This is a genomic window from Spirosoma sordidisoli, assembly GCF_004138325.1.
In the GTDB taxonomy this organism is placed as follows: domain Bacteria; phylum Bacteroidota; class Bacteroidia; order Cytophagales; family Spirosomataceae; genus Spirosoma; species Spirosoma sordidisoli.
On record NZ_SBLB01000008.1, the window covers coordinates 1 to 115343 of the forward strand.

At 57.7% G+C, this 115343-nt stretch carries 87 protein-coding genes and 1 riboswitch (1 of these 88 running past the window's edge); of the genes, 40 read left to right on the top strand and 47 right to left on the bottom strand.

The genetic code is table 11. From position 1 onward, the window contains the following. Positions 1-549: 549 nt before the first annotated feature. Complete coding sequence (locus EQG79_RS24215; protein ID WP_129604991.1) at positions 550-1986, bottom strand: MOP flippase family protein; 1437 nt, start codon at positions 1984-1986, stop codon at positions 550-552. Positions 1987-2000: 14 nt separating this feature from the next. Next, entirely contained in the window at positions 2001-2933 is a 933-nt protein-coding gene (locus tag EQG79_RS24220; protein WP_161492809.1) for a T9SS type B sorting domain-containing protein, read from the bottom strand. A 193-nt stretch (positions 2934-3126) separates the two neighbouring features. Here EQG79_RS24220 and EQG79_RS24225 point away from each other — a divergent pair, with 193 nt between their 5' ends. The 3 genes from EQG79_RS24225 to EQG79_RS24235 are packed head-to-tail and all read left to right on the top strand — an operon-like array spanning position 3127 to position 6093. Then, a complete protein-coding gene (locus EQG79_RS24225) occupies positions 3127-3945 on the top strand; it encodes a 4'-phosphopantetheinyl transferase family protein (RefSeq protein WP_129604994.1) in 819 nt (272 codons plus the stop codon). Between the two features lie 22 nt (positions 3946-3967). Next, complete coding sequence (locus EQG79_RS24230; RefSeq protein WP_129604996.1) at positions 3968-5143, top strand: glycosyltransferase family 4 protein; 1176 nt, start codon at positions 3968-3970, stop codon at positions 5141-5143. Beyond that, on the top strand, positions 5140-6093 hold the full coding sequence (locus EQG79_RS24235) for a hypothetical protein (RefSeq protein ID WP_129604999.1): 954 nt from the start codon (positions 5140-5142) through the stop codon (positions 6091-6093). Before EQG79_RS24230 ends, EQG79_RS24235 begins: the two co-directional genes overlap by 4 nt. A 4-nt stretch (positions 6094-6097) precedes the next feature. On the opposite strand, the gene EQG79_RS24240 is transcribed toward EQG79_RS24235, so the two are convergent. The 11 genes from EQG79_RS24240 to EQG79_RS24290 form a co-directional block, all read right to left on the bottom strand. Next, complete coding sequence (locus EQG79_RS24240; protein WP_129605001.1) at positions 6098-6955, bottom strand: glycosyltransferase family 2 protein; 858 nt, start codon at positions 6953-6955, stop codon at positions 6098-6100. A 127-nt stretch (positions 6956-7082) separates the two neighbouring features. Next, a complete protein-coding gene (locus EQG79_RS24245) occupies positions 7083-8294 on the bottom strand; it encodes a glycosyltransferase (protein ID WP_077923476.1) in 1212 nt (403 codons plus the stop codon). Continuing rightward, positions 8257-9753 (bottom strand): O-antigen ligase family protein, encoded by a 1497-nt coding sequence (locus tag EQG79_RS24250; protein ID WP_129605005.1) that lies wholly within the window; start codon positions 9751-9753, stop codon positions 8257-8259. The genes EQG79_RS24245 and EQG79_RS24250 overlap by 38 nt, the downstream gene beginning before the upstream one ends. Before the next feature lie 14 nt (positions 9754-9767). Continuing rightward, positions 9768-10985 (bottom strand): glycosyltransferase family 2 protein, encoded by a 1218-nt coding sequence (locus EQG79_RS24255; RefSeq protein WP_129605007.1) that lies wholly within the window; start codon positions 10983-10985, stop codon positions 9768-9770. 17 nt (positions 10986-11002) lie between these two features. Then, positions 11003-11926 (bottom strand): glycosyltransferase family 2 protein, encoded by a 924-nt coding sequence (locus tag EQG79_RS24260; protein ID WP_129605012.1) that lies wholly within the window; start codon positions 11924-11926, stop codon positions 11003-11005. After that, positions 11905-12933, bottom strand: a complete 1029-nt coding sequence (locus EQG79_RS24265) for a sugar transferase (protein ID WP_304442111.1) — start codon at positions 12931-12933, stop codon at positions 11905-11907. The genes EQG79_RS24260 and EQG79_RS24265 overlap by 22 nt, the downstream gene beginning before the upstream one ends. Before the next feature lie 317 nt (positions 12934-13250). Further along, positions 13251-13733 carry a response regulator transcription factor gene (locus EQG79_RS24270; protein ID WP_077923472.1) on the bottom strand — a complete coding sequence of 161 codons (483 nt, stop codon included), beginning with the start codon at positions 13731-13733 and terminating at the stop codon, positions 13251-13253. 367 nt (positions 13734-14100) lie between these two features. Beyond that, entirely contained in the window at positions 14101-16335 is a 2235-nt protein-coding gene (locus EQG79_RS24275; protein WP_129605015.1) for a peptidase domain-containing ABC transporter, read from the bottom strand. After that, positions 16332-17522, bottom strand: a complete 1191-nt coding sequence (locus tag EQG79_RS24280; protein WP_077923470.1) for an HlyD family secretion protein — start codon at positions 17520-17522, stop codon at positions 16332-16334. Before EQG79_RS24280 ends, EQG79_RS24275 begins: the two co-directional genes overlap by 4 nt. A 158-nt stretch (positions 17523-17680) precedes the next feature. Beyond that, positions 17681-17923, bottom strand: a complete 243-nt coding sequence (locus EQG79_RS24285) for a hypothetical protein (RefSeq protein WP_077923469.1) — start codon at positions 17921-17923, stop codon at positions 17681-17683. 66 nt (positions 17924-17989) lie between these two features. After that, positions 17990-18232, bottom strand: a complete 243-nt coding sequence (locus tag EQG79_RS24290; RefSeq protein WP_077923468.1) for a hypothetical protein — start codon at positions 18230-18232, stop codon at positions 17990-17992. Positions 18233-18670: 438 nt separating this feature from the next. On the opposite strand from EQG79_RS24290, the gene EQG79_RS24295 reads away from it, so the two are divergent. Beyond that, positions 18671-18940, top strand: coding sequence for a helix-turn-helix domain-containing protein (locus EQG79_RS24295; RefSeq protein ID WP_077923467.1), 270 nt, complete (start codon positions 18671-18673; stop codon positions 18938-18940). Between the two features lie 4 nt (positions 18941-18944). On the opposite strand, the gene EQG79_RS24300 is transcribed toward EQG79_RS24295, so the two are convergent. Continuing rightward, on the bottom strand, positions 18945-20933 hold the full coding sequence (locus EQG79_RS24300) for an acetoacetate--CoA ligase (protein WP_129605019.1): 1989 nt from the start codon (positions 20931-20933) through the stop codon (positions 18945-18947). Between the two features lie 240 nt (positions 20934-21173). On the opposite strand from EQG79_RS24300, the gene EQG79_RS24305 reads away from it, so the two are divergent. The 7 genes from EQG79_RS24305 (at position 21174) to EQG79_RS24335 (ending at position 32522) form a co-directional block, all read left to right on the top strand. Beyond that, positions 21174-23072 (top strand): pseudouridine synthase, encoded by a 1899-nt coding sequence (locus EQG79_RS24305; protein ID WP_129605022.1) that lies wholly within the window; start codon positions 21174-21176, stop codon positions 23070-23072. Between the two features lie 82 nt (positions 23073-23154). Beyond that, complete coding sequence (locus EQG79_RS24310) at positions 23155-23796, top strand: deoxyribose-phosphate aldolase (RefSeq protein ID WP_129605025.1); 642 nt, start codon at positions 23155-23157, stop codon at positions 23794-23796. Positions 23797-23902: 106 nt separating this feature from the next. Then, positions 23903-27259 (top strand): choice-of-anchor I family protein, encoded by a 3357-nt coding sequence (locus tag EQG79_RS24315; protein WP_129605028.1) that lies wholly within the window; start codon positions 23903-23905, stop codon positions 27257-27259. Between the two features lie 124 nt (positions 27260-27383). Then, a complete protein-coding gene (locus EQG79_RS24320) occupies positions 27384-28841 on the top strand; it encodes a TonB family protein (RefSeq protein ID WP_129605031.1) in 1458 nt (485 codons plus the stop codon). A gap of 203 nt (positions 28842-29044) precedes the next feature. Continuing rightward, a complete protein-coding gene (locus EQG79_RS24325) occupies positions 29045-30517 on the top strand; it encodes an energy transducer TonB (protein WP_129605034.1) in 1473 nt (490 codons plus the stop codon). Between the two features lie 97 nt (positions 30518-30614). After that, positions 30615-31706, top strand: coding sequence for a glycine cleavage system aminomethyltransferase GcvT (gene gcvT, locus EQG79_RS24330; RefSeq protein WP_129605038.1), 1092 nt, complete (start codon positions 30615-30617; stop codon positions 31704-31706). A 105-nt stretch (positions 31707-31811) separates the two neighbouring features. Further along, positions 31812-32522: a 2-phosphosulfolactate phosphatase gene (locus EQG79_RS24335; protein ID WP_129605041.1), complete on the top strand. Its 711-nt coding sequence runs from the start codon at positions 31812-31814 to the stop codon at positions 32520-32522. A gap of 83 nt (positions 32523-32605) precedes the next feature. Here EQG79_RS24335 and EQG79_RS24340 read toward each other — a convergent pair whose 3' ends face one another. The 3 genes from EQG79_RS24340 to EQG79_RS24350 all read right to left on the bottom strand — a co-directional run bounded on the left by EQG79_RS24340 (position 32606) and on the right by EQG79_RS24350 (position 36828). Then, positions 32606-33937, bottom strand: a complete 1332-nt coding sequence (locus EQG79_RS24340; protein ID WP_129605044.1) for a TolC family protein — start codon at positions 33935-33937, stop codon at positions 32606-32608. A 117-nt stretch (positions 33938-34054) separates the two neighbouring features. Beyond that, positions 34055-35635: a DHA2 family efflux MFS transporter permease subunit gene (locus EQG79_RS24345; RefSeq protein ID WP_129605047.1), complete on the bottom strand. Its 1581-nt coding sequence runs from the start codon at positions 35633-35635 to the stop codon at positions 34055-34057. Between the two features lie 74 nt (positions 35636-35709). Continuing rightward, positions 35710-36828 carry an HlyD family secretion protein gene (locus tag EQG79_RS24350; protein WP_129605050.1) on the bottom strand — a complete coding sequence of 373 codons (1119 nt, stop codon included), beginning with the start codon at positions 36826-36828 and terminating at the stop codon, positions 35710-35712. A 128-nt stretch (positions 36829-36956) separates the two neighbouring features. Between EQG79_RS24350 and EQG79_RS24355 the strand changes: the two genes are divergently transcribed. Both EQG79_RS24355 and EQG79_RS24360 read left to right on the top strand, forming a co-directional pair. After that, positions 36957-37454 (top strand): MarR family winged helix-turn-helix transcriptional regulator, encoded by a 498-nt coding sequence (locus EQG79_RS24355; protein ID WP_129605053.1) that lies wholly within the window; start codon positions 36957-36959, stop codon positions 37452-37454. Positions 37455-37773: 319 nt separating this feature from the next. Further along, positions 37774-39129: an NAD-dependent succinate-semialdehyde dehydrogenase gene (locus EQG79_RS24360; RefSeq protein WP_129605056.1), complete on the top strand. Its 1356-nt coding sequence runs from the start codon at positions 37774-37776 to the stop codon at positions 39127-39129. Positions 39130-39148: 19 nt separating this feature from the next. Here EQG79_RS24360 and EQG79_RS24365 read toward each other — a convergent pair whose 3' ends face one another. The 4 genes from EQG79_RS24365 to EQG79_RS24380 form a co-directional block, all read right to left on the bottom strand. After that, complete coding sequence (locus tag EQG79_RS24365; RefSeq protein ID WP_129605059.1) at positions 39149-42502, bottom strand: M4 family metallopeptidase; 3354 nt, start codon at positions 42500-42502, stop codon at positions 39149-39151. 9 nt (positions 42503-42511) lie between these two features. Further along, complete coding sequence (locus EQG79_RS24370; protein WP_240699440.1) at positions 42512-42967, bottom strand: FAD-binding oxidoreductase; 456 nt, start codon at positions 42965-42967, stop codon at positions 42512-42514. 134 nt (positions 42968-43101) lie between these two features. Next, positions 43102-43608: a SixA phosphatase family protein gene (locus EQG79_RS24375; RefSeq protein WP_129605062.1), complete on the bottom strand. Its 507-nt coding sequence runs from the start codon at positions 43606-43608 to the stop codon at positions 43102-43104. Positions 43609-43698: 90 nt separating this feature from the next. Beyond that, complete coding sequence (locus EQG79_RS24380) at positions 43699-44487, bottom strand: 3-keto-disaccharide hydrolase (RefSeq protein WP_077924244.1); 789 nt, start codon at positions 44485-44487, stop codon at positions 43699-43701. Between the two features lie 111 nt (positions 44488-44598). Here EQG79_RS24380 and EQG79_RS24385 point away from each other — a divergent pair, with 111 nt between their 5' ends. The 4 genes from EQG79_RS24385 (at position 44599) to EQG79_RS24400 (ending at position 53555) form a co-directional block, all read left to right on the top strand. Then, entirely contained in the window at positions 44599-46482 is a 1884-nt protein-coding gene (locus tag EQG79_RS24385; RefSeq protein ID WP_077924245.1) for a 3-keto-disaccharide hydrolase, read from the top strand. Positions 46483-46508: 26 nt separating this feature from the next. Next, entirely contained in the window at positions 46509-48548 is a 2040-nt protein-coding gene (locus EQG79_RS24390) for a c-type cytochrome (protein WP_077924246.1), read from the top strand. A 245-nt stretch (positions 48549-48793) separates the two neighbouring features. After that, positions 48794-52006: a SusC/RagA family TonB-linked outer membrane protein gene (locus EQG79_RS24395; protein WP_077924247.1), complete on the top strand. Its 3213-nt coding sequence runs from the start codon at positions 48794-48796 to the stop codon at positions 52004-52006. Between the two features lie 16 nt (positions 52007-52022). Then, positions 52023-53555, top strand: coding sequence for a SusD/RagB family nutrient-binding outer membrane lipoprotein (locus EQG79_RS24400; RefSeq protein ID WP_129605065.1), 1533 nt, complete (start codon positions 52023-52025; stop codon positions 53553-53555). Positions 53556-53804: 249 nt separating this feature from the next. Here EQG79_RS24400 and EQG79_RS24405 read toward each other — a convergent pair whose 3' ends face one another. The 3 genes from EQG79_RS24405 to EQG79_RS24415 all read right to left on the bottom strand — a co-directional run bounded on the left by EQG79_RS24405 (position 53805) and on the right by EQG79_RS24415 (position 55292). Continuing rightward, positions 53805-54176: a hypothetical protein gene (locus tag EQG79_RS24405; RefSeq protein WP_129605067.1), complete on the bottom strand. Its 372-nt coding sequence runs from the start codon at positions 54174-54176 to the stop codon at positions 53805-53807. A 59-nt stretch (positions 54177-54235) separates the two neighbouring features. Beyond that, positions 54236-54892, bottom strand: coding sequence for an RNA polymerase sigma factor (locus EQG79_RS24410; protein ID WP_236648939.1), 657 nt, complete (start codon positions 54890-54892; stop codon positions 54236-54238). 124 nt (positions 54893-55016) lie between these two features. After that, on the bottom strand, positions 55017-55292 hold the full coding sequence (locus EQG79_RS24415) for a UBP-type zinc finger domain-containing protein (RefSeq protein WP_077924251.1): 276 nt from the start codon (positions 55290-55292) through the stop codon (positions 55017-55019). 67 nt (positions 55293-55359) lie between these two features. Here EQG79_RS24415 and nhaA point away from each other — a divergent pair, with 67 nt between their 5' ends. Next, positions 55360-56664 (top strand): Na+/H+ antiporter NhaA, encoded by a 1305-nt coding sequence (gene nhaA / locus EQG79_RS24420; protein WP_129605070.1) that lies wholly within the window; start codon positions 55360-55362, stop codon positions 56662-56664. Positions 56665-57031: 367 nt separating this feature from the next. On the opposite strand, the gene EQG79_RS24425 is transcribed toward nhaA, so the two are convergent. Together EQG79_RS24425 and EQG79_RS24430 are read right to left on the bottom strand one after the other, a co-directional pair. Further along, positions 57032-58378 carry a sensor histidine kinase gene (locus tag EQG79_RS24425; RefSeq protein ID WP_129605075.1) on the bottom strand — a complete coding sequence of 449 codons (1347 nt, stop codon included), beginning with the start codon at positions 58376-58378 and terminating at the stop codon, positions 57032-57034. Positions 58379-58545: 167 nt separating this feature from the next. Continuing rightward, complete coding sequence (locus EQG79_RS24430; RefSeq protein ID WP_077924254.1) at positions 58546-59049, bottom strand: hypothetical protein; 504 nt, start codon at positions 59047-59049, stop codon at positions 58546-58548. A 237-nt stretch (positions 59050-59286) separates the two neighbouring features. Here EQG79_RS24430 and EQG79_RS24435 point away from each other — a divergent pair, with 237 nt between their 5' ends. The 3 genes from EQG79_RS24435 to EQG79_RS24445 all read left to right on the top strand — a co-directional run bounded on the left by EQG79_RS24435 (position 59287) and on the right by EQG79_RS24445 (position 62341). After that, positions 59287-60333 carry a sensor histidine kinase gene (locus tag EQG79_RS24435; protein WP_129605081.1) on the top strand — a complete coding sequence of 349 codons (1047 nt, stop codon included), beginning with the start codon at positions 59287-59289 and terminating at the stop codon, positions 60331-60333. Positions 60334-60351: 18 nt separating this feature from the next. After that, positions 60352-61422, top strand: coding sequence for a sensor histidine kinase (locus tag EQG79_RS24440; protein WP_129605088.1), 1071 nt, complete (start codon positions 60352-60354; stop codon positions 61420-61422). A 127-nt stretch (positions 61423-61549) separates the two neighbouring features. After that, complete coding sequence (locus tag EQG79_RS24445; RefSeq protein ID WP_077924257.1) at positions 61550-62341, top strand: LytR/AlgR family response regulator transcription factor; 792 nt, start codon at positions 61550-61552, stop codon at positions 62339-62341. Positions 62342-62365: 24 nt separating this feature from the next. Here the strand turns inward: EQG79_RS24445 and EQG79_RS24450 are convergent, their stop codons facing one another. The 8 genes from EQG79_RS24450 to EQG79_RS24485 all read right to left on the bottom strand — a co-directional run bounded on the left by EQG79_RS24450 (position 62366) and on the right by EQG79_RS24485 (position 72349). After that, positions 62366-63064 (bottom strand): VOC family protein, encoded by a 699-nt coding sequence (locus EQG79_RS24450; RefSeq protein ID WP_129605094.1) that lies wholly within the window; start codon positions 63062-63064, stop codon positions 62366-62368. Positions 63065-63539: 475 nt separating this feature from the next. After that, complete coding sequence (locus EQG79_RS24455) at positions 63540-65069, bottom strand: PKD domain-containing protein (RefSeq protein ID WP_236648940.1); 1530 nt, start codon at positions 65067-65069, stop codon at positions 63540-63542. A gap of 135 nt (positions 65070-65204) precedes the next feature. Next, positions 65205-66302 (bottom strand): sensor histidine kinase, encoded by a 1098-nt coding sequence (locus EQG79_RS24460; RefSeq protein WP_236648941.1) that lies wholly within the window; start codon positions 66300-66302, stop codon positions 65205-65207. 154 nt (positions 66303-66456) lie between these two features. Then, on the bottom strand, positions 66457-67398 hold the full coding sequence (locus tag EQG79_RS24465) for a hypothetical protein (RefSeq protein ID WP_129605100.1): 942 nt from the start codon (positions 67396-67398) through the stop codon (positions 66457-66459). Between the two features lie 127 nt (positions 67399-67525). Beyond that, positions 67526-68506 (bottom strand): c-type cytochrome, encoded by a 981-nt coding sequence (locus EQG79_RS24470; RefSeq protein ID WP_077924260.1) that lies wholly within the window; start codon positions 68504-68506, stop codon positions 67526-67528. 39 nt (positions 68507-68545) lie between these two features. Next, positions 68546-69871, bottom strand: coding sequence for a glycosyltransferase (locus EQG79_RS24475; protein ID WP_129605106.1), 1326 nt, complete (start codon positions 69869-69871; stop codon positions 68546-68548). Positions 69872-70195: 324 nt separating this feature from the next. Next, positions 70196-71353 (bottom strand): hypothetical protein, encoded by a 1158-nt coding sequence (locus EQG79_RS24480; protein WP_077924262.1) that lies wholly within the window; start codon positions 71351-71353, stop codon positions 70196-70198. A gap of 27 nt (positions 71354-71380) precedes the next feature. Continuing rightward, complete coding sequence (locus EQG79_RS24485) at positions 71381-72349, bottom strand: Gfo/Idh/MocA family protein (protein ID WP_077924263.1); 969 nt, start codon at positions 72347-72349, stop codon at positions 71381-71383. Positions 72350-72446: 97 nt separating this feature from the next. Between EQG79_RS24485 and EQG79_RS24490 the strand changes: the two genes are divergently transcribed. Next, the gene (locus EQG79_RS24490; protein ID WP_236648942.1) at positions 72447-73295 is read left to right on the top strand and encodes a DUF481 domain-containing protein; all 849 of its coding nucleotides are present in this window, start codon (positions 72447-72449) and stop codon (positions 73293-73295) included. Between the two features lie 21 nt (positions 73296-73316). On the opposite strand, the gene EQG79_RS24495 is transcribed toward EQG79_RS24490, so the two are convergent. The 3 genes from EQG79_RS24495 to treY all read right to left on the bottom strand — a co-directional run bounded on the left by EQG79_RS24495 (position 73317) and on the right by treY (position 77486). Beyond that, positions 73317-74144: a LysM peptidoglycan-binding domain-containing protein gene (locus tag EQG79_RS24495; protein ID WP_077924264.1), complete on the bottom strand. Its 828-nt coding sequence runs from the start codon at positions 74142-74144 to the stop codon at positions 73317-73319. 14 nt (positions 74145-74158) lie between these two features. Beyond that, complete coding sequence (purE, locus tag EQG79_RS24500; protein ID WP_077924265.1) at positions 74159-74644, bottom strand: 5-(carboxyamino)imidazole ribonucleotide mutase; 486 nt, start codon at positions 74642-74644, stop codon at positions 74159-74161. Between the two features lie 127 nt (positions 74645-74771). Next, positions 74772-77486 (bottom strand): malto-oligosyltrehalose synthase, encoded by a 2715-nt coding sequence (treY, locus tag EQG79_RS24505; RefSeq protein ID WP_129605111.1) that lies wholly within the window; start codon positions 77484-77486, stop codon positions 74772-74774. Between the two features lie 192 nt (positions 77487-77678). On the opposite strand from treY, the gene EQG79_RS24510 reads away from it, so the two are divergent. From EQG79_RS24510 to EQG79_RS24545, 8 genes are all read left to right on the top strand, one after another. Then, positions 77679-78203: a (2Fe-2S)-binding protein gene (locus EQG79_RS24510; protein WP_129605116.1), complete on the top strand. Its 525-nt coding sequence runs from the start codon at positions 77679-77681 to the stop codon at positions 78201-78203. A gap of 154 nt (positions 78204-78357) precedes the next feature. Continuing rightward, positions 78358-79386: an FAD binding domain-containing protein gene (locus EQG79_RS24515; RefSeq protein WP_129605120.1), complete on the top strand. Its 1029-nt coding sequence runs from the start codon at positions 78358-78360 to the stop codon at positions 79384-79386. Positions 79387-79546: 160 nt separating this feature from the next. Further along, positions 79547-81772 (top strand): xanthine dehydrogenase family protein molybdopterin-binding subunit, encoded by a 2226-nt coding sequence (locus EQG79_RS24520; RefSeq protein ID WP_129605125.1) that lies wholly within the window; start codon positions 79547-79549, stop codon positions 81770-81772. An 80-nt stretch (positions 81773-81852) separates the two neighbouring features. After that, a riboswitch (cobalamin riboswitch) is annotated at positions 81853-82040 on the top strand. Between the two features lie 141 nt (positions 82041-82181). Beyond that, the gene (locus EQG79_RS24525; protein ID WP_129605128.1) at positions 82182-84182 is read left to right on the top strand and encodes a TonB-dependent receptor plug domain-containing protein; all 2001 of its coding nucleotides are present in this window, start codon (positions 82182-82184) and stop codon (positions 84180-84182) included. Between the two features lie 18 nt (positions 84183-84200). Then, positions 84201-84788, top strand: coding sequence for a DUF6580 family putative transport protein (locus EQG79_RS24530; protein WP_077924271.1), 588 nt, complete (start codon positions 84201-84203; stop codon positions 84786-84788). Positions 84789-84860: 72 nt separating this feature from the next. Further along, a complete protein-coding gene (locus EQG79_RS24535; protein WP_129605130.1) occupies positions 84861-85829 on the top strand; it encodes an ABC transporter substrate-binding protein in 969 nt (322 codons plus the stop codon). Next, positions 85774-86307 carry a bifunctional adenosylcobinamide kinase/adenosylcobinamide-phosphate guanylyltransferase gene (locus EQG79_RS24540; protein ID WP_129605133.1) on the top strand — a complete coding sequence of 178 codons (534 nt, stop codon included), beginning with the start codon at positions 85774-85776 and terminating at the stop codon, positions 86305-86307. The genes EQG79_RS24535 and EQG79_RS24540 overlap by 56 nt, the downstream gene beginning before the upstream one ends. After that, positions 86304-87011 carry an adenine nucleotide alpha hydrolase gene (locus tag EQG79_RS24545; RefSeq protein WP_240699441.1) on the top strand — a complete coding sequence of 236 codons (708 nt, stop codon included), beginning with the start codon at positions 86304-86306 and terminating at the stop codon, positions 87009-87011. Before EQG79_RS24540 ends, EQG79_RS24545 begins: the two co-directional genes overlap by 4 nt. A gap of 71 nt (positions 87012-87082) precedes the next feature. On the opposite strand, the gene EQG79_RS24550 is transcribed toward EQG79_RS24545, so the two are convergent. Together EQG79_RS24550 and EQG79_RS24555 are read right to left on the bottom strand one after the other, a co-directional pair. Then, the gene (locus tag EQG79_RS24550; protein ID WP_129605135.1) at positions 87083-88501 is read right to left on the bottom strand and encodes a Gfo/Idh/MocA family protein; all 1419 of its coding nucleotides are present in this window, start codon (positions 88499-88501) and stop codon (positions 87083-87085) included. Positions 88502-88619: 118 nt separating this feature from the next. Next, a complete protein-coding gene (locus EQG79_RS24555) occupies positions 88620-88916 on the bottom strand; it encodes an SCP2 sterol-binding domain-containing protein (protein WP_077924275.1) in 297 nt (98 codons plus the stop codon). Between the two features lie 109 nt (positions 88917-89025). Here EQG79_RS24555 and EQG79_RS24560 point away from each other — a divergent pair, with 109 nt between their 5' ends. The 4 genes from EQG79_RS24560 (at position 89026) to EQG79_RS24575 (ending at position 93582) form a co-directional block, all read left to right on the top strand. Then, positions 89026-89481: a hypothetical protein gene (locus EQG79_RS24560; RefSeq protein ID WP_077924276.1), complete on the top strand. Its 456-nt coding sequence runs from the start codon at positions 89026-89028 to the stop codon at positions 89479-89481. A gap of 186 nt (positions 89482-89667) precedes the next feature. Beyond that, complete coding sequence (locus EQG79_RS24565) at positions 89668-90039, top strand: BlaI/MecI/CopY family transcriptional regulator (RefSeq protein ID WP_077924323.1); 372 nt, start codon at positions 89668-89670, stop codon at positions 90037-90039. Continuing rightward, a complete protein-coding gene (locus EQG79_RS24570; RefSeq protein ID WP_129605137.1) occupies positions 90036-91460 on the top strand; it encodes a M56 family metallopeptidase in 1425 nt (474 codons plus the stop codon). Before EQG79_RS24565 ends, EQG79_RS24570 begins: the two co-directional genes overlap by 4 nt. 256 nt (positions 91461-91716) lie before the next feature. After that, positions 91717-93582, top strand: a complete 1866-nt coding sequence (locus tag EQG79_RS24575) for a glycoside hydrolase family 127 protein (RefSeq protein ID WP_129605140.1) — start codon at positions 91717-91719, stop codon at positions 93580-93582. A 208-nt stretch (positions 93583-93790) separates the two neighbouring features. Here the strand turns inward: EQG79_RS24575 and EQG79_RS24580 are convergent, their stop codons facing one another. The 4 genes from EQG79_RS24580 to EQG79_RS24595 all read right to left on the bottom strand — a co-directional run bounded on the left by EQG79_RS24580 (position 93791) and on the right by EQG79_RS24595 (position 98068). Further along, complete coding sequence (locus EQG79_RS24580; protein ID WP_077924279.1) at positions 93791-94984, bottom strand: DUF1501 domain-containing protein; 1194 nt, start codon at positions 94982-94984, stop codon at positions 93791-93793. 88 nt (positions 94985-95072) lie between these two features. Next, positions 95073-96509 carry a DUF1800 domain-containing protein gene (locus EQG79_RS24585; RefSeq protein WP_129605143.1) on the bottom strand — a complete coding sequence of 479 codons (1437 nt, stop codon included), beginning with the start codon at positions 96507-96509 and terminating at the stop codon, positions 95073-95075. A gap of 478 nt (positions 96510-96987) precedes the next feature. Beyond that, a complete protein-coding gene (locus EQG79_RS24590) occupies positions 96988-97527 on the bottom strand; it encodes a hypothetical protein (protein WP_129605146.1) in 540 nt (179 codons plus the stop codon). A gap of 40 nt (positions 97528-97567) precedes the next feature. Beyond that, entirely contained in the window at positions 97568-98068 is a 501-nt protein-coding gene (locus EQG79_RS24595; protein WP_129605149.1) for a hypothetical protein, read from the bottom strand. 508 nt (positions 98069-98576) lie between these two features. Between EQG79_RS24595 and EQG79_RS24600 the strand changes: the two genes are divergently transcribed. Then, a complete protein-coding gene (locus tag EQG79_RS24600; RefSeq protein ID WP_129605151.1) occupies positions 98577-102572 on the top strand; it encodes a S8 family serine peptidase in 3996 nt (1331 codons plus the stop codon). A gap of 151 nt (positions 102573-102723) precedes the next feature. After that, complete coding sequence (locus tag EQG79_RS24605; protein WP_129605154.1) at positions 102724-105414, top strand: S8 family peptidase; 2691 nt, start codon at positions 102724-102726, stop codon at positions 105412-105414. A 77-nt stretch (positions 105415-105491) separates the two neighbouring features. Here the strand turns inward: EQG79_RS24605 and EQG79_RS24610 are convergent, their stop codons facing one another. Together EQG79_RS24610 and EQG79_RS24615 are read right to left on the bottom strand one after the other, a co-directional pair. Then, entirely contained in the window at positions 105492-107099 is a 1608-nt protein-coding gene (locus tag EQG79_RS24610) for a S8 family peptidase (RefSeq protein WP_170315665.1), read from the bottom strand. Positions 107100-107185: 86 nt separating this feature from the next. Further along, complete coding sequence (locus EQG79_RS24615) at positions 107186-107461, bottom strand: helix-turn-helix domain-containing protein (protein WP_129605157.1); 276 nt, start codon at positions 107459-107461, stop codon at positions 107186-107188. 1332 nt (positions 107462-108793) lie between these two features. Between EQG79_RS24615 and EQG79_RS31650 the strand changes: the two genes are divergently transcribed. The 3 genes from EQG79_RS31650 to EQG79_RS24630 are packed head-to-tail and all read left to right on the top strand — an operon-like array spanning position 108794 to position 112443. After that, entirely contained in the window at positions 108794-109081 is a 288-nt protein-coding gene (locus tag EQG79_RS31650) for a CPBP family glutamic-type intramembrane protease (RefSeq protein ID WP_394343325.1), read from the top strand. An 8-nt stretch (positions 109082-109089) separates the two neighbouring features. Next, complete coding sequence (locus EQG79_RS24625; protein WP_129605163.1) at positions 109090-110274, top strand: HlyD family secretion protein; 1185 nt, start codon at positions 109090-109092, stop codon at positions 110272-110274. Positions 110275-110286: 12 nt separating this feature from the next. After that, entirely contained in the window at positions 110287-112443 is a 2157-nt protein-coding gene (locus EQG79_RS24630) for a peptidase domain-containing ABC transporter (protein WP_129605166.1), read from the top strand. 45 nt (positions 112444-112488) lie between these two features. Here EQG79_RS24630 and EQG79_RS24635 read toward each other — a convergent pair whose 3' ends face one another. Further along, positions 112489-113607 carry a DUF3500 domain-containing protein gene (locus tag EQG79_RS24635; protein ID WP_369822750.1) on the bottom strand — a complete coding sequence of 373 codons (1119 nt, stop codon included), beginning with the start codon at positions 113605-113607 and terminating at the stop codon, positions 112489-112491. 199 nt (positions 113608-113806) lie between these two features. Here EQG79_RS24635 and EQG79_RS24640 point away from each other — a divergent pair, with 199 nt between their 5' ends. Further along, the gene (locus EQG79_RS24640) at positions 113807-114919 is read left to right on the top strand and encodes an LBF_2804 family protein (RefSeq protein ID WP_077924296.1); all 1113 of its coding nucleotides are present in this window, start codon (positions 113807-113809) and stop codon (positions 114917-114919) included. A 79-nt stretch (positions 114920-114998) separates the two neighbouring features. Here the strand turns inward: EQG79_RS24640 and EQG79_RS24645 are convergent, their stop codons facing one another. Then, on the bottom strand, positions 114999-115343 hold the 3' portion of the coding sequence (locus EQG79_RS24645; protein ID WP_129605170.1) for a phytanoyl-CoA dioxygenase family protein. It continues 681 nt past the right edge of the window; only the last 345 of its 1026 coding nucleotides appear in the window; the start codon falls outside the window, past its right edge — the gene reads right to left on this strand; it ends in the stop codon at positions 114999-115001.

Consider the following 115343-nt stretch of genomic DNA (forward strand, 5'->3'; position numbering starts at 1 on the left):
TTTTTTTGTGAGCATGTCGTTGACATAAAAAGACCTCCTTTCTGGCTTTGGCGTTGTGGTGATGCTCAAAGCTAAGAAAGGAGGTTCCTTTTTGTCAACTCCCTAAAATTCGGGATGACTCATGTTTGGCATTTAGTGTCCCATGCACACCGGCATTATTTAATATATACCGGGGCCGGGTCGCGTACCTACGGCACGCCATCTACACCCGCCCCTCTTCGGCTACCAACGTTTCGTGCTTACGGCACGGCACGTTGGCGACCCGGCGCCTTCTCCGGCCTACCATCCCATTCCCATGGCATACCTGCGGTCAAACCCCCACCGCATCGAAACCCCTTGTGGCGACATGTCCATGGCCCGGAGGTACATCCGACCGTAGCGCCCCCCCGTGAGAGTGGCATGTTAAAGCCAAACTATGCTCGCTCCTGCAGCGCAAACCCCGTAGGGGTGATATGTCCATAGCAAAACCACCAGGCCCGCACCGCAAACCCCGTTGGGGGGCATGTTATGCCCTCTACCGGGCTTCATCGTCAACAAACAGAAATAAAGCTAGAGCGCCTGGCGGTAGGCTTTGATCTCGGAGAAGGGCAGTTTGTAGGCCAGCGTCAGGGCCAGATACACCGCCCCGCCCAGCGCAATCTCGGCACCGGCATTTAGCCAGCCTTCATGGCCAACGGTCACTTTGTACAGCGTAACCACGCCAATCATAAGCCCGCAGAACAGCACCGGCTTAGCTATATTTTGTAGAAAAACGCCCAGAAAGCTGCCGACCAGGTAATGTACAATGGCGAAGTTGGCCAGCATATTCAGGAAGGTCGTAATCAGAAACGCGTAAGCCACGCCCGTAACCCCAAAATACCGGCCTCCCACGTAAACCAGTGGAATTTTCACGAGCAGCGTGGCCAGATTCAGGTAAAACAACAGATTAGGCTTGCCCTTGGTGAAGGCCAGGGTAAAGAGCGGGTGGCTCAGCGAGAAGAAAACGCTGACGAACACGAAAATCCGGATCAGCTGAATGGTTTCTTCCCAGCCCGGCCCGTAAAACAGCGGCACCACCGTTTCGGCCGTGATAAACAGACCCGCCAGCAGCGGCAGGTTGCAGTAGCTGATGAAATCCAGAATTTTCAGGTACGACTTCTTCAGGTCGGCCGCACTGTCTTTCATCTTTGCCAGAATCGGATACGCTACCTGCAAAATAATGGGGTTGAGCTTGATGACGGGGAAAATGGCCAGCTGGTAGGCCATCGTGTAAAACCCGAGTTTCTCCACCCCCAGCAGGCCCCCGATAAAGATGTTGTCGGAGTTTGACTGGATGAAGCCCAGAAACCCATCGCCCATGTTGTATATGCCAAACCGCAGGTGTTCTTTGGCATCGTGTAGACTGAAGGCCAGCATCGGTCGAAAAAACGGCCGGCCCAGCGCAACCTGGAGGGCACTGCGCACCGCCTGCCCCACCAATGACCCGATGATGAGCGACAACTCCTGATACTGGTTGAACGCGAGCGACAGCGTTACTCCTGTCGACACAACGCTGCCTATGATATCGATGATGGCCACTGACTTGAACCGCAGCTCTTTCTCAAGCAGGAAGAGGTACAGCTGCCCGAAATAAACGATCAGGAAATAGAACGACGCCAGCCGGACCACCCGCCCCAGCCGGGGTTCTTCGTAGAACGCAACGATGGGCGGTGTGCTGATGTAAATGATCGCGAAGAGCAGCACTCCAACCGCCAGGTTCAGCCAGTACAGCGTCGACAGAACGCGCCGGTCGCTTTCCTGCTTGTAAATGATCGAGTTAGAAAAACCCAGGTTGGCAAACACCCCGAAAAAAGCAATGATCAGGTTGCTGACGCTCACAACGCCAAAGTCGGCGGGAGCCAGCAGCCGGGCCAGAACGGCTACCTGCGCAAACTGAAACACGGTAGAAATGGCCGTGGCAATCGTGATCCACTTGCCGCCATTCATGGCCTTACGGGTGTTACTCATTACGGTGATGACGGTTAGCGCAGCAGCAAAACTCGGCCGGTCTGCACGTAAGGTTTATCGGGGCTGTTGACCCCACTAAGTCGATAAGCAATCTGGTACGTATAAGCACCCGCCGGACAATGCTGCCCGGCATAGGTGCCATCCCACCGGCGAGACTGTGTGTTGCTGGTGAAAACGACCGTACCCCAGCGGTCAAAAATAGACAGATCGTAGGAGATCATGGTGTCGAGATAGACGGCCAGATCATCATTTATACCGTCGCCGTTCGGCGTAAACACATCCGGAATCTGAACCGGGTTGGTGGCGCAGACGCTGCATTGCCTGAGTTGAATATCGTCCAGGGCCATATCGTTACCGCAACCCCGCAGGCCCTGGTTGTTGATAAACCGGATCACAACGGTAGCCGAGGTTTTAGGGACGCTGAAGACGGTAGCGTACCGGCGCCAGTCGGGTCGTTCGGTCTCTATGATCTCGCCCAGATCGATCAGCTGCAGCACCTCCCCGTCGGCCGATTCGACGCGCATCGTCAGGTTGGGCCTGATGCTGTTTTCGCAGATGCCCGCCCGCAGCAGGTTCAGCGCCCAGACCGACACCTCGTAGGTCGTATTCGGACAAAGCCCCGTTACCGACTGCTGATAAAACTCGCCCGGTTCGAAATTACCGTTGATGATCAGCATATTACCACCGGTCGAGCCCGGCGTATGATCGCGCGGAATAACGTGCCAGGTGTTGCTGAAACAGGCACTGTCGAGCGCCGTGGTACGGGTGTACTCGCCATCGTCGGGGCAGGTTCGGTCTACATACCGGTACGAGGTCTGATTATCGGGCAGCGGGCCGGCCGTACGACCGAACGTTTCGCTGACAATCAACGGTCCTCCCGACTCCGGGCAGGTCTGCGCCATGGTTCCGGCCATACTCAGCCAGCCAACGACCAGCGCCCTTATCATTCGCCCCATCCGGCATACCCTCCAACCAACCTGACAAGCTATTGCACTGACCATGAACGACCACCGCGACCAAACGCAGAAAGATTTTTTCTTCTTAATTATGACTAATCGCACTAAATGACGTCACTACTATAGAGATCAAAAAGACTACTGGTGACCAACAAGCGTAGTAAGCCTCGTACCGGTGTCATCTATGTCACTTTTTGAGAAGGTCTTTCTTTGTTTTTATATGCCTGCTGCGTTCGTTTCGTGTGCGTCGTGGCTGCCCCCAGACTGGCAGCCTATCCGACCTGGCTCCCTGGCGGGGCCGCTGGCGGTGTTTCGGGTATTCCTGCCCGACCATACGACCTGCCTGCCCCGGCTACGCAGCTGGCTCAGCCCCGACGAACTGGATCGGGCCAGCCGCTACCGGCAGGCCGCCGACCAGCACCGCTTCAGCTGCGCGCGCGGCTGGCTTCGTTTGCTGGTCAGTGCCTATACGGGTCAGCAGCCCGGCCAGGTGCGCATCACTATAGGCCCGAACCAGAAACCCGAACTGGACCCGGCTACGGGCTGGCATGTCAACGTATCGCACGCAGGCAGCTGGGTGCTGATCGGCATAGCGCGTCGGCCTATCGGGGTCGATGTGGAAGAAATCAGGCCGGACTTTCCGGCTGCCGACCTGCTCCCATCGACCTTCAGCCCTTCGGAGCAGCAGTACATTACCAGTGTCACCGAGCCGCAACGCCGGTTCTACCAGCTCTGGACGCGTAAGGAAGCGCTGGTCAAAGCCACCGGCCAGGGGCTGGGCAACGACCCGGCGGCCATTCCCTGTCTCGATGGCCAGCACCGGGCATCGGCGTCGGCCATCGGACAGCCAGGTTACTGGGCAGTCCGCAGCTTCGACCTGGCCGGGTCGTACAGCGCGGCCGTGGCCAGCAACGACCTTTCTGACAGGCCGGAATTCTATACCCTAACCCCCGATTCTCTCTGCCGGCTTGCGTCGGCTACTCAATATACGCTCTCATGTTAGGCTTAACAGACTCCTGCAACTTATGAAAATCGGCATCGAAGCACAGCGCCTACTCCGCCCCCACAAGCACGGTATGGACATCGTAGCGCAGGAAACCATACAGGCGCTGGTGAATAACCCGGAGCACGAATACGTAGTCTTCGTGAAGCCCGACACCGCGCCCGATAGTCTGCCCAGTGCGCCCAACCTGACCGTTGTTGAGCTACCAGGTGGCCCTTATCCGGCCTGGGAGCAGTATACGCTCCCCAAAGCCGTCAGCCAGTACGGCATCGACATACTGCACTGCACCGCCAATACCGCGCCCCTCCGCCGACCGGTACCGCTGGTGGTAACGCTACACGACATCATTTTTCTGGAAAACCGGTTCCTGACGGGCGGTAACTGGTACCAGCGGATCGGCAACCTGTACCGGCGCTGGAACGTTCCGCGGGTCGTAGCCAGCTGCGAACGCATCGTTACCGTTTCGGACTACGAACGGCAGCGCATTATCGAACATCTGCGCCTGGAGCCCGAACGGGTCGTTACCGTGCATAATGCCGTAAGCAGCCAATTCCGGGTTATCGACAATCCCGACCGGCTGGCCCAGGTGCGCGCCCAGTACGGCCTGCCCGACGAGTTCATGTTCTTCCTGGGCAATACCGACCCCAAGAAAAACGTGCGGAACGTACTGAAAACCCTGCTGTTACTGCAACGACGCAAGCAACTCTCGCTGCCGCTGGTGATGCTGAACGTATCGCCTTCGTACGTCAACGAACTGCTGAGCGAAATGGGCGGCCATACCCTGGCCGATCACATCATCCTGCCCGGCTACATCCCGAACGCCACCTTACCCCTGATATACAATGCAGCCACGATCTTTCTGTGCCCGTCTCTGCGCGAAAGTTTCGGGTTGCCCATCCTCGAAGCCATGGCCTGCGGTACCCCCGTGCTGACGGCCAGCAGTTCGGCCATGCCCGAAGTGGCCGGCGACGCAGCCCTGCTGGCCGATCCGACTTCGGTCGAAGACATGGCTACCCAGCTCTACCGGCTGCTCACCCAGCCCGCTTTGCGCGAGACATTACGGCTGAAAGGGCTGGCGCGGGCCGCTCTGTTCTCCTGGCAGCATACCGCCAACCGCCTGCTAAACGTCTATCAGCAGGTCAGCGCCCAGGCGACCCAACGGTCGTTTCCCGATGTATTCATTGATCAGCCTGCATGAAACGCTTCTTTCTCAAAGCACTTTACGTTGTAGCCACCCTGAACTACCCCCGGCTCCGACGCGATCTGCGGTATTTCGTACGCGACAATTACTTTGCCCGTCTGAACCAGCTTCGGTTTATCCGGCAGGATTTTGTCAGCAAAAAGCCCTACAAAGTCATTGATTACCACGGCGAATTTGACCAGGAGCTACGCTACGTGCTACCCTTTGCGTACTGGCACTACTGCAACGGAACCCTGAAACAAACCATTGGCTGTTCCAACACGAAGGCGTTTTACTTCTTCAGCCCCGATCACGTAGAGCGGTATGAAAAGCGGGTGTGGCAGGCCGGTTACGGGTATTACGACGTTCCGAACATGACCCACAGCCCTACCTTCGATTTTTCGAAATGGGCGCGCGTGCCGTTTAAAACCCACTATCAGAATACCCGCTTCCGCTACAGCAAGCCAACGCTCGTCATAGCCAATAAATACAACATCGAGTGGGACCAGCCGCCCATTAACTTTCTCGACATCCCGGCGCTGGATCGGATCGTTACGGCCTGCAAAGACAAGTACCAGATTATCTACAACCGCCCGCTGGCGACCCAGATCGTAGGCGACAACAGCGAAACGCTGGATCTACACGAACACGCCTGGCTCCGCGAACACCACCCCGACGTATTGCTGATGAACGATCTGTACGAGCAAAACCGCTCGTCGGTCGATAACTACAATCACTTTCAGCTGCTGGTATACGCCAACTGCGACCGCTTCATCTCGATGCACGGTGGTACGGCTGCGCTGGCCAGCTATTTTGGCGGGATCAACATTATTCTGTCGCAGCCCGGTGGTGGCAAAGAGCACGATTTCAACGAATACGAAACGATTTTTCCGGCCCTGTCGGGCGCCAGCATCCGGCACGCCCGCACTGTTGAGGAGGTATTCGGGTTCGTAGACAGCCTGTTTTAGGCCCTTAGTTCTTCGACGTTTTCGTATCGTGGGGCGGGTGGGGCTTCAGGTAAGATAAGGGCCGCTGCAATTCGGTGAGCACGCGTTTGCCCAGCGCCTGCCAGAAATTTCCGTCGCGCAGCAGGCTCCGGGGGCCGGTCCAGACGCGGGCCGCGTTATTTTTCATGGCTGCCACCCGGCCGTACTGCATCAGATCGAAACACATCCGCCCGTCTTCACCCCGGATGTTCTGCATCACAAACCCCGCTTTCAGGCCAGCTTCCCGGTTGTAGCCCATGCTCATACCGAAGGCGTTCAGGTAGGGCCGGTTAACGTGCCGCACTTCGGCAATCATGTCGCGCAGGGTTTCGTGCAGCGCCAGTTGCCAGCGCGGCATGTCATCCTGAGCAATGAACGAGTAGCGGCCATAGACGCAGGATACGCCCGGCTTGCGGAGTTTTTTGGTCATCTCATCGAGCCAGACAGGGGGGTACAGACAGTCGGCATCGGCCAGCAGCACGTAATCGCCCAGCGCCAGCTCCTGCCCCATCTGCCGGGCTGGGCCGCAGCCCTGTATGGGTTGCAAAGCCGACCGGACATGCAGCCGATCCAGAGTTTCTGCCGTCTGGTCTGTAGAATTGTTGTTAACGACAATGATCTCGAACGGGATACCGGTTTCGAGAGCAGCCAGCGAACTAATGCAGCGAATCAGGTTAACTTCCTCATTATAAGCCGCAATAACAATAGATACAACGGGTTTTCCGGTGGGCTGTTTATCCAGCCGGGCATTGATTGCCTCAAACACTGACCCGGGTACGTCGGCCAGCCGTTCATAGGGGTAGGCGTGTTGGCTGATCCAGTCAGGGTTCTTAAACCAATTCATTGCGGATGCTTCTTGCTGAATGAAAGGTTTAAGTTACGCCATTTTTACGAAGCCGTAACCGCACAAAACGGAGATCTATTAATTGGTAGAATTAATAGGCAAACTAAAGAAGATGGCGCTTACCCGGTCAGGCGGGCTGCAGCTGTCTGATAACGGCTTCAAATTCTTCGGAGCGGTGTGACCAGGAATTGGCCCTGGCCAGCGCGATTCGCTGATCGAGCCGCTGCCGACTGGTATCGGCCAGCGCCCGCCGAAGGGCCGCCACAAAGGCGTCGGGCGTGTCGGCCAGCTCGACGATACCGGCAAAATCGTCCAGCAGGGAGAACGGGGTTGACACCACCGGTAACCCGGCCGCCAGGTATTCGTTGATCTTCAGCGGGTAGATGGTATAGGTGTGCTCGTTACAGACAAACGGAATCATGGCTGCGCTCATCCGGGCCAGGAGTGGAGGTAACTCGGCTGGCTGGTGGGGCGGAACAAATTTTACGTTGGGATACGGAGCCAGCTGAACCCGGATCGTGGGTTCGTTTACTTCGCCCACAAACATAAAATCAAGGTCGGGCATTGTCCGAACGCAGTGCTCTACCAGCGGCAGATTGATCCGATCATCAGCGGTACCGAGGTAACCGACAACCGGTCGGTCCGGCACGGTCTGGTCGGTAAACGAGCGGGCTTTGTTAAACAGCTCAAAGTTGACCCCATTCTTGACGCAGAAGGTGCGGGGCTGCAGCAGCGACTTCGACTGCCGGAGCGTTTCGGAGGTTGTCACGACGGCATCGACGCCCTGCAGGTACAACGGTTCATAGCGCCCCCCGTGGCGGCTCATCCAGCGCGACATGGTAATCTCGTCGAAGCAGTAGTAGATAGTGGCCCATTCGTTCAGCTGCCTCAGCATGGGCAGACCAAACACCGGATTGAAGGCGTTGATGACCAGCGGACGGCTGATACCCAGCTGTTTCATCACAGTCCGGAGTCCGGCCGTCAGGCGGTTCACATTCCAGCGCACCACCCGATCATGCGACCGCGCCGACAGCCAGTTGATGGGCAACATAACGGGCGGATGCCAGATATACGCTTCGGTGCCGTTGTCGAACAGTTTGCGGTTGAGCGAGGGGGCCAGCCCCAGCATAGGCCGTACGGGTATGTCGGTACGGCCGGTCAGCCCTTTGGCCAGGTCTTTAAGTGTGTACTGATAATCGACAAACACCACCCGGTGCCGGGCCGAGAGTTCGGTCATCAGCTGCACGACTGCCTTCTGAAAATTGCCCTCCCACGACGTCTGGCCTATGCAGACAATACCGTCAAAAGGAGTGTTGTCTGTGAAGAGGTTGGGGTTCATAGCGGTGAAGAGGAGGTTTCTTGGGGAGGGTGGGAATGTCCCAGCGTTCGCCGGTGGCAAACAGGACAGAATTGATGAATAGCATGGTACTGGTAGGAAACTGACCCAGAATCGGGTTCGAGTAACTCACTAAGGCAATCCCGATGAACTCGGCCAGCAGCGCAATCATGATAATCCGTAATCGATCGTCCCGAATCTGCCAGACCTTGTATACGCCCGTCAGGATAATGCCGGCCAGTACGAACAGATACAGCGACAGCCCAACCCGGCCCGTCTCGATCCAGATCTGAACATACCAGCTATCGGTCGGAATCTGCGACGCAAAATGGTTCGGAGAGAAGCGCTGCCCGGCCCCCGACGACGACCCGATACCGGCTCCGAACGGCAGGTCTTTCAGGTAGGCCCGCAGTTTAGCCTGGTTCTCGAGCCGCACGATGAACGACGCATCCTTGGTAGGACGCAGGGCCGTGCGTATGCGGTAGATCTGGTAAATAGAATCACCGAAGTTTGTAAACACCAGCACCAGCAGCACCGGCGTTGCCACCGCAATACCGCGCAGAATTGGCTTCAGCTGCCGCATCAGAAACAGGTAGGCCGGGTAACCAGCCAGCAGCCCAAACAAGGCGCTGCGGGTACCCGACACCGCAAACCCCCAGAACATAATCAGCGCCAGAATCAGGTAGCCAATTTTGTTGAGCCAGCGTTTACTCTCGAAAAAGAAGATCAGACAGATCAGCGTAACGCCGGCCATCTCGGACCCGAACTGCCCGGCATCCGAATAAAAGGAGAAGCTTCGTAGCTGCCCCCAGAGAATGTGGGTGCGCTCGGCTCCCTCGGCCAGCCACCGCTGTTCAGCAGCCGCCAGCCCGATGTATTGCTGTTTGAACGCCCAGAAAGCCGCCAGCACCGACCAGCCTACCCATACTCTGATCAGCGTATGAATGTCGCTGCGGGTAATGGGAGCCACGAAGACGATAATGGCCAGAAAGAACCAGTTGATCGAAAACGACCGGATGTGGTAGAACCAGGCCTGCCGGGCGGGCGCATCGGGGTTATAATACTCCAGCAGCGTATACGTGAGCCAGAGAATGAGCAGGTAAAAAACCGGATTTTTGAGCCGCGACCAGGCCATACGTTTCCCGTTCAGAAACACACTGACCAGGGTCAGCGACAGAATAGCATCCAGCGACATACCCAGCGGGGCTTCGGTTTGCAGAAAGCGGGTGAAGCCCAGGATGAAGCTCAGGTTGATGTAAATCAGCAGGCCCAGGCGGGGTTCGAGCAGTATGCCCACCAGCGTCAGCAGCCCTACCGGTACTCCAACGGCCATCAGCGCCCCCATTATCCCGTAAGCGCCCAGGAGCGAGCCGGCTATCAGCGCACAGACAACCCCGATCAGGCCATACACCCAGCGGCTGTCGCGGAACAGGTTTTCCAGAGAAAGCGATTGATCGAACATACAAAGTCAAAAAATTAGGCGGCCCGACGTGCTTTTTCCCAAACACCCGAAATCGAGCCGTTGCCATAACGCCAGAAACCGAGCAGTACGCACCAGTTCATAAACACGAAGTAAAACGGTACAAACGTGAGTTTCCAGCGCGTTTGCCGATTCTCCAGCACGTAGCCAAGCATGGCTGCTGCGTAGAAAACAAGCTGTATCCCAAACAGTAACCACCAGAACCGGGTCGAAGCCGGGTCGGGCCGGGTCAGCATGATGACGTTGAGCAGCAGCAGCAATGGCAGACAAAACGGTGTAACGGCCCAGCGCAGCACCCGGTGCGATACGTACTGAAAGCTGAGCCAGCCGTACCGAAACACGTTCAGCAGATAAGCCAGTCGTTTCATGGCCTGGAAGCCCCCCGTAGCAATGCGAACCTTGCGTTTCATCTCCTCGCCAACCGAAAATGAAGGCGACTCCAGCGCGTAGGCATCCGGCGCGTAGGCCACCCGATAGCCCCGGCCCGCAATGCGCAGGGAAATCATAAAATCGTCGAGCAGCGTATCCGTCTCAACGGGTTCGTACAGTTCCGTTCGGATGGCAAACAGCTCTCCCGCAGCCCCAACAATGGTATACAGTTCGGCGTCGAGCTTTTTGAGGAACGACTCATACCGCCAGTAAAGCCCCTCTCCACTGCCCGCTGCCGCTTCGAAGCCCGCCTGCCGGATCCGTTTTTCACCCGTTACGGCCCCTACCGTTGGCGCGTTGAACCGACGTACCAGCCGACTAATCGCTTCCAGGTTGAGATGTGTATTGGCATCGGTGAAAATGGTGATCGGCGTCGTGATCTGCTGCATAGCCCGGTTCATGGCCGCTACCTTCCCCAACCGTTCGGATCCCGACAGTATGGTCAGATTCGGCAGATCGGCCCGGCGCTGCTCCAGGTACTCCGCCGACCCATCGGTTGATCCTTCTACCACGAAAAGCAGGTTAAGCTGGCTGGAAGGATAATCCTGGGCCAGGCAGTTCTGGAGCTTTTCGGGCAGGTAAGCCCGTTCGTTATAGGCAGGTACCACCAGCGTCACCAGCGGCAGCGACCCGGCCGGACCGGGCAAATCGGCCGACTTGCCCAGCCGCGCCTTCAGGCTCACCAGTATCCACGCCAGTACTCCATAGCCCATGTATGTATATAGAACCACAAAAACCAGTAGAAAAAAGGCGTAGGCCGTCAGGTCGTAGAGGGTACTGATCATGGGGGGAGATGAAGGGGCTAAACCGGGGAGACACTGGCCGATCGGACGTTCCACAGCACGCCGTTCAGGAAGGCACGGGCATGGGTAAACTGCCCCCTTGCAAGATACGAAATCACGTGCTTCGGTAACACTAATGCCGCAAAGAAGCTATAAAAAACCAAACGTTGAAACAACGAACAGTGACGGCGCATATACAGAATCCGGTTGCGCGTCAGGTAATAGGTGCGCAGCGGACTTTCCCGACCAACCGAGACCGACTCTTTGTGCAGAATCGTAACCTCCGGCTGGTAATAAATCAGAAAACCGGCATTGCGTATGCGCTGCGACCAGTCCAGTTCTTCGTAATACAGAAAGAACCGATCGGCAAACCGGCCTACCCGCTCAACTACTTTCCGGCTCACGAGCATGGCACAGCCGTGGGCAAAGTTGGTCGGGCCGGGCCGATCGTAGCGTCCGTCGTCGGTTTGATTGTAACCAATTATAGTCGCCGTGCCCGTATACATATTCATCGGATTGTAGCCGGCATACTGCACCAGCCGGGGCGAATCGTAGAAGCGGATTTTTGGGCAGGTAACACCAACCTGACTATTCAGGTCGAAAGGTGCCAGCAAGGCTTCCAGGACAGACGGATCCAGCTCGGTATCGTTATTGACGATAAAGAAATAGTCGCCCCGCGCGTGGTCCATGCCCAGGTTGTTGCCCCCCGTAAAGCCCAGGTTCGTATCGCTCCGCACGACCTTCAGATTCGGGTACCGGGCAGGGTCGATCTGGGTAAGTAAAGCGGGTTCAGATGCGTTGTCTACCACCACGATTTCAACATTCGGGTAGGTTAGCATACGGGCTGACTCCAGAAACTCGCGGGTCGTTTCGGCCTGGTTATAATTGATGGTGACAATAGAAACGCAGGCAGACGCGGGGGTTAGACGTTCTCCTTCTGCCATAAGCTGAAAAAGGTTCGCCATATAATATACGCGTCCGTTCGGAACGAGAAACTGCTGGCATAATCAATATCGAGCAGGGTTCGCTCCCGATCCGACATGGGCCCCTGCCCCTTGGCCCGTTTTTTTATCTGCCATAAACCCGTCAGGCCCGCCGGTCCGGCAAACCGTTGTGCAAACTCGTCGGAGGTTAGCTTTTCGGCTTCGTACAGCGGCAGCGGCCTGTTCCCCACCAGCGACATGTCGCCCAGCAGCACATTTACCAACTGCGGCAGCTCATCAATACTACTGTTCCGCAGAAACGTGCCCAGCCGGGTAATGCGTGGGTCGTTGCGGAACTTCATGAACTTAGCCGATTCATTACTTTGCCGCAGGTACTGCTTCTCGCAGATGGTCTGGTTGTGATCGATCAGCAGTCGCTGGCAACTGGTTCCTTGCTGCTGGCAATCGGTGCACAGCCGTTCTCCGCCCGCCGACAAATCTCTTAGCGCTGGCGATTCCTCCGAAATACTGGCATAAATATTGCTAGCGGCCATGCTGTTCAATTGTTGGTCGGCCTGCACCTTCATCGTCCTGAATTTATACATATTGAACACCCGGAAATTTGTTCCCGCGCGTTTTGACATATAAAAAGCGGGGCCTTTACTGTCGATAACAATAGCGATCGCTACCAGCAGCAGCAAAGGCGATAGAATCAGTAAGGCAATTGACGAAACGGCAATATCAATCAGGCGTTTCCACCAGGGTAACCGAAAATGCTGAAACGGTGCTGTGCGTTCAACGTGCTGATTCGTCTGAATCCGTTTTTTCAGATCGATGTAATATTGAACTTTAGTGATGAGCCGGCCATCTCCTTCACTAAGTAACAGAATATCAGTTACTCCGCTCGAAAAAAGGGCTGACGATAGCCGGGGTTCGGCTGAGTACGACATCACCAGAACCGGCACCAGTCGATGTCGGGCGTGGGTACGGATCAGGTTGGCTACGTCTTTTTCGTAGCTTATATCCACGATGATAAGGCTAAGGGCTACCGCTTCCGATAGCCCTTTTTCGAACTCACCTATGCTCTCACAACGCTCAACCGGACCGTACTTTCCGACGATTGAGGTTATCCTATGCGTTGCAGCGGTGCCATTTTCCGATAGTATCAGACACAAATCGGACGATTTACTCACGGAATTGACCTGAGTCACTACATTTTTCAATTCCGAGTTCAACACTTTGGCACACATTTTGCAAGTTATTGGGTGAGTATATCAGGTAATAGTGCTGCAAAACCGTTTAATTAATAATCAGGAAGAATGGCATTGAGCAACCGCGTTTTCTTTCAGAGTATGAGAGACATCACGCGTGATCTCAGTTGCCGGAGCAAATTGGTCCGTGGCTGCATCCGGGCTAGAACGGGTCGCTTAAGACCTTCTTCAGCCGGGAATACGGTTCTCCGTAGCAGAGCATGAAGTTTTGCTTTTACTTCCAGTGGATTGAATGGTTTCAGAATGACGTTGTCAACTCCTTCTTCAAGACTACGAATACGTGTATTGCTGTCATGAGCGTCGGAGAGGGCAACAACCGGAATGTGACTCATTAGCCGGTTGGTACGAATAAGCCGAGTTAGTTCAAGCCCACCCAGCGAGGGCAGGTTCAGTTCGGTAAGTACGCAATCAAAGCGGCAGCCCTGCACAATCAGCTGGGCAGCCTCCTGTCCAGATTTTGCTACGGTAATAGCAAAATCCTGGCGGAGCGTTTGTACAAGAATATCGGCTACGTACGGATTTTGGTCCACGATGAGTAGTCGGTGTTTACGGTCCATATATTGAGCGTTTTGAAAGTTTAGACTGTATCTATTTCTATCGGTTACCGGATTAATAAAAAAACCACAACTTTTAATCCGGCTAACCGAACCTACTTATGGCTTGAATCCCAGCTTAATTTGGTGGGTTGAGGGGACTCTTGTGCCCTAAATTTATTAGACGGTCCGTAAAGCCAGTGAAGTCGGCCATCGGCCTCTCCCATACTTTACCAAATGTTAGCCCCCTGATTTATCAGGGGGCTTATAATCAATACGTAAGCCGCATATTGTATACAAACTCAATTCTTTTATTTACTTAAGCCATAGCGCGAATTACCCATATACCAGAAAGGGCTAGTATACTTATATATTTTAATCACTTTTTAATCTACACCGACTCCGTTTGTTGCTGCCAGAACTGCGAATACGCCTTTCCATTGCGCAATAATTCTGTGTGTTTCCCTTCCTCGATAACCCGCCCCTGCTCCAGTACGATAATCTTATCAGCCTTACGAACGGTGCTCAGTCGGTGAGCGATAATGATAATGGTCTTTCCTGCTTTCCGGAGCAGCTGCACCGTCTGCTGAACGTAGTTTTCAGAGGCTGAATCAAGAGCCGAAGTAGCTTCGTCCAGAATAAGAATCTGCGGGTCGCGATAGAGTGCACGGGCAATGGCCATACGTTGCTTCTGCCCGCCCGACAGGGTAGCTCCGTTCTCTCCCAGATAAGTTGTAAACCCATTCGGCATTCGCTCAATAAAGTTGGTAATGCCGAGCTGGCCACATATGGTCAGGATCCGCTGCATGTCCGGGTCTTCTTCGCCGACGGCTATGTTCTCTATTACGTTGCCAGCAAACAGATCGATCTTTTGCGGCACTACGCTCACCACCCGGCGGAGGCTATCGGCGTGCAGGTGCCGGATGTCGTACTCCCCTATGAAAATGTTGCCACTCTGCAGCGGGTACAGCCCCTGTACCAGCGACAGCAGGGTCGACTTACCCGAGCCACTCTCGCCCACTACGGCCGTAATTTTTCCTTTTGGCATAACCAGACTCAGGTCGTCGAAAACGGGCGCCCGGGTGCCGTACCGAAAGGTGACATTCTTGAAGCGGATATCCCCCACCATGTCGGGCTTGAGCTGCACTTTGTTCTCGTTCGACTCCCGATCGAGGTCCATAATTTCGAATAGCCGGTCGGCCGCGATAAGCGCTTCCTGAATGCTGCGGTTAGCGCCAATCAGACTGGCGGCTGGCCCGGTGAAATAACCTATCAGCGCGTAAAAAGACAGCAACTCGCCCGGAGTCAGGTCGTTGCTGAGTACGTACCCCGCCCCAACCCAGAGGAGCACGATCGTGAACAGACGGGTAATGAACTCCGATGCATTACCGGCGTAGATCCCCATGCTGCCGGTCTGGAAAATCGTTTGCAACAACCTGACGAACCGATCTTCGGTTTTCTGGCTGGCAAACTGTTCGAGCCCGAATCGTTTGATGGTTGGCATAGCGTTCAGCGATTCGACCAGCTGCGCTTCGAGGTCGGCCGCGTTTTCCATCTGCTGCCGCTGGTTACGCTGGTTGAACCGGTTCACCACCCAGTAGATGCCCGCGTAGAACGGAACGATGAGTACCAGAATCAGCGCCAGCTTCCAGTAGTACGTGAACATGAGTCCGAACGAGAACAGTACGATCAGCACGTTCACGATCAGCCCAAGCGCTACGTCGTTGATAAACGTTCGGATTTTGACCGCGTCGTTGATTCGCGAGATGACCTCCCCTACCCGCATGGTGTCGAAGAACGACTGCGGCAGGGTCATCAGGTGTTTATAATACCCCAGAATCAGCGCGGCATCCATCCGCTGGCCGGTTTTTAAGTTGAAAAAACTCTTGGTTGCGTTGATGAACACCTGAAGAACCAGCAACCCGATCATCACCACACTCAGCAGGTTCAGCAGGTTGCGGTTTCCGTTGACGAGCACGTTATCAACGATCTTCTGAATGTAAATAGCCGACGACAATCCCAGGATGGTGTATACCAGCGCGCCGAACAGGGCCTGGAGCATAACCGACCGATGCGGCTGCAGCAGTTGCCAGAACCGTTGCAGAACCGGCACCTGCTCGTTACCTACCCGAAACGTCTCATCCGGAATAAGCAACACCAGCAACCCGGTCCAGACCTGCGCAAACGCCTGGGGCGATAGCTGGTGCAGCAGCCCATCGGCCGGGTCCATGACGGTAATCTGTTCGGCGGTAATCCGGTAAATGACCACGTAATGGTGCAGTGCGCCGTCGCGGATGGCTACGTGGGCGATGGCAGGCAGTGGAATTTTGGACAGGCTTTCTACCGTAGCTTTAACCCCCTTGGCCTGAAAACCCATCTTCTGGGCAGCCTCCACCATACCCAGCACGTTGGTACCTTTCTGGTCGGTAGCGGCCATCTGCCGAATGCGGGCAACGGGCAGCAACAGCCGGTAATGGGCCGCTACAGAAGCCAGACAGGCCGCCCCGCAGTCGGTTACGTCGCGTTGTTTGACCTTTACGCGGGCGCTGATCGTGTCAGTTGTCAGCCCTTTGAGCCGCGCCAGCCAGGCCGACGCGCGGGTTTTGAGTGGGGTGAGTTGGCTCATGCTGCTTTACCGCCCTCCTGCTGCGCCAGATCTTTCGTGGATGATGACTTCGGATTGACAGCCGGGTTCAGCCAGTCGTCGGCTTTGTCGTACAGGAGCTGAAACAGTGACCGGCGGGCTACCTGAAAACGGGTCTGTACCGTCATGCCTTTTTTGAGCTGGCCCCGGTACCCATTGGCAAGCGACAGATACGACCGGTCCAGCTGGCAGCGGACTTTAAAGACAGGCTCGCCATTGGTTACGGTAAAGTCGTTGGCTACGTCGATCACACGGCCGGTGAGTAAGCCCCACTGGTTGTAGTTGAACGCATCGACCTGCAGGCGAACGGGCTGGCCGGGCTGGATCAGGCCAATATCCTTAGACGGCACGTACGTTTCGACGATGAGGGTAGAATCGGGCGAAATCACGGCCATCACGTCGCCGGGCTGTACGTAGCTGCCGGCATAACGCCCTCCCAGCTGGCTGGCAGTTCCGCCGACGGGGGCCTTCAGGATGTAAAGTTCTTCCTGCTCGGCCAGCTGCTTAGCCTCCGATTCGAGGTTGTTCAGATCGCGCCGTACCTGCGTCAGATCGGTTTGCCAGTCACTCCGTTGTTGCTCGACCAGCGTGTTGTAGCGGGCCAGAGCCGCTTTGTGCGCGTAGAGCGCGTCTTCGTATTCGAGCCGGGCAATGACTTTCTGGCCGTATAACTGGCGGGCCGTCTCGTACTCCCGACGGCGTTTCTCCTGCAGATTCCAGCTCTCTTCCACCACCGACCGAAACTGGTTGTACTGCTGCCGGTAAAGCGGAGCCGACAGGCCGGCAATCTGTTTCCAGGAGCGGGTGGTGAGCTGGCTGAGGTCGCGTACAAACGCCTGTTTCTCGGTTCGTTGCTGATCGAGCAACTGCTGGCGCGTCTGAAGCTGCTCGGACCGGAGCCGGAACAGGGGCTGGCCTTTTCGGACAGTCTGCCACTCCCGAACCAGCACCGCTTCGACAACCGCTCCGGCGGTAGCCTTCACGTCGCTGCGTTCGGAGACGGGCCGCACCAGTCCGTTTGCCTGTACCGTTACGTCGACATAGATAAACGGCAGGGCCAGTAAGGTGAGCACGATGGCGCCGAGTACCGTAGTATAGATTATCTGGCTGCGTACGCTGACCCGGGGCAGGTAGGTGACGAGGCCATAGGAAAAATCGGTTTCGTTCATGGTCGCGTTGAGCAAATTCCTGGTGTGTACCTACGGGAAAACAAAAAGCAGGGATTTTGCCCATGAGCGGAAACGAGGGAACGGGTTCCTGTATTTCCGGGCGAAATCCCTGCTGAAACATTACTATGGCGGGCTTATACGGGGCCCGATCCGCTTACCTACGACCGGCTGAACAGAAAGCCGAAGCTACTGCTCGTACTGGTGTCGGCGCTGGTACTGTTGCCGCTGAACAGGGCGTTGTCGCCACTCAGGAGGCTGTTACCACTTATATTGACCAGGTCAGCTACCAGCAGCGAGCCGATAGTACCGATGCTCGTGCTGTCGCCACCACCGTGGTTATTAATCATTTCGCTGTTGGTCAGTTCTTCGATACCAAACTGGGTTGTTTCTAGCGTTTTCATACCGATACAGTTTATGGTGAAAAGAATGAATACCCCCGACCACCCGGCCAGGATACGCGCCGTCGCTTATGAGCGGCCCGACACAAAACTGAACAGGGTGTCGGTTACGGTGCTGAGGCTGGTGCTGTTGCCGCTAAACAGGGCGTTATCCCCACTCAGTACGTTGTTGCCACTTACATCTACCAAATCGCCGATGGCAATGGAGCCGATATTCAGCAGGCTGGTACTGTCGCCACCGCCGTGGTTGTTGATCATTTCTCCGTTGGTCAGTTCTTCGATTCCGAATTGTGCTACTTCAAGCGTTTTCATAACGATATAGATTTACTGAGAAAAGTGCCTACTCTATCAGCTTTTCGGCTTCCGCTGGACTCCTGACGACCCGACCCGGCTGACTGCGCGCATCGGACTGCCGTTTGCCTGTGACAAAGGTGGGGGATGAATGGACAGGCTCTGATAACGGTTTTTTATAGTTTCATAGCCATCGGTTATAATTTTATAACCCATCGGTATAAGCACCCTCTGGCTCAGAAAGTCAAAAAAAATGATCGGCAACCCCGACCATCTAACCAACCCGTTTACAAGCAGTTACTCCCACTCCAGCGCCGGGTATAGGCTGGACTGGTTTAGGCAGCCTATTATATAAGGAATCTGAACGCCCGTTTTCTGTCGTATAAATAGCCTACAAACATGATCTAGATTACATCATATGGACTGATCGGCTACGTTTCGTTATAAACCGCTTGTTTTATGCACGTGCTATCGGAAAAGCTTCGTCGGCTGCGCCAGTTGTTTGGTTACTCGCAGGAATACGTGGCCTTCACTATCGGTATGACCCAGCCCGCCTACTGCAAATGGGAAAGTGGCCAGACCCAGCCGTCTATTGCTAAACTGCAGGACCTGGCCACTCTGTATCAACTGACCATTGGCGATCTGCTGAACGACGATGACGTCGACATTATCAGGAAGCTGCTGGCCGACGAGCACTTTGCCGAGAAGCTCCTGGGCCGACCCAACTGACGCTTTAGTTCCGTTTCAGCACGATTTCGGCGAACTGATCGAGCGAGGCCGGGTTCCGCAGCGTGTCTTTGCTGGTAGCCAGGGTAGCGTCCATACCCGACAGCATCTTCTTGACGGGGGTTTCGAGCTTTTTACCGCTGATGGTATACGGCACATCGCTGATCTGGTAGACGGCATCGGGCACGTGCCGGGGGCTGAACTGGCTGCGCAGGGTTTGTTTGATGCGTTTGGTCAGCTCGTCGGTCAGTTCGACACCGTCGTGCAGCACAACGAAGAGCGGCATAAAATACTGCCCGCCCGGCTGCTCGACTCCTACGACCAGGCTATCGGCTATTTCGGGCAGGCTCTCTACGGCACTGTAAATTTCGGCGGTTCCGATCCGGACGCCGTCGCGGTTAAGAGTCGCGTCGGAACGGCCGTAGATGATAACCCCGTTCCGCTCGGTGATCCGGATGTAGTCGCCATGTCGCCAGATACCGGGGTAATCGGCAAAGTAGCTTTTACGGTATCGGTCGTTGCCGGGGTCGTTCCAGAAATAGATCGGCATCGACGGCATCGGCTCCAGAATTACCATTTCGCCCAGTTCGCCCCGCACCGGCCTGGCCTGCTCGTCGAACGCTTCTACCTTGCAGCCCAGCAACCGGCACTGAATTTCGCCTTCGTAAACAGGCAGCATGGGGTTACCGCCCACAAACCCGCTACAGACATCGGTACCTCCGCTGAACGAGATCAGCCAGACATCTTTCTTGATCGATTCATAGATCCACCGAAATCCTTCTGCTGGCAGGGGCGAGCCCGTTGAGCCGATGGTCCGCAGATAAGGGAAGCGGTGCGTAGCGGCCGGATTCAGGCCAGCGCGCAGGCAGGCCAGGTAATAAGCCGCCCCGCCCCCAAAGTGCGTAATGCGGGCCTGCTCGGCCAGACTCCACAGAATATCCATATCCGGATACCCCGGCGCCCCATCGTACAGCACCAGCGTAGCTCCCACCAGCATGGACCCGACGGCGAAGTTCCACATCATCCAGCCCGTTGTCGAATACCAGAAATAACGTTCGCCAACGCGTACGTCCTGGTGCAGACCGAGGGCTTTGAGGTGTTCGAGCAGGCAGCCGCCCACGCTATGGGTAATCGCCTTCGGTTTACCCGTCGTCCCTGACGAATAGAGTACCCAGATCGGGTGGTTGAACGGTACCGGCTCGAAGGTCAGCCCGTCGGGGGCGGGCGTTTGCAGGACGTCTTCCCAGAGGTCGGCCCGTTCGAGCTGGCTGGTTTCGTCCAGGTAGGGCATCCAGACCACCTGCCGGAGCGATGGCAGACTCCGGCGCAGCTCACGCATGGCCTCGGTTTTATCGATGGCTTTGCCGCCATACAGGTAGCCATCGACGGCGATCAGCACCTTGGGCGCAATCTGGCGAAACCGATCAACGATGCTGGCTGTCCCGAAATCGGGCGAGCAGCTCGACCAAACGGCTCCGATGGCGTTGGTAGCCAGAAAAGCAACCACCGCTTCGGGGCAGTTGGGCAACACCGCCACCACCCGATCGCCCACCCCAACGCCCTGCTGCCGCAGATACGCAGCCACAGCCGCAACCTGGTACTCCAGATCGGCCCACGACAGGGCCAGCAACCGCTGCCGGCGCGACTCGGGCCCTTCGGCTGCGTAGAGGATAGCGGGCTGGTTGCTCTTATGCCGGAAAATATGTTCGGCGTAGTTGAGGGTAGCGCCGGTAAACCAGTCGGTGCCGATCATGTCGGCATCGGTCGGTCGATACACCACCTGGGTATAAGGCGTTCGGGATTGCACATCGAAAAACTGCCAGATGCTTTCCCAGAAATCTTCGAGATCCGTAACTGACCAGTCCCACAAATCGTCGTAGTCGCGGAAGTAGAGGCCTTTTTTGACGAATAGCCAGTCGATGTATTTCTTCATTAGTGACTGACTGGCCGTACGCGAGTCGGGTATGTAGAGCGGGGTGAGTGTCGGGCGGGACATAAAAAGCGTGCTAAGGAATACGTTGTTGACAGAAGTTTTCGGGTGTAGCGGCTAATCGACTAACGACTAACGGCTCTTCTGGATTGTTTTTGTCATAAAATGCGTTTCTCTTCAGACGGCTTCGCAGGGGTTGTGGCGAAAAGCCGTAACTTTGCACTCCTTTTTTCTCCGTACAAACAATACAGCCTGATTATCAGCGCTTTTTACTTAGCAAAACAGTACACTTTACTGTATTTTTCCATGGACCAGGATTTTGATCAGAACAGAGCCGGCGGCCAAAAGCCGCGCCGTGATGGTGAGCAACGTTCATTCGGTCGTCGGGATGACGACCGGCCCCGCTTTTCCCGCGGCAGCGGCAGTGATGACGCATCACGCCCCCGCTTCAACCGGGATAGCAACCCTACAGATCGGCCCCGCTTTGAGCGGAACGACGAACGCCGGTCAGCCGACCGCGCCAATGACAGAGGAAATGACCGGCCTCGCCCGGCCCGACGCACAGACAATACCAGCGACCGGCCCCGCTTTTCGGACCGCAGTGGCGACTCGCGGAACAACGACTCCCGGAGTGGAGACTCCCGGGGTGGAGACCCCCGGGGTGGCCGCTCGTACGCCAATAAAACCGACCGGTTCGGTAACGAACGCCGGTTCAACGACCGCCCCGACAGTACCCGTACCGACCGCGACAGCCGCCCCGAGCGGTTTGATCGGAACGACCGGAGCCGCGATGACCGCAATACCGACCGGCCCCGCTTCGAGCGCAGCCGCGACGACCGCCCGGAACGGCCGTTTTCTGACCGGCGCAACCAGCCTGCCGGCGACCGGCCCCGCTTCGACCGCCGGAACGATGATTCGCGCAGCAACGACCGCCCTGGCGATCGGCCCCGTGTTGACCGCGGCCGCGATGACCGCAACACCGACCGGCCCCGGCCTTTTTCGGATCGGCGGAGTCGGTCTGACGAAGGGGCATCCGAGCGCCCGCGCTTCGATCGCGGCCGAAACGACCGGCCCGACCGCGCCGACAAACCAGCTTTCAAACGCGTAGGCGGCTTCAACCGCGACGCCGACGAGCGTAACCGTTCGTTCGAGCGGGGCAACGACGATCGGCCGCGTTTTGACCGCAGCCGCGATGAAGATACCCGCAGCACCCGCCGGAACGATGATTCGCGCAGCAACGACCGCGACCGGACCGATGGACCGTATAAATTTACGCCGGAGCAACGCAAGGAATCGGGCGAACGGCGCACCGGCCGCTACGAAAAAGCGCCCAACTACAATATCGACCAGCGGCCCTACGAACGCCGGTCGCGCCGGGAAGACAGCGAACCATCGCGCCCATCGGCAGACCGTTCTGCCAAAGCCGACCGTACCGACCGCAAAGCCCCGGCGCGCCCCGTCGACGATCGGTCGCGCACCAGCGAACCGGGCGATCCGAACACGACCCGGCTGAACCGCTACATCGCGAACTCGGGCGTTTGCTCGCGTCGGGAAGCCGATGAGCTGATCAGCAAAGGCGACATTACGGTAAACGGCAAAGTCGTAACCGAGATGGGTTTCCGCGTAAAAGACGGCGATACCGTGAAGTACGGCACCAAGGTGCTGAACCCCGAGCGCTTCGTTTATGTGCTGCTGAACAAGCCCAAAGATTATATCACCACCACCGACGATCCGGAAGAACGCAAAACGGTGATGGAGCTGGTAGCCGACGCCGGTAATTTCCGGCTGTATCCGGTGGGGCGGCTCGACCGTAAAACGACCGGTTTGCTGCTGCTGACCAACGATGGCGAACTGGCCGACAAGCTGACACACCCCTCGAACAACGTCCGCAAAATCTACCAGGTCGAAATTGACAAACCCATTACCGAAGCGGATTTCGAAACGCTGCTCAAAGGGATTGAGCTGGAAGACGGCCCCATCAAGCCCGATTCGATGAGCATCATCACCCCCGACGCGCAGGTCGTTGGCATCGAGATTCACTCGGGCCGCAACCGCATCGTACGCCGGATGTTCGAGCACCTGGGCTACGAGGTTACCAAGCTGGACCGGACCACCTTTGCGGGGCTGACCAAGAAAGAACTCCCCCGCGGCAAGTGGCGCTTCCTCGACCCGAAAGAGGTAGTGAAGCTGAAATACCTGAATTAGCGATTGAGATGAATGAACGATTGAGTGGAGGCATCTACCGTTTTTCCACTCAATCGCTCATTCAACCAATCACTCACTAGCTATGAATCACCTCTTCCCGTACATAGAGCGGACGCTGGTACACGCCAGCGTGACGATCAATGAACAGTACGAAGCGATGGACGATGTTACCCAGCTTGGCCTGGCGGGTCTGACCGTGGCGCCGTTCTGGGTAAAAAAAATCCGGCGGGAACTCGGCGACGATCATCCGGCGGTACTGTCGGCGGTGGTTGGCTACCCGTTCGGGTACCAGCGGACGGAGGTCAAGCAGCTGGAAGTTGAGCTCGCCCTCAAGGATGGCGCTACCGAGATTGAGGTGGTCATGAACACATCAGCGCTCTTCTCGCCGGCTTCGGTCTGGCTCAAAATCGAGGTAGCCAAGCTGGTAGCCATGGTTCACGCGCAGGAACGCCTGCTAACGGTTGTGCTGGACTCGGCCCTGCTGACCGATGACCAGCGCCAGCAGATGATCAAACTCGCAGCCGACGCCGGTGCTGATTTCCTCAAAGACCGGACCGGCGCTTTTCCATCGACTTTCTCGCTTGATGCCGCCCTTCGGTTTCGGCAGGAGGTCTCCCGCTCGGTCGGCGTCAAGATCGCGGCCGACGGAGCTACCCTCTCCGAGCTGGAAGCGCTGGTAGCGGCCGGGGTTGATCGGCTGGCCATCCGGTCGGTTCCGGATTAATATAACCGGCACATTAAGCCCCCCGATTCATTCTTAAAATACTGATAATCTGTCAGTATTGAACTTTGCGTCAGTTCTAACCGACTACTAATCTGACCCAAAGTTCATGAAAAAACTTTACCTGTGCCTTCTGCTGCTTTTGCCCCTTCTATCGTTTGGGCAGCTCTCGCCGGGCAGTATCGCCTTTACGGGTGTCAACGCTGACGGAACCGACAACTTCAACATTGTGGCCCTGGACGCCCTGCCGGCCAACACCACTATCTTTTTCCGCGACGACGAGTGGCAGAACCCGGGCTTCAATATCGGCGAAAGCATTCTGGTCTGGAACACGGGCGGAACCGTTATTCCGGCCGGTACGGTAGTGGCGTTCTCGAATATCAACCCCAGTCCGGCTTCGCCCGTGGTGGTGAGCGTCGGCTCGGCCACCATCAGCGGCAACCGGGGCCTCTCGAACGAGAACGATGCGCTGTTTGCCTACCTGGGCACCGATGCCGATACCCCGACCACGTTTCTGGGCGCCATCTCGAACAACGGCGTGGCGGCCAATACCTTCGGCACGCTGGCCGGAACCGGACTGACGCTGGGCGGCACAGCCCTGGCGCTAACCGGCGAAATTGCGGTGGGTATCTACACCGGTCCGCGTACGGCCATCAGCCGCAGCTGTTATCCGGTAGTCCTGAACAACCCGGTAAACTGGCAGGTACAGCCCAACAGTAGTGGCGATCAGTCTACCGATGGTATTGCCCCTGATCTGCCATTCAGCACGACGGCCTTTACGTTTGGCTCCGGTTGCCCGCTGCCAACGGTAGCCTTCAGCGCAGCCAGCCGGAGCGTCGGCGAAGCGTCGGGTACGCTTTCGGTAACCCTCGCCGTAACCAGCCCCGGCAGCTCGACCGGATCGGTACAACTGGCGCTCGGCTCCGCATCGGCCCAGAACGGTCAGGATTTTGTGCTGGCCACGGCGCCCGTGACCGTTACCATTCCGGCCAATACCAGCGCCGTCACGTACCGGATTCCGCTCATTAACGATGGCCTGCCCGAAGCCGACGAATACCTGACACTACGGCTACAGAACGGCAGTGGCGTACAGCTTGGCTCGGTCAGCTCACAGCTTGTTTTTATCCTCGATGACGACAAACAGGCACCGGCGCCCGGCTCGGCGCTCAGCCTGCAACTGCTGACCAGCTACCGCAACCCAACGGCCGGCTCGTCGGAGATTGTGGCCTACGAGAAAACCAGTAAACGGCTGTTTATCGCCAACTCGGTAGCCAACCGCATCGACATTGTCAACTTCGCCAACCCATCGGCCCCCGTAGCGCTCACGTCGATCAACGTAGCTGCGCTGGGTGGTAGCATCAACAGCGTTGCCACCCGCGACGGCCTTGTTGCAGCAGCCATCGAAAACACGAATAAAGTGCTGCCCGGGAAAGTGTTTTTTTTTGACCCGAACGGCCAGATTCTGAAGGAAGTAATAACCGGCTCACTACCCGACATGGTTGCGTTCTCGCCCGATGGCCGCTATGTAGTAACCGCCGACGAAGGCGAACCCAACGACGATTACAGCGTCGACCCCGACGGATCGGTTACGGTAATCGACCTGGCGGGTGGCATAGCCTCACTGACCCAGAGCCAGGTGACCACCGTCCGGTTCACCGCGTTTAACGATCAGAAAGCGGCTCTCCGCAGCGCGGGCGTCCGGCTCTACGGGCGAAAAGGCAATGTGGATAACGGGAGCAGCGTAGCCGAAGATCTCGAGCCCGAATACGTAACGTTCTCACCCGACTCACGCACGGTTTACGTAACCCTTCAGGAAAACAACGCGCTGGCCGTCATCAGCCTGACCAGCAAAACGGTATCGGCCATCAAGCCGCTGGGACTCAAGAACCACAACCTCGACAGCAACGCCCTTGACCCGACCGACCAGGGTGGCATACCGGCGCTGCAGAAACTGCCCGTGTTCGGCGTATATCAGCCCGATGCAATTGCTACGTTTACCTCGGGGGGCCAGTCGTACCTGATTACGGCCAACGAAGGCGATGCCCGCGAATACAGCGCCCTGAGCGAAGTGGTGCGGGCCGGAGCGGGTGGCTATGTACTCGACCCAACGGTTTTTCCGAACGCGGCCGACCTGAAAAACAATCTGCTGCTGGGACGCCTAAACGTGACGAACCAATCGGGCGATCTCGATGGCGACGGCGACTTCGACCAGATTCACGCGTTCGGGGCCCGGTCGTTCTCGATCTGGGATCTTAGCGGTAACCTCGTCTGGGACAGTGGCGATCAGCTCGAACGCATCACCCGCGCCCAGACACCCCTGCTCTTCAACGCCAGCAATACCGATGGCAACCCGGCCGTCAAAAATCGCAGCGACGACAAAGGCCCCGAGCCCGAAGGCGTTACAACGGCTATCATCAACGGGCGGGCCTATGCTTTCATTGCGCTCGAACGCATTGGTGGGGTCATGGTCTACGACGTGACGATACCCACCGCTCCGCAGTTCATCACCTATTCGGTAAACCGCACCGCACCTACGGCTACGGCCGCCACCGACGACCGGGGTGCCGAAGGCATCGTCTACATCGCGGCCGCCGACAGCCCTACCGGCAAAGGGCTGGTGCTGCTGGCCAATGAGGTCAGCAACTCGGTTTCGGTCTATCAGATCAGCAGCCCGGCCAGCAGCCTGTCGCTGGCGCAACCCGCCTACAACTGCGCTACGGGCCTGATCACGTACACGCCGGTGGGGGGCGATGGCTCACCGATTACCTTCCAGACGCCCGGTATCCGCAGTTCGGGGCCAACCAGCCTGACCGGTATTGTCGAAGCCGAACTACGAAACGACCCGAAACCCATTACCATCACCGCTACCCAGAGCGGCCGGTCAGTCAGCGTTACCTTCGATTTTGCCGCCTACTGCGCCGGTCAGAACCCGGGCAACGACCTGACGCTGCTGACACCCACGTACGACTGCTCGACCGGAGCCATCACGTTCGTAACGGCCGGGGGCGACGGCTCACCGATTACATTCTTTGCGCCCGGTATTCGTCGGGCGTCGGTAACGAGTCCGATCGGTACAGTTGAAGCCGAATTGCGGGGCGATCCGAAGCCGTTGTTCATTCAGGCTACGCAGGGTAACCGTACCGTCAGCACTACCTTCGACTTCGCGTCTTTCTGCGTGAGCCGCGCCCGGAAAGCCGCTGCGGAAGCCGAACTGGCCTTTACCGTCACGGTAGCAGGCAACCCCACCTCCGCAGATCAGGTGCTCGTTCGTGTGCGTGGAGCGGAGGGGCAGCCCCTGCGGCTGACCGTTCGCGATGTACAGGGCCGTACGGTAAGCGACCTGGCGGTAAAGCAGGCCGAAGCCATTGAGCAGCAGACCGTTGAACTGGGCCGCTCGTCAGGTCTGTACCTGCTGCAGGTCCAAACCCCCACCATGACCCGAACCGTGAAGGTAGTACGGCAGTAAATAGAATCGATACATACCCCGTCCCGATGACCGTTCGCTATCATGAATGATCATCGGGACATCTTTTTTTGGCTGAAAAGAACGTTTGGCTTATTTTAACCCTTGTTTACACCGCCTTCATCCTATGAAACTCTTTCCTTTTATCCTTCTTTTCCTAGCGACCATCTCCTCATTCGCTCAACCTGTTGTTTACCAAAGCTTTGAGACCGACAGCGCAGCTGAGCCCCGGGGCGGTATGCCCTCGCTGAGTACCTTTCTGCAAACGAATCTGCGTAAACCCATCGAAGCCGAGGCTCAGGGCATTGGCGGTCGCGTGGTTCTCTCGGGTATCGTGGAACCCGACGGACGACTGTCTGACATCAACGTCGTACAATCGCTGCGGCCCGATTGCGACCGGGAAGCGCTGCGGGTCTTCAGCCGGTTTCAGGCCTGGCGACCGGCCTATAAGAACGGCAAAGCGGTACGGCAGTTCGTCTCGATTCCGGTTACGTTCAAAGCCAGCAAGCCCTTCCCCTACGTAAATGGCAACCGGATCAGCTATTACGACGCCAATCAGAACCTGCTGCCCGACAGCAGCGACCTGGCCCGGTACAAACAGCTCACCCCGACCGACTCCAACGGGCTTCCCAACGGCAACATCCTTGTGTATCAGCTGAAACGGCAGGTCTGGAAAGAACAGGCAACCCTGCCGTTTGTCCGGAAACGGAGCGACCTATACAGCCGCTACGGAAAAGCGATTTATAGGATTGGGGTCGTACAACAGAACAACCAGTGGCAAGGCCGCGTAGCCGATGTCGACGAAACGGGCGCGCTGGTCAGACAGTCCTTCTACAACAATGGCGAACGGGTTGGCTATCAGCTCGACTACTACAGCAACGGCCTGGTAGCCCAGCGCTCCGACGATGCCAATGGCCTGTATGTCTTCAACGCCTGGCACCCCAACGGGCAGATCAAACAGATCTGGACCGCAGACAAACCCAAACCCGGAACCCCAAAAAGTCCGGATCAGGTTATGGCCTACTGGGACAGCACCGGCCGCCAGCTCGTCACCGAAGGCAACGGCAGCGGCTCCTTCACCGAGCTGGTACAGTCGAAGCTTGACTCTACCCGGCAGACGTTGTTCATCGAAGAAGGCACCTACGCGGGCGGGCTGCGGGAGGGTCGCTGGACCGGGCGCTACGCCGATGGGTCTTACGTTTACGAAGAGCAGTACGAGAAAGGTATTTGCCAAACAGGTAAAGCCAGGACGGCCGGGCAGGATACGGTCCGGTATACCCAACGCGAGCAGCAACCCGAATTTGCAGGCGGGATGCAGGGGCTGGGCCAGTTTCTGGCCAGTACGTTACGCTATCCGCCCGATGCGCAACGGGCGCACGTGCAGGGCCAGGTCATGATTAGTTTCGTGGTCTGCACCGACGGCACGCTCTGTGATTACGAAGTTGTCAAGCCACTACATCCCGCCATCGACCAGGAAGCCCTGCGCGTTGTCAAAGCCATGAATGGTCGCTGGAAACCAGGGGCTCAGCGCGGCCAGAACGTGCGGGTTCAGTATCGTATGCCCATCAATTTTGCGCTGGAGTAAGATTACTGCGAGTAGCCTCCCCACTACGCTTATTTGTCGGTCGTATCCATAGAGCGATGGCTAAGTTACAGCCGAATCTACTCCTGACATATCAAATTTTTAACGAGAGGTCGACTGTGAAGATGCAAGACCATTAGTATACAATTTTTTAATTTGTGTACTAATACAGTAATTTGACATTCTTCATACTATCCGCCTTTCTTATGAAATTGGTACGCTTTTTTATACTGCTGCTGATACCAGCATGCGGATTTTGCCAGTGGCCGGTTTACAAGTCTTTTGAGGTCGACACTGCGGCCCGGCCCCAGGGTGGCCCCGAAGCACTTCATTCCTTCCTGCTCACTAATTTTCGGATGCCACTGGCAGCCGGAGCGGCTGGCCTTAGCGGTCGTATCATCCTGGGTGGTATTGCGGAACCAGATGGTCAGATCAGCAACGCAATTATCATACGCGGTCTGCGGCCCGACTGCGACCGGGAAGCGCTGCGGGTCTTCAGGTTGTTCAATGCCTGGAAACCGGCCTTGAAAGCAGGACAGCCGGTACGTCAGGAGGTTGTTTTTCCGCTCATCATCAAGGCAGGCCCCCCGCTCTACGAGTATGCCGACGGTCAGTGTACTACCTATCTCGACGAGCAATTCAGTCCTGTCCAGCCTGGTAGTAGTCTAGCCCGGTACAAAGAAGTATCGCACCCGGACAGTACGGGCTTACCAACGGGCGATGCCGTTATTTATGAGCGCCATGGCAAACGCTGGGCTGAAAAACTAACGCTTAAGCTGGTTCGGGAGGAGCAGTCCGACACATCGCCTGACGGGCAGTTGATATACCGCATCGGCCTTAAAGCCCCGAATCACCAATGGCAGGGTCAGGTCTATGATTATACAGAGACCGGTCGCCGGATCGCTATCCGCAGCTTCACCAATGGTAACCAAACCTCCATTAATCGATTTGATCAGCATGGGATGCTGGTTGAGTCGGAACAGGATATAGCCCAGTCCAACAGTCAGGAGCCAGTGCAACAGACGCGGTGGCGATGGTACAGCAACGGCCAGCAGGAATCCATCGCTACCATCAATCGCTATAATCAATCGCGCGCCAAAGCCGAAAAATTCGAATCGATCTGGGATGCGTCGGGAAAGCAGATGGTGGCGGAGGGCAACGGACGGGCCATAATTCGCTCCCGCGTCGTTTCGAGAGCACCTCGTAAGCCTCCCATTGACATTATGGAAGAAGGTTCTTTTACCGATGGTTTCCGTGATGGCGTCTGGACGGGGCGTTATGCCGATGGGTCATTTTTTTACGAAGACCGTTACGATAAAGGCGAAGACCTGGGCGGCAAAGCGGTGGTTGGCACGCGAGATACCCTGCGCTATGCCAAAATTTACCAGCCTCCTTCTTTCAAAGGCGGTATGGCCGCACTGGGCGACTTCCTGAACAACACGTTACGCTACCCGGCCGAAGCACAGCGACGCGGAGTACAGGGCCGCGTTGTTATCGGTTTTGTGATCAGCGAAGAAGGGGCTGTAGACGACATAACAGTAATTCGGGGACTGGGCTACGGTACCGATGAAGAAGCGGCACGGGTGGTCAAATGGAGCAGTAGCCGCTGGACACCGGGTTATCAGCGCGGTCAGCCTGTGCGGGTGACGTATGTTCTGCCCATCAACTTTAGCCTGTAAGTTCCGATAAATACCCGGCGGTTATTGTGGTCACAAACATCCGGCGTGGAAAGCCGACCATCTGTTCGTAAATTTGCCCGATAACCTCCGGCACGAGATGTCCCTCAAGCAAGTTCCCCTTCATCATATTCATCAGCAACTAGGCGCGAAGATCGTGCCGTTTGCGGGCTTCGAGATGCCCGTTCGCTACTCGTCCGACCTCGATGAGCACCATACCGTCCGTAACGGCGTTGGCGTATTCGACGTATCGCACATGGGCGAGTTCATCGTCAAAGGCGATGACGCGCTGGCCCTGATTCAGCGGGTGTCGGCCAATGACGCCAGTACGCTCTTCGATGGCAAGGTGCAATACAGCTACCTGCCCAACGGCCGGGGCGGTATCGTAGACGATCTGCTCGTTTACCGGATCAGCGAAATAGAGTACATGCTCGTTGTCAACGCGTCGAACATCGAAAAAGACTGGAACTGGATCAACCAGTACGTGCGCGACACCGATAACCTGACGCTCGTGAACGTATCGGACGATATGTGCCTCTTTGCGGTACAGGGTCCGATGGCGGCCAAAGCGCTGGAGTCGCTGACCCCCGCCGATCTGGAAATGACGTATTACACCTTCGAGAAAACGGATTTTGCGGGCATGGCCAACGTCATCGTGTCGGCAACGGGCTATACCGGCGCGGGTGGTTTCGAGATTTACGTGTCCAACCACCAGGCCGAAACCGTCTGGAACGCGATCATGGAAGCCGGAGCACCCTATGGAATCAAACCCATCGGCCTCGGCGCCCGCGATACCCTCCGGCTCGAAATGGGCTATAACCTCTACGGCAACGACATTACCGACGACACCTCGCCTATTGAAGCCGGGCTGGGCTGGGTCACCAAATTCACCCACGAATTTGTAGATGCCGATGTGCTGAAACAGCAGAAAGAGCAGGGCGTTCCGCGCAAGCTGGTTGGCTTTACCATGATTGACCGGGGTATTCCGCGCGGCCACTATGCACTCTGCGATGCCGACGGCAATACCATTGGCGAAGTAACGTCCGGCACGCAGTCGCCCACGCTCGGCAAAGGCGTAGGCCTGGGCTACGTACCTACCGCCCTGAGCAAACCCGGTACCGAAATCTTCGTAAACGTGCGCGACAGACTCCTGAAGGCCGAAGTCGTAAAGCCCCCCTTTGTCCGGCGCTGAGACCTCACGGCCCGGCCGCCAGCCAATCGATTCATCTAAACACGGTCTAACTCATACCGATGGGCGGTAGTGACACTACCTGCCGCCTATCGGCCAGCGACATACATGAAACACATTGACGTTTGTTTAACCCCGGATCTGCTGCATCTACACACGGTTGAAAACACCATCGTAGTCGTTGCCGACGTTTTCCGGGCTACTTCCTGCATGGTGACGGCGTTTGCCTATGGAGTGAAAACCATTGTACCGGTAGCGACCATCGAAGAATGTCAGCAGTGGCAGGAGCGTGGGTATCTGGCCGCGGCCGAGCGTAACGCGCACCGGGTCGACGGTTTCGAACTCGACAATTCGCCGTTCACGTATATGGACGAGCAGATTCGGGGGGCCAACGTGGCCATGACAACTACCAACGGTACGCTGGCCATCACCAAATCGCGGTCGGCGGTAAAAGTGCTGGTCGGCTCGTTCCTGAACCTCGACGCGGTGGCCCGTTTCCTGAAAACCGAGCCTTACGACGTCATGGTGCTGTGCGCGGGCTGGAAAGGCCGCGTCAACCTGGAAGACACCCTCTTCGCCGGCGCCCTCATCGACCGGCTCAAAGACAGCTACGCCCTGGCCGAAGACAGCGCTATTGTAGCGCACCGGCTCTACTGCGACGGGAAAGAAAACCTGGTCGGCTACATGGCCAATGCCTCACACATCCGCCGACTCCAGCGGCTCGGCATCCAGAAAGACATCACCTACTGCCTCCAGCATGACCTCTACGACGTCGTCCCCGTCCTCCGCGGCAACGCACTCGTAGCCATGGAAATGTAAAGGGAGTGATGAGTTAGTAGTGATGAGCGATGAGCGGGTGCCGGTCGCGTCCCACTCATCGCTCATCACTACTAACTCATCACTTATAACCCTTCTCCCAGCAGTCGTTTCAGTTCGAGCTGGTTGAGCAGGAGCTGGTATTTGAAGTTGAGTCGGCCCAGTTCGGCTTCTTCGACGCCGGTTTCGGCGCTTTGTAGCTCTACGTTCGTGATCACTCCGTTGCGCAGCCGGGCATTGGCGATGGTGAGCGCCTGACGCGCCTGCTGCACCTGCGTTTCGAGGTTGGCCAGGCGGGTCTGGTTGCTGCGGATGTCGGCGTTGAGCTGGGCGAGGTTCTGCCGAAGCTGCGCATTGGCGGTTTCTACGGCGTAGCGGCTGGCGTTCAGATTCAGCTGGGCGGCCTGGTTCTGTAACTGATAGCGCTTACCGGCGTAGAGAGGAACCACCACCGCAACACCGGCCGCCAGATTGGCACGCGGCTGCTCTACGTTGAGCGGATAGCCGTTTTTGAACCCCGCATTCCCGCTGAACCCGATGCTCGGCTTACCCGCCCGGCTGTTGACCAGAATTTCGGTTTCGGCCGCGCGGAGCCGGTCCTGCGCCAGCTGCACATCTTTGTTAGTCGCCAGCACCGGAGCCAGGTCGCCGTCGAGGTTGTAGGGCTGGGTGGCGCTGCTGGCCGCATCGGTCAGGTCGAACTGGGTAATGGCCTGGCTCACGTCCGGACTGGGATTGCCAGTCAGGAAGGTCAGCGCAGCCAGTTGCCGCTCCAGCAGGTTCTGAATCTCGATCCGGCGGTTTTGCGCGGCTTTTACCCGAACCGTCTGCGTCAATACGTCGTATTGCAGCGCATCGCCATTCTGCAGCCGCGTTGCCAGGAGCCGCACGTTGGCCCCGGCAGTCCGGATTACCGAATCCTGCACAACCAGGCTCCGCTGCAGAAAGCCCACCCCATAATAGGCTGCCGCTACCTGAAAGGCCAGGTTCTGCTGCGTAATCTCCAGCCCCCGACGCAACACCTGCACGTTGTCGGCAGCCTGCCGGACCGACGCGTCCGTTCGGCCAAAGTCGTAGATGGTTTGCCCGATCGATACGTTGCCGTTGAGGTTGTTGTTGGGCGCCAGCTTTAGCGTAGCATCCTGCCCGTTGACCGGAAAAGTCACCTGCGGAACGGGGGTCAGGTAGGTATAGCTACCGTTCAGGTTAACGGTGGGGCGTAATGCCGTACGGGCAATATCGACCCGCAGCTCGCCCGCCCGAATCAGCTCCTGCTGCTGCCGGAGCACGGGGTAGTTCGTGTTGGCCTGCTGAAGCAGCGCCCGCAGGTCGGCAGGCACCGGAACCGGCTGAGGCTGCTGCGCCCGAACGCCACTGGCCGTTAGTAAGGCTATACAGACAAGGTAATTTAACTGCATACGAATACGTGTTTGTCAGCCCCGGCGGGTTGCGGCATTATGAGGATATGCGGTCGGCAGTACTGACTATCTGTGTGGGCATATCCGGCCATGCATACCGCTCCCGGGAGCCAGGTACTAGTGAGCGGCATCGGCTACTGCTTTGGCAGCGGCCGGGTCCATTTTTTTGTTTTTCAGTAAGAACAGCAGCGGAAACGACACCACGAAGAACAGCCCCGCCAGCCGGAATGTGTCCAGGTACGAGACCATCAGCGCCTGCTTCTGAATAATCAGATCGAGGTTTCGGTATGCCCCCGTCGTGGCATCGAACGCATTGACGCCCCGCGCAATCAACCCCTGCGTGAGCGCGTTGAGCCGTTCGGTCAGGAGCGGGTCGCCGGGTTGCAGGTTCGACACCAGGTCGCCCCGGTGAACGGCGCTGCGCTGGGTGACGTAGGTATTTGTGATGGCTACTCCGAAGGCCCCACCCAGCTGCCGCATCATGTTCACGATGGCGATACCCGTGGGCAACTGCCGCGGCTCGAGCGTCGATACCGACTGGTTGATAAGCGGCACATTGACCAGCGCCAGCCCGATGCCCCGAATGATCAGCGCCCCGATGAAATCGCCATTCGACGCGTCCATGTTATAGGTCGACATCGTAAAGCAGAACGCAGCGAAGGCAATGTAGCCAAAGACCACGATCAGCCGGGGTGAGGTTCCTTTGGCCAGCAGCCGCCCCGTCAGCGCAAACATCGGCAGGGTAATAAGCCCGCCCGGAATCAGGAGTTTGCCGGTCTGGGTCGCCGTCATGCCGATAATTCGTTGCGCAAACAGCGGATACAGCAATACCGACGTAAACAGCCCGTAGCCAACCACAACGATCAGCAGTGAGCCAACCACCAGGTTTCGGTTCTTGAGCGTGCGCAGATCCACTACCGGCTCGCGGGTGCCCCGCAGCTCCCACCAGACAAACAGCGGCAGCGTCACCGCAGCGGCAAAGGTCAGGCCCGTAATCAGCGAACTATCGAACCAGTCGTCGGCTTCGCCCCGCTCCAGCACATACTGCAAACTACCTACCCCAACGGCCAGTAGCAGAATACCGAACTGGTCAATTTTGATAGCAGCGCGGTTAATATTCAGCTCTTCTTCTTTTTTGTCGATGAAGGCCGAGCTGAGCATGACGGCCACAATCCCGATCGGCACGTTGATGTAGAACATCCAGCTCCAGTGGTAATTATCGATGATGTAGCCCCCGAGCGTAGGACCGAGCGTGGGGCCCAGCACAATACCCATCCCGAACAGGGCCGACGCCGTGGCCCGCTGCGAAGGCGGAAACGCATCATACATCAGCCCTTGCGAGGTCGACAGCAACGCCCCCCCGCCAACGCCCTGCAGGAACCGGAAAAACACCAGCATCCACAAATTGTCGGACAGGCCACAGCCGTACGAGGCCAGCGTAAACAGGAAGATAGAGCCGATGTAGTAGTTTTTGCGGCCGAAGTACCGCTGCAAAAAACTCGTCATCGGAATGACGATCACGTTGGCGATGGCATAGGACGTCACCACCCACGATACATCTTCGATCGTAACGCCCAGATTACCGGCAATGTCGGTCAGACCCACGTTTACGATCGAGATGTCGATCAGTTCGATTATAGCTGCCGAAATGGCCGTGATCACCACGATCCACCGACGAAACCCGGTTGGTTGATTCATGTTCTAGGCCTGAAACAGGTAGCATGTCTTGTCCCGGGCACCGGCCTCACGGACAAACCCGTACATAGTATTCATTAGTCATCGACGCGCACGTCGGCCTCTACACTGAGCCCTGCCCGCAGCTGATTCCGATACTTTTCGGGGTTCACGATCTCGATCTTGACCGGCACGCGCTGGGTGATCTTGACGAAGTTACCCGAGGCATTGTCGGGCGGCAGCAGCGCGAAACGAGCACCTGTTGCATCAGACAGCGAGGCTACCCGGCCTTTGATAGCGAGGTTGGGATACGCATCGAGTTTTACATCGACCTCCTGCCCGATTTTCATTTTTTCGAGCTGGGTTTCCTTGAAGTTGGCAACGACCCAGAACGTAGAATCGGCCACGATGGTGAACAGGTTCTGGCCGGGCTGTACGTACTGACCCGCAACTACGTTCTTGCGGCCTATTTTCCCGTCGATAGGAGCCGTTAGCCGGGCGTAGCCAACGCGCAGTCTGGCGTTATCGATGGCGGCCTGTTTGACCTTCAGTACGGCTTCGATCTTCTGGATGTTGGCCTGCGCTTTGGCAATACCCGCCTGCGCTACCCCCTGCGACGTACGCGCCAGGTTGATCTGCTCTACGTTAGCCTCGTACTGGCGGCTCTGCACCTCAACGTTGTTCTGGCTGTCTTCGAGCTGTTTGCGCGTCAGCGATTGCTCTTTGTACAGATTCTGATCGCGCTGCAAATCACGCTGGGCCTTGCTCCGCCGGGACTCCTGCACCGCTGCGTTTGACTGAGCTACCCGGGCGTTCTGCACCACGTTACGGGCGTTGGCCTGCGCGTTCTGCAGATCGGCGCGGGCGTTTTGCAGATCGGCCAGCGACTGCTGATAATCGGCTTCGGCCTGCGCCAGCGCCACATCGTACTCCTGCGGATCGATCGTGACCAGCAGCTGCCCCTTTTTCACGTTGGTATAGTCGGCCACGTTGACAGCCTGCACATAGCCCGCTACCCGAGCCAGTACCGGCGCCGAGTTGCCCTCGATCTGCGCGTTATCCGTCGATTCGTACTGCCGGCCGTGTACGTAGGCCCTGTACCCGAAATAGCCCCCAATCAGCAGCACGAGAACAAGAATGATACGGGGTAAATAAGCCCGTACGCCATTATTTTGAGCAATATCCGGGCTGCTGTTTGTTGTAGTAGAAATAGCCATGAAACAGTTAATAAGTGTTGGCTTTTATGGGTACAAAAGTAAACCAGGTTGACTATAAAGTCAAACAAGTTGACTATATTTGTTTATGTACCCCACTTTGATTGATTGAAAAGATTATTTTTGTGTCTATGACCACGGAAACAGATAAAAATTCCTTTGATTTTGAACAATACCGCATCATGCGCGAACGGTCTATTGGCCGGTTGCTCTGGCGGATGAAGCGGTACATGGAAAGCTTCGTTGAGCCCCGTCTGCACCAGCAGGGCTTCACCGACTTTAAAATGAGTTACCTGATGTTCCTGGCTAACATCGGCGAACGGGGAACGACCAATAACGAACTGGCCAAACGGGCCTGCGTTACCAAGCAGATGATGAGCAAGATTGTCGGCCTGCTCGAAGCCGACGGCTATATATACACCCAGAAAAACCCCGCGGACTCGCGCTCCAGCGTCATTTTCCTGAACGATCGGGGCAAAGAGCTATTCATGGCGCTCAAGGACAGCATGCAGGAGGCCCGCGACCAGTTCGACTCCATCGTGGGACACGACCGCATGGATCAGGTCATCGACACCCTGCTGGAACTTGTCACCGTCCTCGAAGCCGACAACCCAACGAGCGGAGAGTGAATGAGTGATGAACGATGAGCGATGAGCGTCTGTCACCGTGGTGCGGGCGCTCACCGTGGTCCGTGCGATCGGCACCGTCACCATGGTCCGTGCGGTCGGCGCCGTCACCGTGGTCCGTGTCCCCACGGACCACTCGTGCGTCAGCCATACCATCCGGTCATGTGGTCCGAGAGGACACGGACCACGGTAATAAGTACTCATTCATCATTCATCATTCATCATTCATCATTCATCATTTATAACTCATCATTTATAACTCATCATTCATCGCTCATCGCTCATCACTCATCATTCACAACTTACTCATCGTCCTTTAATTATGTTTGCCTCCATCAACCCCTACAATCAGCGTCGGCTGAAGACGTACCGGGCCGACAGTTCGGCCGCTATCGAACGAAAACTCAAACAAGCCGACCGGGCCTTTGCCGACTGGTCGGTTTTGTCGCTTCAGGAGCGGACTGACTTTATGCGCCGGGTCGGCTCTCAGCTGGTAAGTCGCCGGTCAGAACTGGCCGAACTGATTACGGCCGAAATGGGCAAAATTCGGCAGGAAGCCGAAGGAGAAATTCAGAAATGCGCCGATGCCTGCGCGTTTTATGCCGACCAGGCCGGGTCGTTCCTGGCTGATCAGGTTATAGAAAGTCCCGCCCGCCGGAGCTATGTCACGTACCAGCCGCTGGGAACGGTACTGGCCATTATGCCCTGGAATTTCCCGTTCTGGCAGGTATTCCGCTTCGCCATTCCGGGGCTGCTGGCGGGCAATGTTGGCGTACTGAAACACGCGCCCAATGTATTCGGCTGCGCGCTGGCCATTGAACAGGTTTTCCGGGATGCTGGCCTGCCCGACGGCGTTTTTCAGTCGCTGCTGATCGATGTGGGACCCGTTGAAACGCTGCTAAACGATCAGCGCGTCAAGGCCGTCACACTGACAGGCAGCGGACGGGCGGGGGCATCGGTAGCGGCCCTGGCCGGCAAAGCTATCAAGAAATCGGTACTGGAGCTGGGCGGTTCCGATGCGCTTATCGTGCTGGCCGACGCTGACCTCGATCAGGCCGCTAAAACAGCCGTGCAGTCGCGGATGCAGAACGCAGGCCAGAGCTGCATTGCCGCCAAACGGTTCATTGTGGAGAAGTCCGTGAAAAAGGCCTTTACCGAACGGGTAGTTGAACACATCAGCCAGATCCGGCAGGGCGACCCGACCCATGACACCACGACCATGGGACCGATGGCCCGGCTCGACCTGGCCGACTCGATCGAACGGCAGTATCATCAATCACTGAAACAGGGGGCCAAATCGCTGACGGGTGCCCTGAAACGCGACGGCTGCAACGTTCAGCCCATGCTGCTCGACAAAGTCAGAACCGGCATGGCGGCTTTCGACGAAGAAACCTTCGGACCGCTGGCCGTACTGATCGATGCCAAAGACGAAGCGGAAGCCATCCGGCTCGCCAATCGGTCGAACTTCGGCCTTGGCTCCGCCATCTGGACCCGGGACCTCGACCGCGCCAACCGGCTGGCGCGGCAGATCGAAGCCGGCTCGGTGTTCATCAACGGCCTGATGCGGTCCGACGTTCGGGTTCCCTTCGGCGGGATCAAACAGTCGGGCTTTGGTCGCGAACTGTCCGACGTTGGCATCCGGGAATTCGTGAACATCAAGACCGTCTGGGTCGAGTAACCCAGGCTGGAGGTCTGGATCAGTCCTTCATCACCTTCCGGTGAGCCGTGCCACTGGGCGTCTGAACGTGCAGAAAATACAAGCCTTTGGGCAGGTGTTGCAGATCGAGCGTGGCGGTTCGCTGACGACCCCGAATAGCAGGCTGCGTAACAATAGCCCCGCTTACGGACCGGAGCGATATGGCCTCCAGCGTTTCGGAAGCAGGCAGGTCGACGGTCAGCGTGGCGCGGGTCGGGTTTGGGTATACCGACATGGCCTCGGACCAGGCCGGCTCCGTACCCGTAACGGCCAGCACCGTAAACGTACGTTCAACAGGTGTGGCGGCATAAAACAGCGTGTTCCCTTCCTGATAGGCCCGCACCTTAACGGCCCCAGCCGCGTTGATTTTCAATATATTGGCACTGGTCAGAACCGCCGGACCACCTATCACCTGAAACCCAACCGACAACCCGGCCGACGAAGTAGCCCGTAGCGTCATATCGCCCTGATCCGTATATCGGTCGGGAATAGCGTCGAACGTTATCGTCTGGGTAGTTTTGGTTGGCAGCACCCGCGTAGCCTGCGTATACCAGACGGGCCATTTGGCACCAGTATACAACACCTGGGCCGTGCCGGAGGGCGTAAGCTTATCGGCTGCCAGACTGATGCCGGCCACATCTTCGCTGGTGCCTGACTCGGTGCTGAACACGATCCGGTTGTCGAGCCGCGAGTAGCTCGGGAAACCGAGGGTGTTATTGCGGTAAATACCCCGCAGGTTATCGGCGTTCCTGCTCAGGTCAACGGCCACCACGTAGTAGATGTCATTCGCTTCCTGCACGTAGTCGAACGCGATGATGCCGGGCGAGTTTTTAGAGAAAGACGGGTTACCAATGCTTTCGCCCTCGTCCAGATCACTAAACAGTTTTTCGATGGTACCGGTAGCAAAATCGTTCGCCTTGTTGTCCCAGACGTTGATAAAGCCCACATCCCAGTAGTCGATGTTTTCACCGCTGGCGTTCTGCAGCTCGTTGAAGGCGTCGTATACGATAAACTCGCCCGTAAAGTCCCACTCAAACGAGTCGGCATAGCGTACATCGCCGGTTTCAACGCCCTCTGTATACGTAGGGTTGTACAGTTTAAATTCGGCCCACTTCTTTTTAGCGTAGCTGTAGACATAGATCGAGCCATCGCGGTCGGCGGTCAGGGCCGCCAGCTTGGTACCGTCTTTCGAGATAGCCACGTTATCCCAGATCGGCTCGTCGGAAATAATGGTTTCGACGGGAGTACCGGTCAGGTTCACCGACCGAATCCGCTTGTCGGACGACACGTAAAACGCCACTTTGCCATCGTCCGTTACGCTGGGGCGGTGGAGCAGCGACGAGCTGGTTTTCTGGTCGAACTTGGCCGTTGAGGTACCTACCGTTGTCGAGTACAGCCGGCTGCTTTCGGCATCGGACAGCAGCAGCAGATCCTGACCAGCGGCTATCGGCACGTCGGGCTGGGTTGGTGTCGTGGGCGCACTGTCCAGAATACCAACGGCCGTAAACGCGTTCTGGGCCGCTGTTACCTCAGCGCCGGGCGTTCCGTACAGGTCGGCAGCGGCTTTGATGACGGCCAGCCGCAGATCAACGAACTGCGAGCTGCGGGTCAGGTAGGTCGTCAGCGCCCGATAATAGACTTTCTCGGCTTTTTCGCGCCCAACGGCCGTCGCAAACTTATAGAAGGCAAAATTCGGAATACCGCTGTTGATATGCACCCCGCCGTTGTCTTCGGTCGTGTTATCATACTGAAGCATGGTAGCGGGCTGGTAGCCGTTGGGGTCGGCCGTGGGGCCGCCCTGGTTCGGGTTCGACAGGTCGCGCAGGGCACCGGACGGCAGCACGTTGGGTTGCGCCACATCTTCACCCAGCCGCCAGTCGTCCCGATCGATCAGCACCGCAAACACATCGGCCATCGACTCGTTGATGGCGCCCGACTGGTTTTTGTATTGCAGGTTAGCCGTATTCTGGATAACGCCGTGCGTCATTTCGTGGCCCGCCACGTCGAGGGCACCGGCCAGGGGTTTCAGCAGCTTTCCGTTACCGTATGCCATGATCTTACCGTTCCAGTAGGCATTATCCAGCGCAGCACCGTCATCGTCGACTACGTTAATGAGCGAAATCATCGTGCCGCCACTGCCGTTCAGGCCGCTACGGCCAAAGGTGGTTCGGTAATAGTCGTAGGCGATACCGGCATTGTAATGGGCCGATACGGCCGTTGGCGACCAGTCGGTATTGTTGGCCGAGGTGATCTGGTACACCTTCTGATTATCGCCATAGGTTTTCTGCGCGTCAACTGTCCAGATTGCCCCTACCGGCTCGTTGGGCATGGTCGATGCCTGCGCGTTGAACATGGGGCGCGATGTATCGATCAGAAAATAAGTCCCGCCCTGCTGATAGGTCTGGAACGTGCGGTTGGTCCCGTTGAGGTCGCGCCCCGAAGCCGCCACCAGCAGCGGAGCAGCTGCCGGGCGTTCGGCAGTGGCTGCGTCCGTACCGGCCGATACCGGAACCAGCGGCCGGGTGATGGAGCAGGTATGATTGTATTTGTCCAGCACCTCGCCCGTCTGCGCATCGATGACGTACTCCCAGCGGTCGAGCAGGTTGGGCCGAACGGTCAGCTGATAGGCCAGCCGCGCCCCTCCCGCCATCGGATACACGCATAGCGAGCCTTCGATTGGTTGTACGTTCAGGATATTGTCGCCAAACGAGCGAACGCGCACGGCCTGGCGTACATCGGTGAGGGCCCGTTTGGTGGCTTCGGCCAGGGCCAGCTTCGGCTGGGTCGACAGCTCGTTGGGTATGGGCTGGTAACGGCCGTTGAGCACCGTCACGTCGGTACCGGTCAGGTGGGCCACCAGTTCTGACCCCACCACAGGAACGCCCCGGTGCAGCTGCGTCAGCCGAACGTGGGTCTGGCCCAGTTCATCGGCCCGGGTGCTGGCCACGGTGAAGCTGGCTTCCGGTGCGTCGATCTGCAACAGGCCCCGGATCTGGCCCATAAACTGAAACGCAGCCGACGAAGCCGCGGCCGCCGACAGCCGGGCGCCTGCGTTCTGGTTGAGCTTCTGTCGTTTGCTCAGGGTTCGTTCAATGAATACCGGCAGTCCGGTACTGGTGTCGCGGATGACCCGCAGCCGCAGCGGTTCGGCCGATGGGCGGCTGAGTCCGGTAGCCAGGAGCGTCTGCTGCCCCAGCCGGTTCTTAGGCGTCGGTATAACCTGTGCCGCCAGCCGCTGAGCTACGTTTACCGACGGGACCGTTGTTTTGGTTTTACGGCTGAAACCTGTTTTGGGTGGCTGAGCCAGCGCGACCGATGCCGTGAGCAGGGTCAGAAAAAGTACAGGTGCTTTCATGGATAAGCGTTAGTTGAGCCGGACCGAATCCGGAATCATGGCCATAAATGCGTTATACAAGGCAGGATAGGCGGCCGGTACGGCTGTGTCGGCTACGGACCAGGTCACCCGATACGTTTGTTCACCCTGTTGCCAGCCCACAAACCGCGACCGGTTGCCGGGCTGGTCGTAGCGGGTCGTTTTGATCTGGCAGGTATCCTCCGCAGCGGTGAAGAACCGCCTGACCAGCGCGCGTTTCTGCTTTCCAAGTGGCAGATAGGTCGTATCCCCATGGTGCTTCCGGAAAAGTTGTCCGTTGTCGAGCAGGATATAGGTGGTTGTAAAGCCCGTAAACCCGCCCCCGCTACCGGCCAGCAGCTGCCGCCCGGCATAGCTGTCGGGTCGGGTTACCAGCCGCTTCGTACAGCTCTGTGCAGCCAACAGACCTACCCCCAAAGCAGCAATCAGTAAAGCAAGGCGTTGCATACGAGTGAATCAGGAAGTTATCGACAAATGTATATATAGGGTCAGCCTTCGCCAATACGTACCCGGATGAATCGACTGAATAATCGGGGGAACCGTACTTCAGCGGCTATGAATTGGCCCGGTGGTATCAGCCGTCAGGGGGGTGTCGGTACGCCGTACGTTTTTTCGGTCAGGCTCACCGACGGCCCGAAGAGTCCGCGCCGGATGCGAACCTGAAACAGGTTGTCGTAATCGCCCGACGCAATTTTAGCGGCCCTTGGCTGCGCACCCAGCGCCTGCGTAATCTCCAGAATGGTGTTGCTATGCCCCACTACCAGCACCGACTGCCGCCGGATGCGTTTAACCCGCCCCGCCACATCGCTGATGGACTTGGTCGAATAGCTGACGATCGGGAGCCGGAGCCGGGTGGCCAGCGGTTCGGCCGTCTGGCGGGTGCGCCGGTAGGGCGTCGTAAAAATAGAGTCGATTCCCGCGCGGGCCAGGGTGTCGGCCAGGGCCAGCGCGCGCTGGCGCCCGGCCGGGCTCAGATCGGTCGAGTCGGTTTCGTCCACTTTCTCGGCATGGCGCACCACATAAACTGTAGTTGTCGAGCAACCCGTAGCCAGCCAGCAGCCGATCAGTAATCCGTAGATAAAGCGCATCGTTCTTTTACTATTTTGTCTCACAATGATACAAAAAAAAGTCCCCGGCTGTAAACCAGGGACTCTTACTTGACAGACTATAGACTGGGGTTACAGTTCGCGCACCCAGATGTTGCGGAAACCAACGGGGTTGCCGTGATCCTGCAGGATGAGGGGGCCTTTGCCGTGTGCCTGCACTTTGGGGTAGCCGATATATTCGGTAGTGCCGCGGATGGCTACGTGGTTCTGCACCAGTACGCCGTTCAGCAGTACAGTTACGAAAGCAGGCTCCAGCATGAGTCCGGCTTTGTTGAAGCGCGGAGCCGTATAAATGATATCATAGCTCTGCCACTCGCCGGGCTTACGGCTGGGGTTAGCCAGCGGAATAGCCTGCTTATAGATCGAGCCAACCATCCCGTTTACGTAGGTTGGGTTGTTGTAGTTATCCAGTACCTGCAGTTCATAGCGGCCCTGCAGAAAGATTCCGCTGTTGCCCCGGCCCTGGCCGTTGCCTTCTACTTTGGCGGGCGTCTGGAACTCGATGTGCAGCTGCATGTCGCCGAACTCCTGCTTGGTTTTGGCCGACGATGCGGTAGACGAGTACAGGACACCATCGCGCACCGGCCACTTCAGCGGATCCGTGCTATTAGTTGGGTTATAGCCTTTGTTAGCGACCCACTGATCGGCATTGCGACCGTCGAACAGGATAATCGCGTCGGAGGGCGGGGTGGTACCGGCCGTACTGCCCGAGTAGGTGCCGGGTGTCACAACGGGCGGAACGGGTTCCCAGATTTCGGTCGACTCGGGCGTTTGTTTTTTAGGTTCGGTCTGGGCAGAAGCCTGGTTCATTACGAATAAGCTGGCTACACCAAAAACCAGCCATGTGGGCACATTTCTCATGGAAAAAGAAAGGGGGTTAATTGACATTCAAAGATAGGGTAAAAGGCACATTACGGCTTTTTTTCCTCAAAAATTGGTAAATTTCAGCCCCCAAATTTTTCCAATTGCTACATGATCAAACTTTCACGAATGGCTCGCTTCGGCGGGCTGATGGGTATCGGCTGGACGCTGAGCACGGGGCTTCTTACGGCTCAGCCCGCCCCCACACCCGGTATTCCGCTCACGCTCAACGACCTCAGTGCGTTTAAACCCGCAGCCGCTCACTGGCGAGTGGTGGGTGCCGTTCGCGCGGACCTGAACAAACCCAATACGCTCATTATCGACAAGGGAACCGGTATTGTGGTGGCTCAGCCAACCCCCGCCAAACCCGGTCAGCCAACCGACCCGAAGGCCAGCCTGTTTACCACCTTCGACCACGGCGACGTTGATGTCGAACTCGATTACCTGCTGGCGTCCAAATCCAACTCGGGCGTTTATCTGCAGGGCCGCTACGAAGTACAGCTGTTTGACAGCTGGGATATCCGTACCCCCAAAACCATCGACAACGGTTCGATCTACGAACGCTGGGATCCCAAACGGGGCGAAGGTCGCTATGGCTACGACGGCCACCCCGCCCGCCAGAACGCCAGCCGCGCACCAGGGCTGTGGCAGCATCTGAAAATATCGTTCCAGGCTCCGCGCTTCAACGCCAACGGCCAGAAAACCCAGAACGCCCGCATGGTTCGGGTCGAACTGAACGGGGTTGTCATTCACGAAGATGTTGAACTGACCGGCCCTACCCGCGCAGCCGCTTTCGACGACGAGAAACCGACCGGCCCGCTGATGCTCCAGGGTGATCACGGCCCCGTGGCGTTCCGCAACATCCGGTACGTCAGTTACGATAAACCCCGGCCCGAACTGCGTGACCTGAAATACGCGGTTTACAAAGGCAAGTATGAAAAGGAACCCCAGTACGACAAAACCGCCCCCGAGTCGGAGGGCACCTCAACCATACTGTCATCGTCGGTAAGCCGGATTCCGAACGAGTTCCTGATTCGCTATACGGGCACCCTGCGCGTGAGCGAACCCGGCGAGTACCGCTTCAACCTGGGCGTACCAGGGGGTGGGGGTCTGCTGAAAATCAACAATCAGCAGCTCATTGGGCCCGGCCAGTGGAACGGCAGCGGAAAAGCTACCCTGCCTAAAGGCGATCTGCCGTTTGAACTGATGTATACCAAGTTCGTCGACTGGACCAAGCCCGCGCTGGGCCTGACCGTTGCGGGTCCCGGCATTCGGGAGTACGTCATCAGCGACCAAAACGGGGGCGACGGCGAAGAAACCGACCCGATCGTAGTCGATGCACCGACCAGCACCGTCCTGCGTAGCTTCATGGATATGCCGGGCGAGAAAAACGCCCAGGGCGGCACCCTGCGCATTACCCATGCCGTATCGGTAGGCAGCCCGGATATTGTACACTATACCTACGATCTGGACAAAGGCGCCCTGGCCCAGGTATGGCGGGGGGCGTTTCTCGATGCCACGCCCATGTGGCACGACCGGGGCGACGGTTCGTCGCGGCCCCGTGGTATGGTACAGCGCCTGGGAGCACCGGTGCTGTTTCTGACCCAGCTGGCATCGACCCAGATGGCCTGGCCAACCGACACGACCGGTTCGGGTTTCCGGCCCAAAGGCTACGCCCTCGACGCCAGCGATCTGCCGACCTTCCGTTACCAGAGTTTCGGCGCATCGGTCGATGATAAGATTCGGGTGCTGCCCGAAGGACAGGGCGTTCGGCGGGAGGTGACCATTACCAATCCGGCCAGCAACCTCTACGCCCGGCTGGCCAGCGGCATGCGCATCAGCGCCCTGGAAAACGGCCTGTACGTTATTGACGACCAGCACTACGTCCGCATCGATGACCTCGGCGGTGCCAAACCGACCGTCCGCGAAAGCAATGGCCGACAGGAGCTGATTGTACCGGTAAAAGGCAAAGTGGTTTATTCGATCCTGTTCTAAACCACTCCTCCCCCATCTTACGTACCATGAAAAAATTACTCACAACCTTCCTGGCCGTTGCCAGTCTGGCAGCCGTTCGGGCGCAGGAGTCGCCCAAGGAAGAGGATTTCTTTAAAATTCTTAAGGTTACGGCCCCCGAAGGCACCCTGCTCGAAGTAGGTGGACTGGCCACCCTGCCCGACGGGAGTCTGGGCGTGGCGACGCGCCGGGGCGACGTCTGGATCGTTGAAAACCCGACGAGCCGCAAACCCTATTTCCGCAAGTTTGCATCGGGTCTGCACGAGATTCTGGGGCTTACCTATAAAGATGGGGCGCTCTACTGCGCCCAGCGGGGCGAACTGACCCGGCTGGTCGATACCGATCAGAACGGGAAAGCCGACCTCTTCGAGACCGTTTATGCCTGGCCGCTCTCGGGCCATTACCACGAGTATAGCTTCGGCCCCAAGGTGGCACCCGACGGGCAGTTCTTCGTAACGGGTAACGTAGCCTTCGGTGACGAAGAGTGGTGGCGGGGCGAAAGCCGGGTTCCCTGGCGCGGCTGGACGATGAAGATCAGCGAAAACGGCAGCATGCAGCCCTGGGCAACCGGGATGCGCTCTCCCTGCGGGCTGGGCATCTACGACGGTGAGCTTTTCTACGCCGACAACCAGGGCGACTGGATGGGATCGGGCGGTATTGTTCACGTGAAGCGGGGCTCGTTTGTGGGCCACCCTGCCGGTCTGCGCTGGACCGGTGCCGCCAACTCACCCGTGAAACTCACCGCCGAGCAGTTCAACGCCAAGATCGACGAGCGTCGGCGCCGGGACGAAAATGGCCGGGCCATCAAACCCGAAAACGTAGTGAACGAAACGCCCACCCTTCTCTATACGATGAAGGATCAGTTTCCGAACGCCGACATCCAAACGCCATCGGTCTGGTTACCGCACGGTATTCTGGGCATTTCGAACTCGGAGATTCTGGAGATTCCGGAGGGTACGTTCGGGCCGTTTGCGGGTCAGCTGCTGGTGGGCGATCAGGGCATGAGCAAGATCTCCCGCGTGTTTATGGAGAAGGTAAACGGCGAGTACCAGGGCGGTGCCATCGAGTTCCGCAACGGGTTCCGGTCGGGCGTACTGCGCATGGCCTGGGGTAAAGACGGCTCGCTGTTTGTGGGCGAAACCAACCGGGGCTGGGGATCGGCCGGCGAAGCCAACGAGGGTCTGCAGCGACTCGTCTGGAACAACGCCCTGCCGTTCGAAATGCGCACAGTGAAGGCCATGCCCGACGGGTTCGAAGTGGAGTTCACCTCGCCCGTTGACCGCAAGTCGGCCGAGGATCTGGCATCGTACCGGGTAGAGAGTTTCATCTATAAATACCATTCTGTATACGGTAGCCCGACCATCAACAAGGAAGCACTGCCGCTGAAAGGGGTAAAAGTATCGGCCGACGGCATGAAGGCCCGGCTGATCGTGGGCGACCTGCGTCGGTACTACATCCACCAGCTGACGCTCGATGGCGTTCGGGGCGCCCAGGGTTCCTATTCGCTCGTTCATCCGATTGCGTACTACACGCTCAACAACATTCCCGACGGTCAGAAACTGGCCCTGAGCGAAGTGAGTACGACCAACTCGGCCGCTGCTCCGGCAGCTGCCCCCGCGACTGCGGCACCAGCCGGCCGGAAAGCCACCCCGGCCAAAGCAGGAACTCCTGCCAAACCAGGCACCAAAGCTGACCCCACGCGTGGAGCTAAACCCAAACTGGTAGAAGGACAGGCCGTTACGATGGCCAAAGCGCCTACCTACGATGAGGTAAAAGGCCTCCTGACCCGCCATACCTGCCTGGCCTGCCACCAGACCAACAAACGGCAGGTCGGTCCGGCCTATGTCGACGTGGCTAAACGGAAATACACCAATGATCAGATCGTTGACCTGATCTACAACCCCAAGCCACAAAACTGGCCGGATTACGCTACCGAAATGCCGCCTATGCCGCAGGTACCGAAAGCCGATGCGCTCAAGATTGCGGCCTGGATCAACTCGCTGTCAACGACTGGCAGCAGCTCATCAGCCGGAGCCCCCAAGCCCTGAACGGTCGTGGCTACAGCCCGCTTGTAAAAAACGATACTATGCGGCAAAAACGCCCGGACCTGTAGGTTCGGGCGTTTTTTGGTAACAGGCTTGTCATCAGGTGAGCTATACGCAGCTTTTTCCTGAAATTACTCATCGAACTATAGTAGAAAATACGTGCACAGGGGCTTTATCTGGCTTGGTAATCTACCAAGAAATAGTTGCGTTATTCAAACAAGAGAACAGTAACTTATAAATAACCCTGTATGAAATACCATTTACTAACCCAATCAACAGGCACGTTGCGTGCGCTGCTGTGGGCGCTGCTTCTGCTCACCACCGCTGTTACGCACGCACAGGACCGCCGGATAACAGGCCGCATAACCTCCGGAAAAGATCAGACGCCTATTCCGGGCGTTAACGTGTTGATCAAAAACACCCAGACGGGTACTACCTCCGATGCAGACGGCAACTACGCGCTGAGCGTCTCGCCAAATGCTACGCTGGTCTTCAGTGCCATCGGATACGTGGGCCGGGAGGTAGCCGTCGGTAACCAGTCGCAAGTGAATGTCAGCCTGCAGGAAGGGGAACAGAACCTGAACGAGGTCGTTGTAACGGCACTCGGTATCAAGAAAGAAGCCAAACGCCTGGGCTACGCCACCGCTACGGTGAGCCCGGAACAGGTAACGACCAACCGGACGGTGAACTTCATGAACGCCCTGCAGGGCAAAATTGCCGGGGTTAACATCAGCAGCCTGGGTACCGGCGCTGCGGGCACCAGCAAGATCCGGATTCGGGGTCAGTCGTCATTTTCGGGGCAGAACAGCCCGCTCATCGTAGTGAACGGCGTACCGATCGATAATACGAACTTTGGCCAGAACAACGGCAACACCGGCGGTGACAACTCCATCGGCAACCGCGACCGCAACTACTCCGACGGGGGCGATGGCCTGTCGTCGATCAACCCGGACGATATTCAGGAGATGACCGTGCTGAAAGGTGGTACCGCAGCGGCCCTGTACGGCTCGCGGGCCAAGGACGGCGCTATCCTGATTACCACCAAAACAAAAGCCAGCGGCCAGGGTATCGGCGTTACCTATAACACCAACTTCACCACCGATACGCCCCTCGACTTTACAGATTATCAGTACGAATACGGCCAGGGTGAATACGGCGTACGGCCAACGGCACCTAACCCAACATCGGGCGTGTGGAGCTTCGGCGAAAAGTTTGCGGGGCAGACCCAGGTGCTGTTTGGGGGCGTTACCGTTCCTTACGAGCCAGTTCGGGATCGGATCGCCAAGTTCTACCGCACCGGCTCTACCTGGACCAACTCGGTAGCGGTTTCGTCGGGCAGCGAGAAAGGCGGGTTCAACCTATCCGTTTCCAATACCGACAACAAGGGTATTGTGCGCAACAACACCTTCAACCGGAAAACCATCAACCTGGGCTTCAACTATAATATCGCGCCCAAGCTGAACGTGTCGGGAACGTTGAACTACTCCAACGAGTACAACAAAAACCCGCCCCAGATCGCCCAGCAGGATAACAGTACCCCTACGGTTATCTACACCCTGGCCAACTCGATGCCGCTCGACGTGCTGGAAGCCAACCAGATCAACCCGGCTACGGGCAATGAATTTATCTACTCGCGCTTCCAGAACCGAACCAACCCGTACTTCGTGCTGAACCGGAAATTCGAGACCATCCGGCGCGACCGCCTGTTCGGCAACCTGACCGCCCGCTATAACTTCACCGACTGGCTCTACGCGCAGGTTCGGGTTGGTCAGGATTACTGGTCGCGGGATCAGGACTACAACTTCCCGACCGGACAGGCATCGCTCTCTGCCGCACCCGCCGGGTTTGTTAACGGGGCTTACGTGCAGGAGGCCCGCCGGTTCCGCGAACTCAACAGCGACTTCCTGATTGGGGCCAACCGGACCTTCGGCAAATTTGGTGTTGACCTGACAGCGGGCGGCAACCAGCTCTACCGCCGGAGCGACCTGAACAGCGTACAGGTAACCGACTTCATTATCCGGGATCTGTATACCCCCCAGAACGGCCGTCTGAAAGACCCCACCTTCGGGCTGAGCGAGCGGAAAGTTAACTCCCTCTATGGAGCCGCCGAATTCTCTTATAACGACTACCTGTTCCTTGGCGTTACGGGCCGCAACGACTGGTTCTCGACCCTGGCTCCGGCTAACCGCAGTATTCTGTACACGTCGGTAACGGGTAGCTTCGTGTTCTCGCAGGCGTTCAACAACCTGCCTTCCTGGCTGAACTTCGGAAAGCTCCGGGGCGCCTATGCCGAGGTGGGTAGCGACGGGGACGTAGCGCCCTATTCCAACAACCTGTTCTACGGCGTCAATGCCAACCTGTTTCAGGGACAGCCGCTGGCGTTCGTTACCTCCAATACCATTCCCAGCGCCAGCCTGAGACCAAGCCGGACCACCGAGACCGAATTAGGCCTTGAGTTACGGATGTTCAACCGGCGCGTTGGCCTCGACCTGGCCGTTTACAACAAAATAACGAGCGATCAGATTGTTGCCGCTCAGTCGTCTGACGCATCGGGCTATACCAGCACCCTGATCAACAGCGGGCAGAGCCGCAACCGGGGTATCGAAGTATTGCTGAACCTGACTCCGATCCAGAGCACCAATTTCAAGTGGGACATAACCCTGAACGGTTCGTATAACGAGACCAAACTCCTCAAGCTGCTGACCGACGACGACGGTAGCCCCGAAAAAGACTACAACAAGGACAAGCAGGCCGAACAGATCGTGGTCGGTAACGGCATCTATGTTGGTGAGCTGCGCCACGTGGTAGGCCAGCCGCTGGGTCAGCTTTATACCTTCGGCTACCTCCGCGATGCGCAGGGCCGGATTGTGCACGATGGCAGCGGACTACCCGCCCGTACGGCAACGCCCATCTCGTTTGGTTCAGCCCTGCCCAAGTACGTAGGCGGTATCACGAACGCGTTCACTTACAAAGGCCTTAACCTGTCTGTCCTGATCGACTTCAAGCTGGGTGGAAAAATGATTTCGGGCACCAACCTGAATGCGTACCGGCATGGCCTTCATAAAGAGTCGCTGGTTGGTCGGGGCGACGCCGACAACAAGATGGTGGGCGTCGGCGTGAACGACAAAGGCGAAACCAACGCGGTTCGTGCCTTCGTGCAGGATTACTATTCGGTGGGCCGGTCGAGAAGTCTGGGCGAGCAGGTAGTTTACGACGCCGGTTTCTGGAAACTGCGCCAGATCTCGCTCGGGTACGACTTCACCCGGTTCTTACCCAAAAACCTGTTTATCAAAGGTGTCCGGCTCAACGTGGTATCGAACAACGTAGCCGTGCTGAAGAAGTGGGTCCCCAATATCGACCCGGAGCAATTCGGCTTTAGCTCAGACAACCTGATCGGTCTGGAATCGACAGGCCTACCCATAACCCGGAGCACCGGTTTCAACCTCAATGTCAGATTCTAATTCTCAGACAGCATCCATGAAAAAAATAAGCCTTACGCTCACGCTGGTTGCCCTCCTGACCTGGATGAGCAGTTGCGAAGAAGGATTCGACACGCTAAACGTGAACCCTACGGCGGCTACCACGATTAACCCGGTTTTTGTCTTCAACAATGCCGTTGTCAACACGTCGTTCCCGACGTCGACCCTGGTTTTTGAACATGCCATTGTGCAGTACATGTACTCACCGAACTCGGGCGTACTGGCCGGCGGCAACTTCAACGTTGGGAACCCCGGCCCCACCGGCCAAAACGCGGGCATGTGGCAACGGTATTACCGCGACGTGATCCGGTACGTGGTCGATGTGATTTCTAAAACGAAGGATGATGCCAACCGGAGCAACCTGTACCACATGGCCCGCATCTGGAAAGCCTACGCGTTCATGGTCCTGACCGATACCTATGGCGATGTGCCGTATAAAGAGGCTGGACTAGGGTATCTGAGCGGAAACATCAGACCCAAATACGACGCTCAGCAGGCTATCTATGAGGATATCATCAAAGAACTCACCGAGGCCACAGCGGCTCTGGACGCCAGCAAACCAACCGAAGCCGGTGAGGTCATGTTCGGCGGTAACATTCCCCGCTGGAAACGGTTCGGCAACTCGGTACTGTTTCGGGCCGGTATGCGTCTGACGAAAGTCAACCCGACGCTGGCGCAGTCGACGGCCCAGAAGGCCATTGCCGGCGGACTCATGCAGTCTAATGCCGACAACGGTATTGTTCGTAACAACGCTACCTTCAACAACCTGGTAGGATCGCTGCTGAACTCGACCGAAGCGGCTAACTTTTACCTGACCCGCTATTTTGTCGATTACCTCCGCACAACCGGCGATCCCCGCCTGGCGTCGATTGCGGCTCGGTATGTAGGGGCCCGGAGCGGATCGGAGCAAACAGCGGCCCGCATCAACCGCGATCCGGCGGTGCAGATCGGTATGCCGCTCGGCTTCGACAACGGCACCGTAGCCACGCAGGTAGCCGCCGACAAGCTGGCGAGCTTCTACGACTACTCACAGCTGGACCGCACGCGCCTGGGCAAGCTGGATGCACCAACCTTCCTGGTCACCTATGCCCAAACCCAGCTGTTGCTGGCCGAAGCGGCCCAACGGGGCTGGACAACCGGCAGCGCAGCCGACTACTACAAAGCGGGTGTTACGGCCCACATGCAGCAACTTGCCGATGCAGACGCTACCGCAGCAGTCCCGGCCGCAGCCATCACCGCTTATCTGGAGAAGAATCCGTACGATGCCGCCCGGGGTCTGGAGCTGATCAACACCCAGTACTGGCTCGCTTCGTTCCTGAACGGTCCCGAAGCATTTGCCAACTTCCGGCGCAGTGGTTTCCCCAAACTGACGCCCAACCCGTATCCGGGCAAGGAAATCAAAGGCAGTTTCATCAACCGGATTCCGTATCCCGATTCCGAGATCGCCGTCAACCAGGCCAACGTAAGCGAAGCTTCGGCACGGCAGGGTGCCGACAACCTCGACACCCGTGTCTGGTGGGATAAACAGTAAGGGCCCCAACTATCCGAATCCGGGGTCCGTGGGGACACGGACCCCGGGCGCGGCTGCAAAAACCATCCGGCCAGAAGACGCCCCACCCCACCGCGGTCCGTGTCCCCACGGACCACTCGTGCGACAGCAAAAACCATCCGGTCAGGAGACGCAAGGGCCGGGCCGCCGGGCGGTTGCGTCTCTACGTGCAAAACCCCGATCCGGTGGATCGGGGTTTTGTTATTTTGGATAATTCTGGGCGGTCCGGTTTTATTCGGCGCGGGGGTCAGATGGGGGGCTGCTCCACCGGCCACGTCCGGAACAGCGGTCACGCCAGCGGGCTTTCATCTGTTCGCGTTCTTCGGGGGTTATCTGCTGCCAGCGCTCGGCCATCTTTTCTTTCCAGGCTCTGCGGCCTTTCCAGCCACCCTCCCAGCCCCGGCCCCGAACACCATACCCACCGAACAGGATGCGGCTGAGGAGTAACAGGCCCAGCGCCTGCCAGAAACCAATGGCCGATACCCCCAGGATAGAGGGCAGCAGCGCGTTCCAGAGCGTCATAACGGTCAGGCCAGCCAATCCGGCCAGTACGATAGCAAAGCCAAGAAAGCGGGCCGCCCGGCGAATCCAGAATCGTTTCATTTGTCGATAGATGCGGTTACCCGCAGGGTGTTATAGTTCGTTACGGACACCAGACGTGATTACTCGTTGAAAAAATCGTCGTACCAGTCGCGCAGGCGCTTGCGCAGGTGCAGCACCGCATAACGCTTGCGCGACAGAAGCGTGTTGAGCGGCACCTGACCAGCGGCTGCTATATCGTTAAAACTGCGCCCTTCCAGCTCATGCTGCACAAAAACATCGCGCTGTTCGGCTGGTAGCTCGGCCAGCGCATCGGCCAGGGCTTCCATGAGCGTTTCGCGGAAGAACTCGCTTTCGGGTCCGGCCTCGTCGGTCATGGCGAGCCATTCTCCCAGGATTGGCTGGTCGGGGTCGTCGTCGGCATAGGGCGGCTCGCTGAGCGAAATGGTTGGGGTTCGGTTCCGGCCACGATACCAGTCGCTGATTTTATTACGTGCCACGGCAAACAACCACGACGCCACTCGCCCAATGGGTTTGGCGGCCTGATACGCTTCGGTCAACTCCACGAAGACATCCTGCACTATATCTTCGGCATCGTCGGGGTCGGGCAGTCGCCGGCGTATGAAGGCCAGCAGCCGGGCCCGCTCCTGCCGAACGGTCTCGCTCAGCGGGCGTGTCGGCCCCAACTCCTCATTACCGCCCAATCCTGCACTGGTCAGGGTCAGGGCATATTGCGGAGACAGGGCGTCGATAAACTGACTACTACGGGCTGGATTCACATTCGGTTTCGTTCGTACATACAGGTAGTCGGAAACAGAAGGAAAATATTGTCTGGCAAGTGCCCGCAGCCCGATCCTTATCGGAAGAGCGGAACGTACCGGGGACAAACGGCGGGTTACCGGGCTAATAGCCAGCCATCTGCTCATCGGCATAGCACCACAGCCAGCGTTCGCCCGGCTCAGCCGAGGCTACGACCGGATGCTGGCTGGTATGATAATGCCGGGTGGCGTGTCTGTTGGGTGATGAGTCGCAGCAGAGGGTCGTGCCGCAGGTCTGGCACGTTCGGAGATGGACCCAGGAGTCGCCGGTTTTTATGCACTCCTCGCAGACATATTCCTGAGCCGAACGAACGTCGGTCAGCGCCGACAGATGGGTACAGAGTTGAGTTTGTTTTAGCATCTCTAGCGGATTTACAGGTTGAACTTACGTTTATTTGCGTGAATTTTCCATGACTACATAGCCGCTTATGAGCAACAGTTCTTTACTCCGGCGACTAGGGAAGCCGCTGATACAGCCCTTTGCCGAGTTTTTCCAGCGGGAGGCTTCCAGCGGCATTATCCTGCTTCTGAGCAGCATCGTAGCGCTTCTTCTGGCCAATACTGACGTCGGCATCGGCCGCTATTTCCCGGCCATCTGGGAAAACCATTTTTCGATAGCGGTGGGTAGCTTTCAGCTCGAAAAAAGCCTGTCGCACTGGGTCAACGACGGGCTCATGGCGCTGTTTTTCCTGATTGTCGGCCTCGAGATCAAGCGCGAGGTGCTGGAGGGGGAGCTGGCGTCGGTGCAGCAGGCCGTTCTGCCCATGGTTGGAGCGCTGGGCGGCATGTTGCTTCCCGCCGGGCTGTTCTGGCTCGTCAACCAGGGCACCCCCACGGCGGGCGGCTGGGGCATTCCGATGGCGACTGATATTGCCTTCGCGCTGGCCATCGTGAACCTGCTGGGCAACCGGGTTCCGCTCTCGCTGAAAGTGTTTCTGACGGCCCTGGCCATTGTCGACGACCTCGGCGCCGTACTCGTCATAGCCGTTTTTTACACCCAGTCTATCGCGGTTGATTATCTGGTCGGGGCCGGACTGGTCTGGGCTGGCCTGCTGTTGCTCAACCGGCTGGGCGTACGGGTCCTGAACGTCTATCTGCTGCTGGGGCTGGTATTGTGGTATCTGACGCTTAAGTCGGGCATACACGCTACCATAGCCGGGGTACTGCTGGCCATGGCGATTCCTTTCCGGACCCGCCTGACCGACCGCGCTGCCGTACAGCAACGGCTGAATACCATCCAGACGATGGTAGGTACCCAAAGCTGTATAGCCCGCGATGTCAGCGAAGAGCTGGAGTCGCTTTCAGAAGAGATCAGCTCACCCTCGCAGCGACTCGAACAGGTTCTGCACAGCCCGGTGGCATTTTTTATCATTCCTTTCTTTGCGTTCTGTAACACGAGCATCACCATCGATCTGTCTACGCTGGGCCAGCTTACCGAACCGCTGGCACTGGGGGTTATGGCGGGGCTGCTCGTGGGAAAACCGGCGGGGGTTTTTCTGCTTTGCTACGGTACCGTACGGCTGGGCTGGGCGGCCCTTCCCGCCGATGTACGCTGGTCTCAGCTCCTGGGAGTTTCGGTACTGGCCGGTATTGGCTTCACGATGTCGATTTTCATCACCCTGCTTGCCTTCGACGGACAGCCCGCTCTTCAGGATTCGGCGAAGATTGCTATCCTGCTGGCGTCTCTGGTAGCCGGTCTGGCGGGCTATGGCCTGCTGCGTCGGGTATCGTAAAAACGGGTATCGTTTATTGACGATGGGGTATTAATGGCACCGGTGGTTACGTGTTGCTACCGACGCTACGCTGTTATGTCCCTACGGGACGGTGGACGGGGTGTGATGGGTACCTACCGACGCTGCGCTGTGAAGGTCCTATGGACCTGTGGATGATCCTGAACGTTTGCTACCTGCGCTACCGACGCTGCGCTGTTATGTCCCTACGGGACGATGGATGGGGGTGATGGGTACCTACCGACGCTGCGCTGTTGTGTCCCTACGGGACGATGGATGGGGGTGATGGGTACCTACCGACGCTGCGCTGTTGTGTCCCTACGGGACGGTGGACGGGGGTATGGGTGATGCGATGGGTATCGACGTTACCCTATTGGCCTGGGGTTGGGGGCAAGAGTGGCAGGGATACGACGAAGGTGTTGTTTGTTTCTTCGACACGGGGGGTACGCTGGCCCAGCAGCTGGTATTTGTTCAGGATATTGAGCAACCCTTTCTGGGTGGAGCTGACCCGGTTGGCGGGCTTGCGCTGGAGGGTGTTACTGATCGTTAGCCAACCGTCGGGCGTGGTCGACAGGCGGATAATCAGCGGCTGATCGGCCGAGACGATGTTGTGTTTGATCGCGTTTTCGAGCAGCAGGTGGAGGGTCAGTGGCGGAAGTCGATAGGCCAGCAACGAAGCGTCGATGTCCCTGATCAGGTCGATCCCACTGCCGTAGCGGGTTTTCAGCAGGTGGTAGTAGGAGTCGACAAACGTCAGCTCCGTTTGCAGGGTTGTCAGCTCGATATCGTTGGTTCGGAGCAGGTATCGATACACACTCGACATCTCATCGACGAACCGTTCGGCTTTGGCAGGCTCATCGGCAATCAGCGACGAGAGCGAGTTGAGGCTATTAAACAGAAAATGGGGGTTCAGCTGCGCCTGCAGGGCCATCATCTGTACCGTAGCCATCTGCTGCTGAAGCTTTTCCGTAACCAGCTCGGCCTCTACCCGTTTCCGCTGCAGGTATTCGTGTTCGCGGGCAATTCGCTGCTCGACAATGGCACTCCTGATGGCCCCCCGACGCTGCCGGTACCCCAGCACCAGCGTGAAACAAAGCAACTCGGCCAGAATCCCGAATTCCATATAAGTCAGCGGAGCCTGCAAAAACAGCAGGGGCGTATCGGCGGGTAGCCCGGTCATGGTCAGCACCATAGCTATAATACCACCGATCAGCAACAGCCCCGATCCCGTCGATACGTAGCGCGGCACCACGCCCCTCAGCCCACGAATCTGAACAATACCGAACGTGGCCAGGACAACAATCAGCAGCCGCATACTGGTATGAGCCGTATCATACGCGGCTGCGTACCAGGTGTCGAGGCCGAAACACAGCACGCCGATCAGGATGGCATAGAGTATGATAACGAGCCGGGCCAGCCGAAACAACCGAAACAGAACCGGCAGCCGTGCCTGTAGCTGAATCAGCGCATCGGCAAAATCGAAATAGATTAGGTAAGCCAGCATGGGCGCCACAGCCCGGACAAAATACAGAACCGAACCCGGCACGTAAGCATTGATCTCGTCGACACGCAGGCCGAAATAAACGAGCCAGGCCAGCATGTACAGCGTATAAAGCCCATAAATACGCTCGCGGTAGATAATCCACTGCACCACGTTCAGCAATAGAATAGAGCTGATCATGCCGGTAAACAGCAGATTCCAGGTGGCAAACGTCATGATGGCGAACTTCTCTTAGTCAGGCGAAATAGAGCAAAATTTGCCAATAATGGTAGGTGAACGCAACGGCAGGCCTGATGAACCGGAAAAAGCCCCCGATGAACCGTCACACCAGGGGGCTGAACCGAACGGGTCGGCTCGGCGGGTTTAGGAAGACTACGAGCCGGCTAGGGAACAGCTTTCCAGACTATGGTAGTCCGGAGCGGTTTGCCTTCTTCGGTAACGGTTGCGTGGATTGTCAGGGTCTGGCTGGTCAGGTCGGCCACCTCCCAGGTCGTTACACTGCCGGCAGAGCCGTGGGTAATGGTAATGGTTCGGGTGGCGTAGTTGTACGTCCAGCTGCCGCCCCGCACGGCTTCCGTTTCGGGGGTGTCGCAGGTGATCTGGCCGTCGGTCGTAATCAGCTTCCCGGCCGGGTCGAACACCAGCGCATTGTCGCGGTCGCAGGCGGGCATGAACGAGAGCAGGTCGGTATCCAGCTTCCCATCGCCATCGAAATCGGTTTGCGGATCGAGTCGAAAAGCCGTCATCTGCCAGCGGGGTCCAACAAAAGCCGGAGCGGCTACGGATGCGCTGCCGGGTGCCGGGCTGGCCTTATCCTGTTTACAGGCTACCGTTCCGAGCAGAACGCCCAGCAGAACACCGGGCAATAAAATTATCATGCGTTTCATCGTATTGTTGTTGATTTTTAGAGGAAAGAGTGCTGTCGTTTGACAGGGCAAAGGTGGCCTCCCCCGGGCGGGTTGCCAGTGCTGTTCCGGATCAGAGCGCAGAGTCGGCCCTTAGACCGGAATAAATTGCATTTCAACCGCCAATCCTGCGTATTCATCGGCGTTCCAATTGGGGGTTCGTACAAAATGGATCAAGTTTGAGCAAGAATTAGTTAGCAACCGTTTCCTTTATTTTTTGTGGAGCGCCCCAACGACAAATGGTTCAGACGCCTGGGTATACCCGCCCTGATTATGCTGGTGAACCTGTTTTACCTGCGTGACTATCAGTACAATCTGGTAACGTATTTCAGCTGGGTAGCCGTGGGGGTCGTATACCTGATTCCGGTCTGGGCGCTGGTGGTTCAGTGGCTGATGTTCGTTCGTCGGCGTTACCACCGGATTCGGCAGACGCACCGCCGGATCGTGGTCACCTTCATCGGCTATGTGCTGATCACGCTGGTGTCGCAGCTGCTGTTCACCACCGCCATCGACCATTCGGGTCTGGCTGCTAAACCGCTGACTATCCGCTCCTACGTCGTCAATGTGCTGGTTGGCTTTTTCGCGACGGTTCTGGTGGGGGCTATCTATGAAATCATCTACTACCTCCGGCTTTATCGGCTGGCCGTTGCCGAGAGTCAGGCCGTACAGCAGGCCAGCCTGCAAAGCCAGCTCGACAGCCTCAGGAGCCAGGTCAATCCCCATTTTCTGTTCAACAGCCTCAACGCCCTGTCGGCCCTGATCAGCGAAGACCGAACCCGCGCTAACGATTTTCTCGATGAGCTGGCCACCGTGTATCGCTACCTGCTCCAGACCGAGAAACAGCAGCTGGTGCCGCTAAAGACCGAGCTTACCTTTATCCGGTCGTTTCTCTACCTGTTCAAAACCCGCTACGGGGCCGCGTTCACGTATCGGATCGACGTTGACGACGCCCTGCTCGACCGGCTTCTGCCCCCGCTGACGCTCCAGACGCTGGTCGAAAACGCCACTCGGCACAACATCATCGAGGCAGCCAAACCGCTCTGCATCCGTATCTACACCCAAGATAACGCGCTGTTGGTCAGCAACACCCTCCAGCGCCGAACCCGCCTGCTCGATACCCAGCCCGGCGGCCTGGATCGGCTCATCAGCCGATACCTTGTGCTGCATCTGCCCCCACCCCAGATCGTCGACGATGGCTCTCTGTTCAGCGTTCGGCTGCCGCTCGTTGCCAAGAGTGTAGAGAGTGCGGTGCTGCTGAAAGTCTGACCTAACCTGCTCCCGACCATGAAGACGACGGCCTATACCAGACGAGACAATCTGATTGCGTTAGGCGTGCTGCCTTGTTACTACCTGCTCTTCAACTACCTGTTGTTCGGCGCGACCTATGTCCGGCGGCTCGATGTGTTCGTCTACGCCACGCTCAGCATCGTACTGGTTCTGACACCCCTTTACTTTCTGCACGCGATACCGGCTCTCTACTTCCGCCAGCGGCTCCCAGCCATTCGCCAAACCTGGCAACGGATGCTGCTGTCGCTGCTGGCTCATGTGGTGATGAGCTGGCTTGTTGTCCTGTTGTTCTTTTACGGCTACGACTGGATCGGATTTCCGGGTTATACGTTCGATGCGGGGCGGCTCCAACGGGCGCTGCTGCTGAGCGTGGTTGGCAACGTGATCGTGAACGTTATCCATGAGAGCGTCTATACCTTCGAGCGCTGGTCGCAGGCGCTGAACGAAACCGAGAAACTGAAAAAAGCCAACCTGCAAAGCCAGCTCGACGGACTAAAGCAGCAGGTCAGCCCGCATTTTCTGTTCAACAGCCTCAACTCGCTCTCGTCGCTAATCGACGAAGACCCCGGGCGGGCCGAAGAATTCGTAGCGGAGCTGGCCAGCGTATACCGCTATCTGCTCCAGAACAACACCGACGAGCTGACCACCCTGGCTACCGAACTGCGATTTATCCGGTCGTATTTCCATCTGCAGCGCACCCGCTACGGCAACGGCCTGACCATGCAGATCGACGTGGCCGATACCTGGCTGGACGCCCGCATACCGCCCCTGACGCTGCAACTGCTGGTCGAGAATGCCATCAAGCATAATATTGTCTCGGCCGATCAGCCGCTGCACATCCGCCTGGCCACCAATTCGGCCGGTTGCCTGGTCGTTAGCAACAACCTGCAGCGCAAGCCGGCCCGCACCGACCGCCAAACCGTCTTGTCGAACGGCGTCGGGCTGGCTAACATTACCACTAAATACCGATTGCTGAGCCGATCAGCCGTGCATATTGAAGAAACCAACGGGCAGTTTACGGTAACGCTGCCCCTGCTCGGCCAAACCACCCTGCTCAGCGAAGCCTGACGGCTGATGCTGCGTTTGGGTGGGTTCAGTGCCTGTTTCTGCGGGTTGGCCGCGAGTCAGGTTGCTCCGGCATTGGCCCGTACTGTATTTTTAATCTTTACCTCTTTTGCGTAAACCCTCGCTGACCATGAATGTACTTATTATCGAAGACGAAGAATTAGCCGTCCGCAAGCTGACCAAACTGCTACAGGACGTTGACCCTACCCTGCATGTTGTGGGCACAGCCGCCAGCGTACGAGCTTCGGTCAGCTGGCTCGAGGCCAACGCACCCGGTCAGCCCTCGGCGCCGGATCTGATTCTGATGGATATTGAACTGGCCGATGGGCAGAGCTTCGAAATCTTCGAGCAGACGACCGTTACGGCGCCGGTCATTTTTACAACCTCCTACGACGAATACGCGCTGCGGGCTTTTAAAGTCAACAGCATCGATTACCTGCTGAAACCCATCAAACGGCAGGAGCTGGAAGCCAGCCTCGAAAAACACCGCCGGCTCAGCAGCGGAGCCGCCACCGACCCCACCCCGCAGGTATCCATCGACGCCCTGGTGCAGCAGCTCCGCAAACAGGTAGCCCCCACCGAACACCGGCGCCGGTTTCTGGTCCGGCATCTGTCGCAGTGGGTACCCATCGAAGTGAGCGATATCGCTTATTTCTATTCCGAAGAAGGCGTAAGCCTGTTTCGTACGCGCAGCAACCAGAAATTCTCCGTCGACTATACCCTCGATGAGCTGGAGTCGATGCTCGATCCCGGCCAGTTTTTCCGGGCCAACCGTCAGTTTATTGTCGATATCAACTCTGTACAGCAAATCCACCCCTACTTCAACAACAAACTGAAACTGACCCTGAAACCCAGCCCCGACGACGAAGTTCTGGTCAGCCGCGAACGGGCCACTGATTTTAAGAAATGGATGGGCAAGTAAGTGTACCTGTACACTCACTTGCGCTTACAACGCCGACACGACTTTACCGATCGGCAGCTGGTTCACCTCGTACGACGTCATTTCATGCACCACCCCACCCGGCTCATTCACGAACCGGACCCGGCAGTAGTTGAGCCCCGCCGGTGTATTGGTAAACAACCAGTTGCGCCCCACTTTTGACAGAATGAACAGTCCGTTATCGTCGCCCAGCGCCGTGAAATCGGCCGTGGGTGCCGACCGGCTGAAAGGCGGTACCCCAAACCGGCGCTGGAGCTGACAGGCGGTACTGGCTACGTCTTCGGTGCCGATGCCGATCTCGCTCACGCCCTGAAACAGGTCATTGATGGTCAGGTTCGGATCGTCGAGCGGCAGGTCCGTACGGGCAATAAACTCCAGCAGATTGCCCGTACCATCGTAGAAGTAGCAGGCTTTAGCGCGCCAGTCCGGCAAATCGGCGATGATGTTGTCCGGTCTGTCGGTATCCAGATAATCCAGATCGAAATAATACATGACCACATCGAGCGAGCTACGGGGTACGTTGATCGCCAGGTGGTACGGCGCTACGGGTCGATTGGTCAAGTGAAAGGTCAGTCGGGTCCAGCCGATCATCAGGGTCAGGTGGTCATACGAGCGCGACAGAACGGGCAGGCCCAGCCGACGAACGTAAAAGTGCCGGGTGGCGGTCAGATCGGTTGTGTACAGATCAAGATCAAGGAGTTTCATAAGGGAAGAGGCAGCCTGCGCGACAGCCTGTTTAGGAGTTGTTTACTATAGTAAAGATCAGCCTTTGGGCGCCAGCTATCAATGAGTTACCGGATGAAGCGCCGAAAACCACGGATGAAGTGAAGTCTCCTCTCCACACCCGTCGCGGTGTCCCCACCGGGACGCGTAGTCCGCGACCTGACCGGAGGGGTTTTCCGGCTGACGCATAGGTGTCCGTGGGGACACGGACACGGGTGGCGGGACACGGGCACGGGTGAGTGAAGTCTCCTCTCCACACCCGTCGCGGTGTCCTCACCGGGACGCGTAGTCCGCGACCTGACCGGAGGGTTTGTCTAGCTGACGCATAGGTGTCCGTGGGGACACGGACACGGGTGACGACACGGACATGGGTGGCGGGACACGGGCACGGGTGGCGGAAATAAAGAGGCCAGGAACCACCCGTTAGGGCAGCGCCTGGCCTGTTTCGTTGATCCGGTTATTTTTCGATCAGGACGTTGGTCTGGGCGTTGGTTTCGAAGGTATTGACCGTCATCAGGTCGGTGTTGGCCGATGCGCCGTAGCTCACGAAGACGCCGTAGCCACCGCTGCCGCTGATGCGGGTGTTGCGGATCGTCATGGCCGCTTTTGTGCCGTAGATGGCCACATTCGCCTTTTTACCCGACACAATGATGCCACTGCCGGCATTGGTTACTTCGGCGTTTTCGAGTACGTTTTTCGAATCCTGCGAGTAGCAGATGAGGCCCCGCCAGTACCCGGCCGTGCGCTCGGCACCCGTCAGCACGACTTTCTCAGTAGCCGTTCCTTTGGCACTCAGGTACCCACTGCTGTTGACCCGAATAACGGCGTCGCGGTTCATTTCCATCGTAACCCCCGGACTCAGCCGGAAGCCCGTATTGATCGTGAACTCCCCATTGATGCGGTAAGGCGTTTTGTCGGCGAAGGCCATCCAGGTTACCTCGTTGGTGCCGTTGACCGAGGAGGGCGTGACCTCGACTACGTTTCGGCCGTTCCCCCCCGTGAAGGTCGAGGCCGCATCCAGCTTCCGCACGTTTTCCGCATCCAGCAGCATACCTGCTTCGGTATGGCTGGTAAACGTATTCTTCTCGAACTCGCGCAGGATACCGCCGTCGTAGACGTAAACCCCATAGCCGTCGTTCTGGGTAAACAGGCTGTTTTTCAACGCTATCTGGGCCCGGCTGCCGCCCGACAGGAACAGGGCCGCTTTGGTGGTGCTGTAGATAGGCCGGCTTCCCGCATGCATCACCTCTACGTATTCCATCAGGTTGGCGTTGCTGCCCGAATAGAGCGCTATACCCAGCCAGTAACCTTTGATTTTCTGCACCCCAACAAACCTGATTTTTCGCTCGGGCTCGCCTTTGGCGATGAGCAGGCCGCCGTTGTCATTCACGTTCAGACGTACGTCGCGTTCGAAGGCGATAACCACGCCGGGGTTGATGGTCAGTTCATGGCTGACATCGACGGATTTGGTCACAATATAGTCGGGCAGGTCGGGGTTGACGATCCGGTCGACCAGCACGGTTTTGACCGTGATGTTGGCGCTGATGGCGATTGGCTCGGCCACCGAAGCCGCCACGATTACCTTGTCGGTGCTTTTGCCGTTGGCGCTCGTAACGGTCAGCTCCAGCTCGTACTCCCCTACCTCGTCGGGTCTGAAAGTCGGTTTGGCGGTGGCGGGGCTGCTCAGCGCTGCGCTGCTTTTGGCGGGTCGACGGATCAGGGTCCACTGGTAGGTCAGCGGCTTGCCATCGCTGTCGAGCGAACCGGCGCCATCGAGGGTAACGAGCTGCCCAACCTGCACCGACTGGTCGGGCCCGGCGTTGGCCACGACCGAGCCGCCTGGCGTTACTTCGGTATCTTTCTTACAGCCTGTCATCAGAAACAGACTGGCTATCAGGGCGATAAATACGAATCTCGATGCGTACGAGACAGCAAGCGAGGCAACAGGAACGGGAATGTTCAGGGCGATGTATTGACTGGTTTTCATAAAAAAGAGGGGTGATTTGTGTTTACCTGCCCAAAAGTATCCGGCCCCGTTGGGCTCCGAAACCAGCAGTCGGCTGAAACGGAAAAAGCCGCTGGTGAAGCGGCTTTTTCGGCAAACGTTAGCGGGCAGGCGGTCCTAAGGCGTAGCGCCAACCAGCGGCAGCGTCACCACAAACTGCCCTTCATCTTCGCGGATGGTTGGCTCGGGCAGGTTCAGCATCTGGTACTTCGACCAGATGTTCGACAGGCCGACGCCGGTCGACGCCACCCGTACAGTCTTACGCTGTACGTTATTCCGCACCTGTAGCTGCGCCTGCGCATCGGTTTGTATGTTGATTATCAGCGGCTGATCGGGCAAAACGACGTTGTGTTTAACCGCGTTTTCGACCAGCAGTTGCAGCGTCAGGGGAGGCAGCCGGTAGGTCTGGTAGCGCGCATCGACGTTTACGTTCATGGTCAGGCCCGAGCCGTGGCGGGTTTTGAGCAGATGGTAGTACGACTGAATGAAGGCCAGTTCAGAGTCGAGTTCGGTTAGGTGCTGGTCGTTCGAGCGCAGCAGGTAGCGATAGACCGTGCTCAGCTCGTCGAGGAAAACGCGGGCCTGCTTCGGGTCCTCTTCGATGAGCGAGTCGAGTACGTTCAGGCTGTTGAACAGAAAGTGGGGATTGACCTGCTGCTTGAGCGCATCGAGCTGGCTTTGCAGATTGGCGGTCCGGAGCTTTTCTTTCTCGACCTCGGCCTGCTTGAGCCGTTTCTGGTACTGCGACGAATCCCGGGCAAAGAACAGCGTTTCGTAAATGGCCTGAAAGAAAATGAAGTTCGTGGTGGCCTGCACAAAGTCGAACCCGTACAGATTCAGCGCAATGGTCATTTTGTTGACCGTTATGCTGGCCATCTGCCCCGAATCCCGGAAGTTGTCCAGGTTACCATGCAGCGCCAGGTACCGTAGCGCACTGGTTATCCAGGTAATAACGGTACTGGCTATACTACCGGCCAGAAACGTCAGGAGCAATCGCTTGCCGGTGTCGTGTCTGGCAAAAAACCGCCGTCGGAAATAGATGATCAGCGCCCGGATCACATGCCAGGTAACGGTAATCGACACGAGGCTGATCAGCATACGGAGCAGGACAAAGCCCGTCAGCGGTTGCTCGTGGAAGCCGTTGCCCAGTACGCTCATCAGAAACAGCAGCGTAATGCCGATCACACGCAGCCATTTATCGTTAACAGTATCCAAGGGGTTAAGGCTTTAAGTCAGGCAGGTTAAATATACGACTCCCCTGGTCAGGTACTCAACTATACTTCATAATCGGTCACTACGCCCAGCCGTGGTGTACTCCCTCCGGCCCGCTGGCAGGTTGAAGAAACCGAACCGATTCGGAGTCAGTTCTTTACGACAAATCCTTCAGCCAGGCGCGGGCCATGTCGCGGGCCGCCATCACCGGCTCGCGACCGATCCGGTAGAGCAGTTTCCAGTCGTCGGACTGCTGGCGGTAGTCGGCCCGGACAAATTCCAGCTTATCGCCCTGTCGACTGACCTTCGCATCGAAATCTACCGACTCGGCCAGGGCGACGAATGCCGCCAGCCGTTTTTTGAGGAGCGGGTTGGGATTGGCGTTGGCCTGGTACTGCGCCAGACGGCTGCGGTAATCGGCGGCTTTGGCTTTGCTGTCGGCCAGGCGCGTTTCTTCGTTGTCCAGCCCGTGGCTCATCTGGCGGGCCATATACCGGTTCAGGAAAGCCATGTACTGCGTTTTAAACTCGGCCGGTTTGGTAGTTGCCAGCGGCTGTAGCTGCCGCAAGACCATCAGGTCGCGGGTCAGGGCGGCTTTGGCGGGTGCATCGGCGTCGGCAATCTGCTGCTGCAGCTGGGTCATCTGTTGCTGAAGCATCATGGCCAGCGTAGCCGGTGGCATCTGCGCAAAGGCCGCGTTGGTCTGCCCTACCTGCTGGTCGGCCAGGGCGCGAACATTGGCCATGGAGGTCTGTTCCGTCTGGCGGGCGTCGGCGGTCTGCTGATCGCTGACCTGGTACTGCTCCTGTAGCCAGCGATCGTAGCGGCTCCGGAACCCGGCCGATTGAACATAGGTCCGAACTACAGCCCCCATGGCCCGAACCGCCGAGGTACGGGCACTGACCGACAGCCGTTTGCCAACCTGGCGGGCTTCGTAAGGCAGATCGACCGACGCGGCTTCGGTCGTTAGCTGATAAAATGTTTGATCGTGTACCGCTTCGGTGGTCAGTTTCAGCTCGGTCAGTACGTCAGCGGGGCGGGCCGCCAGCCAGAGCGTAGCGCCAGCCAGCAGCAGCAGGGTCGCATTGCGGGGTGTCATGGGTAGATGTTGTTTGGGTTGCTGCAAAAGTGGGCGGTGGCGGGCGCTGGCCCAATACCCGACCTGCCGAAACGGAAAAAGCCCGCCATGAACCGAATCATAGCGGGTTTGAACAGACGCAACTCGTTTACTTCTTCGCCAGCTGCAGTTCCGCGGTTTTCCGGGCGATATCGTTCTGGATTTTGGGCACCGTTTTCAGGTACTCGTAAATGGCGCCGACTTCCCGGTCAGACAGCATCGGTTTGGGCTCCATCGGGTATCTGATTACGCTCCCGTCGGGACGAACCCCGGCTTTTACCATCCGGATAAACTGCTCTTTGGTATATCGGGCCACGGCGCCGGTTTTCTGATCGGCCGTCAGGTTGGCCGTGATAATCGGCTGTCCTCCGTCGCCGGTCATCTCGATACCGCCCCCATAATACCCCTTGGTTTTTTCGGGATGTACTTTATCCTGGTCGATCAGATCGCCCGAATGGCAGGCGTAACAGTCGCCGATGGCATCGGCCGTATAGCGACCCAGCGCAATGGGGTTGGTACTGTCGGGGAAAGCGATCAGCTGCTGCGGATACGGCAGCGGTTTCATCAGCGTATGGGTCAGCAGTTTCGAGACAAAGCTCAGTTCGGAAGGGGGCGCTTCCCGGCTCGACGGCTGCACCGGGAACCGGTCTGAGCGCAGCCAGGCCACCACCGCTTTCAGGTCTTCGTCGGCCATGTTGGGGTACTGCGGCATGATGGGCGCAAAGGAACCGTCGCGCCGAACGCCCGTCCGCAGGAAGTAGAGGATCTCACCGTCGGTCCAGCTACCGATACCTTTCTGTTTGTCCTGGGTAATATTTTTGGTGTAGATTTTTCCGAACATAGCCGGTACATCGGCCATGTGTTTACCCGTGAGCCGGTTGTCGCGGTCGGCATGGCAGGCTGCGCACTGAATCTGGGCTATGACTTCGCCCCGGGCAATGCGCGCTGGCGTACGTTCGACGGATAGCTCCGGAATCGTTGGCGGATCGTAGGTAGGCACCCCCGACAGGGCCACGTAGGCGCAGAAGCCAGCTACCATCAGCAGCAGCCCACCCAGGAACAGACCGGTTAGTTTGAGCAGTTTTTTCATGATTTTCGGGTGAAAGAGGATCGTTGGCCTAGACAGAAACTAGTAACTAACCAGCGTAGCCGATGCCGCCGGGGTCCCGGTCAGCGCCTGGATATACTGCCCGGCCAGCTGGTTAGGCTGGTAGGCGCTGAACTCGAGGCCCAGCGTATGCACGGCCTGGCGGTAGTGCCCATCGGCCAGCACCGTATGAACCGCTTTCTGAATCTGCGCCGAGCTGGGCGTTTCGGTCTTCAGATCAATTCCGACCTGGCAGTAGCCGATCCGGGCTGCGATTTCATTTTTGCCTTCGTGAACCCCGGCCGCCACGACCGGCAGTTGGTGTTGCAGAGCCAGCATAACGCCCCCGTAGCCCCCGTTGGTTACGTACACATGCGCATAGGGCATGACGGCGTTGAAATCGATAAAATCGTCGATGATGAGGTTGTCCTGCGGAAATCGCCGGCGGAGTTCGTCGGTCTGCGAGCCGCCCGTTGTGGCAATGACCAGCGTCGACGGATCGTTCTTAAAGGCCTCCAGCGCCGGAACGAGGATTTTCTCTACGTTTCGTTCTACGGTACCCTGTGTTACCAGCACAACCCGTTTGTAGCTCAGCGCTTTGGCGGCATACTCGAACGGCTGTTTCCGGCCCGAGCTGTAAGGCAGCAGCGGCCCCACGAACCGAACGTTCGGGCTGATGCGTTTGCGCGGAAACTCGAAGCCCGGCACCCCGCTCTGCAGGTACAGATCAGCCGACCGAACCATGGTGTCGAACATGAAGCCCGGCACCGGCTGCAGTCCGTACTGCTGACGAAGCTCGTTGTGCAGGTCGTTGCAGGGCTTGAACAGAATCCGTTGTACAACAAACCGCGACAGGCTCTGCAGCCAGCGCCCCACCATCCCCTTGGCGGGTAACTTCCCCATACCCGAAGGCGGCACCAGCTCGTCCGATTCGGCCAGCGGCACCACCCCAACGGCAACGGCTTTGACCGGCAACAACTCCTGCAGGAACGACCCAGCCATAAAGGCCACGTCATGAACGATCAGGTCGAACGGCCAGCGGGCGTGAATCTCGCGCAGGTCGTCGATAAACTCCGGTACGCGCAGCAGAAACACCTGGCTGATGTCGAAGCGCAGGCGGGCTACGGTGCCTTTGATGGCCGACCGTTCGGGAAACAGGGCTTCGAGGTTCTCCTGATTGACGGTTTTGGCCCGAACGGGTTGGTAGTGGTGCAGGCCCAGTTTCTTTACCTTGTCGCCGTAGTGTCCGCCTACGTACCAGCGGACGTCGTAGCCCAGTTCGCGAAGGTGAACGGCAAGGCCCGTCAGGGGGCTGAAATGGCCATCCATCGGCATGGTGGCAAAGAGGATGCGTGGGGGTGTTGTCATGAGTAGTCGTTGTTTGGTGGAACAAAGTTGTCCAACGCCCCCCCTGCGCTCAACCCCTTCCCCGATGAACAGGAAAAAGCGGCCAGTCAACCGTTATTTTCAGCGGCTTATACCAGTGCCAGTAATTTCTAATCGTTTTCTAACCATCTCCTAATTTCCCTCTTACGCTTGTTACGCACCTTTGCTCCACAACAAAACAGGTAAGGCTAAAAGAAAAGTGTAGGACCATCAGTGTGAACTGATATTGGGGTGTTAACGGAAACAGCCAGGCTTCTAGCCCGGCTGTTTTTATATACATCCTGCTGATTTTTAAAAGACTACCAGCTACTTCGGAGCAACGTAGCTAATGGGCACGATACCGGCCGCACGCGCTACCCCGATATCGACCAGCGCATAGCCCGTTTCTTCATTCTCGATCGAATCCTGGTGGTTGACAAACGTACGGTTGCCGGCTTCGACAGCCGCCACGAACGACTTCATGGCCAGCTGCGCACCCAGCGTGGCCTGGCCGTTCAGCAGGGTTTTATAAAGCGCATTGTTCTGGATGGCGGTTCGGCGGGTGTCGGCCCCCAGGAGCGTTGTTTCCAGATACGCCTGCTGTTCACCGTCATCGTCGAGGTCGAAGCCGAGAAACATGTGCCCCGGCACCACCACCAGCGTAGGGTTCAGCCCCACCCGGCGCAGCACCGACGCCAGCAGCACACAGCCGTCGGCACAGTTGGCCTGGGTATACTGCGCCATGTCGTCGATGAGCCGAACCGGCTGCGAGGCAACCCCTTTCTGCACCGGAACGACCGCCGGACTGCTGCTGTACCGAATACCCCGCTCCTGCAACACCCGCCAGATAGCCGCCACCTGCCGGTAAACGGCGCTCGGTCCGGCCTGGTAGCCAACAAATGCATCGACGTATTTTTTACGCAGAGCTTCCTGGAGGAGTTCCTGAATCCAGGGGTGGTCTTCGTTCACATAAGCCGCAAACATGAAGTCGATAGCCAGCTCGTCGTCATCGCCGACCACCGCAAACGGACAGTCGTTGATGGACCGGACGCGGAGCCGTTCGGTACGGGGCGGCTGGGGCTGGTCGTTGATGGTTACATGGTAGGTAACATAGGTCGTTGTAGCCTGCCGCAGCGCGGCCAGCCGGTTGGGGCTGAACGGGATCAGGGGCGTTATCAGATACTCCTGGCCCGCTTCGGGAGCCGTAACCTCCAGCACCACGGGCGCAAACAGGTTCAGGGCATCGTCGGAGCGGAGTTCCAGCCGCACCTTCGTGTTGGGCTGGTTCGTGGTCAGGGTAATGCCCATAAACCCGTTCGGATCGCCCAGCGAGTAGGCCCGTTTGTCTTCATCAGGAACCAGGTTCGCCACCGCTATGGCATAGGATGGGTACAGGTCGCCGAGTTCGTGATACGGTTTCCAGGATTGAGCCAGCGCGGGCCACGAAGCCAGCAGGGCCATGAACAGAGGAAATAGGCGGAGCATGATAACAGGTTGAGTAGAGACCAGACGTTATTCGTAAACTATACCGGCCTCGGCCCGAACGCTGTCCAGCAGGCTCATCAGGTTCAGGCTGTCGGTCAGCGACCAGAGGGGGCTTTCGGTACGGCCGTCGCGCAGACACTGCATCACGTGCTGGGCTTCGTACTCGTAGCCGAAGGTCGAACGGGCAGCTGTAAACGTTTCGGGTTCGTGTCCGTTCCGCACCAGCGTAAGCCCCTCGGTTTCGTGCCAGCGGCCGTGTACGCGAATCTGCCCCTCGGTACCGTGGATGAATGCTTCGCAGGGCGTTTTTGTACGCAGGGTGCTATCCAGCAGGGCCAGTTCGCCGTTGGGATAGGTCAGCACCATGCCGCATTGTTCGTCAACGCCCGTTGTTCCGAACGTTGCCGAGGCTTTGATCGAAGCCGGCATACCCAGCATCAGGTACGACCAGAACAGCGGATAAATACCGATATCGAGCAGCGAGCCGCCCCCCAGTGCCTTGTTGTATAGCCGGCCGTCGGGCGTAAACGGAGCCGCAAAGCCGAAATCGGCCCGCACGCCCGTAACCGTTCCGATGGCGCCGTCGTCGACGAGCTGTTTGGCCCGCAGCAGGACCGGCATGAACCGGCTCCACAACGCTTCCATCAGAAAAACCGACTTCGACCGGGCCGTATCGACCATTGTCTGCACCTGCTGGCTGTTCATGGCGAATGGCTTCTCGCCCAGCACAGGGATGCCCCCGTTGAGCAGCATCATCACGTTTTCATAGTGTTTAACGTGGGGGGTAGCCACGTAAACCACGTCCAGATCGGGTAACGTCAGCAGGCCTTCGTAGCTATCGAGTGCATGCGGAGCGCCATACTGCCCGGCAAAGGCCTCGGCCCGCTGCTGATCGGTAGACGCTACGGCGTAGAGTTGTGCGTCGGGTACGGTTAGCAGGTCCTGCGCAAATTTGTGGGCGATGCGCCCGGGTCCCAGAATTCCCCAGCGGGTCATAACGAATAGGGTTAGTGCTGAATCTTCAGTCGATAGGTTTTACCGGCTGAATTTATCCTTTTTTCCTAAGTTGCGGCCTGTACCATTGGCTTCCGTTGTGAAAAAACGTCATTATCTGCTTCTCCTGCTTGTTTTCTTACTGAGCCCGATCCTGACCCTGGCCCAGATTGTGGAACAGCCCGACCCGCTTCGCCCCTCTACGCCCGACAGTACCCAGGCCACCGCCGATTCGGTTCAGACCGACAGCACACTGGCCAAAACGCCCGCTCCAGCCGCCCCCAAACCGGTTACCCGGATTGTCCGATATCGCCTGGCGGCCGACGGGACCCTCACGGCCGGCAACATCAACCGGGCGCTGGTGCAGCTGGCGGGCGCTGTCGATTATCAGCTGAGCAATCTGTTCAAACTATCGACCACCCCCTCGTTTGTATACGGGCGGCAGAACGGCATCCTGGCCGAGCGCGAATGGTTCGGCGATTTCCGGGCTACGTACCGACCCGAAAAACGCCTGTATTACCTGGCCTTCGGCTCCTACGAGCGCAGTAACCTGCGGCAGATCAGCCACCGCTGGACCATTGCGGGCGGGGCCGGCTACAAACTCGTTGACCGCAAACGGGCTTATCTGTCGGTTACCAACGTGGTGCTGCAGGAGTACACCAATTTTGTCGAGCTGGCCAACATCAACGTCATCCGGAATTCGACGCGGCTGTTTGGCGAATACACCTTCGGGAGCGACCGCTGGACCCTGACGCATACGGCTTTTTACCAGCCCGCCCTCAACCAGCGGAACGTTCGCTGGAATGCCAGCCTGAGCCTGTCCATCAAGCTGAATACCGTTATCAGTCTGCGCTCGTCGCTGGCCAATGCCTACGAGAGCGTCGTGGCCCCCGGCCGTCAGAACAACGACCTGCGCTTCACGGCCGGGCTCGTCTACGAACGAAAATAGGCGACCAATGGCCGCCTATCGTTACTGTTTTTCGGGGAAGGGGATGATTAGTTTCTCACCCCGGGTGGCTATGTCCTTGTCTTTTCGGTTGGCCCGCATGAGGGCTTCCTTGCTGACGCCGTATTTCTGCGCCACCACCCGCAGCACGTCGCCCGGCCCGACCGTATGGACGGCCATGACCTTCACGTTCAGTTTGGTCACGCCGGCCTTGATCTGCTGCTCCGTAACGCCCGGGTTCAGCTCTTTCAGGGTGTTGATCTTCATGTTGTAGCGGTTGGCCACCCCATAGAACGTCTCGCCCGACCCGACGGTATGCGTGTTGGTAACGCCCCCGGGTTTCACTTTAGGCTTCTCCACGACGGCCACTTCGGTCTTCGGCTTTTCTACCTTTTTCTCTTCCTTAGGCTTTTCGTCTTTCGGCTTCTCGTCCTTCGGTTTCTCGACTGGTTTTTCGGGCTTCGGCGCAGCGGCTGCCGGCTTCTCGTCGGCCGGAGCGGGTTTGCCGGCCGTGGTTTCGCGGTTGTCTTCGGCCACTTCTTCGGGCTGGGCACTGGCATCGGCCACCCCGGCAGGCGGCTCGGCCTGCGACAGATCGACCGGCGCGGGCTGCGACGAGGTATCGACTTCTTCGGGAGCCATCAGCATGTCCGGATCGGTCTGCGCCAGGGGCTGCTGCGAGGTCGTGTCCAGCGCCACATTGGTCAGCTCGTCGGAGCCGTCGGTATTGTCGACAAAATAATCGTAGCCTACGTACAGCAGAGCAGCAATCAGCCCCACCAGCACGACCAGAGTCAGCGCCGGCAAACTGTTACTGCCCGTAGGCCGGGGATTTTTGGGTTGTTCTTCCATAGCCTTGTTCGTTTTCACTTGGTTGCCAGCAGCTGCTGGCTCATTTCGGCCACTTTTGCTTTCAGCTCTTCTTTAAACCGGGCCAGGTTCTGCGCCACCGTCTCGTCGGCGGTACCGATGATCTGCGCAGCCAGAATACCGGCGTTGCGGGCCCCGTTGAGGGCCATTGTCGCTACCGGAACGCCCGCGGGCATCTGTAGAATCGACAGCACTGAGTCCCAGCCATCGATGGAGTTACTCGATTTGACCGGTACACCAATAACGGGCAGGGTAGTCAGCGACGCTACCATACCGGGCAGATGAGCGGCCCCGCCCGCCCCGGCTATGATCACGCGCAGCCCGCGATCCCGGGCGCTCTGGGCGTAGTCGACCATTTTTTCGGGCGTGCGATGTGCCGAAACGATGTCCATTTCGTAAGCAACGCCCAGGGTGTTCAGAATGTCGGCGGCCTCCTGCATCACGTTTCGATCGGAGAGGCTGCCCATGATAATACCTACCATTGGGGGTGGATAAAGTTGACTGTCTGCGAAATAACGCAGATTGCGGCACAGTATGACAGAAAGGCCCCTAATTTTTATCGGATTGCCTGTAGAGACGCGAGGGGTCGCCGTAACAACGGACCGGGCCCTACGATGTCAACACCGATATGGGCAGGGCGCGGAACAGGGTTTGCAGAGATAGCTCCGATACGGACTCGCCCGTCAGGCGGCTTGTCCAGCTAGAGGGGGCGTCGGCAGGCAGGGTGATGCGGGTGTCCTGCCAGTCGAGCAGCCGGGCATCGGGCTGCTGCTGTTGCCGAACCAGCTGGGCTACGTGCAGCGGCACGACAACCACGCACCAGTCGGTATCCAGCTGCCGCGAAAAGGCCAGCACGTGGTCACTATACGTACCCGCTACGGGTAACGGCAGATAGGCACCCTCGGCAAACAGCGTTTCGTGCTCACGCCGGAGATGCAGCAGCGTCCGGAGCAGCGCCAGCTTGATACGACTGTCGAACCGGTTGGCCCAGAGGTCGGCCCAGTCGGCGGAGCTGGGTTCGCCAAGCGCGTCGAGGAACCTCAGTCGACGGTCAAAATCGATGGGTCGGCGGTTGTCGGGATCGACCAGGCTCAAATCCCAGTTTTCGGCCCCCTGGTACACATCGGGCACCCCGGGACAGGTACATTTCAGCGTAGTTTGTACCAGGGAGTTGAGCACCCCCAGGTCGGCCACGCGCCGGTGAAACGGCTCGAACCGCTGCCAGAACTCGCTCTGCTGATCGAACATCCGGTCAATAAACCGCCGGATTCCCTCGTGGTAAGTCTCCTCAACCGTCCAGCCCGTCGTATGGCGTTTGGCTTCCTGAAGCGCTTTTCCCATGTACAGCCCGAAGCGGTTCCGGAAGTCGTCGTCGTGCTGACCGGGCATGGGATAGCCGCCAATCATGTTTTGCAGCATAAAGTACGCATCGTTCGCATCGGGCACACCGGCATACGCATCGGCGCTGGAGTTTGTTTCGGCCAGTATCGCCAGCCACTGCTGCACCTCGGTCAGCCATTCGTCCGACAGATCGGTCAGCACGTTGAGCCGGGCCCGCACGTCCTCGCCCCGTTTGGTATCGTGGGTCGTGGTCGTATTCATGGCCAGTGGCCAGTGCTGCTGCCGGTGCTGCATGAGCTGGTGGAAGGCGTCGGGCCGCATACCGTGCCGCTCGGGCGCGTCGCCCACTTCGTTATGACCCACGAAAGCGTTGTAGGTATAGAGCAGCGTATCCTCAACGCCCTTGGCCATGAGCGGACTCGAAAACTGCATCAGCCGCTGGTAGAACCGCCGGGCGCGCCCGTTATAATCCGCATCGGCCGTTTGGGGGCGGGTCAGCAGAACGTCGTCGAGCAGCGCAGCCGCGTCGGTCAGTTCGGGTCGTTTCTCGAGCGTTTCGGCCAGAATAGCGCGCAGGGCGTTGGCTTCGTCGGTCGGCAGGGGCAACTGGTTGCCGTAGTACCGGTAAACGGGACAGCGTACCAGCACCTCCCCGATGGTTTGTTTCAGCTGGCCCTCGCGCAGCTGAGCCAGGGCAGCTTCGTCAGCCAGATTCAGCGACCGGAAATAATGGTACAGATTATCGAGTTCTCCGCCCATGTACTGCGCCAGAAAAAACGCCTTGCGGTCCCGAACCTGATCGTGTACCGACGTTTCGTTGCCGACCAGCTGCCGGTAGAACGCCCGGAAAGCCGGTTCGCTGCGGGTGTCGGTCAGGAGGTTGTTGACCATAGCCAGAAACTCGTAGCCCGATGCCCCTTCGATGGGCCAGTGGTGGGGCATGTCTTCGTCGGCCTGCAAGATTTTCTCGACGATCAGGTACGTGTCAGGCCCCATTCGTTCCCGCAGCCGGTCGAGGTATTGCGTCGGGTCATAAAGACCATCGACATGGTCGACCCGCAACCCCTGAAACAGGCCCTCGTCGACCAGTCGCTTGGTGAGCGCATGGTACGCATCAAAGACAGCCTGGTCGCGCATGTTAAGGCAGATCAGCCCGTTTACGGTGAAAAACCGCCGGTAGTTCATCTCCCGTCGCGTTTCCGGTTCGGTCCGGAACTGATAATACTGGCTGGTGGCCAGGTCGGTCATCAACTCCGAGGATTCGTTGATCTGATCGATAGCTGATTGTATATAGGTCGCCGTAGCTTCATTTTTCATCAGCGCCACCAGCTGCTGCCGGAACTCATCCCAGGCCACCGCGTAGGCTTCCGGTTCGTCGTTATGTTTCAGCTGATCGATCAGGTCGAGCAACTGCTGGAGGGCCGTATTGGGCTCACCCGCCCCGGCTCGTATAACTTTCGCATAGCCCCCCGGATTGAGTGGCAGCGTGTTGCCCTGCACCTGAAGCACCAGCCGATCGTCGACATAGGCCAGCGTCAGCGCCCCGTCGGCAATGCTCTGATCGAGCGGGCCGGGCAGAAAAGGTGCTTCGATACGACCCCGAAAGAACGAGCTGCTCAGCGATGTTTCGAAAAAGCGGGCGTAGCGCGACATACCGCCTTTCTCCAGCATGTCCATCAGCCATTCGTTGGTCGGATGGTAGGCCATGTGGTTAGGCACGATATCCTGAAACCAGCCCATGCCGGCCGCCCGAAGCCGCTCGCTAATAGCGCGCAACTCGGCTTCCGTACCTATTTCGGGATTGATGCGGGTGGGGTCTACGGCATCGTACCCGTGCGAACTCTGCGGAGTCGATACATAGATCGGCGATCCGTATATGGTTTTGATACCCAGGGCTTCGAGGTAGGGCAAAAGGCGGTCGAGCTTGCTGAGCGTGAAGGTGCTGTTGAACTGAAAGCGGTACGTAGAGACCGGGTTATACATAATGTTGAGTCTGTTAAACAACCGTTGAGGAGGGAGCCAACGAACCGGAGCCCCTTACCCTACAACACGCAGCCCCGGACTTGTGTTGGATTTTAGCGTTGCCCGGCGCGAATCTGTCCCGCACAATAATATACCCGTGTTCATTCGGGGCTACGCTGGTTTGACTCTTATCAACCCGACTACTCATCCCCTATGCTAACGGAAACGCTGCCCGTGGCCAACGCGCCCGACGCCCTGCCCGCCACCCGGCCTATCGAGCTGACTATCAACGGCAAAAAACGTCAGTTCAGGCTCGCACCCTGGACAACCCTCCTCGACGCCCTCCGCGAATACGCCAACCTGACCGGCACCAAAAAAGGCTGCGACCACGGCCAGTGCGGGGCCTGTACGGTACTGATCGACGGAAAGCGGGTGAACGCCTGCCTGACCCTGGCCGTCATGCACGAAGATCATACCATCACCACCATCGAGGGCTTAGCCGACTCCGCCACGGGGCAGTTTCATCCACTGCAACAGGCGTTTATCGACCATGACGCCTTTCAATGCGGCTACTGCACGCCCGGTCAGATCTGTTCGGCGGTTGGTATGCTGAACGAAGGCAAAGTCGAAAACAAAGCCGATCAGATTCGCGAGCTGATGAGTGGCAACCTCTGCCGGTGCGGAGCCTATCCCCACATCGTCGATGCCATTCAGGAGGTAATGAACAAAGACCGGTAAGATCGTGGTCCCTGCGGTCGGCGCTGTGCCACCGTGGTCCGTGTCCCCACGGACCGCTTGTCCGGATGGTGTTTTGCCGTGTCACCATGGTGATAAGAGCGGTAAGACCACGGCCAGGAAACCAATATACCGTACACGCAAACTCAACATACTTATGAATCCATTTGCATACAGTCGGCCTGCGTCGCTGGCGGATACGGTCAACGAGCTGGCCGGGAGCAGCCGAAGCCGGATCATTGCGGGCGGCACCAACCTCATCGATTTGATGAAGGAGAACGTGGAGCGGCCCGCCCAGCTTATCGACATCAACCGGCTTCCGTTCAGCACCATCGACGAACTACCCGACGGCGGTTTGCGGCTGGGCGCCCTCGTCACCAATGCCGACACGGCCTATCACCCACTGGTCGAGCAGCGGTATCCGCTCCTGTCGCAGACGATCCTGGCCGGTGCTTCGCCCCAGTTGCGGAATATGGCTACGAACGGCGGCAACCTCTTTCAGCGAACCCGCTGCTATTACTTCTACGACACCTCCATGCCGTGTAACAAACGGGCCGCTACCAACAACGGCCCGGGCGGCTGCGCAGCTTATGGAGGCTACAACCGAATCCACGCCATCCTGGGTACAACCGACGACACCAACGGGCAGTCGTCCTGTGTGGCTACCTACCCATCCGATATGGCCGTAGCCCTGACCGCGCTCGACGCCGTGGTGCAGGTTACCGGCCCCAACGGTGACCGGAGCATTCCTATGGCTGACTTTCACCGGCTACCCGGTGCCGAGCCCTGGCGCGACAATACGACCCAGCCCGGCGAAGTGGTCACGGCCATCGACCTGCCCACTCGCGGGTTCCCGGATCATTACACGTATATAAAAGTGCGCGACCGATCTTCCTATGCCTTCGCCCTCGTATCGGTGGCCGTAGGACTGGAGATGGACGGCGATGTTGTCCGCGACGCCCGCATTGCCCTCGGCGGAGTGGCCCATAAGCCCTGGCGTAAGTCCGAAGCCGAGCAGCTCCTGATCGGCAAAACGCTTTCGCCCGAAACGATCCGTCCCGTGGCCGACGCGCTGCTGGCCGGTGCCCGCGGTTACGGTCATAACGACTTCAAAATCGAGCTGGCCCACCGCGCCATCATCCGGGCCGTACTGAAAAGCGGATTGGATAATGGTGCGGTAGAGTAACGGTCTTCGGCCACCGCCAGCACCCCGTCAGTGGTCGAAGACCCTGGCGGTGGTAAGGCGGTGGTAAATCGCCACGCGGGTACATCCACCCTCAGGGTCTTCGACCACTGACGGGGATGTGCCCATACGCCAAACAAATCATCCATCTACTCTTTATCTTATGATCGGAAAACCCATAAGCCGCGTCGACGGTCCTGAAAAAGTGACCGGACAGGCTAAATATGCCGCTGAATTTAACGTGCCTGACCTGACCTACGGCGTCGTTGTGTCGAGCACCATCACCAAAGGCACCATTACCCGTATCGATACCAGCAAAGCGCTGGCTCTTGATGGCGTTCTGGAGGTCTTCACCCACAAGAACCGTCCCAAAACGGCCTGGTTCGACATGAGTTACAAAGACCAGGATTCCCCACCGGGTTCGCCTTTCCGGCCGCTGCACAACGACCAGGTGAAGTACAACGGTCAGCCCATTGCGCTGGTCGTGGCCGAAACCTTCGAGGTAGCCCGCTATGCCGCCACGCTGGTTGAGATCGACTACGACCCGGAACCCTGCGAAACGGATCTGCTCAAGCACCTGCACGAAGCCCGCGACCCGAAGTCAGGGGTAGCCAATCTGTTCAAACCGCTCCCGCCCAAACCCCGGGGCGATTCGGCTGCGGCCTATGCCAATGCGCCGGTCAGCATGTCGGCCCGGTACATTCATGGTATGCAGCATCACAACCCCATGGAGATGTTTGCGACCACGGTGGAGTACGGCCGAAACGGCCACCTCACCATCTACGACAAAACGCAGGGCGCTACCAACAGTCAGCTGTACGTTACGCAGGCCTTCAACCTATCGTTCGACCAGGTGCGGGTCATATCACCCTACGTCGGGGGTGGATTCGGGTCGGGGCTACGACCGCAGTATCAGCTGTTTCTGGCCGTTATGGCGGCCCGTGCGCTGGAACGCTCGGTTCGGGTATCGCTGACCCGCCAGCAGATGTGGAGCTTCGGCCACCGCCCCGCCACGGTACAAAACATCCGGCTGGCCGCCAACGCCGACGGTACGCTGGCCGCGGTAGAGCACGAAGCCATTGCCGAAACCTCGCAGTTTGAAGATTATACCGAAACCGTGGTGAACTGGACAGGTAAGCTCTACGACTGCGCCAACTCAACGCTGAGCTACAAGGTAAAGTCGCTGGATATGTACTCCCCCCTCGATATGCGCGCACCGGGTGGCGTAACGGGAGTTCACGCCATCGAATGCGCCATCGACGAACTCGCCTACAACGCCGGTATCGACCCGCTCGACTTCCGGTTCAAAAACTATTCGGAAAAGGACTGGACCGAGAAAGATAAGCCCTTCTCGAGTAAAGAGCTGCGGGCTTGCTTTACCCAGGGAGCCGAACGATTTGGCTGGAGCAACCGTACGCCCGAACCCCGCTCCATGCGTCGGGGCCATACGCTCATCGGCTGGGGCATGGCAACCGGTATCTGGGACGCCAACCAGGTACCCGCCCGCGCCGAGGCCGTACTGACCGTGAATGGAAAACTGCGCGTCAGCAGCGCTACCGCCGACATCGGCACCGGCACCTATACGATTATGACCCAGATTGCGGCCGAGCTGCTCGGTATGCCCCTGGAAAACGTAATCTTCCGGCTCGGCGATACCGATATGCCACTGGCCCCCATCCAGGGCGGGTCGTGGACCGCAGCCACCGTAGGATCGGCGGTAAAAGTCACCTGCGAAGCGCTCGCCAAAAAGCTCTTTAAACTGGCCAGAAAGATGCCCGGCTCGCCCCTGGCCAGCGCCGACTTCACCGATGTGTTCTTTGCCAACAGCCACATCCGGCTCCGGCGCGACCCCAGTGTAGCGGTTCCGCTGCAGGCTATCGTAGACCAGAACGGCGGCCGGGCCATCAGCGAAACGGGTACCTCGCTGCCTAACATGCTCAAACAGAAAGACTATTCGCGCAGCGCACACGCAGCCGCTTTTGTCGAAGTAGAAGTCGATGAAGACTTCGGGACGGTGGTAGTTACGCGGGCGGTGAGCGCCGTAGCGGCCGGTCGGATTCTGAACCCTAAAACGGCCCGCAGCCAGATCATCGGCGGCATGGTCTGGGGCATCAGCTCGGCCCTGCAGGAAGAGAGCGTCATGGACCATCGCTACGGTCGCTACATGAACCAAAACCTGGCCGAATACCACATTCCGGTCTGCGCCGATGTGCGCGACCTCGACGTCATTTTTGTCGAAGAAGTCGACGATATCGTGAATCCGCTCGGGGTAAAAGGGGTGGGCGAAGTGGGTCTGGTAGCCATGCCGGCCGCCATTGCCAACGCCGTTTTCCACGCCACCGGCAAGCGCATCCACGACCTACCGATCCAGCTCGACAGGCTGCTGTAGATCGGCATATAGAAGTTTATTGTCTATAGAAGAAACGGTATTTGTCGGATAAAACCCGACAAATACCGTTTCTGTGTTTATTTTTGGGCCACGTTTACGGTTTGCCCCCTCAACAAGGGCAATTAAAAGGGAACACCGGTGCAAAACCGGGGCTATACCCGTAGCTGTAAGTTCTAGTACCAGGCCGACAACAACAAGCCACTGCCACCAGCGGGAAGGCGTTGCCGGTAGAACAAGCCAGAAGACCTGCCGCCAGCGAATTCATGATCGAGCTTTCGGGTAAAAAGCCGGGAATGAAAGACGTTTTTCGGTAGAATGGCGTGGCCGCCCGGCGGTCACCGATGGGCGTTTGGCCTGTCTGTCTTTTATTTTCTCTTTCCGACGGCTCATTACTTAATCCATCCGATTAATGATGAGCAAGTTTACCACCCTGATGTCGGCCGTATGGGCCGCATCCGCCCTGCCCGCCCTGGCGCAAGACAACCCCACTCCCCCCCTAGCACGCGCCCTGCAACTGGACGCGGTCACCGTTTCGGCCAACCGCATCGGGCAGAAACTTTCCCAGACGGGCAAGGTCGTAACGGTACTGCCCGACTCGGTGCTGCAGCGCTACGCCACCCAGTCGGTGAGCGAGCTGCTGACGCGGCAGGCTGGCCTCCAGATTGTTGGCGCCAACGGTCCGTTAGGTACCAACCCCGACATCTACCTGCGGGGGGCGTCGGCCGGGAACACCCTTATTCTGCTCGATGGCATTCCGGTCTACGACCCGTCGGGCACGGCCAACACCTTCGATCTGAACCTGCTGACGGTGGGCGAATGCGAGCGTATCGAGATTCTGCGGGGCGCTCAGTCTACCCTCTACGGGGCCGACGCCGTTGCGGGAGTCATCAGCATCTCGACCCGGCAGGCCAGCACCGAAGCAAATGCCCGGAAGCCGCTGGGCGTAACGGCTTCGCTGAACTACGGCACCTACCAGACGTTTCGCGGAACGCTGGGGCTGACCGGCCAGACCGACAAACTCTCCTACGCCGTTCAGTACACTCGGCTGTCGTCGGCGGGGTTTTCGGCGGCTACGGACCGGACCGGCCAGCAGGCTTTCGACCCCGACGGCTACCGGCAAAACGCGGTGCTGGCCAATCTGAGCTGGCAGGTCAGTCCCCGGCTGAGCTGGAAACTGCACGGCATCACAACCGCCTATTCGGCCGATCTGGATGCCGGTGCCTTTGCCGATGAGAAAGACTTTACTTACCGCAATCAGTTTAAGCAGCTGGCTACGGGCTTCGACTATCGGCATAACCACGGCAGGCTGACGGTCAACTACGGCCTCAGCGACAGCCGCCGTACCTACCGCAACGACTCGACGGCCATCGAACCCAACGCGTCGGAGCGGTATTCGGAGCAGGCCTATGGCGGGCTGGCTCATTTCGCCGAAGCTTACCATACGCTGACCGTAGGGCGCTGGGGCGAACTGCTGACCGGGGCCGACTACCGGTTCAGCAACACCGATCAGACCTACCGGTCCATCAGTTCGTTCGGCCTCTACGAAGCGCCCCCAATCGGAGCCGACACCGCCCGCATCGGGCAGCTGGGCCTGTATGCCACCGCCATCCTGACGCCCTACCGGGGTCTCTCGGTCGAGCTGGGTGGTCGTTACAACCGCAACTCGCTCTACGGCAACGTGTTCACCTATTCGATCAACCCCTCCTATCTGCTGGCGGACCGCGTCAAAGTGTTTATCAATGCATCGTCGGGGTTCCGGGCGCCTACCCTCTACCAGCTTTTCTCGCCCTACGGCAACAAGGCGCTCCGCCCCGAGCGTAGCCGGTCGACGGAGGTAGGTCTGCAACTGTTCAGCAAAAGCCGGAACGCCTGGGTCAGGGCCGTTTACTTCGACCGACAAATTCAGCAGGCTATCTTTTTCGAGTCGCTGAATACGGCTCCTTTTGGCCGGTATATCAATTTTGACCGGCAGCACGATCGCGGCTGGGAGTTCGAAGCGCAGACGCAGCTCAGCCGACTGTCGGTAACGGGTAACCTGACCCTGCTTACGGGCGCTGTCACCACCCGGGCAGCCGGCCGGGATACCACGTACAACAACCTGTTCCGGCGGCCCAGAACCCAGCTTAACATCAGCCTGGGCTACCAGCTCACGCCCCGGCTGTTTGTCAGCGTGGCGGGCCGGTCGGTGGGCGCGCGTACCGACCGGTTCTACAACGACGAAACCTTCCGGACCGACAACGTAACCCTGGCGGCTTACACTACTATCGATCTCTACGCCGAAGGCAGGCTGACGCCCCACCTCCGGCTCTATGCCGACGTTCGGAACAGCCTCAACACCACCTACTTTGACATATACGGCTATAATACCCGCGGCCGCAACGCCAACGCGGGTATTCGATTTACCTGGTAATTTTTTCGCTTCGTACGTATGAAACAATCCCTCAATCCCCGCTCGCTGGTGCTGCTGCTGTTCATTGGTCTGGCGGCATCCCTGCGCATCGCCAACTCGACCGACTGGTCGCCGATGGCGCATTTCACTCCGCTGGGCGCCATGGCCCTGTTTGGCGGCTCGTACTTCAGCAACCGCTGGAAAGCATTTGGTCTGCCACTGCTGACGTTATGGATCAGCGATCTGGTTATCAACGGGGTGCTGCTCGGGGGCCGGTACGGCATCATGTATGACGGCTGGTACTGGATCTACGGCATCTTTGCCCTTTTAGTCTGGTACGGGCAGGTGCTGCTGCGGACCGTGTCGATTCGGAACGTGTTGCTGGCCGCCCTGGTGGCTTCGGTTTCGCACTGGGTCCTGGCCGACACCAGCGTATGGCTCACGGGCGGAATCGACCTGCGCACCCAGCTCCCGCTCAGCCGCGATCTGGCTGGCTGGCAGCAGTGCCTGCTACAGGGTTTTCCGTTCATGCGCAATTTCCTGGCCGGTACACTCGTCTATAGTACGATCCTGTTTGGCGGGTTCGAGTGGCTGCAGACGCGCTACCCCCGGCTGGCCCTGGCCTGATAGCGGCTGTTCTCTGATATTTAGTTCATTCGCCGGTTTCCACTACGGAAACCGGCGCTTTTCCGACTCACGATGAAAGCCTGTTCATTTTTGCCGGCCGCTACCCAGATGATCTACGACATGGGTCTGCAGGATCTGCTGCAGGGGGTTACGTTTGAATGCCCCGAACCAGCCCGGGCCGACCATCCTGTTCTGGTGCGATGCGTGCTGGAAGGTCACGACTACAGCAGTCAGGAGATAGACCGCATTTTCTCGGCCTCGAAAGCCGAAGGGCGCAGCCTCTATTACGTGGACGAAGAAGCGCTGCACGCCATCGCCCCCGACCTTATCTTCACCCAGGACGTCTGCGAAGTTTGTCAGATCGACACCAAGTGCACGCAGGCGGTGCTGGACCGGCTTCCGAAGCAGCCGACCGTCGTGGCGCTGACGCCCCAGAGCCTGAGCGATGTCTTCGATTCGGCCATCACCATTGCCTCGGCTCTGGGCCGTGAAGAAGCTGCCTATACCTACCTTCAGCAGCTGCGTAGCCGCATCGACGCGGTAGTCGATCGGCTGCGGGCCAGCCGGGCCCTGCCCAAACGGGTCATGGTTATGGAGTGGATGGCGCCGATTTATAACTGTGGCCACTGGATTCCGCACCAGATCGCCTATGCGGGTGGCGTCGACATGCTGGGCAACCCCTCGGGCGACAGCATCGTAACGATCTGGGAAAAGGTGCGCCGGTACGACCCCGAAGTTCTCGTCGTAGCGCCCTGCGGGTTTGCCATCGAACGGACGCTCCAGGAATTTCCGCTGCTCGAGCACCTGCCCGGCTGGAATGAGCTACAGGCCGTAGTCGACCAGGCCGTTTACGTTGCCGACTTCGACCTGTTCACCCAGCCCTCGGCGGCTACGCTCGTCGACGGCATCGAACTGCTGGCGTCCTGTTTTCATCCCAACCTGTTCAGCGTGCCAACGGCGTTGCAGGCCAAAATCCATCCGGTTTATGCCACATCAACCCACTTTTCTACAGCTGATTACGGGTGGAGCCCGCAGCGGTAAGAGCCGGTATGCCCAGCAACTCGCCCGGGCCTGGAGTCCCAATCCGGTTTATGTAGCGACTGCCCAGGTCTGGGACGATGAGTTTGCCGGGCGCGTCGATCGCCACCGGCACGACCGCGGCCCGGAATGGACCGTACTCGAAGAACCCCGACACGTTAGCCGGTTACCCCTGGCCAGCCGGGTTGTGCTGATCGACTGCGTAACGCTCTGGCTGACTACGTTTTTCGTGGATACCCGGCAGGATGTGGATGAATCGCTGGCCCTGTTCCGGCAGGAGATCGACGCGCTGCTGACCTTACCCGGACAGTTTATCATCGTCACCAACGAACTTGGTATGGGCGTTCATGCCGAAACCGCCGTGGGCCGGGCGTTCACCGACCTGCAGGGCTGGGCCAACCAGTACGTAGCCAGCCGGGCCGACGCCGTTACACTCATGGTCAGCGGTTTGCCCCTGGCCGTTAAACAACCGCTACTATGAATCGGGCACTAATGAACTGGAGTGGTGGTAAGGATTCGGCGCTGGCGCTGTGGCAGGTACAGCAGAGCGGCCAGTATCAGGTCGAAACGCTGCTGACCACGCTCAACGCGGCCAACCGTCGTATTTCCATGCATGGCGTACCGGAAGCGCTGCTCGATGCGCAGGCCCGGCGAATCGGACTGCCGCAGACCAAACTGTTCCTGCCCGAAGACAGCAGTATGGCCAGCTACCAGGAGCAGATGGGGCTCGCCCTGGCACCGCTGGTCGAAACGGGGATTACGCACGCCGTTTTCGGGGATATTTTTCTGGACGATTTACGCCAATGGCGGGAGCTGCAGCTGGCCCGCTGGGCACTGACGGCCGTTTTTCCGCTTTGGCAGCAGTCGTCGCTCCAGCTGCTCGAAACGTTCTGGGCGGCTGGTTTCAGGACAGTCGTTGTCAGCGTCAACAGCCAGTATCTCGATGCGTCGTTCTGCGGCCGGGTGCTCGACCGGCTTTTTGTCAGCGACCTGCCGCCAGCGGTCGACCCCTGTGGCGAAAACGGCGAGTTCCATACGTTTGTGTACCAGGCCCCGTACTTCAGCGAGCCCATTCGCTTCCAGACCGGCGAGACGGTAGAGAAGCACTACACCTACCAAACTGACACTGGCGCCGAACAGCGGTCGACCTATTACTTTACGGACCTGCACCTGATAGGCCACTGATTACCCATGGGCGCACGCTCAGCAGCCCCGGGCTGGACGCTGACTACCGGCTTCCAGCCCGGGGCTGGCCGTTAGAGGGTGTAGCCGCCGTTATACTGGCGTCTGACAAACTGGTTGGCGTAGTCGTAGTTGGTGATTTTCATGGCGTTACCATCCCAGAGGAGTTTCTTCCGGCCGGTGAACTTGCCGTCTTCGCGGGCCAGGTACGAGCGGGTGGCCAGGTTACCCATCAGTACGGTTTCGGTGAGCGGACCAGCCTCGTCGAACGATGAGGACGTATAGGCGCCGTAGCCCTGCTTACAGGCTTTCACCCACTGCTGCTGGTGACCCTCGGTTTTACCTTCGACCAGCGGCTTTTCGGGCGTGGGCAGGGCGGTATTGGCGAACTTGGCCGTGGGCAGCAGCTTCGGTTTTTCGCCGAACAGCCCGCCCGTCAGCATGCCTTTGGTACCGATGAACAGCATACCGCCATCGATGCTCTGGAAAACGTCTTCGTAGGCCACGCCCTCGGGGAGCTGGGGCCGGATGCCCCCGTCGAACCAGGAAAGCCGGATTTCTTTTACCTTTTTATGATCAGACGGGAACGTCAGGTGAATGGCCGACGACGGCGGACATACATCGTCGAAGTACGCTTCCTTGAAAAAGTCGGCGTAGACCGAGCCGACACTACACTCTACGGAGGTTGGATACTTGAGCTTCAGCGCCCGGAACGGAACGTCCATGAAGTGGCAGCCCATATCGCCCAGCGCGCCCGTACCGAAGTCCCAGTACCCGCGCCACCGGAACGGCATGTAGGCTTCGTGGTAATCGCGGGTGGGGGCCGTACCGAGCCAGAGTGGCCAGTTTACCTCGGCCGGAACGGGCTGTTTCTCGCCTTTATCTTTCGGCGACTGAACGCCCTGCGGCCATACGGGGCGGTTGGTCCAGCAGTAGACCGTATGCACCGGGCCGATCATGCCTTTCTGAATGGCCGTTTCGATCACGCGGGTGTCATCGCCCGAGCTGCCCTGATTACCCATCTGCGTCACGACCTTGTACTTCCGGGCCGCTTCGGTCAGCATCCGGGCTTCGTAAATATCGTGGGTAAGGGGTTTTTCGACGTACACGTGCTTACCGAGCTGCATGGCGGCCATGGCAATGGGCGCGTGCATATGGTCCGGCGTGGTGACGATTAGCGCATCGACGGTCTTACCTGCTTTATCGAGCAGCTGCCGGTAATCCTGGAAGTAAGGGGCTTTAGGAAACTGGTCGCGGTATTTTTTGGATTGCCGGTCGTCGACGTCGCAGAGGGCCACGATGTTATCGGTACCGCCGTTGTAAGCCTGATGAATATTGAAATCGGCTTTACCACCGCAGCCGATGGCCGCGATGTTGAGTTTGTCCGACGGCGCTACAAATCCTTTACCTAGTACATGTCTCGGTACGATATAAAAGGCCGCGGCCGTTAACGCACTGCTTTGCAGAAATTTGCGACGGGTTGGGTTGGTCATTGTACGAAATGGTCATTGAGTGATTGAGCGAATTAGCGAATGTTTCGGCAGGAATCCAACGGATTCTACAAATCATTCAATTAACAACTCGCTCAATCGCCCAATAAGTCACTGGGTACTACGCCATCACCTGGCCCATTTTCATGGCAATGCCCATGTCGCCTTTTACCTTGAGTTTACCCGACATGAAGGCCATCATCGGGTTGAGATCGCCGGTACCCATCCGGACGAGATCGTTTACGCTCACGTGCAGGTCGCAGTCGGCGGGTTTGTCTTCGTTCGACACCACCGCGGGCGACTGGGTAGCATCGATATACACGACACCCTGATCGGTGACGAGCTTGGCCGTCGCGTTGAGGCTGTCGGCGTGGGTGGCTTTGGTCCGAATCTGTTCGGTCAGTTCCTGTAAGGTCATGTTGTTTTCTCGTTTCTTTGTAAACTGTGCCGCGAAAATAAGGTTTTCCGGTTGCGCAGGCGGTCCGCCTGGCTTATTTAAACCGAGTGGGTAAAGCCGCTCGCTCCCTATGCGTTCTCAATTTCTGACTTTGCTTTGTGTACTGACCTTTCTGAGTTGCGCCTGGGGCCTCGTTGATGCGGTGGTGTCGTTTGCGCAGACCGATGCCGTCTCCGAAACACCCCTGATCGAGCGTACGCTGACCCCCGAGGAGAAAAAGAACGAACCCAAACAATACTTCGAAGACCGCTCGTCGGGCGATGCGCCCATGCCCGGCGACCCTGACCAGATTCGGGCCCTGTCGGTAGCGCAGTTTGCCTATTCGCTGCTGACCCTGCTGGGGGCGGTGTTGATGTTCAACCTGCGCCGGATTGGCTTCTGGGTTTACCTGGCGGGGGTGCTGGTTGGCATCGTAGCCCCTGTAGCGCTGGCCGGTTTCGGCGCCCTCAACACCTCGTTCGGCGTTTTCTTCAGCCTCCTCTTCGCCGGCCTGTACTGGCTAAACATCAAAGATTTACACCCGTAGAGACGCGATCCCTCGCATCTCATTCGCGTCAGCCACCCAACACTTGAACAGGAGACACCAAATGGCTGGCGCACAGGAGACGCGAGGGGTCGCGTCTCTACGTATCATAAATAACTAATAAATTAGTTGTAAAACTAAACTATTAGTCATAGCTTTGGGTTAGGATAGAAATTGCACCGTACCATCATGCCAATACGCGAACTGACCAGGGCCGAGGAAGAAATTATGCGGGTGCTGTGGCAGATCGGCAAAGGGTTCGTGAAGGACGTTCTCGCCGAACTACCCGACCCTAAACCGGCCTATAACACCGTATCGACCATTATCCGGATTCTGGAGAAGAAAGAACTGGTAGGCTATACCGCCTACGGGAAAACGCACGAGTATTTTCCGCTGATCAGCGAGGAGCAGTACCGGCGGTTCCAGACCGAGCAGCTGATGACCAACTACTTCGACGGGTCGCTGAAGAAGCTGGTGTCGTTTTTTGTCAGCGAGAAAAATGTCAGCCTGTCCGAAGCGGATGAGATTATCCGGCTCCTCAACCAAAAGAAAGAGTTATGAACGCGCTCCCCTACTTCCTCACAGCCAGCCTGTTTCTGATTCTGTTTTACGGATGTTACTGGCTCCTGTTACGCCGGAATACTTTCTTCGGGCTCAATCGCGCCTATCTGCTGGCGTCTGTTGCGCTATCGCTGGCATTACCGCTGATCAGCCTGCCCGATTCGTGGCTCATGGGTGCCGACAGCCCGGCGGTCATGGAGTCGGTTACCCTGCCCACCTTCGCGGTTAGCCCCGACGCGCCCGACACCCTGTATGGGCTGACAGCCGATCAGTGGTTCTGGCTGGTATACGGGCTTGGTGTACTGGCTATGCTCACTCGGCTGCTTATGCATCTGCGGGCCGTGTTTCAGCTCATCCGTTCGGGCGTGGCGCAAGCCCGAAACGGCTACACACTTGTCCGGTTGCCCGAACATACCGGGTTGGCTGGCCCTCATCCGTCGTTCTCGTTCGGTCGGTATCTGGTGTTGAATCATGCCGACGCCCTGACCGAACCCAGCGCACTGATGCGCCACGAAGAAGCGCACATCGCCCAGCGTCATACAGTCGATGTGCTGTTTCTGGAGATTGTTCGAGCCGCTTTCTGGTTCAATCCGATTTTGTGGTTCTACAAACGCGCCCTGCAGGTAGTCCACGAATTTCTGGCCGACCGGGCCGCGTCAGAACGAACCGCCGAAGCGCCGGCTACCCTTCAGGCCGACTACGCCCGCGCGCTGGTAGCCTACGCGCTCGATGTTACTCCTACGGCTTTAACTACTCCTTTTGCGTCTGCGTCAACCCTAAAACAACGTATCCTTATGTTACAGAAATCACACTCCAGCCGCCGGGCTCTGTTCGGTTATGTTCTCGTTCTACCCCTGGCGGCCCTGCTGAGCTTATGCACGCAACCGGATCACAGCCCCGCCGTTGAGCGAGCCAACGCCCGCCCGATCGAGGGTGAGGTGTTTACCGTTGTTGAGCAGCCCCCGGTTTTTCCGGGCGGCATGGAAAAACTCAGCGTCTACCTGGGTGAGCATCTGACTTATCCGGCCGCTGCCCGGAAAGCAAAGGCTACGGGCCGGGTATTTGTCAGCTTCGTCGTTACCAAAACCGGCGACATTACCGACGTAAACGTGCTGAAAGGCATTGGCTACGGCGCCGATGAAGAAGCGATGCGCGTTGTGGCCGAGATGCCCCGCTGGGAACCCGCCCGGCAAAACGGTCAGCCCGTCAACCTGAAATTCAACCTCCCCATCAACTTTCAGCTGAACGACACGCCAACGCCATCGGCCGGTAAAACGGAGCCGTACGCTGGCATCAGGTACTTTATCGTCGACGGCAAAGAGGTCACGAAAGCAGAGCTGGAAGCAATTCCCCCAGCGACCATCGTCCGCATGGACGTCAACAAAGAGCAAGGCACCATCGCCATAACAACTAAAAAGTAGCTCCTCCCCACCCGTGGTCCGCGTCAACAACACATCCGGACACGGACTACGGTAGAGACAGCACAGAACACTGTGATAGCGCCCACCACCGTGGTCCGTGAGGACACGGACCACGGTGGTGGACCACTCGTGCGTCAGCAACACATCCGGACTACGCGTCCCGGATTACGGCAATGGCGCCCATCAGCGCATCATCACCATCAAGTAGTTCTTACCGGTTCAGCCGCTTTTGATCGATAGATTGTCGTCTATCGATATGCTTACCCGTCGCAGCTACATCTTCCTCCTGTTGGTTCTTTGCCCGGGGTATTACGCCCAGGCGCAGCGGGCCATTCGTCCGGTGAATTTTTCGCAGGTAACGATTTCGGATAATTTCTGGCGACCCCGCATGGAGCGGGTGCAGACAGCCACCCTGCCGGTCTGTATCGAACAAACCGAAGTCAAAACCGCCCGCATGCAGAATTTTGAGCGGGCCGCCGAGAAAATCCGGACCGGCAACGCGGGAAAACACGAAGGCATTTATTTCGACGATTCAGACGTATACAAGGTGATCGAGGGCATGGCCTACACCCTCAAAACCAACCGCGACCCCGCGCTCGAGCAGAAAGCCGATGCCTGGATCGACAAGATTGCCGCGGCTCAGTGGCCCGATGGGTACCTCAACACCTACTACACCCTCGGCGACCTCAGCCAGCGCTGGAGCGATATGGAAAAGCACGAGGACTACTGCGCCGGTCACCTGATCGAAGCGGCCGTGGCCTACGCTGACGCCACCGGCAAGCGAAAACTACTGACCGTAGCCACCCGGCTGGCCGATTACCTCGACAAGACATTCCGCCTGGCCAACCGACCCTGGGTATCGGGCCACCAGGAAATCGAACTGGCGCTGGTCCGGCTCTACCAGGCTACCCAGCAGGACCGGTACCTCAAACTAGCCGACTGGTACCTCGAACAGCGCGGTCACGGCCATGGCAAAGGCGCTATCTGGAACAACAAAACCTGGGGAGCCGCCTACTGCCAGGACGACGTGCCAGTGCGGCAGATCAGCGACATCAAAGGCCATGCCGTGCGGGCCATGTATCTCTATACCGGCATGGCCGACGTAGCCGCCGAAACCCGCGACCCCGGCTACATGGCCGCAACTAGCCGCGTCTGGGACGATGTGGTCGGCCGAAATATGTACGTGACAGGAGGCATCGGCTCGTCGGTTCATAACGAAGGGTTCACCCACGACTACGACCTGCCCAACGAGTCGGCCTACTGCGAAACCTGCGCGTCGGTCGGTATGGTGTTCTGGAACCAGCGGATGAATCTTTACTCCGGCAACGCCCGCTACATCGACGTGCTCGAACGGTCGCTGTACAACGCGGCCCTGGCGGGGGTGCAGCTAACCGGCGACCGCTTTTTCTACGTCAACCCACTGGCGTCGGCCGGGCAACACCATCGCAAACCCTGGTATGGTACGGCCTGCTGCCCCAGCAACGTATCGCGCCTGCTGCCTTCGCTGGGCGGGTATGTCTATGCCGCCGGCCGCGACTCACTCTATGTCAACCTCTACGTCGGTAGCGAAACAACGGCCAGCGTGGGCCAGCGCACGGTGCGGGTCCGGCAGGAAACGAACTACCCCTGGGACGGCGCCATTACGGTTCGGATCGACCCGGCAACGATGGGTACCTTTGTGCTCAACCTGCGACTGCCCGACTGGTGCCGCTCGCATACCGTTCGCGTAAACGGCCGCACCACATCGACCCGAACCAGCCAGGGATATCTGTCACTGAACCGGACCTGGAAAAAAGGGGATGTTGTATCGCTGACCCTCGATATGCCCGTCGAAGTGATCGAAGACGACCCGCGCGTGCAGGCTAACGTCGGTAAGCGGGCCATCCGGCGCGGGCCACTGGTCTACTGCGCCGAAGCCGCCGACAACCCCGCCGATACCAGCCTGACCGACGCGATCATTTCGGCCGATACAAAGTTCGTAGCCCAGCGCCAGCCCAGCCTGCTGGGGGGCATCACGACCATTCGGGCCACCAACCCAACCGGATCGTTTACCCTCATCCCCTACTATGCCTGGGACAACCGCGAGCCCGGCCCCATGAAAGTCTGGTTCGACTGGCGGTAAAATCACAGGCCACCCGTCGCTCAAGACTACGCGTCCCGGTGAGGGCATGGAACACGATGAGGCCCGCAATGTAGAGACGCAACCCTTTGCGTCTCCAATCCCTTGCGTCTCTACATTGCGTCTCCAACCCTTGCGTCTCATACGCGTCAGCAAAACCATCCGGACCACGGTGGTCCCGCCAACCGCACATCAAGCCCACACTATAAACCTACACCAGCTTCAACGCATCGAACCGGCGACCCAGGATGGCTACATCGTCGGCACCGAGGTAGTGGCGGAGGAGCGTAGCGTAGATCTGCCGAAAATCGACCGTGTACTTCAGGTCGCCTTCGGTAAGGTCGCTGAGGTTGGGAGCCTCGTTCAGCACCCGCTGCGACGGTAAGCCACCGCCAATCAGAAACACGTTGCTGGCCGTACCGTGGTCGGTGCCGTTGCTGGCGTTCTGCTTCACGCGCCGGCCAAATTCCGAAAACGTCATCAGCATCACATCGTTTTGCCGACCGGCCGCTTTCAGGTCGGCCATGAACGCGCCAACGGCTTCGGCATATTGCTTCAGCAGTCGCTCCTGCTGCCCCGGCTGGTTGATGTGCGTATCGAACCCGCTGATCGAGACGTAGTAGACACTCGTAGCCACGCCCGACTGAATCAGCTGCGACACCGTCTTGAGTCGGTTCCCCAGCTCATGGGCTGGGTAGGTTGCCATCGTTGACCGTACCGTTGCCTTGTCGAACACGTACTCCGCCGACGATACCGTTTCGGCCAGGGTTTTGTAGAGGTAGCCTACCGTTTCGTGGTCGTGGTCGTGCTGCTGGCTCAGGTTCCGGACCAGGCCGCTACGGGTTTGGTTGTAGAGCTTTTTGGGATCCAGCACCGCCAGTCCGTTCAGCCGGTCGCCTTTCAGAGCCAGGCTCAGCGTATCGTCGACCTCCAGCGCGTTATAGGGTCGGGCCTTGTCGGTTTTATCCAGATAACGACCGAGCCAGCCCGTTTGCAAGTACTGGTCCGAGTCGCTGCCGGTTTGCCAGATGTCCATCGACCGGAAGTGCGACCGGTCGGGGTTGGGGTAGCCAACGTTGTTGATCACCGTAACAAGTCCCTCGTCATAGAGCGCTTTCAGCGGGGTCATGGCCGGGTGCAGGCCTATGTCATCGTTCAGCTTCAGCACGTTCTCGGGCCTGATCGCGATGGTCGGGCGTTCGCGGTAGTAGATATCGTTGCGGAAAGGGACCACCGTATTGAGCCCGTCGTTTCCGCCCGACAGTTGTACCACCACCAGAATTTTACCCGACGGCGCCATGGTCTGGCCCATCGCCTGGGCTTCGTACGCCTTCAGAAATTGCGGGATCAGCATCGTTCCCGCCGTCGTAAAAGCCGATTGTCTGATAAAATCGCGTCGGTTCATGTTAGTGTGTTATTGAGCGATTGAGTGAATGGCGATTGAGTAAATTAATCAGTCACTCAATCACCAATTCACTCAATCACTCAATATTTTACGTTAGTTGATATTCGGGCAGGCTCATGAGGGCGGTGGTGAGGGCACGGATGCGTTCGGAGCGGGTCTGGCCGGGCTGGTTCGGCTTCCCGATCAGGCTGCGTTGTTCGGCGCGGAGCGGCAGGGGCAGCAGTACGGCCGCCAGCGCGTCGGGCAGGTCAGCGTCGGGGGTTTTGGCAAACGACTCCTCGAAACCCGCCCAGTCGACCGTAGTGCGAAAGGTTTGGCCTCCTTTGCGGGCGAGGGCTTCGGTATTCACGTCGCCGTCTTCTTTCGGACGAACGGGTACGTCGGCGGCTTTCAGCACGTAGTTGGGCAGCTGCATCCGGAACAACAGGCTCGACGAATCGATCCAGTTTTTTCCGCCGGGCCAGCCCGCTACGTTGGGCGGATAAAACAACACCTGCCCCAGCGTGCGCTGAACGAAGAGTTGCGGCTGCGGCTGATCGAAGGTGATGTTTAGCGTGTGGCGCATCCCGGCCAGCAGCTCAACCGGCGATTTGATGTGCGTCCCTACGTTCTGGGGCTCGTAGAACCAGTCGGCGGTAAAGATATGCGTCATCAGATCGGCCATGTCGTAGCCGTTTTTCCGGAACCGGGCGGCCAGTTCGTCGACCCGTTTTTTGTCTTCGGTTTCGTTGACGAAGAAACGGTAAATTTTGGCGGTGATGTGGCGGGCCGTCTGCGGTTTGTCGAGCAGCATCCTGATCACGTCCTCGCCCCGGAACGCCCCCGTCTGGCCAAACAGCGTTTTTTCACCCTCGTCGTGTACCCGTTCGCGAAACACGAACTGCCCGTCGAGGGTAAACTGCCAGCCCGTAAAGGCGCGGGCCGCTTCTTTAATATCCTGCTCGGTATAGTTGCCCCGGCCCAGGGTAAACAGCTCCATGACCTCGCGGGCAAAGTTCTCGTTGGGCGCGTTTTTGCGGTTCTGCTGGTTGTTCAGAAACTGGAGCATGGCCGGTTCTTTCGATACCGCCATCAGCAGGTCGCTGAACGTACCGAGCGCGTGCTGGCGCAGGGTGTTGGCATACAGCTGCATGAACAGGGGGTTCTGGCCCATGGTCCGGCACGCAAAATGGCCGTGCCAGAACAGCGCCATTTTCTCGCGGAGGGCGTTTTCGCCGGAGGCCATCCGATCCAGCCATTGCAGGTTGAGGTCGCGCACTTTTTCGGCATTCATCCGAATACGTTCCTTCAGCGCATCGCGGTCGAGTTGCCCATCGCGCACCATGCCCCGCAGGCCCCGCTTCGTTACGGCCGTCTCGGGGTCGACTACCTTCAGTTCGGGCAGGGTATCGGGCCGTCCCATCAGCCGACGCACTACCGCCGGGAGCGACTGTCGGCTGGCTTCGGCCAGTTCGGCGGGGGTAGCCCCAAACGCGGCCCGATCCAGCAGATGTTTCCGTTGCTGCTGTTTGGTAAGTTTATCCATACGGTTCAGCGAGTAGCTATGCTGATAGGACAAACCGGCCTGAGCAAGGTTTAGACGCTGTTCAGAATTTTCTTTTTGTCAGGGATGTAGGGGCGCCATCCGATAATCACCCCTACATCCCCTGAGAGCTCGTTTGGGGAACATACTTGCGGACGTTAGTCGGCTAGATGGGCTGCCTTTTACACCCCCCAGCCCCCTAAAGGGGGAGTTAACCCCGCCGTTTTTTCTCCCCCTTTAGGAGGCTGGGGGGTGTAAAATCGGGTCTCTTCACGGTTTTATCTTTTTAACAACTCTTCACTAAACATCCCTTGAAGGGGGCTTTTCGGATCCAGATCAGGTCCGATCAAGTCTTCTTTGCGGATTTGGGGGTCAGTACGAACCGGTAAACAGGTCTGTAAACGTAGGCTGTTTACAAAGCAACAGAGCAGAGAACGAGTTTCTATCTTCCTATTCCGTGGCCGGTTTGTCAACCAACGCATTACCGCTCTCCCTCCCAGGGCTTGGGCCGCCAGCAATAGACAAGGCTGTGAAGTTCAGTGATACTCTCAAGATCACTCCTAACCGAGTAAAGCCAACCGGCCCGGGTGAACCGATTGATGGCCCGCTGCAAACTGCGCTGAGACAGGCCCACCAGCGAGCCCGTCCACTCGTCGCACACCACCACATACCGACCCATGATCTGCGTGTAAAACAGCGGGTGAGCCAGCGAAGCTGATTTTAGAAAACCATAATTTTCATATGTCGTATAAAGCCGGTAACACACCATGGTATCGCGCCTGACCCGGGGCACAATTACAAAAATCACCCCTTTCTGATGGAATCGCTTATCCCTGGGCTCGTTCATTCGACGGTTGATGTAGTCAGGGATGATGCGCAGCAGAAACGTATCCTGGATAGCCGCCTGCTGCAGTTGCAGCGAGTCAGCGCGCTGGGCGGTGGCCCGGTTGGCCAACAGCAGCCCCAGCAGGGCCACCGCCAGGCCCCACCTACAAACAGACATGGCCAGGCTTATCTTCATAGTGATTTGGTTAGCTGTCAGGCAAGCCATCGGTCTCGCGCTACAAAAGAATCTTGATATCAGGCTCTTCGCCTTGTTTGAAAATCACGCGCCAATTCTCACAGTGGTCAATGGGATACGGACTGTGCTTTTCCAGACGAAGCTTGGCCACGACCTGCTCAAATTTTTTGATATACGATTTGGGATACACGATACCCGGACTGGTCTGATACCAGTCAAAATAGATGGCGATACTATACCCATCTACCTCACTGAGGTAAGCCGGAATTTCTGCCCTCAAGCCCTCACGGCTTTTCGTGGCCCCAATCTGGATCTCATGGTAATCTGGGTTGTTGTACTTATTTGAGATAGCTATCGATATCACCGTCGTGTCTTTCTGCAGGCCATGCCGTTGATTAGCTTTGATGTAGCGCCTGATCACAGCCGTATGCGCTTTGTCGAGTTGCACTAAGAAGGTCGAATCCACGCGAGGTGGGGTATCTCGGATCAACGAGGGTTGGCCCGCTGGGAACAGCAGAAGCAGGAACAGGAAAGTAGTCATCGTTGGACTCGTTTAGGGACAGGTGGCTTGCTCATGCTGAGTTTTGTCTTGTAGCTGGGAGTTAGACGTGGCAGGAGCGCGTTAGTAGCTGGCAGGATCTGATCTAGTTACCAAGGACCACCTGCCTGTTGATCGAATATCGTCGAAATGAAGCTGGTTTAGCCCCAAACACAGCCAAGCCCTGAGAATGCCCCGTCCGACTGAATTAAATTTTATCGGTTCAGTCTGTACCATCGATCCACCGGGCAAATGGCTGCCATGCCGAACTGGTTCCCGCCCACTCTCACGGTCGATGCGGCTCGTAGATAGTCGTTTCTACGGTGCCTGAAATCAGGTAGATAAACTTGGTCTGATCCGCAACGATACGACCCGAATTCACGTATCGTTTTCATACCTTCGCTAGTCTGGTTCTGCCGGCTCTCTGGTTCTGCTTGTTCTGGTTACTATGCATCAACGTTTACGGTCTTTGGCCCGGTGGTTTTTTACCGGCTTTGTGGGTATAAGTTTTATGAACAGCGGGTTAGCCCAGCCCCTGCCTCAGTATAACGCCCGGCAGCAGGCGCAGCTTCAGTCCCTGAAGCAACTGGTTCAGGCAGCGCGCACCGACAACTACAACCGCGCCGTTCAACTAGCCAACCGGCTGGGCCGACCGCTTGTCCAGACCTCCCGCCGGGGCGAGGTTATTGTTCTCGACGGTCTCGATGATACCGGCAATCTGCGCTACGTCGGTACTACCAGCGCTACCCGGGCCGGTAACTCGACCCGCACCTCATCCCTGTATACCGGCGGCTCACTCGGGCTCAACCTGTCGGGCAGCAGCGAATCGGTCCGGAACCGGCTGGGGATGTGGGAGGTGCGCGGGCTACCCAGAACTACGCACCTGGAAATGGGGGGGCGCATCAACCAGATCGATGTGGGACAGACCACCTCGCCCGATGAAATACTTCACTCCACCCACGTAGCTGGCATCATGATCGCACAGGGTCGGAATCCGCTCGCCCGGGGTATGGCCTATGGCGCCAATCTCCAATCGTACAACCAGAGCAACGATGCGGCCGAGATGACCGGCGCAGCCGCGAACCTGCTGGTTTCCAACCATTCGTACGGCACCATAACGGGCTGGCGGTTCAACGATAGCCGCACAACCACCACCAAATGGGAATGGTGGGGCGATACGGCCGTTAGCCAGACCGACGATTATAAGTTTGGGTTCTACGAAAGCTCGGTCCGCACCTGGGATCAGATCATGGCCAATGCGCCCTATTACCTGATTGTCAAATCGGCCGGTAACAACCACGGCAGCAACGGGCCGGGCGCCGGACAGCCCTACTACCTGGGCAACAGCAACACGATCAGTACCGTGGCCCGCGCCAGCCAGAACGGCTACGACAACATTCCGACCCAGGGTACCGCCAAAAATATACTGACCGTCGGGGCCGTCAGTAACCTGAGTGCGGGCTACAACCAGCCCGGCGATGTACAGATTGCCGACTTCAGCAGCTGGGGCCCCACCGATGACGGCCGCATCAAGCCCGATCTGGTGGGCGTGGGGGTCAGCGTCTTATCGACCAGCTCGGCCAGCGACAGTGCCTACACCACCCTCAGCGGCACGTCCATGTCGACCCCCAACGTATCGGGAACGCTGCTCCTGCTTCAGGAACTGTACGCGCAGCGCAACAACGGGCAGTTCATGCGGGCGTCGACGCTAAAGGGGCTGGCTATCCATACCGCCGACGAAGCCGGCCCGGCCCCCGGCCCCGACTACCGCCATGGCTGGGGCCTGCTCAACGCCGAACGCGCCGGCCGGGCCATCCTCAACACCGACCGGAATTACCTCGTCAGCGAACAGACCCTGACCCAGAGCCAGTCGTACACCCTGGCCGTAGTCGCTTCGGGCCGGGGCCCGCTCATGGCAACCATTGCCTGGACCGACCCCGCCGGTACCACAACCTCGCCGGTTACGCTCAACGACCGCACCCCCAAGCTCGTCAACGACCTCGACATCCGGATCAGCGACGGGCCGACCAGTACGCTACCCTGGATACTGGACCCCGCCAATCCGGCAGCCTCCGCAACCCGGGGCGACAACAGCCGCGACAACGTTGAACAGGTGCTGCTGGCCAGTCCGGAGCCGGGCAAGTCCTACACCATTACCGTGTCGCACAAACGCAGCCTGTCCGGCACCCGGCAGGATTACGCCCTGCTCGTGAGCGGCATTGGCGGCCAGGCCTACTGCGCATCGGGGCCCAGTTCGTCGGCCAACAGCAAGATCAGCCGGGTACAGCTCGGCACGATCGATCAGGCAGGCGGCAACGACTGTACGACCTACTCCGATTTTTCGCAGACCACTACGTCGGTACAGGCCGGTCAGCAACTGCCGCTCACCGTATCGCTGGGTACCTGCGGAGAAGCGCGCACCGTAACCCTCAAAGCCTTTGCCGACTGGAACCAGAACGGCACCTTTACCGACCCCGGCGAAACCATTGCCCAGTCCGGCACACTGACCAACACGGGCGTTTTCTCGACCACGGTCGGCATTCCGGCTACGGCGCAGAACGGCCAGTTCATCCGGCTCCGTATCGTGGCCGTCGAAACCGCCGATGCAGCCACCATCAGCGCCTGTGGCACGTACGGCAACGGCGAAACGCAGGATTACGGCCTGCGGGTGATACAGACCGTCAACGACATCGGCACCGTGGCGCTGCTATCGCCCCAGAGCGGCTTCTGCGGCCAAACCAACCGCGAAACCCTGGTAACGGTGCGCATCCGGAACTTCGGCTCGGCAACCCAGCGCGACATACCCGTCAGCGTCACGATTACCGATACCACGACGAACACACCCGTTGCTACCCTGACCAGTACGCTACCGCTTTTGTCGGCATTTCGGCAGGCCCAGCTCACCCTTACCCTGCCGGCTACGACCGTACTGACGCCGGGCCGACCGTATCGGTTTACGGTATCGACGGGGCTGGATACCGACCTGAACCCCGCCAACAACATCCTCTCCGAAACCCGCGTAGTCGCTACCCAACCCACTACCGGCCTGTTTGCGGTAGTACGCTGCGGCAGCGATACGGCCATTGCCCTCCGCAACACCGGAGGTGGCACCGCCTTCTGGTACGATGCCCCCACGGGTGGCAACCTGCTGGCGGCCGGTAACCGGGCCGACGTAAAGGCCCTGCCAGCAAGCGGCCAGTTCTACGCCAGCCTGAACGAGTTCTCGGGCAGTATTGGCCCGGTCGAAAAGCGCTCGTTCGGCGGGGGGACCTACGGCACCGGTTTCCAGCCTGCTCCGCTCGTGACTACGGCCGTACCGCTCCTGATCGAAAGTGCCCGGCTCTACATAGGATCGGCGGGACAGCTGACCTTCACCGTTCGGCGTTACGACGATACCCCCGTGTCGAGCGTGACGCTGGATGTAGTGCCGACCCGTGGCCAGAGCGTGACTACCCTCACCGGCGGCACCTACCCCGACGATGCCGCCGACCGGGGTGCCGTTTATCCGCTCAACCTGCGCCTTCCCGAAGCGGGTCAGTATAAGATCACGATCGACTATGCCGATGGGGCTTCTATCTTCCGGAGTAATCTAAGTGTATCGGGGTTTCCGTTCCAGCTCCGAACCCAGACCGGCCAGCCCGTCGTGACCATCAGGGGCTCGCTGTTCAACAACGGCACGACTACCGATACCCTGACAGCGGCCTGGTACTATTTCTACGACCTGAAGGTACGATCGCTCGACTGCCCCGCCCCGGCCCGGGTGGCGGTTACGCCAACGGCTGGTACCACCACCGCGGCCGCCATTACGACCAGTGGCTCTACCAGCCTCTGCGAAGGAAGCAGCGTTACCCTCCAGGCCAATACGGGCAGCGGACTGGCTTACCAGTGGCTTCGTGACGGGCAAGCCCTGGGCGGAGCCACCAGCAGTACCCTGGCCGCGTCAACAACGGGAAGTTATGCCGTTCGGGTTACCGGAACCTGCCTCCCGGTCCTTTCGGCTGCGGTGCCGGTAACGGTACGCCCGGCCGAAATTCCGACGATAGCAACCAGCGGGCTGACCCTGACTACCAATGCCGTCAGCAACATTCAGTGGCTGCTGGATGGCATTCCGATTGCGGGCGCTACGGCCCCGACCTATACCGCCGTTAGGGCGGGGCGCTACTCGATCCGGGGCGGGGTCAACGGCTGTGGCGAAGGTATCTCCGCCGAAGTCGTGCTGACCATCCTGGCCGAAGAACCCACCCTCGACGACCTGTCGATACAGGCTTATCCGAACCCGGTTACCCGTCAGCTAACCGTATCGGTATCGGCCGAGGGACTAACCACCCCCCGTCTTCGGCTCACCGACGGCCGGGGCCTCACCGTTCGGTCGGCCCCGCTGCAACGAGACGGCAACCGATTCAGATCCATTCTGGAGATGGGCGATTTACCCGGCGGTACGTTTTTTGTAGTAGTCGATAACGGACCCGACCAGCGCGTTCGGGTGAAACGTATTAGTAAGCAATAAACCATTACCTCATCTGCGTACCTCAATCCGGCGGCAGGCAGCTGCCTGTATCAATCGATTAGTCCATCATCCGGTCGGGAGCCGGATCAGGAGTCTCTTTTTGCTCAGTTGTTTGCCGGTTCTGCAACCGTTCGTTAGCGCCCAGCCGCGTATGGCAACGCGGTCACCTGACTGGCAAACCGACTTACTCCGGCAGTATACGGCCCGGCAGCAGCGGACCGCCCGGCTGGCGAAACAGCATGGCTGGCCCCTCATCAAACGGTATTCCGGTCAGCAGACCTTTCGCCTTCAGGACGTCGATGATACGGGGCAGCCCGTCTATTACCGGCTCCATAATGCCGAAGCCGCCGACGCTACCCATACCACGGCCTTATACGGTGGCAGCTCTCTGCCGGTCACGCTAGTGGGCAACTCAGCCCGCATGGCCGGGCGGCTCGGCTTGTGGGATGGCGGTCGCGTGCTGGCTACGCATCAGGAACTGGGCCCGGTTCGTATTCAGCAAAATAACAACTCGGCCCCACTCAGCGACCACGCCACCCACCTCGCCGGAACCCTCATCGGCAATGGAACAGATAGCCGGGCCAGGGGTATGGCCTACGGTGCTCAACTTACCGTCTGGGACTATACCAATGATCTGTCTGAGTTAACCTCGGCGGCTCCGAAACTATTATTGTCCAATCATGCCTACGGCCCCGTAACGGGTTGGGTCTATAACCCGTCGCGCCCCGGCACCGACCCTAATCTGAAGTGGGAATGGTGGGGCAACACCGCCATCAGCGCTACCGATGACTACCTTTTCGGTTTCTACACCGCCAAAGCCCGCGACCTCGACCGGCTCGCCTACAACAATCCGTTTCTGCTCATGGTCCGGTCGGCCGATAACAAACGGGTCGATACCGGCCCACCCGCCGGAACCCCGTATTTCCTGCGCGATTCCAACAACCAAAGTACCCTGCCCCGCCAACGCAACGACGCCTATGACGTAATTCCAGCCGAAGCCACGGCCAAGAATGTGCTGACGGTAGGCGCTGCCGATATAAGCCAGGGCGTTCAGCAGGTAACCACAACCGACTTCAGCGGCTGGGGCCCGACCGACGACGGCCGTATCAAACCCGACCTGATGGGTCTGGGCACCCGTATTTACTCGTCGATGAGTAGTAGCAACGCCAGTTACGGCACCTACAGCGGTACCAGTATGGCCTCGGCCAATGTAACAGGTTCGCTCTTTCTGCTTCAGGAACTCTACGCCCAGCAGCGGGCCACCAGCCCATCGGCACCGGGTCAGTTTATGCGGTCGGCTACCCTGCGCGGGCTGGCTCTGCATACCGCCACCCGGCCCAACCCGGCGGCAGGCCCCAACTACCGCATGGGTTGGGGGCTGCTCAATACCGAAGCTGCCGCCCGGGTGCTACTTAATGACGACCTGGCCCATCTGGTCATGGAACAATCACTGGCGCCGGGGCAGCTGTTTAGCCGCCGACTGGTGGCAGAGGGCAACGAACCGCTCATCGTTACCCTCTGCTGGACCGACCCCGAGGGGACGGCCAGCCCGGTAGCGCCGGTATCGGTCAACAACCCAACTCCCAAACTCGTCAACGACCTGGACCTGCGCCTGACCGATAGCCAGTCGACCCTTTTTCCGTTCGTACTGGACCCCGCCAACCCGGCAGCCCCCGCCACCCGGGGCGATAACAGCCGCGACAACATTGAACAGATTTATATTGCAAACCCCATTCCGGGCCAGGCGTATACCTTACAGATAGCCCACAAAGCAAAACTGACTTACGGTAACCAGCCTTTCTCCATCATTGTGAGTGGCCTTCGCCGGGCCAGCTGCGGTCTTACCGCACAGATTAGCCCCAGACGAGATACCATTCTCTGCCCCGGCAGCGACCTGTCGTTACAAAGTGCGGTCGAGTCAGCTTCCTATCAGTACCAGTGGCTGCTAAACGGCATCAGCATACCCAATGCCGAGACAGCCCGGTACGTAACAACCCAGCCCGGCAACTATGCACTTCGTATCACTGACCAGGCCGGTTGTGTGGCTACTTCGACTCCCGTTAGCGTCAGTGTCCACACGGCAGACGTGCAGATCAGTCCAGCCGGCGAACAATGGCTCTGCACCGACGGCAAACCGATTCAGCTACAGGCCAGCGGGCTGTCGACAGCAAATGCCCGCCTGACCTGGCTCCGCGATGGCGAGGTAATTACTGCGGCATCCGGTCCATCATTTTCCACAGCCCAGCCAGGCCGTTATCAACTACAGGTCAATATGTTGGGCTGTGACATCCGGTCCGAACCCACTACGATTCGGCAAACCACCGTCGACTCCATACCGCTCACTCCCACCGAAACCCAGCTTTTTTTACCGCTCGGAGCCGCCGTGACCCTCCGTGCGCCCGTCGACACCGGCTACCAATACCAGTGGTATCGGGACTCGACGGCGCTGCCCTATGCAACCCGGGCCCAATTGTCGGTTTCGGAGTCGGGCACCTATGCCGTGCGGATCACGCAGAAAACCTGCATAGGCTGGTCTTCGACCCGAACCGTACAGCTGATGGTTCTGACGGCTACAACGACCACCGCTGATGCGCAGCTTCGGTACTTTCCCAATCCGGCTCACACTGCTCTGTCGGTGCAGTATACGAATCCGGTAGCCCGGCAGGTAGACGTTCGGGTGTTCGATACCGGAGGCCGGCAGGTATTACCTGCGCAGCGGCTCAGCCGTGTCGCCGGAAGCCACGCCGGAACAGTTCCCTTGACCGACCTGCCACCCGGCCCTTACCTGCTGCAACTCCTCGATGAACGGGGTAGCCAGACCATCCGTTTTGTCAGACAGTAGCCCGAACAGCATCGGCCCCGACCCGACAGAGCGTTTGCGCTGCCAGGCCGGGGCCGACCGAAAATAAAATGTGTTGATTATTTACCCTTCGTACCTGAACCGGCTTCCTGAGCCATAGCCAGTTTAACGGCTTCGTACAGGTTGACGATACCGCCCGTTTTCGACAGGCTGGCGAAATCGACCGAGTCGCTCGTTTCGGGTTTGCGCACCTTCGTGCTATACGGCGTGGCCGACTGCATGATGATCCGCTTCAGATCGGCATAGGTCAGCTTAGGGAAATACGACTTCAGCACAGCCGCCACCCCCGCCACGACCGGCGAGGCCATGCTGGTACCGCTGTTGTTCTCGTACTTGCTGCCCGGCACGGTAGAGTAAATGTCTTTACCAGGCGCAAACACATCGACCGTTTGTTTACCGTAGTTCGAAAAGCTGGCTATCAGATCGTTCGTGTTTGGCTCGGCGCTGGCGCCTACCGTAATCACGTTCGGAATCTCTTTGCCATCCAGGAACCGGGGCGACGGATAGTTGGCCGCCGTGTCGATGTCTTTTCCGTCGTTACCGGCCGCGTGTACCAGCAGAACCCCTTTCGAGAGCGCATACCGCTCGGCTTCTTCAACCACCTCGCGCTGGGGCGAATAATCTTTTCCGAAGCTCATGTTGATGATCTGCGCGCCGTTGTCTACGGCATACCGGATGGCATTGGCTACATCTTTATCACGCTCGTCGCCATCGGGTACGGCCCGGACGCCCATAATCTGTACCGCATCGGCAATGCCCATGATACCGAGGGTATTGGTCCGGTCGGCGCCGATAATACCGGCAACGTGGGTACCGTGGTCAGCGCGCGGGCCCATGATGTCGGCGTTACCGTAGTTCCGCTCTTTCAGGTCGTTGGGGTTGTCGCCTACAATAGCGCGGCTGTCGAAGTCGGGGTTGTAGTTGTACTCGGCGCGGGCTTTGAGCTGCTCGTTGGCTTTTTCCAGCTCGGCCGTTACTGCGTCGGCATCGGCCGCACCCTGCTGCCGCAATAACCGCAGAATACCGACCACCGGCCGTTTCAGCGCAGCGTTGGTGATCGTATCCGATACTTTACTGAGCGTAGTAGTGTCGAGTTTGGTAACGTTGAGCGCTTTTTTCAGGGTCGTAACGGCGGTAGAATACTGCTCGTAGAACTGGCTGATTCCCTGATACTGCGCCTTATACTGTGCCTGGTTTTTTTCTACTTCGGCCTTCGTTTTCACGTACAGATCGTATTCTTTCTGCTCGGCCGGCTTCAGCGAGGCCCGGCTTTTACCGTCGTATTTAGGCTTCAGCTGGGCATAGAGCCGGGTTACCTCGGCCGTTTCGTAGCTGACATTTCGGCCATCTTTCCCACCGATAAAGTTCCAGCCGTGAACGTCGTCGACGTAGCCGTTTTTATCGTCGTCTTTCCCGTTACCGGCAATTTCTTTAGGATTGACCCACAGCACCCGGCGCAGGTCTTCGTGGGTGGTGTCGATACCGCCGTCGATAACGGCTACCAGCACCGGCGTAGGTTTGCGATTTTTCAGGAGTTCGCGGTAAGCGCGCTCCACGCTGATACCGGCCGAATTATCGGTTTTATCGCGGAGATACCATTGGCTCTCCTGCGCCGATGCTGCCACCGAGAACAGACAAATCGACGCGCTAACAAGGAGTTTCTTCATGAATTGTAAACAAATATTCTTCACAAATTACGAAGAAAGCGGTGATTTAAAGCCTTAAAAGTTGTTAAATGGCGCGCTTCGTTGCGTTACTTACGAATGTCAGCAAGCCGCAACCGCTCAACAACGGCTGGCGTCTGGCTGATGATATCAACAAGAGCAACCGAATTCAGATCCACCAATTGCTGGACAGTAAGTCCATAGAGCGCGGCCAGTTGCTGCAGCCGGGGCAGGTCCAGCCGGGTGGTGCCGCTTTCCAGTCGGCTATAGGCCGACTGCGTGATACCGAGCTGATCGGCAACCGCTTCCTGAGAGAGACCACAGAACTCGCGCAGCTGCCGGATTCGGGTCATGTAGTTTGGCATAGATAGGCAATTTTAAGCTACGGACAGTTTAGACACCAAAGTTTCGATTAGGAGACTTACCAGTAAAGCTGTATTGCGTGAAATCACCTTTTTTATGCGTGAAATCAACCAAAAAAAATAATTACTAATTCTATAGAAATGATAGCTAAAATTACGTTTACGTCTATTTTCTCAGATTTAATTGACACATTTTTATACATATAACTTCTATATTTTATAAAGACTAAACTCTCCAGAATCGATACCTATTTTGGTTTATGCGTAAAACGCATGACGATATGCACAATTTGCATAAATTATGCATTTTACGCATAGCTTCGTATAGAACCTACTATCAACTTTGTACCAACCAGTCGCTACTTATTCTACTGGCTCGAGACGGTTAGAAAAGTTGAAAGATTGGGAGACTTAAAAACTCAAATCACATGACTAATATAGTGCCCTACGATTACAATGTCGTTGAGATATCTAGAACCGAGTGCCAAGAGTTGAATGGAGGCTGGTGGCAGGCTGTCGCTGCTGCTGTCATAATATCAGCTATTAATAATTGGGGAGATATTAGGGCTGGATATGATGACGCGAAACACCATCGTGCTCCTCGCTATTAAGATGGTTTTGGGTTAGCCACGATTGTAAAGCTTCCATACAAGGTGGTATATCACCCGTTTATATTGTATGATATAGCAACGAAGACTTCCAACGGAGTTCTCATTCACTGTATGTAGTTGCTATGTGAAGCTATCTCAACAATCTCGTCCGACTCGAATCACATTTCAACAATTTCTTTCAAATGATAAAATACAAACGGCATTTTATCAAAATGATTTCTGACTTGATTTTAATCTATGGTGTCATGGCAATCATAGATTTCAGTCCCACGGTTATCAGATTAATAATCAAATTTTTAGCAAGATGAAAACGAACGATTCGACATTTCAACAGGTAATGAAACAGTTAACACTTGAGCCACTTTCTAGTGAGCAGCTGCTCACTATCGACGGTGGAGAGTCAGGTTGGTATTGGATCTCTTACTACGGTACTAAGTTTTCGATGGCTGTCCATAGTGGTGTTTCTCACTATAGTGCTCACAGAATGGAATTCGGCAAGTAATATTTAGTTTGAGCAGGGAATATCCTGCTCAAACTATTAATAACAATAAATATGCATCAAAACACTAGTAAATCATTTGACTTCATCTATTGGAAAAAAATTTGTTTTTTATTATTTTTATCTATAACTAACGGTTATTTGTTCTCATGGATAAATACCTCGCTTTCTATTGACACGAACCAAGATAGCCTTGCGCTGCTATCTAAGAAGGATTTATTTCTAATGATTGCTTTACACGCTCCGATTATAGAAACTATTGTCTTTCAATACATACCAATAGAGGTAACATTCAAGTATTTTAAAAGAAAATGGTTATCCTCTATAATATCGGCTTCATTTTTCTCAATAATTCACACATACAGTATATCATATATGTGCATGACGTTTATTGCTGGCATAATATTGAGTGTAGTTTACTTGGAATCGCTAAAGCATAATAAAATAGCCGTATTATACACAATCCTGTTTCATTCTGTCTATAATATGTACGGATTTTTTTTCGTAGAGTAATTTTATTTATGGACGCGATCACCTACCTCCCTACTCTTACCGTTCGTAGCCAGCTCATCTACACGTCCGTGCTAGTAGCGATAGCGGTTGCCCTGGCCTCGCTGCCGTTCATTGTTGTCGACGTATCGGTGCAGGCCAGTGGACTGGTACGGCCCGTAGCAGAACGGAGCGACGTAAAACCGCTGGTTAGTGGGCGCGTGGCTGCGCTCCTGGTCCGGGAGAACCAGTCCGTGCAGGCAGGGGCCGTACTGCTGCGGCTGCAAACCCCCGTGCTGGATACCAAACTACACCTGCTGTTGGCACAACAACAGGAGAAGCAGCAATCTATTCATGATCTAACACTTCTCCTGGATCAAAAACCCGATGAACTTCTGGCTTCAGCTACTTATCCGGCTCTTATGGCGCGGCTCCGCTCCCCGCTTTACCGACAACAGTTCGAGCAGTTCCGATTAGTGGGCCAGGAAAATCTGCAAACTCAGCAAAAACGCCGGCGCGACGTTGAAACCAGTCAGTTGCTGTTACGCGATAAGGTCGTAGCCCGGCTCGAACACGAAGACAAAGAGTTTGCGCTGAACAGCGTAGTGACGCAGTATCAGACATTGATGGAGCGGCAGCGCAGCGAGTGGCAAACGGCCCTGACTCAGCACCAATTGGCCCTCACGGAGCTACGGGCACAGGAGCAACAGCTCCGGCAGGAGCGCGACCTCTATACGGTGCGGGCGTCGGTCAGTGGCACGGTCAGTCAGGTAGCGGGGCGATATGCAGGAAGCTACATACAGGCAGGCGAGACTATCGGCATCATTTCGCCAGACTCTACACTCATAGTCGAGTGCTACGTACCCCCGAAAGACATTGGCCTGCTTCGCCCCGGCCAAGCGGCCCGGTTTCAGGTCGACGCGTTCGATTATAACCAGTGGGGCCTGATAGACGGACACATACTTGACATCGACAACGATTTTACGATTGTGGAGAACAACCCGTCATCCCGGCAACCCGTTTTTCGGGTACGCTGCCAGCTTCGGCAAAACTACCTGACTCTACCCAACGGGTACCGGGGTTCGCTGAAAAAAGGCATGACCTTACGAGCGCGATTTGTTGTTACGCAACGCTCGCTGTTCCAGCTTCTCTACGACAAAGCCGATGACTGGCTCAACCCCAACCGTACGCGCCAAAACCAGGCCGGTTCCGTCTAAACTATTCATTACATGAACAAGCGCGTCAGAATCAAACAGCGCGACATTACCGACTGTGGAGCTGCCTGCCTGGCTTCGGTAGCCGCTCATTACCGGCTGTTGATGCCCGTGGCGCGGGTTCGGCAGCTGGCCAGTACCGACCAGAAAGGTACCAATGTGCTGGGCCTCATCGAAGCCGCCCACAAAATGGGGTTTCAGGCAAAAGGGGTAAAAGGCCCCTTCGAGAGTTTGGGCAAGGTTCCCAAACCGGCCATTGCCCACGTAATTGTCAGAAATGGACTTCATCATTACGTGGTTATCTACGACGTAACCAGCAAGTATGTTGTTGTGATGGACCCCGCCGATGGTCGGCTGCACCGCAAAACACACGACCAGTTCCGGCAGGAATGGACAGGTGTCCTGGTGCTGCTCCTACCCGACAACGGCTTTCAGACCGCCAATGTGCAAACGTCGGTTGGGCAACGATTCTGGCAGTTGTTACGCCCACACCGGGCCGTAATGCTTCAGGCACTCTTTGGCGCTGTCATATACACGCTCCTGGGATTATCTACCTCAATCTACGTACAGAAACTGGTCGACAACGTGCTGGTCGATGGCAATCGCAATCTGCTGAACCTACTGAGCGTGTTAATGATTGGACTCTTGCTCCTCCAGGTATTCATCGATACGGTCAAAGACTTCTTCAATCTCAAAACCGGGCAGCAAATCGACGCGGCCCTTATTTTAGGCTATTATAAACACCTGTTGACGTTACCACAGTCATTTTTTGACACCATGCGCGTCGGCGAAATCATTTCGCGGGTTAACGATGCGGTCAAGATCCGGGCATTCATCAACGATACGGCCCTGGGGCTGGTCGTTAACGGGCTGGTGATACTCTTCTCGTTCGGCCTGATGTTCACCTATTACTGGAAGCTGGCCGTTGTCATGGGCCTGATTGTACCACTGTATGGGCTTATCTATTATGTAGTCAATCGAATTAACCGGACCTATCAGCGCCGGTTAATGGAAGATAGCGCGGAACTGGAATCGCAGTTGGTTGAGTCGCTCAACGCCGTATCGACTATCAAGCGGTTTGGCCTCGAAGCGTTCGCCAATGAAAAAACCGAAACCAGGTTTATAAAACTGCTGCAGACCATTTACCAATCGGGCAGTATCGGCATATGGGCCGGATCAGCTTCGGAGTTTATCTCGAGACTATTCACGATCATGGTGCTATGGCTGGGGGCTTCCTTTGTGCTTGACCGGCAGATCACACCCGGTGAACTGTTATCTTTTTATGCCCTGATCGGGTACTTTACCGGCCCGGCTGCCGGCCTGATTGGCGCCAATCGCAGCATTCAGGATGCTCGCATTGCGGCCGACCGTTTGTTCGAGATCCTGGATCTGGAAAAAGAGCAGACCGACAACAAAGTCTGGCTGACAGCTGATCTCGTTGGCGACGTTCGATTTATCGATGCGACGTTCCGCTATGGCACCCGCGTAACCGTGTTCGATCGACTTAGGCTCACCATTCCGCACGGGCAGGTTACGGCCATAGTTGGCGAAAGTGGCTCGGGTAAGAGTACCTTACTGTCGCTGGTTCAGGGTTTGTACCCGCTTCAGGAAGGCAGTATTCATATTGGCGACTATGACATTAAATACCTGCACCCCGACAGTCTGCGAAAAGTTGTAGGTGTTGTGCCCCAGAAGATCGACCTGTTTGCAGGTAGTGTTCTGGAAAACATTGCTATTGGCGAGCCCGAGCCCGATATGCAGCGTATCATCAGCATCTGCAGCGAGTTGGGCATTCTGAACTTTATCGAGAAACTGCCCACTGGCTTTCAAACCTACCTCGGCGAAAATGGCGTGTCTCTATCGGGCGGTCAGCGTCAACGAATTGCCATTGCCCGAGCCCTATACCGTGATCCGGCTATCCTGATTTTAGATGAGGCCACTTCCGCCCTCGACTCCGGTTCCGAACAGTTCGTACAACGTACTATTCAGCATCTTCGACAATCGGGCAGAACAATTATCATTATCGCCCATCGGCTGAGTACCGTTCGGCAGGCCGATAAAATTATAGTGCTGGAGCAGGGTAAAATTATTGAAGAGGGAAGTCATGCTGACTTGCTTCAAAATGGGCAAACGTATCGGCACTACTGGCAGCAGCAAACTGAGCTGGTGTAAACGCTGGTCATATTATTCTCACAGCCGTTACGTTAAACCTAACCTTCACGGTTTCCCGTGCTGGCTGGCGCGGTAATGTTCCTGGAGCATGTCTTCGCCCCAGTCGTTTGTCAAATCGCGGACAACGGTATGGATGTGGTTGGCACTCGTCTGCGTGTTATCATACTCGATCAGGATAGTAGGCCCATGAATGCGGTAGTACCAGCCTTTCCCCTCGCCCAGTTCAGGCGTCAGATCACCGGCCCACGCAAACCGCAGGCTGTCGAGTCCGGCTTTCTCGAGTTTATTCAGCTGCTGTTTGGCCAGGGTGATGCGGTAGTTGGCCAAGTAGGTTTGCAGCAGATCCATGAATAACTTTTGCTGATCGGCGGTCATATCGGCCAGCTTTAGCCCGTCCATCCGTTCCAGCGAGGCTTTTCGTTTGTTGCTCGTCACAATATCCGGGTAGGCCACGGCGGCCAGTACAGCCTCTTTCCGCTGGTCGGCCGATAAACTTTTGAGCAGCGCAAAGGCCCGCTCCGTTTCCAGCTTCAGAATTTGCCGGCCTTTCTGGGGTAGGTCCTTCACCCGTACATCGCCCATCCGTTTGTCGGCCATCTCAGGGTCGTACTGCAAAATGCCCGGATTGCTGCCGAAGAACGTTGGCGTCTGCGCCAGCACCCGCCCGGTGAGCGACATAAACTGAAGCGATAGGTGGTGCCCTTCCAGCCGCCAGCTCCATGGCTTATCGGTCGATGGGTCGCCGAAGATGCTGAACGAGTAGTTCTCGGGGTCGCGGTAGGTGTCGTTGGGCGGGCGGTTGTCGATAACCCGCAACACGTTTTCCATGTCGATGATCGACGTAGCTTTCTCGTAGCCCTGTTCGCTGAGCCCCGTTTTGAGCAGCGCCATGGCTAGTTTCCGCTGGTTGGTGGTCATCTGCTTCAGCGGTAGTCCCTTGCGTTCGCGTGGCACAAAATGCCAGTTGAACCGTTCTTCGTCATCGAAGGTAAACATAATATGCTTCCGCTGATCGGGCGACAAAGCGCTCAGGAACGCCTTTCCGGACTCGCGCATGTCGTCCAGCACGGCTTTCCGGGCAGCCACTGTCTGCGCCGACGCGCCCATGTATACAACGCTGTGCAAAAACAGCAGCCCCCCCGCGAGTAGTCGGAAACAGATCATACCGAATAGAGTTAATAACGTTACGCTAAAGTCCTGATACTAGTGGATTTACTTTCGGTAAATGGCTTTGTTAGGCTCCGGTCGGGAGGCTCCAGAATTTAACCGCTCAATCAATACAGATGTATCAAATCCGGCCTTTTTGCTAACAACCGCTCCCCTTTACCGGTTGTAGCTATATCTCCACTGTCACTCTGCACGTATGTCAACCCGGCCACCAAACAATAGCTCAGGACCACTTGATCATCTGGCACTTCGCTATCTGCGTCAGGCATTGGACACGGCACATCCTACCGATGAGCCTTATGTACTGAACCCGACTGAGAGCCGCGTCATCCGCCGAACCAAAGTTGTTACGCTCACTATGGCCGCTCTGCTCGGCATACTGGGGGTGTTGATGTTATACCTGCCCCAGTACAGCTGGCCCGACCTGTTTGTCAGTACGCCCATTACCCTCTTCGGTACTACCTATGCCCTGCCGCTGGTCACGATGCTGTACGGTCTGCTGCTGGTCTATCTCGAAATCAACCTTCTGATCGCCATCAATTTACGGGGGGTAAAAAATATTATGCAGGTATGTCAGTTTCCGAAGGCCCACGATGCTCAGTACGAACGTCACCTGCGTGCACTGGCCGACGCGGCCCTGGAGAAAACGAATCGGGGCGTATTGCGCTTCGGCATAGACCCGTACCTGAACCTGCCCCGCTGGGGCCTGACCATGTTCTTTCTGGTCAATATGATTAGGGGGGCGCTGAGCAGCCTCGTACTGAAGTTTCTGCTACGCCGGGTAGCGGGGCGGTTTGCCCTGCGGCAGGTTACCGATCTGGCCGGCCTGCCAGTATATGCGTTCTGGAATGCGTGGGCTTCGTGGCAGGTATTGCATGAAGCGCAGGTACGGGTTATGGCTCCGCTGACAATCCGTGAATTTGTTAATGAGCTCTACGATGAGTGGGGCAACAATCCTCAGTTTAAACCACTCATTCTGGAAGCTCTTCAGTACGTAGCCATCCTGAAACGGCAGTATAATTACGCTCACTTCCTGCTAACCGAAACGCTGGTGCATCGGTTTGAGTTACAAACCAACGCCACGCTAACGGGCCATTTTGCCGAACAGGTAGCCAACGCGCCGGTTGAGGTACGCCGGAGTCTGGAACGCCTGCTGGTGTTCGGCGTGCTGGTAGACGGCAAACTATCATGGTTCGAAAAACGTCGGCTACGGCAACTCCGCCGGAAAGGACTCCTCAGTAATTACCAGCCCGCAGACATCCAGCGGATCGGCAGCGAATACAATGCCGGCCGGGGCCTTTGGGTCTAAAGGCACGACACAACTTATATGAAAAAGGGGAAACGACTATATGGCTGTTCCCCCTTTTTCATATAAGTATATCAACCACTTACAGGGTTTTGCCCGCGTCGAATATGTCTTCCTGGTCAGGCATATGAGGGTTCACGAACACATCGGCCCCATTGATAGTACGGCGGATAGGCTCGGCAGTTGGTAGTTGCCGGTGATGCCGGTATGCCTTGTCCGATGAATAGTGGCAAACGAATGATTTGCGGGTCAGGGCCGGATTTCGAATTTCATCGCCCCCATGGGCCAGGGCGGCATGCCACAACAATACATCGCCTTTTTTTATCAGCAACGTTTTCCTCTTGAGACCAGCCTCCTGACATCTCTTGTCGAGGTAGTTGGCGAAATCGTTGGGATCGCGGGTCGACTGCCCGTTGAAGAAAATACC

Excerpts from the sequence above, each read along its gene's own strand:
- EQG79_RS24555 (WP_077924275.1), bottom strand. The coding sequence starts at position 88,916 with ATGACCTTACAGGAACTGACCGAACAGATTCGGACCAAAGCCACCCAC.
- EQG79_RS24225 (WP_129604994.1), top strand. The coding sequence starts at position 3,127 with ATGTCACTTTTTGAGAAGGTCTTTCTTTGTTTTTATATGCCTGCTGCG.
- EQG79_RS31650 (WP_394343325.1), top strand. The coding sequence starts at position 108,794 with ATGATTGCTTTACACGCTCCGATTATAGAAACTATTGTCTTTCAATAC.
- EQG79_RS24355 (WP_129605053.1), top strand. The coding sequence starts at position 36,957 with ATGACCACGGAAACAGATAAAAATTCCTTTGATTTTGAACAATACCGC.
- EQG79_RS24215 (WP_129604991.1), bottom strand. The coding sequence starts at position 1,986 with ATGAGTAACACCCGTAAGGCCATGAATGGCGGCAAGTGGATCACGATT.
- EQG79_RS24260 (WP_129605012.1), bottom strand. The coding sequence starts at position 11,926 with ATGGCAGAAGGAGAACGTCTAACCCCCGCGTCTGCCTGCGTTTCTATT.
- EQG79_RS24540 (WP_129605133.1), top strand. The coding sequence starts at position 85,774 with ATGCCACATCAACCCACTTTTCTACAGCTGATTACGGGTGGAGCCCGC.
- EQG79_RS24350 (WP_129605050.1), bottom strand. The coding sequence starts at position 36,828 with ATGGCTATTTCTACTACAACAAACAGCAGCCCGGATATTGCTCAAAAT.
- EQG79_RS24545 (WP_240699441.1), top strand. The coding sequence starts at position 86,304 with ATGAATCGGGCACTAATGAACTGGAGTGGTGGTAAGGATTCGGCGCTG.
- EQG79_RS24535 (WP_129605130.1), top strand. The coding sequence starts at position 84,861 with ATGAAAGCCTGTTCATTTTTGCCGGCCGCTACCCAGATGATCTACGAC.
- EQG79_RS24550 (WP_129605135.1), bottom strand. The coding sequence starts at position 88,501 with ATGACCAACCCAACCCGTCGCAAATTTCTGCAAAGCAGTGCGTTAACG.
- EQG79_RS24510 (WP_129605116.1), top strand. The coding sequence starts at position 77,679 with ATGCTAACGGAAACGCTGCCCGTGGCCAACGCGCCCGACGCCCTGCCC.
- EQG79_RS24610 (WP_170315665.1), bottom strand. The coding sequence starts at position 107,099 with ATGAAGAAACTCCTTGTTAGCGCGTCGATTTGTCTGTTCTCGGTGGCA.
- EQG79_RS24295 (WP_077923467.1), top strand. The coding sequence starts at position 18,671 with ATGCACGTGCTATCGGAAAAGCTTCGTCGGCTGCGCCAGTTGTTTGGT.
- EQG79_RS24290 (WP_077923468.1), bottom strand. The coding sequence starts at position 18,232 with ATGAAAACGCTTGAAGTAGCACAATTCGGAATCGAAGAACTGACCAAC.
- EQG79_RS24525 (WP_129605128.1), top strand. The coding sequence starts at position 82,182 with ATGATGAGCAAGTTTACCACCCTGATGTCGGCCGTATGGGCCGCATCC.
- EQG79_RS24395 (WP_077924247.1), top strand. The coding sequence starts at position 48,794 with ATGAAATACCATTTACTAACCCAATCAACAGGCACGTTGCGTGCGCTG.
- EQG79_RS24440 (WP_129605088.1), top strand. The coding sequence starts at position 60,352 with ATGAAGACGACGGCCTATACCAGACGAGACAATCTGATTGCGTTAGGC.
- EQG79_RS24580 (WP_077924279.1), bottom strand. The coding sequence starts at position 94,984 with ATGAACCGACGCGATTTTATCAGACAATCGGCTTTTACGACGGCGGGA.
- EQG79_RS24480 (WP_077924262.1), bottom strand. The coding sequence starts at position 71,353 with ATGCTCCGCCTATTTCCTCTGTTCATGGCCCTGCTGGCTTCGTGGCCC.
- EQG79_RS24425 (WP_129605075.1), bottom strand. The coding sequence starts at position 58,378 with ATGACGTTTGCCACCTGGAATCTGCTGTTTACCGGCATGATCAGCTCT.
- EQG79_RS24565 (WP_077924323.1), top strand. The coding sequence starts at position 89,668 with ATGCCAATACGCGAACTGACCAGGGCCGAGGAAGAAATTATGCGGGTG.
- EQG79_RS24335 (WP_129605041.1), top strand. The coding sequence starts at position 31,812 with ATGAAACACATTGACGTTTGTTTAACCCCGGATCTGCTGCATCTACAC.
- EQG79_RS24240 (WP_129605001.1), bottom strand. The coding sequence starts at position 6,955 with ATGAATTGGTTTAAGAACCCTGACTGGATCAGCCAACACGCCTACCCC.
- EQG79_RS24275 (WP_129605015.1), bottom strand. The coding sequence starts at position 16,335 with ATGAGCCAACTCACCCCACTCAAAACCCGCGCGTCGGCCTGGCTGGCG.
- EQG79_RS24390 (WP_077924246.1), top strand. The coding sequence starts at position 46,509 with ATGAAAAAATTACTCACAACCTTCCTGGCCGTTGCCAGTCTGGCAGCC.
- EQG79_RS24590 (WP_129605146.1), bottom strand. The coding sequence starts at position 97,527 with ATGAAGATAAGCCTGGCCATGTCTGTTTGTAGGTGGGGCCTGGCGGTG.
- EQG79_RS24235 (WP_129604999.1), top strand. The coding sequence starts at position 5,140 with ATGAAACGCTTCTTTCTCAAAGCACTTTACGTTGTAGCCACCCTGAAC.
- EQG79_RS24640 (WP_077924296.1), top strand. The coding sequence starts at position 113,807 with ATGTCAACCCGGCCACCAAACAATAGCTCAGGACCACTTGATCATCTG.
- EQG79_RS24475 (WP_129605106.1), bottom strand. The coding sequence starts at position 69,871 with ATGACAACACCCCCACGCATCCTCTTTGCCACCATGCCGATGGATGGC.
- EQG79_RS24340 (WP_129605044.1), bottom strand. The coding sequence starts at position 33,937 with ATGCAGTTAAATTACCTTGTCTGTATAGCCTTACTAACGGCCAGTGGC.
- EQG79_RS24405 (WP_129605067.1), bottom strand. The coding sequence starts at position 54,176 with ATGAAACGATTCTGGATTCGCCGGGCGGCCCGCTTTCTTGGCTTTGCT.
- EQG79_RS24630 (WP_129605166.1), top strand. The coding sequence starts at position 110,287 with ATGAACAAGCGCGTCAGAATCAAACAGCGCGACATTACCGACTGTGGA.
- EQG79_RS24530 (WP_077924271.1), top strand. The coding sequence starts at position 84,201 with ATGAAACAATCCCTCAATCCCCGCTCGCTGGTGCTGCTGCTGTTCATT.
- EQG79_RS24430 (WP_077924254.1), bottom strand. The coding sequence starts at position 59,049 with ATGAAACGCATGATAATTTTATTGCCCGGTGTTCTGCTGGGCGTTCTG.
- EQG79_RS24285 (WP_077923469.1), bottom strand. The coding sequence starts at position 17,923 with ATGAAAACGCTAGAAACAACCCAGTTTGGTATCGAAGAACTGACCAAC.
- EQG79_RS24360 (WP_129605056.1), top strand. The coding sequence starts at position 37,774 with ATGTTTGCCTCCATCAACCCCTACAATCAGCGTCGGCTGAAGACGTAC.
- EQG79_RS24365 (WP_129605059.1), bottom strand. The coding sequence starts at position 42,502 with ATGAAAGCACCTGTACTTTTTCTGACCCTGCTCACGGCATCGGTCGCG.
- EQG79_RS24400 (WP_129605065.1), top strand. The coding sequence starts at position 52,023 with ATGAAAAAAATAAGCCTTACGCTCACGCTGGTTGCCCTCCTGACCTGG.
- EQG79_RS24255 (WP_129605007.1), bottom strand. The coding sequence starts at position 10,985 with ATGATCAGTACCCTCTACGACCTGACGGCCTACGCCTTTTTTCTACTG.
- EQG79_RS24270 (WP_077923472.1), bottom strand. The coding sequence starts at position 13,733 with ATGGACCGTAAACACCGACTACTCATCGTGGACCAAAATCCGTACGTA.
- EQG79_RS24635 (WP_369822750.1), bottom strand. The coding sequence starts at position 113,607 with ATGATCTGTTTCCGACTACTCGCGGGGGGGCTGCTGTTTTTGCACAGC.
- EQG79_RS24280 (WP_077923470.1), bottom strand. The coding sequence starts at position 17,522 with ATGAACGAAACCGATTTTTCCTATGGCCTCGTCACCTACCTGCCCCGG.
- EQG79_RS24325 (WP_129605034.1), top strand. The coding sequence starts at position 29,045 with ATGAAATTGGTACGCTTTTTTATACTGCTGCTGATACCAGCATGCGGA.
- EQG79_RS24370 (WP_240699440.1), bottom strand. The coding sequence starts at position 42,967 with ATGCAACGCCTTGCTTTACTGATTGCTGCTTTGGGGGTAGGTCTGTTG.
- EQG79_RS24300 (WP_129605019.1), bottom strand. The coding sequence starts at position 20,933 with ATGTCCCGCCCGACACTCACCCCGCTCTACATACCCGACTCGCGTACG.
- EQG79_RS24470 (WP_077924260.1), bottom strand. The coding sequence starts at position 68,506 with ATGAAAAAACTGCTCAAACTAACCGGTCTGTTCCTGGGTGGGCTGCTG.
- EQG79_RS24220 (WP_161492809.1), bottom strand. The coding sequence starts at position 2,933 with ATGATAAGGGCGCTGGTCGTTGGCTGGCTGAGTATGGCCGGAACCATG.
- EQG79_RS24575 (WP_129605140.1), top strand. The coding sequence starts at position 91,717 with ATGCTTACCCGTCGCAGCTACATCTTCCTCCTGTTGGTTCTTTGCCCG.
- EQG79_RS24345 (WP_129605047.1), bottom strand. The coding sequence starts at position 35,635 with ATGAATCAACCAACCGGGTTTCGTCGGTGGATCGTGGTGATCACGGCC.
- EQG79_RS24570 (WP_129605137.1), top strand. The coding sequence starts at position 90,036 with ATGAACGCGCTCCCCTACTTCCTCACAGCCAGCCTGTTTCTGATTCTG.
- EQG79_RS24585 (WP_129605143.1), bottom strand. The coding sequence starts at position 96,509 with ATGGATAAACTTACCAAACAGCAGCAACGGAAACATCTGCTGGATCGG.
- EQG79_RS24605 (WP_129605154.1), top strand. The coding sequence starts at position 102,724 with ATGGCAACGCGGTCACCTGACTGGCAAACCGACTTACTCCGGCAGTAT.
- EQG79_RS24245 (WP_077923476.1), bottom strand. The coding sequence starts at position 8,294 with ATGAACCCCAACCTCTTCACAGACAACACTCCTTTTGACGGTATTGTC.
- EQG79_RS24310 (WP_129605025.1), top strand. The coding sequence starts at position 23,155 with ATGAATCACCTCTTCCCGTACATAGAGCGGACGCTGGTACACGCCAGC.
- EQG79_RS24230 (WP_129604996.1), top strand. The coding sequence starts at position 3,968 with ATGAAAATCGGCATCGAAGCACAGCGCCTACTCCGCCCCCACAAGCAC.
- gcvT (WP_129605038.1), top strand. The coding sequence starts at position 30,615 with ATGTCCCTCAAGCAAGTTCCCCTTCATCATATTCATCAGCAACTAGGC.
- EQG79_RS24450 (WP_129605094.1), bottom strand. The coding sequence starts at position 63,064 with ATGAAACTCCTTGATCTTGATCTGTACACAACCGATCTGACCGCCACC.
- EQG79_RS24385 (WP_077924245.1), top strand. The coding sequence starts at position 44,599 with ATGATCAAACTTTCACGAATGGCTCGCTTCGGCGGGCTGATGGGTATC.
- EQG79_RS24455 (WP_236648940.1), bottom strand. The coding sequence starts at position 65,069 with ATGAAAACCAGTCAATACATCGCCCTGAACATTCCCGTTCCTGTTGCC.
- EQG79_RS24600 (WP_129605151.1), top strand. The coding sequence starts at position 98,577 with ATGAACAGCGGGTTAGCCCAGCCCCTGCCTCAGTATAACGCCCGGCAG.
- EQG79_RS24485 (WP_077924263.1), bottom strand. The coding sequence starts at position 72,349 with ATGACCCGCTGGGGAATTCTGGGACCCGGGCGCATCGCCCACAAATTT.
- purE (WP_077924265.1), bottom strand. The coding sequence starts at position 74,644 with ATGGTAGGTATTATCATGGGCAGCCTCTCCGATCGAAACGTGATGCAG.
- EQG79_RS24495 (WP_077924264.1), bottom strand. The coding sequence starts at position 74,144 with ATGGAAGAACAACCCAAAAATCCCCGGCCTACGGGCAGTAACAGTTTG.
- EQG79_RS24595 (WP_129605149.1), bottom strand. The coding sequence starts at position 98,068 with ATGACTACTTTCCTGTTCCTGCTTCTGCTGTTCCCAGCGGGCCAACCC.
- EQG79_RS24380 (WP_077924244.1), bottom strand. The coding sequence starts at position 44,487 with ATGAGAAATGTGCCCACATGGCTGGTTTTTGGTGTAGCCAGCTTATTC.
- EQG79_RS24520 (WP_129605125.1), top strand. The coding sequence starts at position 79,547 with ATGATCGGAAAACCCATAAGCCGCGTCGACGGTCCTGAAAAAGTGACC.
- EQG79_RS24625 (WP_129605163.1), top strand. The coding sequence starts at position 109,090 with ATGGACGCGATCACCTACCTCCCTACTCTTACCGTTCGTAGCCAGCTC.
- EQG79_RS24615 (WP_129605157.1), bottom strand. The coding sequence starts at position 107,461 with ATGCCAAACTACATGACCCGAATCCGGCAGCTGCGCGAGTTCTGTGGT.
- EQG79_RS24250 (WP_129605005.1), bottom strand. The coding sequence starts at position 9,753 with ATGTTCGATCAATCGCTTTCTCTGGAAAACCTGTTCCGCGACAGCCGC.
- EQG79_RS24515 (WP_129605120.1), top strand. The coding sequence starts at position 78,358 with ATGAATCCATTTGCATACAGTCGGCCTGCGTCGCTGGCGGATACGGTC.
- EQG79_RS24320 (WP_129605031.1), top strand. The coding sequence starts at position 27,384 with ATGAAACTCTTTCCTTTTATCCTTCTTTTCCTAGCGACCATCTCCTCA.
- EQG79_RS24415 (WP_077924251.1), bottom strand. The coding sequence starts at position 55,292 with ATGCTAAAACAAACTCAACTCTGTACCCATCTGTCGGCGCTGACCGAC.
- EQG79_RS24560 (WP_077924276.1), top strand. The coding sequence starts at position 89,026 with ATGCGTTCTCAATTTCTGACTTTGCTTTGTGTACTGACCTTTCTGAGT.
- EQG79_RS24465 (WP_129605100.1), bottom strand. The coding sequence starts at position 67,398 with ATGACACCCCGCAATGCGACCCTGCTGCTGCTGGCTGGCGCTACGCTC.
- nhaA (WP_129605070.1), top strand. The coding sequence starts at position 55,360 with ATGAGCAACAGTTCTTTACTCCGGCGACTAGGGAAGCCGCTGATACAG.
- EQG79_RS24445 (WP_077924257.1), top strand. The coding sequence starts at position 61,550 with ATGAATGTACTTATTATCGAAGACGAAGAATTAGCCGTCCGCAAGCTG.
- EQG79_RS24375 (WP_129605062.1), bottom strand. The coding sequence starts at position 43,608 with ATGCGCTTTATCTACGGATTACTGATCGGCTGCTGGCTGGCTACGGGT.
- EQG79_RS24305 (WP_129605022.1), top strand. The coding sequence starts at position 21,174 with ATGGACCAGGATTTTGATCAGAACAGAGCCGGCGGCCAAAAGCCGCGC.
- treY (WP_129605111.1), bottom strand. The coding sequence starts at position 77,486 with ATGTATAACCCGGTCTCTACGTACCGCTTTCAGTTCAACAGCACCTTC.
- EQG79_RS24315 (WP_129605028.1), top strand. The coding sequence starts at position 23,903 with ATGAAAAAACTTTACCTGTGCCTTCTGCTGCTTTTGCCCCTTCTATCG.